A 115343-nucleotide genomic window follows, 5' to 3' on the forward strand; every position below is an offset into this window, starting at 1 on the left:
GGGTTATTAGTAAATTTTTAACAGTTTTTAAATAAAACACAATTATGGCAAGCAAAAAGTACTTATTACTGGCAGGCGCTGTGGGGTTACTAACAGCATCTACCGGTTTTGCACAGGTTCAACCAACCGGCTATGATGCACTGGATTCTTCCAAAGTGTCAGGCAAGCGGTTGGTACAACAAAATAACTTCCTGAACCATCAATCAAACTTCCCTGGTAAACCAAGGGATATGTGGGAACTGGGTCTTCACGGCGGTTTACACCTGATCAGCGGAACTGTTCCTCCTCAGCCTGGTTTCGGTGGCGGTATCTCCCTGAGAAAAGCACTGGGTCATACCTTCTCCTTGAGAGCTGAGTACATCGGTTCTATCGACAAAGGCCAGGATTACAAACTGCGTCCTTCAATCGCAGCCGCTGGTAACCCTTGGGCAGCAACTGCAGCTAGAAACGGCGGTATGATCGTTCCTAACTACCGTTCTCAGAACCACCAGCTGTCTTTGGACATGATCGCTTCCCTGAGCAACATCCTGTTCTACAAAGCAGAACCTAAAGTTAACTGGTACGTTCTGGCTGGTTACTCTATCGTAATGGCTGATGTTGACGTTGACGCTCTGGACGCTAACGGTAACGGTTATGACTACTCCGGCATCAACTTCGGTGCTAAACGTAGCGACATCAGAAAACAACTGAACAACCTGAGAGATAAGAAATACGAGCAAAATGCTCCTTCTCAGGGTAACAGAATCTCTATCGGTCGTAAAGACGACAACCAGCTGCTGCGTCACGCACTGGACCTCGGTACCGGTATTGCTTTCAAAGTTTCCAAACGCTTCAACATTGGTGTAGAAGAGAAAATCACCATGCCTTTTGACGCTTACCTGGATGGTTATCCTGGTCCCGGCGGTTCTACAAAAGACTTCTACTCTTACACCAGCCTGCGTCTGAACTTCAACCTGGGTAACGCTTCTAAACGCGTACAGCCTCTCTGGTGGATCAACCCGCTGGAATACGCTTACAGCGAGCTGAGCAACCCTCGTCACATGAAACTGCCTACTCCTGTTCTGCCTGATGCTGACGGTGATGGCGTTACTGATCAGTTCGACCGCGAACCTAACACTCCTGCAGGTGCACCAGTTGATTCTCACGGTGTAGCTAAAGATACAGACGGTGACGGCGTTCCTGATTACAAAGACAAACAACTGATCACTCCTACTTACTGCCAGCCAGTTGACGCTGACGGTGTTGGTAAATGCCCGGATCCTGAGTGCTGCAAAGGTAAAGTTGCTGAAACTTCCTGCGCTTCCCTGGTTCTGCCTAGCGTTTCCTTCAAAGGCGCTTCTACTAAAGTAGGTCGTGACCAGGAAGCTATCCTCGCTTCTGTTGCTTCTACCCTGAAAGCTAACCCTTCCTGCAACGTGCTGGTTACTGGCCACGCTGGTGCAAAAGGTAAAAAAGGTGGTGTTGACCTGAGCAGCCGTCGTGTTGACTCTGTGATCGACTACCTGGCTGACAAACAAGGCATCGACCGCGGTCGCTTCATCAAACAAAACACTCCTGGTGAATCCGGTACTGTTGACTTAGCTCCTGCTAACTAATCAGTTCCATCTCACTAAGATGAATAACTAAAAAGAGCCTCTCCCAGTATATCGGGAGAGGCTTTTTTAATGCCAACCAACCCCAATCAACCTCTTCCACTGTCACCTTTTTATTGCTGGTCTCAATATTTACTCCTAATTTTGGGGGCTTTTTTAAAAAAATTTTTTTGTGGGCATAAACATTAACAGGGTTACCCTGGCAGGTTTAGTAGTAGCGCTGGGTATCATCTACGGCGACATCGGAACTTCTCCGCTCTATGTTTTTAAAGCCATTGTTGGCGGTAATCCCATCAGCGACTTGCTCGTTATCGGCGGTATCTCCTGTATCATCTGGACGCTGACCTTACAAACCACCGTTAAATACGTTATTCTTACCCTCCGGGCAGATAATAAAGGCGAAGGAGGCATCTTCTCTCTGTATGCCCTTGTCAGACGACATGCCAAATGGACGGTAATTTTTGGCATGATCGGCGGCGCTGCCCTCCTGGCAGATGGCATCATCACCCCGCCTATCACCGTTACCTCTGCTATTGAAGGTCTTCGCACCCTCGAAGTATTTAAAGACCTGAGCCAGCTGACGATCGTAAAAATCGTGTTGACCATCATCACCGGTCTGTTCATCATGCAGCAGTTCGGCACCGTGTCTATCGGGCGTATGTTCGGCCCTATCATGGTATTATGGTTCTCTATGCTGGGCATCCTCGGTATCTCCCATATCACAGACGATTTGGGCATTCTCCGGGCCTTCAGTCCCCATTATGCCATCGAATTGCTGACCACCTACCCGAAAGGGTTCCTGATCCTGGGCGCCGTATTTCTCTGTACCACCGGGGCCGAAGCCCTCTATTCCGACCTGGGGCACTGTGGCCGGGGAAATATCCGGGTATCCTGGATTTTCGTGAAATCCTGCCTGATACTGAACTATCTCGGTCAGGGCGCATGGCTCCTGAGCCAGAAAGGACAAATCCTGCCTAAAGACCAGAACCCGTTCTTTATGATCATGCCGGAATGGTTTATCATCTTCGGTGTACTGATCGCTACCCTGGCCTCCATTATTGCCAGCCAGGCACTCATATCCGGTTCTTTTACCCTTATTGCGGAAGCCATGCGGCTCAACCTATGGCCTAAAATGCGGGTAAACTATCCCACTGAGATGCGCGGACAGCTCTATATCCCCGGTATCAATACCATGCTTTTTGTTGGCTGCGCGGCCATCGTCATACTCTTCCAGGAATCTTCCCATATGGAAGCGGCCTACGGCCTGTCTATCACTATCTGTATGCTGATGACCTCCTGCCTGTTCGCATTCTACCTCTATACCCGAAGGGTCTGGACGGGCTGGATACTACTATATCTTATTGTATACCTCTCTATCGAATTCTCGTTCCTGTTCGCCAACCTGGTGAAATTCATGCATGGCGGTTATGTGACCGTAGTCGTGGCAGGAGCCCTCTTCCTCGTCATGATCGTATGGTTCAAGTCCCGCAAGATCAAAAACCGCTACGTGGAATTTGTACGGCTGGAAGATTACCTGCCCATCATCCAGGAACTCAGCAACGACACGTCTATTCCCAAATATGCCACTCACCTGGTGTATATGAGCAGCGCCGACAATCCCAAGGAGATAGAACATAAAATCATCTATTCCATCCTCAATAAAAAGCCGAAAAGAGCCGATATATACTGGTTTGTACACGTTGACGTGGTGGATGAACCCTATCTCAGTGAGTACTCCGTGCAGACCATCATTCCTAACGAAGTGATCCGGGTGGAATTCAGACTGGGCTTTAAGGTGGAACAAAGAATCAACCTGATGTTCAGAATGGTGGTGGAAGATATGGTAAGAAACAAGGAAGTGAACATCACCAGCCGTTATGAATCTCTCAGCAAAAACAATGTGGTAGGAGACTTTCAGTTTATTGTCATGGAAAAATTCCTTTCCCACGATAATGACCTGCCATTATATGAAAGAATGGTCATGAAGATGTATTTCTTCCTGAAAAAAATCAGTCTCTCGGAAGAGAGAGGCTTCGGACTGGACTCCAGTTATGTGACCATCGAGAAATACCCGCTGGTAGTGGCTCCGGTCACCAACCTGCAATTAAGGCGCATTATTCACCACTAGTTGGTCGGAAGATTTTGATAAACGGAAACCGGGATTTACTCAAAAATCCCGGTTTTTTTTATGATCTTGGGTATCATGGATTTTAAGAGAGAATTGGGCTGTAGTATGATAACCCATCTCCAAATATCAAAATCTCTAAAATTTAGTATGGTGAACAAATTTTTTGGCATGCTGGTATTGCTGGCATTGCAACAAAACGTATGGGCCCAAAGTGGCCCGGCCGGCGACTATCAGGAGAAACCTGATCCCAGACCGGTCAACAAAGCTTCCTGGGAAGTTGTAAAAGGTAACCAGCTCCACGTTGCCTTCGGTTCCGCAGATATCCGTTATGAAAAAAGAAATGCACCCGCGGAACAAAGCCTGGCTTCCTCCTGGAACGCCAAAGCCTGGAAAGGCGAACGGATACATACCCAGTTTCTGATCTGGACCACGCGACCGCTGAATGGTGTAAGCATTGCCACCAGCGCGCTGCAGGGCGGCAAAGGGGCCACTATCCCCGCTTCCGCGATCACCACGGGTTTTGTGAGATATGTCATGACGGACGAGCTGAATAAAGACGGCAGCGGTTGTGGTTATCGTAAGCCGGAAAACTTTGATTCTTCCCTGGTGGCTGATGGTATTGACATCCAGCGTTCCAGAGACATCGCCGCCTATCAAACGCAGCCCGTGTGGCTGAGCATACAGGTGCCCGCCGGTACCGTTGCAGGCGTGTATAAAGGCACTGTAAAAATCAATGCCGGCGGCACTGTCAGCAGTTTGCCCTACGAAGTGGAAGTGCTGAATCATACACTGCCGGCGCCGAAGGACTGGAAATTCCATCTGGACCTCTGGCAGAGCCCCGACGCTATCGCCCGTATGTATGGCGTAACACCCTGGAGTGATGCGCATTTTAAAGCCATGACACCCTATATGCAGATGCTGGCCAACGCCGGTCAGAAATGTATCACTGCCACGCTTATTTATGACCCGTGGAACAGCCAGACGGAAGACGTATATGGCAGCATGATAAAATGGACCAAAAAGAAAAACGGTACGTGGACTTATGACTATACCATCTTCGACAAATGGGTGGAATATATGATGGGACTGGGCATTAAAAAGGAAATCAACTGCTACAGCATGATTCCCTGGAACCTGAAGTTCTACTATTATGACGAAGCCAAAGGAAAAGACACGCTGCTGATCGCGAAACCCGGTTCACCGGAATATGCCGCACACTGGCAGCCCATGTTAAATGACTTTGTTAAACACCTGAAAGCCAAAGGCTGGTTCAATATTACCACTATCGCCATGGACGAGCGTCCTATGGCAGACATGCAACAGGCGCTGACACTCATCCGCAAGGCCGATAAAGACTTTAAATTATCACTGGCAGGTAGCTATCATGCACCGCTGGACAAAGATATTTATGACTTCTGCGTGGCCTCCAAAGAGCCGTTTCCGGATGAAGTATTACAGGCAAGGCTGAAGAAAGGCTGGCCTACCACTTTCTATACCTGCTGCACCGAAGGGTTTCCTAACACATTTACTTTTTCGCCTCCGGCGGAAGCCGCCTTTATGGGCTGGCATGCTGCCTACAAGGGATACACTGGTTATCTGCGCTGGGCTTATAACTGCTGGGTAAAAGCACCGTTGCAGGATAGCCGTTTCCGCGCCTGGGCAGCAGGAGACACTTACTTCGTATATCCGGGGCCGCGGTCATCTATACGGTTTGAGCGGCTGGTAGAAGGGGTGCAGGACTATGAGAAAATCCGTATTCTGCGGGAAGAATTCACCAAAGCCAATAATCGCGAGGGGTTGAGCAAACTGGAAAAGATGTTGTCGCCCTTTGATATTAACGCTCCGAAAACCACGCCGGCAGGCGATTTGCTGAAGACGGCCAAAGAAACACTGAATGCTTTATAAAAGAAAAATCCTCCGGGGAACCGGAGGATTTTTTTTAACACAACTAAAAAACAATCAAATGTCCGAATGGAATATCTCTATGTTCATCAATCGGGCTTCTTCCCATCTAAAAATGTATTGATAGTATTTATCTCAGTGTGATTGTTCTGGCCAGGATCGCTCACGGTATAGTTGGAATAAAAGTGTTCGGCGGAGCCGGCACCATTTTCCAGGGCTACGTTGCGACGCAGGTAAGCCGGAACATTTTCAATTTCCGCGTTGTTGTCCATGTTTTTCACGTTGAAGCTGATGCTGCGCAGTTTAGCCACTCTTTCAGCCTGTTTACGTTTTTGTTCTTCCAGTTCTTCGTAGGAAGTGTGTTGCATGGGCACTTCCGGAGGCAGCGGATTGCCTGGTTCTTCTTCCCTGTACACCATTTTCATTTCCGGGGGCGTAGGCGTGCTGCCTGGCTCCACGTAGATGTTAGCGGGACGGTTCAGGTAACCGCCTGCCGCGCTGCCGGGCTGTGGCTGTATTATATTCACATTAGGCTGCTGAACAGGTTGTTGCACATGTTGCGGCTGCATGGGTTGTTGTACATGCTGCTGTTGTGGCGGCATGTGCTGTTGCTGCGGTGGCATGTGTTGTTGTACCGGCTGTTGTACCGGCTGTTGTACTGGTTGTTGCTGTACCGGCAGTTGTTGTTCCGGTGCGGGCTGCGGCTGCTGGGCAGGGACCTGTTGTACGTTCAGTACATAGTTCTGCCGAGCAGGTGCGATGGGCGCCTGTTGCTGCGGAGGGGTGTACCCGGTGGCAGGTTCAGGATGGGACACTACAGGTTCCATCAGGCGTGGGGCCATCAGGTCCTGCGGTTCCTGGAACAGGAGACCTTGCGACTGCTGGATGTTCATTTTTTTCTCGTCCCCGTCTTTTCCCAGTTGCATCACGATTTTAGGTTCGGTACGTTCGGGAGTGGAAGGGGTCATTTTCATCTGCTGGATCGGTTTCTGTTCAAAACCGGTAGCGATGATGGTAACGCCCAGTTTGCGGTCCAGCGTCTGGTCGTAGCCCACACCGAGGATCACGTCGCAATCCTCGCCGGCCTGGCTTTGTACGTAAGCCTGGATGATATCCATTTCATCGAGGGTGTGTTCAAATTCACCTTCAGAAGAAGAGATATTGATGAGTATCCATTTGGCGCCACGGATATCGTTGTCGTTCAGCAACGGAGAAGTCAGTGCATCTTCGATAGCGCGTTGAGCACGGTTTTCACCTTCTGCGATGGAAGCACCCAGGATGGCCACGCCACCGTTACGCATAACGGTGCATACGTCGGCAAAGTCCACGTTGATCTGACCGGTGGAGTTGATCACGTCGGTGATACATTTGGCAGCAGTGGCCAGTACGTTGTCCGCTTTTTCGAACGCGGCCTTGAACTTCAGGTCGCCGAATTTCTGTCTTAATTTATCGTTGGAGATGATCAGCAGGGTATCTACATACTCCTTCAGGCGTTGAACGCCTTCATCGGCCTGCAGCATTCTCTTTTTTCCTTCATAAGAAAACGGGGTGGTAACAATACCAACGGTCAGAATACCCAGTTCCTTACATATCCGCGCGATGATGGGTGCGCCACCGGTACCGGTGCCACCGCCCATACCGGCAGTAATGAAGGCCATTTTGGTATTCACCTCCAGTATTTTTTTGATTTCTTCAAAGGATTCTTCTGTAGCCTGCTTACCAATTTCGGGATTGGCGCCGGCACCAAGGCCCTGTGTGAGGTGCGGTCCCAACTGTATTTTGTTGGGCACAGGACTGTTGGCAATAGCCTGAGCATCGGTATTGCAGATAATAAAATTCACCCCTTCAATGCGCTGGCTATACATATGATTCACCGCATTACTTCCACCGCCACCAATGCCGATGACCTTGATGATAGAAGATTTTTCCTTAGGAAGATCAAAATGTATCATGACTCTATACTTTTATGGGTTAGTACGGATAATTAATAATGAACATGTTCGGTGTTATAAGCGTGTATTCTTTGCCGTTAATATGGTTCATTTGTCCTATCATTATTAATTATCGTTCTTTGTTCTTATATAATAAACGTTTGCAGTTCACAACAATTGCGCCATTTCACATTTACAGTTTTGCATCTTCTTCTTCTGTAAACATGTCAATGATCTTCGTTTTCATTTTATCCAGGAAATTCTTCAGCGAAGCGTTCCTTTCTTTGGCTTTTCTGTCCTGTATTTCCTGTGTGGTGGGGGCTTCTTCCTCCCATTCTTCCTGTTGGGCTACCGACTGGGCGGCTTGTTCTTTCGCGAGGTAACTGGTATTAATTTTTATATAATTTTCTTCCAGTGATTTACGGTCATTTTCAAAATCATTGTAGCCTTTGAGGATCAAGCCTACGCAGGTGGCGTACATGGGTTTGGTCAGTTCTTCGTCGAACAGGCCGCTGGCCAGATGTTCGTTGGGGAAACCGATGCGTGCGCTGGCGCCGGTAGTATATTCCGTCAGCTGGATCAGGTGTTTCAGCTGGGAACCGCCACCGGTGAGGATAATACCACCATTCAGCATTTTATTGTCCATCCCGATTTGTTTGAGGTGATATACTACGAAATCGAGTATTTCACTCATACGGGCCTGGATAATATGTGCCAGGTTTTTAACGGATATTTCTTTGGGGCTTTGTCCGCGTAAACCAGGAATGGTAATATAAGCGTTGCTTTTAGCTTCATCGGCCAGTGCATAACCGAATTGTACTTTCATCTGTTCGGCCTGTGTTTTCAACACACCCAGACCATTTTTGATATCGTTGGTAATGTTTTCGCCACCATAGGGAATAACGGCAGTATGTTTCAGGATGCCTTCGTAGAACACCGCCAGGTCGGTGGTGCCACCACCAATGTCTACGATAGCCACGCCTGCTTCAAAGTCCATATCGCACATTACGGCTGCGGCAGATGCCAGCGGCTGCAGCACGAGATCGCGGATTTTAAGGCCGGATTTTTCCACGCTGCGGTTAATGTTGCGGATGGCGTTTTTGTCGCCGGTGATGATATGGAAGTTAGCGCCCACCTTCACACCGGACATACCGATAGGATAGGTGATGTTCTGCAGACTGTCCACAATATATTGCTGTGGGATCACATCAATGATCTGATCACTCGCGGGAATGACTGTTTTATACTGATCGTTGATCAGCTGGTCAATATCTTTCTGGGATATTTCCGCCTCAACATCATTGCGGACAATATCACCACGGGTTTGCAAACTTTTGATATGATGACCGGCGATACCGACATATACTTCATTGATTTCCAGATGGGGGCTGGATGCATAACAGTTTTCCAGGGCTTGCCTGATGGCTTTGATGGTCTGGTCAATGTTCAGCACCATACCGTGCTGCACACCAAACGATGTAGCTTTACCGAATCCCAGGATTTCCAGTTTCCCGTATTCATTCTTCCGTCCTGCTATGGCAGCAATCTTCGTAGTTCCGATATCGAGACCTACAATGATGGGAGCTTCCTGATTCATGGCGTTGTTTGTTTTTTTGATGTGTTAACAGATTTATTCCCTGGCTTATACACTGCTTTAGGTTGTTGCTTGGGCGCCGCTTTCTCTGGTTTTGCTTTCTTCTCTGGCGCTTTTGCCGTTGTTTTGTTGTGGGCAGCTGCGGGTTTAGCCGCTGGTTTTGCTGCCGGTTTGCTGACCGGTTTGGCAGTCACCGGTGCATGTTCCGGTGGTTTGGCTGCGGTTGTTTTTTCTGCGCTGTCTTCGCTTTCAGCGATGGGCGCTTCGTCAGGCACAAACTGTTTGACCGTGTCTTTGGGTATCACCGGTTGTAACGGTGCTACACCATCCTTACGCGTACATACGACTTCATTCTCAAAAGCGATGTTGATCCGCGAATAATTATTCCAACCTACCTTATTCAGTCCTTCCTTGTAAAAAGCCAGCAGTTTGGTGAATTTTTTTTCGATGTCGGCACCGTCGCCGAAAACGATCACCTGATCGCCCAGTTTGGGTATGAACTCAAACTTTCTGTCAGGCGTCACGATCAGCTGTTCTACCTGTGCCATCCAGAAAGGGTCTTTGCCGATAAAACGGCCCATGTCCACTATCTGGGCTGCCAGCAGGCTGTCTGTCCGTTGCAGTTTGTCCGCGTCTGTAGGGAAACCGGTAAATACCGGCACCCTGGCGGCGTAGCGGGATGATACCGGTATACGCTCTGCTGCTTCGTCGAGATAAAAGCTGTTGCCAGAAAAGGTGAACACCCTTGCTACCGGTTCCCGCTGCGTTACTTTGATATGCAGTTCCTGTTTGCTGTTGAAATAGATCTCTGCATTTTTAACCCATGGGTCCTGGTCCACTACTGCTTCCAGCGTCCGGATGTTGATGTCCCGGATCGGTTTGCCTACCGGGTTCAGTGCCTTGTCTTTTGTTAACAATGACCGGATATCTTTGGCTTCAATGAAAAAGTTATCGTCCTTCCCTTCAAACTTTACCAGAATACCTTTGCAGATACCGGATTCCTTGTCGTTATTAGCCGCCACCAGGAGGATAATAAAGCCGGTCACCGCCAGCACCCAAAGGAGCAGCGCGCCCAGTCTTTTTAATATCGTCGTGGTTTTAGCCAAAGTTTTTCTTTTAGTGAAGCAGTTGACTGATCGGTCCTTTTAACTGGTCAATGTCGCCTGCTCCGGCTGTTATTAATAACGGGACGGGTGTTTTTTTCAGCCAGTCCAGTACTTCTTCTTTTTGCATGATCTGCACCGGTACGGTGATCTTTTTAGCCAGTATCTCGCTGGTAACGCCTTCGATGGGCAGTTCCCTTGCAGGATAAATAGGCAGGAGGACCACTTCATCCGCCAGTGACAGGCTTTCTGCGAAACCATCCGCCAGGTCACGGGTACGGGTGAACAGGTGCGGCTGGAAGATCACGGTGCAACGTCTGCCGGGGAACAATGCTTTCGCACTGGTGATCAGCGCGCGCAGCTCTTCCGGGTGATGGGCGTAATCATCGATATACACCTGATGATCGTTCTTGATCACATATTCAAAGCGTCTTTTGATGCCTTTAAAGCTTTCCACTGCTGCCCTGATCTTGTCGGCGCCGATGCCCAGCAAATGCGCTACCGTAATGGCTGCAACAGCGTTTTCAACATTGTGCATGCCCCCGATGTGCAACCGGATGTTGTCGATCATCCAGTCCTGCTGCATCACATCAAACTCATATCCACCGTTGATCATCCGTATGTTGGCAGCGTATGCGTTGGCTGCGTTGTTCTGTAAACTGTACAGCAGTTTGTTGTCTGCTTTCAGTTCATTTCCGCGATGCAGGCCGAACTTAGCAATCAGCGTGCCATTGGGCTTTATATTGTGCGTATAAGTGATAAATGCTTCCTCCATGGCTTCCGGTGTGCCGTAAATGTCCAGGTGGTCTGCATCCATGGCAGTCAGTATCGCGATATCCGGACTTAATTTCAGAAAGGAGCGGTCATACTCGTCTGCTTCAATCACAGCTACTGCCTTTTCGCTGCTCCAGAAATTTTTGTCGTAGTTGACGCTGATGCCGCCCAGGAAAGCATTACAACCATATCCGCTGTCTGTGAGCAGGTGTGCGATCATGGTGGAGACGGTGGTCTTGCCATGGGTGCCTGCAACGGTGATGGCGAACAGTGACCGGGTGATTTCCTGTAACACATCGCTGCGTTTCACTACTTCAAAGCCATGGTCCCGGTACCACTTCAGTTCTTCATGGGTGACGGGGATAGCCGGCGTATATACGACCAGGTTAGTCTGTTGGTCCAGTGCGTTGATATCGTCGGTGTAATGGATCTGCATACCCTCTGCCTCCAGCTGCTTAGTGAGCGCTGTTGGGGTACGGTCATAACCGCTTACTGCCACTCCTTTCTCATTGAAGAAGCGGGCGATGGCGCTCATGCCGATACCGCCGATGCCGATGAAATAAACCCGTTGTATGTTGTTCAAATCCATATGAATCCTAAATCCCTAAATATCAAAATCAAAAAATGTTTATCACTTCTCTGGCGATTACCATATCTGCGTTGGAATTGCCCAGTTCGCCGATATTTTTCTCCAGTTGTTCCATTAGCGCCCTGTTTTGCAGAAGGCTGAACAGTACATTGGACAGCTGTGCATCTACCTCGTCGTTTTTAATCATCAGCCCCGCCTTTTTATTCACCAGGTTCATAGCGTTGGAAGTCTGATGGTCTTCCGCTGCAAAAGGGTACGGCACAAAGATGACCGGTTTTTTCACGACACAAAGCTCAGCGATGGTCAGTGCGCCTGCGCGTGACAGTACCACATCTGCTGCTTTGTAGGCAAAGTCCATCACGTTGATGAACTCATGCACTTTAATATGGCTGCTGTAGGGTGCTGCCGCAGCTTTGGCGGTTTCATAGAACGGCTTGCCGGTTTGCCAGATCAGTTGCAGGTCTTTCTGCACCAGCGCAGGCAGCAACGGCTGCAACGCTTCGTTGATTGATTTGGCGCCCAGGCTGCCGCCTACGGCGAAGATGGTTTGTTTCTGACTGCTCAGTCCAAAGTGTTGCAGGGCATCTTCTCTGGTGACGGCGGATTGGGTGATATTGTTTCTGACAGGATTGCCGGTGAAAACGATCTTGTCTGCCGGAAAAAATTTGTCCATGCCATCATAGGCCACGCAGATCTTCCTTGCTTGTTTCCCCAGTATCTTGTTGGTTTTGCCTGCAAAAGAATTCTGTTCCTGTATGAGCGTCGGAATACCAGTTTTTTGTGCCCTTCTCAGCATGGGGAAGCTGGCATAGCCGCCAACGCCTACTACTGCGTCCGGTTTAAATTCCGCCAGGATGTTTTTGGCCTGCCGGAGGCTTTTCCAGATTTTGAAAGGCAGTAGTATGTTTTTAAAAAGATTGCTGCGGTTAAAGCCTGCTATTTCCAGTCCTTTGATGGGATAACCTGCCTGCGGTACTTTTTCCATTTCCATTTTACCGATGGCGCCCACAAAAAGGATGTCGATATCCGGCTGGATTTTCTTCAACGCATTGGCAATCGCTATCGCCGGGAAGATATGTCCTCCCGTGCCTCCACCTGCTATGATAACTTTGCGTTGCATGTTCTTCAGTTACGATTGATAGTCTGTTTATATAAATACGTTTTAGGCTACTGCAGCGTTTTCTGCGTTGGCAGCCATCACGCGTTCAAGTCTCTCTTTTTCTGCCTGTTTGCCTTCCATTTCCTCCACATTGCGGGCCACGCTCAGGATAATGCCGATGGCCATACTGGTGAAGAGCACAGATGATCCTCCCATGCTGACCAGCGGTAGCGGCAGCCCTGTTACGGGAAACAGCTGTACGTTTACCGCCATGTTGGTCAGCGCCTGTATGACCAGTGTTACGCTCAGCCCCAGTGCCAGGAAGGCGCCGAAGGCATACGGACATTTTTTGTAAATCCGGATGCAGCGTAACAGCAACAGCATATAAGCCGCCAATATCAGGAAGGCGCCTACCATTCCGTATTCTTCGATGATGGTAGCGTAGATATAGTCGGAGTAGGCGTGCGGCAAAAAGTTACGTTGTGTACTGTTGCCGGGGCCTTTCCCGAGTACGCCGCCGCCGGCGATGGCGATGTTGGCCTGTTGTACCTGATAGGGCACTTCGGTGTGGTCGTCATTCATGAAGCTGTCCAACCGCTTTTCCCAGGTTTTGGTACGCATCTCCATTCCGGAGATTTTAGCAATGGCAAACATCAGTACGATAGCCAGTGCGCCTGCGGCCACCATTCCGGCGAGGAACCTCACCGGTACCCTGCCAATGAAACAGAGCAGCATACAGCTGGCCATTAACAGCAAAGCCGTGCTCATATTGGCCGGCATGATGAGTACGCAGATAACGCCTACTGGTATGATGATGGGCAGAAACCCTTTCTTGAAATCGTTGATCACATGCTGCCTTCTGGACAACTGCCGGCTGACATACATGAAGATGGCCAGTTTGGCGACGTCCGATGTCTGGAAGGTCAGGTTGATGATCGGTAGCCGTATCCACCTGCTGGCGTCGTTGATATGTGAACCGAATGCCAGTGTGTAAATCAGCAGTGGTATCGATATCAGGAAGCCTACCTGTGCCACCCGTGAGTAAATGGTGTAGTTCACCCGGTGCGCAAAGTAGATGATCGCCAGTCCCATTCCCAGCACAATGAGCTGCTTCAGGAGGTAATACTCCGTATGGCCGCCCCGTTCGCGGTAAGCAAGCGAGCCGGTTGCGCTATATACGGCCAGCAGGCTCACCAGCGATAGAAAAATTACTATCGTCCAGATGACCTTATCGCCTTTTGTTCTATAGAGCAATCCGTTCATATTGTTAATAATTTCGTTTTGTCGTTTCCGTTATTCAACCCTTTTTACCATCCCAGGGGCTGAAGCCCTGGGCTACGATTCAACCCTGGTGCTTACAGTGCTTTCACCGCTTCCTTGAATTTGCGGCCTCTGTCTTCGTAGTTTTTAAACAGGTCGAAGCTGGCGCAGGCAGGGGAAAGCATGACCACATCGCCTTTGGTGGCTTGTGCAAAAGCTTCGCGTACCGCGTCCATCATGCCGGAGGTGCTGATCATAACGGGCGTATCTTTTGATAACGCATCAATGATCGGTGTGTTGTCCACGCCCATGCAAATAATGGCTTTTACTTTTTCTTTCACCAGGTCGCGGATAGCGGAGTAATCGTTGCCTTTGTCCACACCGCCCATGATCAGTACAATGGGTTTTTCGATGCTTTCAAGGGCAAACCATACGGAATTCACATTGGTAGCTTTGCTATCATTGATAAAATCCACGCCTTTTACCGTTGTCACATATTCCATCCGGTGTTCCAGGCTTTTGAAGGAAGCCAGGCTTTCGCGGATTTTTTCCTTTCTAATATCCATGGTTCTGCCTGCAATTGCTGCTGCCATCGAATTATACAGATTGTGTTTCCCTTTTAGCGCCAGGTCATACATGGACATGATGACCGGCTCTCCGTCAACCAGTATTTGCAACTGCTCGTTGGCGATAGAACCGCCTTCTTTCAGTGGTTTCATGATGGTAAAAGGTATTAATGTTGAATAAATGGGTTGCTGCGCCAAATGCTGCATGATCTCCGGATCGTCCATACAATAGATGAAATAGTCTTCTTTTGTCTGGTTCATCGCGATCCTGAACTTGGAGGCTACATAGTTTTCCATTTTGTAGTCGTACCGGTCCAGGTGATCAGGCGTAATGTTGAGCAGGATAGCAACGTTGGGTTTGAATTCCACGATGTCATCCAGCTGAAAGCTGCTGATTTCAATCACATAATACTCCGCTGGTGCGGTTGCCACCTGCCTGGCATAGCTTACGCCAATGTTGCCGACCATGGCCACGTCGAGTCCTGCCGTTTTGAAAATATGGTAGGTGAGGGCGGTGGTGGTGCTTTTGCCGTTGCTGCCAGTGATGGCAATAATCTTTTTACCTTTTGAAAAACGGTAGGCCAGTTCAATTTCGGAGATGACAGGTACGCCTTTTTCGCGTACTTTTTTCATCAGTTCTGTTTTTTCAGGGATGCCCGGACTTTTGACGATTTCGTCTGCGCCGAGTATCACGTCCCAGGAGTGATGACCTTCTTCGAAAGGAATATGGTTTACCGCCAGTTCCTGTTTATAGTTGTCCTTAATAGTGCCGCCTTCAGACACAAAAACCTCATACCCTTGCTGTTTTCCCAGCAAAGCCGCTCCGATCCCGCTTTCTCCTGCTCCTAATATGATGAGTTTATGCGCCATTTTCGTATATACTTCTTTGTTAGTTTTTTGTTTTTTTTGATTATCTCATTTTCAGTGTCGCGATTGTAAATACCACGCACATGATGGTGATGATCCAGAAGCGTACGGATATTTTACTTTCGTGATAACCGAGTTTCTGGTAGTGGTGATGGAGGGGCGACATTTTCAGTATGCGCCGGCCTTCACCGTATTTTTTCTTGGTGTATTTGAAGTAAGACACCTGCAGCATCACTGACAGGAGCTCTACGAGGAATACGCCGCAGAAGATGGGGATCAGCAGCTCTTTACGCACAATAAACGCCAGTGCCGCGATGATACCTCCCAGTGCCAGACTACCGGTATCGCCCATGAAAACCTGTGCCGGGTAAGCGTTGTACCAGAGGAAGCCCACACAGGCACCTACGAACGCCGCAATGAAGATGGACAGTTCACCCAGGTTGGGGATGTACATAATATTGAGGTACTCCGCAAACTGAATGTTACCCGATACATAAGCAAAAATGCCGAGACATATTCCTATGATACCCGACACCCCTGTGGCTAGCCCGTCTAATCCGTCCGTTATGTTTGCGCCGTTGGATACGGCGGTGATGATAAAGATGACGATCAGGATGTAGACGATGAAGGTGTATTTTTCTGCGCCGGGAATCCATGAAATCAGCTTGGCGTAGTTGAATTCATGGTTCTTGACGAACGGGATGGTGGTGATGGGTGTTTTCACGTCCACAAACCGTTGTCCGTCGCGGGTCACCCTTTCGGGGTGGTTAGTGAGGCGTCTTTCATAGGGCGCCAGTTTTTCTGCGCCCATCAGCTCGCGGGATACCACCACGTCATTATTGAAATACAGGGTAGTGCCCACGATGAGGCCCAGTCCTATTTGTCCGAGTATTTTAAAACGGCCTGCCAGCCCTTCCTTGTTCTTTTTGAATACTTTGATATAGTCGTCCACAAAACCGATGAGGCCTAACCATACAGTACAGAGCAGTACCAGCCAGATGTACACGTTGGCTACCTGAGCAAACAATAAGGTGGGGATGATGATGGCCGCGAGGATGATGAGGCCGCCCATAGTAGGGGTGCCCTTCTTGGTGTTTTCACCCTGAAGGCCCAGCTCACGGATTGTTTCACCGATTTGTTTACGCTGTAGCAACCTGATGATACGTTTACCCAACAACAGGGAGATGACCAGCGACAGCAACAGGGCCATCGTCACACGGAAGGTGATAAACTGGAACATACCACCACCGATGATGCTGATCTTAAATTCTGTTTTCAGGTAATTTAAAAAATAATATAACATATGTTTTAGTCGGAGCCTTCCCGTCCGCCTCATTCGGATGGGGGGCTTTTAAGTCATTGAGTTATTAAGTTAGTTTCGTTCCGTTATAATTATTTGTCGAGCAGCCTCATTACTTCTTCCAGCACTTCTTTATCGTCGAAGGGATGTTTCACCCCTTTGATTTCCTGGTATTTTTCGTGTCCTTTTCCGGCCACGAGGATGATATCTTCTTTTCCGGCGAGGGTTACTGCTGTTTTAATAGCTTCCCTGCGATCGGTAATGGAGATCACCCGTTTTTTCAGGTGTACAGGCACTCCAGCTTCCATTTCGCGGATAATCGCTTCCGGATCTTCGGAGCGGGGATTATCGGAAGTGAAGATCACCCGGTCGCTGCTGTCTGTTGCCACTGCAGCCATGACAGGCCTTTTAGCTGTATCGCGGTCGCCGCCGCAGCCTACCACGGTGATCACCTGTTCGTGTCCTTTGCGCAGGTTTTTGATGGTGGCCAGTACGTTTTTCAGGGCATCAGGTGTATGGGCGTAGTCCACAATAGCGATGATCTGGTCGTGCGCGGACACGATATATTCAAAGCGTCCTTCCGCGCCCTGTATATTGCTGAGGGCGCGTAGCACGGTGGCTTTGTCCTGTCCCAGCAATACAGCCGCACCATATACTGCCAGCAGGTTGTAGGCATTAAACTCACCGATCAGGCGGAAGTGTACTTCCGTATCGCCTACCTGCATGATCAGGCCGGTGAGATTGTTTTCCAGGATTTTTCCTTTGAAATCGGCCAGGGTCCGCAGGCTGTAAGTGGCCTTGCGGGCTTTGGTGTTTTGCAGCATCACCATGCCTCTTTTGTCATCGAGATTGGTGAGGGCGAAAGCCGTAGCCGGCAGGTTATCAAAGAATGATTTTTTGACCCGGATGTATTCATCGAATGTTTTGTGATAATCCAGGTGGTCATGGGTGATATTACTGAAGATGCCTCCGGCGAATTTCAGTCCTGCCACTCTTTGTTGATGGATAGCGTGGGAGCTGACTTCCATGAAGGCATACAGGCATCCTTCCTCCACCATCCGGGCCAGCAGCGCGTTGAGGCTGATGGGGTCAGGGGTGGTGTGGGTAGATGGTATCACGGTGTCGCCTATCTGGTTTTGCACGGTGGACAGTAGTCCGCAGTGGTAGCCCAGCTGGGAGAACAGACGGAACAGGATGGTGGCGATGGTTGTTTTTCCATTGGTACCGGTAACGCCTACCAGCTGCAGTTTGTGGGAAGGGTTGTCATAGAAGTTGCCCGCTATGATACCGCTTGCCAGTGCGCTGTTCTCCACCTGTACATAGGTGACGGTGTCCAGCAGTACTTCCGGCATTGTTTCGCAGATGATGGCCGCTGCTCCCTGTGCGATGGCTTTATCGATATATTGATGGCCATCAGTATGTACTCCTTTCACGGCAATGAAGGCGTCGCCGGGTCCTACAGACCTGGAATCAATGGCAGGGGCGTTCACGGAGATGTCGGTGTTACCGTGTACGGCCCTGGTGCCTGCATTGTATAATATGTCGCGCAGCGTCTTCATCTAGCTCAGTTCTATTACGATCGTTTGTTCGTTTCCTATTTTGGTGCCGCCGGGGAGTGATTGTGTTTTCACTTTGCCGGCGCCTTTTACAACAACGCGTAGTCCTGCGTTTTCGAGCAGGTACAGCGCATCTTTGAGCCCCATTCCCGTAACGTTGGGCACGGCGCCTTTCGCCTGGGTGAGCTGTTGGAAGTTGACTTTCCGGTTGCTCACGCTGGGGCTTACCCAGCTGTTGTTGGCGATGGTGCCGTTGACGGGCATTTGCAGGGTTTTAAGTATCTGTTTCCATTCGCCGCCTTTACCGTTTTTCAGGGCCAGGAGGGTGTCCAGTTGTACGTTTGCCTGCATTGGTTTCTGTTTTTCCACGGCGATGGCATACAGTTTATCAGCCACTTCGCGGAACACAGGTCCTGCCACGTTAGCGCCATAAAAGCGCAGGGCATGCGGTTTATTTCTGATCACCACCACACAGGTGTACTGTGGGTCATTAGCGGGAAAATACCCGGCAAATGAGGACTGGTAGATCTTGTCGGCATAACCGCGGTTGCCGTTGGCCACCAGGGCGGTACCGGTTTTAGCTGCGAAGTTGTAATAGGGGTTGGCCAGTTTTCTGGCGGTTCCGTCTATTGCCACTCCTTCGAGCATGGACTGTACCTGCTTCAGGGTACTGTTGGTGCAGATGCTGTCCAGCAGTACGGTAGGCTCAAACTGTTTAACTACCTGGCCATATTCCTGTATGGAATTGACGAGGTAGGGTTTCATCATTTTACCGTTGTTGGCCACTGCATTGTACAGCATACATGTCTGCAGCGGGCTTATCAGCACTTCATACCCGAAGGCCATCCAGGGCAGTGAAGTGTTGCTCCATGTTTTGGAGCTGGTGGTTTTAATCACCGGATGGCCTTCCCCCACCAGGTCGATGCCCGTGCTCTGGTCCAGCCTGAGTTTTTTCAGGTTTGCCACGAACTTGTTGGGCTGTCTGCCATAATGTTGGACGGCCAGTTTAGCCATTGCCACATTGGAGCTGAGCTCAAATGCGTGTTTGATGGTCACGTTCTGCGGGCCGGGATGCGGTTCGGAGTCGAATACCGTTCTGCGTCCTACCTGCCAGCGTCCGCCGTCCATGTTGACCATCGTGTTCATGGTGGCGTATTTATCTTCCAGCACAGAGATGACGGTGGCCAGTTTAAAGGTGGAACCTGGCTCGCCTACCTGCAGTGCATAGTTCATATCTTCCCAGTAGCTGCCATCCGGTTGTCTGCCCAGATTGGCGATAGCCTTGATTTTTCCTGTTTTTACCTCCATCAGGATACAGGTGCCGTGGACGGCTTCATTTTGCACCATCATGTTCATGAGGGCTGTTTCCACGATATCCTGCATGTTTACGTCGAGGGTGGTCACCACATCGCGGCCGTTTTCCGGTTCGATGTCATATCCTTCCACGGGGACGTAGGTGCCACCGGCGATGCGGCGCATGAGCCTTTTACCGGTCACCCCTTTCAGGTATTCGTTATAGGTCCTTTCCAGGCCTACGCTTTGCGAGTTTTCGCGGGGCAGGCCGATGGTCCTGTTGGCCAGCAGTTTAAAGGGGTTGATGCGTTTGCTTTTGCTTTCCGCGATCATGCCGCCTTTGTTTTTGCCGAGCCGGAACATTGGGAAGGCACGCATTTGCTGGTACTGGTTAAAGGGTACGTTTCTTTTCAGGAGAAAATAGCGGTCCTTTGTTTTGTAACCTTCCTGCAGCATTTGTGCGTAGCCTGCTTTGCTGCGGTCGCCGAACATCTGGGAGAGGCAGAGGGAGAGGGAGTCGAGATTTTCCCGGAACACTTTCCCTTTTTTGTCCCGCAGGCCGTCGGCTGCGAAGTCTATCCGTATATCAAAATACGGAATGGAGGTAGACAGCATTCTGCCTTCCTCCGAATAGATGGTGCCTCTTTCCGCGTCGAGGGCAACGTAGCCGGTATGCAGACTATCGGCCATATTGCGCCAGTAGCTGCCTTTCACGTTCTGGATGTAAAAGACCTTGGCCAGGATGGCGACACCGAAGAGCGCCATGCCGATCAGGCAGAGATACACACGCCACAATATGTCTTTTTTTACGTCCACGTTCCGGCTGTTTAGCTTTAAGCTTTTAGCGGATAACTTCCAGGGTTTTAGTTGCCGGGAAAGCGACTAAGGCTAAAAGCTAAAGGCTAAGCGCTATAAAAAATACCTGACGCTGGCTGCGATTTATATGAGATGCTTGTCATTTTTTACCAGCATCCCCGTCCTGTAAAAATTTCAGGCGGGCAGCATCAGGTACCAGTATTGATTGTTATTGTTCATTTTCCTTTTTCAACACTATTTTCTGTGGAGGAGAACTGAGTTGCTTGAGGCCCAGTTGCTCTACAGATTTGCTGACTTCACTCATTTTGCTGCGAAACATGAGCTCACTCTTCACGTTGATGTATTCCCACTTGAGCTCTTTTATTTCTTTGCCAAGCTGATTAATGCGGCGTATTTTTTTTTCAGCGAGGTGGCTGTTAGCGATATAGATCAGTGCCAGGACAGCGAGAAAACCGATATAGGGCAGGTTTTGCACCAACGCTCTGTAGTTGATACGCAACCGCCATTCCCTTTTCGGTCCTTTCACCGGCGTACTTTCGGTACCGGTAGGTTCTTCCTGGTTTGTTTCTATAACTTCTTCCTGCAACACGCGTTATGCCTTTTTAATAAATTGACAATATAAAATTGAAAGCAAATCACAACAGATGTGTATAGGATATAGGATAGGAGCTGGATGATACGGTGTAAGCGGTATCATGCTATTTTTTCGGCCACCCGCAGTTTTGCGCTTCTCGATCTGCCATTGAGCTTTAATTCTGCATCGCTGGCGGTCACCGGTTTTTTTGTGATTAATCTGAACAATTTAGGGGGTGTTTCCTTTCCAAACGGATCTTCCGGTGCTTCCTCGAAACTGCCTGTCTTCATAAAGTTCTTTACCAGCCTGTCTTCCAGGGAGTGGAAGGTGATGATGGCCACTCTTCCTCCCGGTTTTAACACATTGGCGCACTGCGTCAGTAAGTCTTTTAAGGCGCCCAGTTCATCGTTGACAGCTATTCTTAATGCCTGAAACACCTGTGCGAGGTATTTCTGCGGGTTGCCTTTTACGATGGGCTGGATCACGGATTTAAATTCCGCGATGGTGCGCATGGGGTGTGTTTTTCTTTGCCGTACAATGGTTTGCGCCAGGGTTTTGGCGTTGGTCACTTCTCCGTATTCCTGGAACAGGAGTTGCAACCGGGCTTCGCCCCAGGTGGCCAGAATCTGGGCCGCAGTGAGGGTGGTCCGGGTGTCCATCCGCATGTCCAGATCGCCGTTAAAGCGGATGCTGAACCCTCTTTCGGCGGTATCGAACTGGTGTGAAGACACGCCCAGGTCTGCCAGTACGCCGTCTACCTGTTCCGCTTTATGTAGTTTCAGAAATCGTTGCAGGTGTCTGAAATTTTGTTGTACAAATGTTACACGGTCATCGATGATTCTGTTACGGTATGCATCCTCGTCCTGATCAAATACGATCAGTCGTCCTTTTTCGCCCAGTTTCTCCAGTATGGCCCGGGAATGTCCTCCGCCTCCAAACGTTGCGTCCACATAGGTCCCTTCCGGGTTAATGTGCAACAGCTCCGTTGTCTCCTGCAGCAGAACGGGTAGGTGATATTGTTGTTCGCCCATATTGCTCCAGTTTAAATTGATATGTTGTTGTCTCCTCCTCCCATTACCTGTTGAGCCAGATCACTGAAGGCCCCTGGTGAGAAATTTTCAAAGAACTCCTGGTATTTACCTTTATCCCAGATCTCGATTTTATTGGATGCTGCTGCCAGCACAATGTCTTTTTCCATGTTTGCGTACGACAGCAGGTTTTTCGGTACCAGCAGTCTTCCCGCGCTGTCCAGTTCCAGAATGGTGGCCCCATTGAGGAAGTAGCGCCTAAATTCCCGCACTTTCGGGTCAAAATCGTTCAGCTTGCTGATACGTTCGAAAATGGGCTGCCACTCGTTCATGGGATACAATGACAGACATTTTTCAAAGCCTCTGTTGATGACAAACTGTCCCCCGGCGGCTTCTGACAACTGCTTTTTGAATCCGGCAGGTAACAGAAAACGTCCTTTTGCGTCCAGCGTAGCCTCATATTCGCCTAGAAAACCTGTCATACCATGGGGCAAAGTACTTGAAAAACCATTTTCTAACACAAAATAACACTTTTTCCCACTTTTTAACGAAAAAATACTTTATAAATTTTTTCCACAGGAGGACAATCCCCATTGTAAAGGGTTTGGAGTGCCTTTATGCACCTTTTCCGCGCAGTTGGCATCAATTATTGTGGATAATGTGTGAATATATGTTAATGATGTGTGCGTAACCTGTGAAAAACGCGTCAGGACTGCTGTTGCACCAGGTAAAATGACTGCACTGTTTTTTCAGCTTCGGCCCTGAGCCTGTTTTTACAAATAGGATTAAATTATAATTCGAGGGTTGGGGCCGGGAATATTTTTTGACAATATCCAATGATTTTTTATTTTCAGCAGGTAAGCGGCAAAAGGAATCATTTCTTCGGTAAAATGGCCTGATCCGGCGATTTAACGGCCTCTTTTGCAAAATTTTAACAGCAATGAAAATCTCTTCGCCTTACATTTACATTTAATTCTTAATTTTGCCACTCTTTTATGCGGAAATTTTTATTGTATAGCAGTCTCCTTGCGCTGATCGTGGTCGCTTCTTCCTGTAATAACGAACTGAGAAGGATCGAAAAAAGCAACAACTTCGAGAAGAAGCTGGCGTATGCTGACAAATTGTACTCGAAGAAAAAATACAATACAGCGCAGACACTGTATCAGGACCTCCTGCAGGTGTATAAAGGCACCGAAAAGTTTGAAGGCCTGTATTATAACTACGCATACTGTTCCTACTACGTGAAGGACTATGTTCAGGCAGCTTTCCATTTCAAAAACTACCTCGACGTATTCCCCAACAGCCCCAGAGCGGTGGAAATTGACTACATGCAGGCATACTGCTATTACAAGCAGTCGCCCAAAGTATCGCTGGACCAGACCAACACCATGAAGGCCATCGCCCAGATGCAAACCTTCATCAACAACTACCCGCAGGCGGAAAAAGTGCCGGAAGCCAACCTGGTGATCGAACTTTGCCGCAGAAAGCTGGAACTCAAAGAGTTCAACAGCGCCGAACTGTACTATAACCTGGGCTTTTACAAAGCGGCCGGTATCGCCTTCAAAAACCTGATGCGCAACTACCCCGACTCCGACAAAAGCGACAGCTACAAGATAATGGCCATCCGCGCCTATTACAACTATGCCAAAAACAGCATAGAGGAAAGACAAAAAGAACGCTACGAGACAGTTGTCAGCGAATACATGGACTTCGCAGACCACTATCCCAACAGCAAATTGAAGGCGGATGCCGAAAAATTTTATACCTTAGCGCAAAACAACATTAAATCACTGGAAAATGAGCAAAATAAAGAGAAGTCTAACCAGTAGTCTTAATCCCTGGGTAGAAACCAAAAATACTACCGATATTAAGAACCGGACCGGTAATTTATATGAGTCTATTGCCGTGATAGCCAAACGCGCCAATCAGATCAATATTTCCGTGAAAGAGGAGCTCCATTCCAAGCTGGAAGAGTTTGCCAGTCATACTGACAACCTCGAAGAAGTACACGAAAACAAGGAGCAGATCGAGATTTCCCGCTTTTATGAAAGGCTGGCAAATCCTGCTATCCAGGCTACGCAGGAATTCCTGGACAATAAAATTTATTTCCGCAAGAACGACGACGACCTGTTCAGCTAATCCGCCACACATTATTTTGTGAGGTGCGTGATTGCGAAAAATAAAAATATTAATTTCATGGCGGCAGATTCAAATCTGCCGCTTTTTTTATATCTATGGACGATATCAAAATACTACAAGGAAAGAAAATCCTCCTGGGCGTGTCCGGCAGCATCGCTGCCTATAAAGCCGCCACCCTCATCCGGCTGCTCGTGAAGGAAGGCGCCCTCGTAAAGGTGGTCATGACACCGGCGGCGGCTGACTTCATCACGCCGCTTACCCTCGCCACCCTCTCCAAAAACGAAGTACCACTCCATATCAGCGACCATAACAGCTGGAACAACCACGTCATGCTGGGCCGCTGGGCCGACGTGATGCTGATAGCTCCCGCTTCTGCCAATACCATCGCCAAAATGGCCAACGGCCTGTGCGACAACCTCCTGATGGCCACCTACCTCTCAGCCACCTGCCCGGTACTGTATGCACCGGCCATGGATGAAGACATGTGGAAACATCCGGCCACCCGCGCCAATGTGGCCCGCCTCCGCGAATACGGCCATACCCAGATACCGGTGGCTGCCGGTGAACTGGCCAGCGGCCTTGTCGGTGAAGGAAGGATGGCGGAACCGGAAAATATCGTCGCCCTGCTGCGCCGCCACTTCAGCCAGGCCGCCGGCGCCCGCAAACCGCTCGACGGCAAAATAGCTGTCGTAACGGCCGGCCCTACTATCGAACATATTGACCCGGTAAGATATATCAGCAACCACTCCAGCGGTAAAATGGGCATCGCCATCGCGGAAGCCCTCGCCGACGCCGGCGCCCAGGTGAAACTGGTGCTGGGCCCCACTAACCAGACTACCCACCACAACGGTATCCAAATCATCCCGGTACAGTCGGCAGAAGATATGTTCCGCAGCGTGATAGCGGTATATCCCCTGTCTGATATCGTAGTGGCCGCGGCAGCCGTGGCAGACTACCGCCCGGCACAGGTGGCGGATAAAAAAATCAAGAAAGGAGAGGACAAATTCAGCATCGCCCTGGAAAAAACACACGATATCCTCCGGACACTGGGCAACAATAAAGGCCCGCAGCAACTACTGGTAGGCTTCTCCCTGGAAACAAACAACGAAAGGGAGTACGCGCTGAAAAAACTGCGCGACAAAAACCTGGATATGATCGTGATGAACTCCCTCGCCGATCCGGGCGCTGGATTCAACTACGATACCAATAAAGTGACCCTGTTCGACAACAGGGGAAAAGAACGTGACATCCCCCTCAAATCCAAACAGGAAGTAGCCAGGGATATTGTTTCCGCTATAATAGAACTGCAACATGCGTAACCGCTTCCCCTTCGCCCTGCTGCTGGCAGGTATGCTTGTTTTCACGGTCAACTGCCTGCAGGCGCAGGAGATCAGGGCCAATGTGACCGTAGTGGCCAACCAGGCCCAGGGTGTTGACCGGAAAGTGTTTACCACGCTGCAAACAGCCCTCAGGGAATTTCTGAACAACCGCCACTGGACAGATGATGCCTTTACACCGGCAGAGAGAATTGAATGTAACTTCCTGTTGAACGTAACAGGCGTCACAGGAGAAAACATGTACAAGGCTTCACTCACCATACAGGCTACCCGCCCGGTGTTTAACAGCAGCTACGTGACCAGCCTGCTGAATACCCAGGACAACAACGTGGCCTTTCGTTATGTGGAATTCCAGCAGCTGGAATTCAGCGATAACCGCGTAGTGGGCAACGATCCCATGGCTTCCAATCTCACGGCCATCATGGCGTACTATGTGAACATTATCCTCGGGCTGGACTATGATTCGTTCTCCCCCCGCGGTGGCGATGCCTATTTCAAGAAAGCGCTGAACATTGTGAACAATGCGCCGGACGGGAAAGACATCTCCGGATGGAAGGCTTTTGAGGGTACCCGTAACCGTTACTGGTTGCAGGACAACCTCCTGAACGCCAAATTCCTCAACTTCCATGATGTGATGTACCAGTACCACCGCAACGGGCTGGACGTGATGTATGAAGATGTGAACAGAGGCCGTGCGGCCATTATGAACTGCCTCAACCTGTTGTATGCCATTCATCAGGACATTCCCAACTCCATGTTGATGCAGACATTCTACTCCGCCAAAGCCGATGAACTGCAGAAGATATTTTCCAAGGCCATGCCACAGGAGAAAATGAGGGCCGCTGAATTGCTGGCCCAGATGGACGTGCCCAATGCACAGAAATATCAGCAGATGAAATAACAGCCGGTGGCTATCTCCGGACACAACAATTTTTTAGAAAAGAATGAATAATCGTTTTAAAGCGCTCGTAGCAGGATTTGTATTATTGATGGCAGCTTGTGGTGATCCGGGCAATGTTCCCAAGGAGTATATCCAGAAGGATAAGATGAGCAGGATCCTGGTGGACATGACCCTGGCAGACGCCTATAGCAACGAAGTGAGCGCCCTGACTACGCCCCTGCCTGATTCTGTCAGACAGGAGAAAATAAAAGTTTACTACAAACAGATACTGGACCTGCATAAGGTGTCCGTTAAAGATTTCATGGCCAGCTATAACTGGTATGAAAGTCACCCGGACCGCATGAAAGACGTGTTTGAAAAAGTGCAGGCCGATATCGCCGCCAGGAAAAATAAACTGGGCAACCCTGCAGAAGAAAACGCACCTGTCAGGTTCCGTCTGAAAAGCTTTTTCCCCAATGCAGAAAAAGCTTTCCTGTTACCCGCTTCCGATACGGTACGCCCCTTTATCAAGCGACAGCCATAAGATCAATATAAAACACCAAAACATGAACAAAGTAGTAGCTAATGCAGACGAAGCCATACAGGACATCCGGGATGGCGCGGTGATAATGCTGGGGGGATTTGGTTTGTGTGGTATTCCGGAAAACTGTATCGCAGCGCTGGTCAGAAAGGGCGTAAAAGAACTGACCTGTATTTCCAACAATGCCGGCGTCGATGATTTCGGATTGGGCCTGTTGTTGAAAACCCGCCAGATCCGCAAGATGATGTCTTCCTATGTGGGCGAAAACGCAGAATTTGAAAGACAACTGCTGGCCGGCGAGCTGGAAGTGGACCTGATCCCGCAAGGTACCCTCGCCACCCGTATTCAAATGGCCGGTATGGGCATTCCCGCCTTTTTCACCCCCGCCGGTTATGGCACCGAAGTGGCCACCGGTAAAGAAACCCGCGAATTCAACGGCAAAAACTATCTCATGGAGATGGCGCTGCATGCCGATTTTGCCATCGTGAAAGCCTGGAAAGGAGATACCATGGGAAACCTTGTATTCCGTAAAACCACCCGCAATTTCAGCACTTCTATGGCCAAAGCCGGTAATATTACCATCGCTGAGGTGGAGCAACTGGTGCAGCCGGGCGAACTGGACCCCGACCAGATCCATGTGCCGGGTATCTACGTGCACCGCATCTTTGCAGGCACCGAATATGAAAAACGGATAGAGCGCAGGACCGTGCAGATGTAACGGTAACGACTATACGTTATTATTCCACTTCCCAAAATCAGTATGTTATGCCTCTCGATAAATTTGGTATCGCCAAAAGAATAGCAAAGGAGTTAAAAGATGGTATGTATGTTAATCTGGGTATCGGCATTCCTACGCTGGTAGCCAATTACATCCCTGCCGGCATTTCCATTATGCTGCAGTCTGAAAACGGTATGCTCGGCATGGGCCCGTATCCGTCTGCCGATGATATAGACCCGGACCTGATCAACGCCGGCAAGGAAACAGTGACACTATTGCCAGGCGGCAGCTTCTTCGATTCCGCGGAAAGCTTCGGCATGATCCGCGCCGGAAAAGTGGACCTTACCGTATTGGGCGCTATGGAAGTAGCGGACAACGGCGATATCGCCAACTGGAAAATTCCCGGTAAAATGGTGAAAGGCATGGGCGGCGCCATGGACCTGGTAGCTTCCGCCAAAAATATTATCGTCGCCATGATGCATACCAATCCCAAAGGAGAAAGCAAATTGTTGTCTGCCTGTACGCTGCCACTGACCGGTGTTAACTGTGTTAAAAAAATAGTGACAGATCTCGCTGTGCTGGAAGTGACCCCCGACGGGTTCCGCCTGCTGGAACGTGCGCCCGACGTGAGTGTAGAGGAGATTAAAGCCAAAACCGCCGGCCGGTTGATCGTGGAAGGAGATATTCCTGTGGTAGCCATTTAAATAATTGAATATAAAACAGCCCCGCCAGATGATTTTCCGGCGGGGCTGTTTTATATTCATATGTCTAATTAAAAGGCTATGTTACTGCATGGCTATATGCATATTTTTTTGCCTCCGCCCTGTGTAATTTTAACGTTTCCTTTTTGTTTGGCGGCCGCTATGGTTGCGGCGAATGCCCGAAAAGAGGCTGCTGAAATGACAAAATAATTGGGTAACTTACAACTTGCTAAACACAGTACGAGGTGCAAGTTGGTTTTCTTTGTTATAATGGTAAGTTTTACTCTTCCGGTGACCCGATTTTTACGGCAGACAACCGTTCTTTCCGTTATGGAGACGGCTGCTTTGAAACCATGCGGGTACATCAGGGGCAAGTGGTATTGAGCGATTTACATTTTGAACGCCTGTTCGCCAGCCTGAACCTGCTGCACTTCGATATTCCCGCTCATTTCACAAAAGCATTTTTCCTCCGGCAGATAACTGACCTGTGCCATAAAAATAACCTGCTGCACCTGGCGCGGGTGAGGTTAACAGTATTCCGCGCTGATGGCGGGTTATATGAGCCGGTCAATAATATTCCCTCTTATCTGGTCCAGGCGTGGGAACTAAGTAGCACCGTATTGGAACTGAATGAAAACGGGCTCGTACTCGATATCTTTTCCGATGCCAGGAAGACCAGCGACAAGTATTCTTTCATTAAATCCAATAACTGTCTCCCCTATGTGATGGGGGCTATGTACAGCAAACAACACGGTTTTAATGAAGTGTTGTTGCTAAATCAATACGGCCGGGTGGCTGACAGCACCATGGCGAATGTTTTTGTGGTACGTCATAAAACCATCTACACGCCGCCGTTGTCCGAAGGTTGTGTTTGTGGCGTGATGCGCAAACACTTGCTGAAATCAGAACTGCCTTTTAAGACAGAGGAGAAACCACTCACCATCGAGGACCTCGAAAATGCGGATGAAATATTCCTGACGAATGCGATACAAGGCGTGCGCTGGGTAGGCCTTTTCCGCGACAGCAGCTATGGCAACGCCACTGCTGCTATTTTACACGAAGTATTGTTTGATGGCAAAGTCTAGTATGAAGAAACCTGCTGTAAATCTTTGCTGGCTTCGCCGCGACCTGCGGCTGAACGACCAGGCCGCTTTATATCATGCTTTAAAAGATGATCGCCCGGTAGTGCCGGTATTTGTGTTTGATACGCAGATACTGGACGACCTGGAAGAAAAAGCAGACCACCGCGTGAATTTTATTCACCAGACCCTGGAAACGCTGCAGGAACAACTGACTGCCGCAGGCGCCACGCTGGATGTTTTTTACGGAACACCGGAAGCGGCATTTACCCACTGGACCACACGGTATGATGTTCAGAAAGTGTTTACCAATAACGACTATGAACCGTATGCCCGTCAGCGTGACACCGCTGTTGCCGGGCTGCTGAAGGAGAAAAACATTTCTTTTCACAGTTATAAAGACCAGGTCATCTTTGAAAGGAATGAAGTGTTGAAGGATAACGGTGACCCATATACGATATTCACACCTTACAGTAAAAGATGGCTGGCCACACTGACGCCATTTTATTACAAACCGTATCCGGTGGAGAAGTACACCGGTAACTGGCACCGGCAGGCGCCGCTGAAAATACCTTCGCTGAAAACGATGGGATTTAAGGCAGTCGAAACGGAGTTCCCGTCAGCAGATATCCCGGAAAAAATTATCGCCCATTATGATAAAACCCGTGATATTCCTGCTGTACAAGGTACTTCGCGTTTAGGGCTGCATTTACGCTTTGGTACGATCAGTATCCGGGAGCTGGTAAAAAAAGCCCTGGATGATAACGAAACGTATTTGAAGGAACTGATCTGGCGCGAATTTTTTCAGATGATACTGTGGCACTTTCCGGAAGTGCAGCATGCCTCGTTTAAAAAAGAATATGACCGTATTCCGTGGCGGAACAATGAAAAGGAATTTGAGCGCTGGTGCCGGGGGCAGACCGGCTATCCCATTGTGGACGCAGGGATGCGTGAACTGAATGCCACCGGTTTTATGCACAACCGGGTAAGGATGATCACCGCCAGTTTTCTGACCAAACATCTGTTGATCGACTGGCGTTGGGGAGAAGCTTATTTTGCCACGAAGCTGCTGGATTATGACCTGGCTTCCAACAATGGCAACTGGCAGTGGGCGGCAGGCTGCGGCTGTGATGCAGCGCCTTATTTCAGGGTGTTCAACCCCACTTTGCAGACACAGAAGTTTGATAAAGACCTGCGTTATGTCCGGCAATGGGTGCCGGAGCTGGACGAGCTCTCTTACCCGCTGCCTGTGGTGGAGCATGACGTTGCCAGGAAACGCGCGCTGGAGGTGTATGGAAAGGCATTAAAACGATAGTCGTTTATCGACAAAAAAAGCGAAGGTCATGGAGGTGATCTTCGCTTTTTTTATGTTGATATTTTGCTGAGGCCTATGCCTGCCGGCGTGCCACAACGTCTTCGGCGGCTGTCATCAGCGCGTCTACTGCCGCGTGGCCTTCTTCGCCAAGATCGAGGCTGAAGTCGTTGACATACAGATCAATATGCTGGCGCATCACCTGCTCGTCCATTTCCTGTGCATGGGACTTGATGTAGTCAGACAGCTGGGGATATTCACTGTAGGCATGTTGCAGGCTTTGGTGAATGAGTGCGTCTACCTGTGCCCGTGTTTCAGCGGGGATGTCTTTGCGGATGAAGATACCTCCCAGCGGGATGGGATTGCCGGTGGTAGATTCCCAGTATTCGCCCATGTCCATGAGTTTTACGAGACCTTTGAGCTGGTAGGTAAAGCGGTTTTCGTGTATGATCACGCCTGCGTCCACCTCTCCGTTAAGCACGGCATTTTCGATTTCAGAAAACAGCATCACCTTTTTGTTGGTCGCTTCCGGGAAAGCGATGGAAAAGAGGAGATTGGCCGTGGTGTTTTCGCCGGGGATGGCTATTGCCAGGTTTTTGATTTCTTCGCGGGGAATATCTTTTTTAGCGATGAGCAATGGTCCGCAGCCGCGGCCGAGGGCGCTGCCGCTGTTGAGCAGGTCATATTTGTCCCTTACTTTCAGGTATACGGCAAAACTCAGCTTGGTGACGGGCAGTTTTCCTTCGAGGGCCCAGCGGTTGAGCGTCTCCACATCTTCCAGCTGCGTATCAAATGTCAGTCCTTGCGTATCGATCTTGTTGTTGACCATGGCATCGAAGATAAAAGTATCGTTCGGGCAGGGTGAGAAACCTAATGATAAGTGCATATACTTAGAAAATTTTATTTGTTAAGATAAGCCGGCCAGCGACTTGACAATTGAAATCAGTTCATCATTCAGTTGTTTGACGGCCAGGGGGATATTCCATTTGCTTTTATCGCGTATTTCCACATAGTTGGAGATACTGCGGACCTGCAGGAAGGGAATATTTTCCGAGAGGCAGGCGTAGTGAAATGCTGCGCCTTCCATGCTTTCCACATCGGGCATGTATTTGCTTTCCAGCCGGGTAATGGTGGGCGTGCTGCCGCTGACCATATTCACGCTGACGCCGGTGGCCGTGGGCAAGTTGGGCCGGTAGGGCAGGCTGGTGAAGGTATTCACGAGCGCGTTGCCGGTAAAAGGAGGCTGGGAGGCCTGCCAGAGGTGTATATCAAATAAATCCTTGAACTGGTCATTATCTTCCGCGCCGAGGTCGGCAAGGTATTCCCGGTCCACCATCACCACGGTGCCGAGGGCCCATTCACGGCGGAAAGAGCCGGCGATACCGGCCTGCAAGGCCATGTCCGGGCGGTTGGTGGCGAGGTAACGGCCAAGGCTGTATGCGTAATGCATCATGCCAATACCGGCGATCAGTACCTGAATGTCACAGTTGGCCAGGCGGTATTGGTGGGCGGATACTTTTTGGCTTTCATGGTCCAGGAATTGCAAAAAAGGCTGGACTTCCAGTGTGGTCGCAGCGGTAACCAATAATTTCATGCGGTAAAAGTACGGCAAAAATGATCGCTGGCAGTGTAAAACAATTGACAGGAATAAGGATAAACTTGGGACTACTCATAGAATAGTGGTATTTTTGCGAAAATTTTTTGCAATAATGATTTATTTAACGCGAGTAGAGAACTTTAATGCAGCGCATAAGTTGTCTAACCCGGCATGGAGCAAAGAAAAGAACGAGGAAGTATTCGGAAAATGTGCCAATGACAACTGGCATGGTCATAACTACGAATTGCATGTAACCATAAAAGGTAATCCTGATCCGGAAACCGGCTTTGTATTCAATGCCAAGACTTTAGGTGTGATTATCCGGGATGCTGTTATTGAAAAGGTAGACCATCGGAACCTCAATCTGGATGTGGATTTTATGGCAGGTAAGTTTACCTCTGCCGAAAATCTTGCCATTGCCATCTGGGACCAGTTGACCCCGCATTTACCTGCGGAAGTGCAGCTGCACTGCATCAAGCTGTACGAAACTCCCCGTATATACGTAGAATATTACGGCGGCAAATAATATTACCCACGCCTCATAATGTGACTTTGTGCAGTATTAGCAGGTGCGGGACAGCATTTGGAATTTGAATAAAATCATATAAGAATGGCGTATAATAAGGTTGAAAGTTACGACGAAAAGATCACGTCCGGTCTTGTAAAGAACTATAAAGAATGCCTGGAACTGCTCGGCGAAGATGCCGAACGGGAAGGGCTCCTGAAAACCCCTGAAAGGATGGCCAAGGCCATGCAGTTCCTGACACAGGGGTATCAGCTGGACGCAAGGGAAATTCTGAACGGCGCTAAATTCACGGAAGCCTATAGTGAAATGGTGATCGTAAAAGATATAGAACTGTATTCCATGTGTGAACACCATATGCTGCCTTTCTTCGGCAAGGCACACGTGGCTTACATTCCCAATGGTTATATCACCGGACTGAGCAAACTGGCCCGCGTGGTGGACGTATATGCCCGCCGGCTCCAGGTGCAGGAAAGGATGACACACCAGATCCTGGACGCTATCCAGGAAACACTGCAGCCGCAGGGCGTGGCAGTGGTCATCGAAGCGCAGCACCTCTGCATGATGATGCGTGGCGTGTCTAAACAGAATTCTGTTACCACTACTTCCGCTTTCAGCGGTCAGTTCCAGGATGGTACCACCAGAAGTGAGTTCATGAAATTAATTGGCAGATAATCCCTACGGACACATGAAAAAATGGTTTAACCAGCTACTGGTTAAACCATTTTTTGTTTTAATGCTTTTTTGATGCAGTTTTGCAGCATCCGTAATAATTCTTTATTAAATTCTAATTGATTGTATATTTGAATTATTTTTTATTTGATATAAACACTACAATATAAGCAACCATGAAGCATGCATATGTATTTCCCGGGCAGGCATCACAATTTCCGGGTATGGGCAAAAACCTGTACGAGACCAATGCTAACGCAAAGGAACTATTTGAGAAAGCCAATGAAATCCTGGGATTCCGCATCTCCGATGTAATGTTTACCGGCACTGAAGAAGACCTGAAACAGACCAAAGTAACGCAGCCTGCGGTATTCCTGCATGCTGTCATCGCTTTCCTGACAACAGAACATTCACAGCCGGAAATGGTGGCTGGTCACTCCCTGGGAGAATTTTCAGCACTAGTCGCCAACGGGGTGCTGTCTTTTGAAGAAGCCCTGCGCCTGGTAGCCATCAGAGCAAATGCCATGCAGAAAGCATGTGAACAGCAACCATCCACCATGGCCGTTATCCTCGGTATGGAAGATGCCAAAGTAGAAGAAATTTGTGCCAAAGTAGCCGCTGAAACCAATGAAGTGGTAGTACCGGCCAATTATAACAGTCCGGGCCAACTGGTGATCTCCGGTACGCTGAAAGCAGTGGAGACTGCCTGTGCTGAATTGAAAGCTGCCGGCGCTAAAAGAGCCATGATACTGCCGGTAGGCGGTGCTTTCCACTCTCCGCTGATGGAATCTGCCCGCGAAGAGCTGAAAGCTGCTATCGAAAAAGCAGTGTTCAACACGCCCAGCTGCCCTGTTTATCAGAACGTAGTAGCTGCAGCGGTAACGGAACCTGCCCAGATCAAACAAAACCTGATTGACCAGCTCACCGGCCCGGTAAAATGGAGCCAGTCCGTACTGGCCATGGTAGCCGATGGCGCCACTGAATTTACTGAAGTAGGCCCTGGTAAAGTGTTACAGGGACTGGTGCAGAAAATCGCCAAGGAAGTAGCGGTAAATGGCATTAGCTAGGAGATTTACAAATTTTCTGAATTTTGATATTTAGATATTTAAAATGCAGCGGAGATCACATATAATTGTGATCTCCGCTGCATTTTTATATTCTCAGATCCGTAAATCAAAACATTCCTAAATTTCTATCGCCATTTCGTACTGAGACAGAAAATGCTGGAGTCCTGCCTTTTCGAGGAAAGCGCTGATCTCCGGATTTTTTTCGTCTATGTTGATAATGCTCATGGGGCCATTCAATGCGGCGGCCACGTGTTGCAGCAGGGTGCTGCCAATGCCGCGCCGACGAAAACCCGGATGTACGGCGATGTTACGAATACGCCTGCTCTCTTTGTGTACACTGATGAAGCCGGCAACCTGTCCGTCTATGATCGCTTCAAAGGTGGCGGTGGCGGGATACTCCCGTTGTATGCCGGGCACACTGTTGCTCCAGGCCGGCGTCATGTCCATAAAGGTGCTTAATACGGCCCATTCCGGCTGCTCCGTTTCCCGGATGGTAACACCTGGCGTTGTGGTATGAACGGTTACGGTTCCTTTGTGGCAGTGGAACATGCGCAGCTTGTGAAAGCCGCTGTTCGTATAGGCTTTAATGGCAGGAAGATTGGAACTGATGACTTCCAGTATTATTTTCCGGATGCCTGCCTCTTTATAACGCGGAATAAATTGCTGATACATTTTTTGTATCAGGTGCTGGCCACGATACGCGGGTGTTACACCGGTGCCGCCATTGTACAGTATTGTGGGACGGGTATCGTGGTCTGTTCCGTGCAGAATAAATGCCCCGAGGTCATTTCCGTGGAAGGCGCCGATAGACCATTCCCGGCGAAGGTTTTCAGCTTTCATCTTTTGTTCAAGAATAGATGGGGTGAGGTGCATCGGTACGATATAATCGCTGAATGCTTCGTTGAACGTATGGCTGAGGGTTTCGGTGGATTCTCCCCGGAGGTCTCTGAAATCGTGAAGAAAAATCATGATAAAAAAGTATGTCATCAATATTAACGATGATTGATGACATACCGGATGAGAATATTATAAACGGGAAGTTTATGATAACTCGATGCTTACATTGATCCACTCCGGATCAAACTTAGCAGCGTATTTTTTATAGAAGTTGATGGCTGGCTCGTTCCAGTCCAGTACCTGCCAGAGAACGCCGCTGTATTGTCTTTCTTTGGCTTCTTCAATGATGCGGTCCAGCAGCAGTTTGCCAATACCCTTGCCGCGCCATTGTTCCGTCACCACCAGGTCTTCCATGTACAAACGGCAACCTTTCCAGGTTGAATACCGGATGTAAAACAGGGCAAAACCTACGATCAATTCTCTACCGTCTGCATCGGCGGCAGTGGCTACAAAGGCCTTCCATACCGGGTTGGCGCCAAAGCCTGCCTCTTCGAAGTGAGCAAGGCTTACGGTTACTTCCTGTGGCGCTTTTTCAAATTCCGCCAGCTCGCGGATAAGTTCCATCAACCGGGGACAATCTTCTTTTCGTGCAATCCTTAACGTTATATCTGCCATGTGGTGTTTATTTACGCAAGTGAGTCGGCTATTTGTTTCAGCGCTTCGGGCCACCAGTCTATCCGGCCCCATTTTTTACCAAAACGTACAATGACGGCCTGTTTCCGGGGAGAGATATAAATCAGCTGGCCTTTTACGCCCAGCGCAAAATAATCAAAATTATGGGGATCTGTTTGGTATCCCCACCAGAGGTATTTGTAGTAGCCGTGAGGGCTGCCGGCCCATTTGCAAAGCGGAGGCGTCATGCGTGACAGGTAGGTTGTTGTGTCAGCAGTATGCACAGGCCTGCTGGTAGATTCCTGCATCCAGTCTGCCGGAATAATGGAGCGGCCGTTGAGCTGACCGTTTTGCAGGCATAACTGTCCAAACCTGGCAAAGTCGATGGCCAGTGCATTGAAGCCGCTTTCCATTTTGGCGAAGCCGGAGCGGCGGCTGTCCATGCTCCAGGAGGCGCTGGCTTCTGCGCCCATAGGCTGCCAGATTTTTTCGCTGAAATAGGCAGGTACCGGCTGACCGGTTGTTTTCTCCAGGACCATGCCCAGTAGCAGGAGGTTGTAGTTATTGTAGTGGTACACTGTGCCAGGTCCTTCTTTCAGCCTTGCTTTCAGGACCTGGTCGCGCAGCCGGAGGCCGTAATATACGCGGGCATCGTCTGTCCACGGAAACACGCCTTCCCGGTAGTCCAGCCCGGAGCACATCTGCAGGAGGTGGGAGAGGGTGATCTGGCGAAGCCCCTGCTGGTCAAAAGCCGGCAGGTAGCGGGCCACAGGGTCATCTACTGAATGAATGGCCCCTTCGTTGATAGCGATGCCGACAAGGGCGGACGTCATGGATTTGGCCACAGAAAAGGAGGTGTTGACGGATGTCCGCTGATAGCCGTTGAAATATGCTTCATAACGGACCTGGCCATGCTGCAGCACGATGCAGGCGGTAGTGCCGGTTTGGGCCAGCAGATCGGGCAGCCGGGCCTGTTTCGGCTGGCCTCTGAACTTCCAGGAGATGGTGGGCAGCGGCATTTTTTCCGGGGCCGCTTCCAGCGGGAAAATGGTACTGCCGTTGGCAATAGGGGCATTGGCAAAACGTTTGTAGTCGTCGATCTTCGGGATGTTCCAGCACACACAGCGACAGAGGTAAGTGAGCGTATCCATCATATTTCAGGTTAGGGATGGCAAAGATCGCAAGTAAATTGACAAACAATATTGTAATTTGTTGAAGAATCATTAGGATTTGAAAAAATAACCTTTTGTCCATGAAAGAAATCCTGGTGCGGCTTGCATCATATAACCACCGGGCCAATCAGCAGCTGGTGGCGGTCATGTTGAAACTGAATGCAGAACAGGTCATGCAGGACCTTGGAGGTAGTTTCTCTTCCCTGTTTAATACGGTCTGTCATGTGTGGTGCCGGGAGAGTATCTGGTACCAGCGGTTACAGCTGACGGAGCAGCCGGTAGACCCCACGGCGGCTTTTAGCGGCACTTTTGCGGAGGCTTGCCAGGCCTGGCTGCGGCAGTCGCTCCAGTTGCAGGAGTGGGTACAAAGGGCCACTGAGGCGAGATTGGGCCATACCATTGCGTTTACGCCCCGTAAAGGTGAACAGGTAAAGTTGCCCGTACAGGATGCAGTGATCGATACCTGCAACCACAGCACTTTTCATCGCGGGCAGCTGGTACATATGTTGCGCCAGCTGGGCGTTAACCGTATTCCTGCTACAGACTACCACCGTTTTAAGCCTAAAAAGTAGGCGATTTATATTATTTTTACCTCATATACGCAGGAAAAAATTCCGTTTTATGAATGCTGCTTCTTTTTATGCTCAAGCCCCGAAACACCTGGTGGCAGTAGATTGTATCATCTTTGGTTTTGACGAAGGCAAACTGAAGTTACTGGTGATGAAGCGAAAAGTGGCTCCCATGGAGGGCGAATGGTCGCTTGTAGGTGGTTTTGTGCAGGCGGAAGAAAGTACCGACGACGCTGCGGCACGGGTGCTCAAACATACTACCGGCCTGGAAAATATCTATATGGACCAGCTGCACTGTTATGGTGATGTAACGCGTGATACCGGCGCCCGGGTTATATCTGTGGCGTATTATGCGCTTATCCGCATCAGGGACCATGACCGGCCGCTGGCGCAGGAACATGGCGCCCACTGGCTGGAACTGCATGAAATCCCGGCGTTGATATTTGACCATAACCGCATGATCAACGACGCGCTGGTACAGCTGCGTAACAACGCCCATTTCCACCCTATCGGATTTGAACTGCTGCCGGAGAAGTTTACCTTGTCACAACTGAGAAGCCTGTACGAAGAGATATACCAAAAGACACTTGATAAGCGTAACTTCCGGAAGAAAATATTGTCATTGGACGTGATGGAGAAGCTGGAGGAAAAAGATAAAACCTCTTCCAAAAAAGGCGCACACCTCTATCGTTTCGACCCCGCACGGTATGAAGCACTGATGCGTAAAGGACTGGTGTTTGAGATATAGTCAGTGCCGGATGAAAATGAACAAAATGAACAGCCATGGGTGGCACCCTGTTCGCTGTATTATTTTTACTTTTCCGGTTGAATTATGATGATCCTCAGACGATATATGCTGTTGCATATGTGCTGGTTGTTGTTTGTTTTCCCGAGATTGCTGCATGCGCAGCATAAAGAGATCGGCAGGATCAAATCACAACTGCCGCATATAAGTGACAGCGTAACTTATGTAGATGCTCTCAACAGACTGGCGGCGGTGTACCAGGCCTGCCAGCTGGACAGCTGTGGGCGTTATGCGTCTATGGCGAGGGATATGGCCGTCCGCATCGGTTACCCCTCCGGCAAAGCCCGGGCGCTGCGTAACCTGGGTAATTACTACACCCTTCGTCCCCACCGTTACCTCTCTTACCTGTTTTATAACGATGCCCTGGAAGAAAGCCGCAACGCCGGCGATTCGGTCAACGTATCACAGGTGCTGATGAACATCGGCATCTATCACTATTTTACCGGGAAATATGCATCTGCCAATGATTACGTGGCCCAGTCACTGAAGCTTACCCGTCAACTGAAAGAAGACTCGCTGCATGCCCTCGGGCTGGGCAACTATTATGCTATCAATTATACCGACAGCAGTGCCCGCGCTGCTGCTGCCCGGGCGTTACAGGAAGCCATCACCCTGGCCGAGCGGTACCACGATATCCGTGAACTGCTTTATATCCGGCTGCTGCTGGCCAATGAAGACTATGTGGCGGAACGGTTTGATGCCGCCAAACAACGGGTACGGCAGGTGCTCGACACAGCTATAAGAGACGGGTTCGAATATTATGCCATGCGTGCCTCTATGGAACTGTCAGAGTACAAGAGCCGGCTCGGCGAGCCGGACTCGCTGGTCTATCTCCAGGATGCCGTAACACATGCTGTTGCCGGCGGATATGTAGGTCTGCTGTTGCCGCAGGTGACACAACTGTACCAGTATTTCCAGCAACGGAAAGATACCCTGCAGGCGGCCCGCTATAGCCGTATAGCCCTCAATATCATGCAGCAGCAACAGGATGATATGCAACAGGGGGAAATGGACTATATCGCCTATTCGCTGCAGGACCAGACACTGGACTCCCTGAAGATGCAGTCAGACCTGCAAAAGACGGCACTGCAGAAAACAAGGCTGGCACAGCGCTACTGGCAGTACCTGTTTATCTTCGTGGTGGCCATTATCATACTGCTGATGGTGCTCACCTGGTTCCTGATACGATCGTACCGATCCTCCCGCCTGCGTTCTGTAAGGCTTGCCCGCGTGAAAACTGAGATCGCCGCCGCCAATGAAGTGCTGAAAAAGAACGATGACTTCAAAAACAAACTTATCTCCCTGATAGCACACGATTTCAGAACACCATTATACAACATTATCGATATCACCGGTTTTGTGAATGAAGATATCCTTACCCCTGAAGACGCTACCAGCATGGTGATGGAAGTGGAACAAACCGCCACCGCCACGCTGACTGTTTTTGAGGAAATACTGAGTTGGATGCGGACACAACTGACGGGTTTTGTGTACCGGCCGCATTCCTATGTGCTGACCGACATGTTGGAGGTGTCTGCCCGTAATGTGCAACACCTGCTGCGTGAAAAAAATATCCGCCTGGAACTGGTTGTCCCGTCAGGGCTGACGGTGCAGGGCGACTTTGAAATGCTACAGTTTGTACATCGTAATTTTCTGCATAATGCCATTAAATTTTCACCGGAGAAAGGCGTTATAACGATCATGGCCCTACGTAAAAACGGCTATGTGGAAGTTTTTTTCCGTGACCAGGGACCGGGCATTGATCCGGTAGTGTTGCCGGGGCTTTTCACTTACAACAGTGAGAGCTATGCCCATAAGCGGTCTGGCAAAGGGGCCGGACTGGCGCTGATCATATGCCGGGACTTTATTGATAAAATGAATGGAGATGTAGGAGCTGTTAATAATGACCAGGGCGGAAGCACTTTCTTTTACCTTGTGCCGGAAATTGATGTTTAAAAGGATACAGCAAGCATGATAAAAGCGTTTATACGTCAACGTTATATATCCATAGTCATGACAGTTGCCTGGCTGCTGTTACTGCCGGTGCTGCAAAGCAGGGGGCAGGCAGCCGTATTGCCACGTTTGCAGCGTGATCTGGCGCAGCAGCGCGACAGCGCCGGCTACGTGTCCGTATTGGGCAAAATCGGCGCATTATACGCCAGCATCAACCTGGACAGTTCATTTTATTACGCACGCCAGGTGTTGGAGATAGCCAGCCGTCAGAAAAACCTCAAAGGCCTGGCTGACGGCAATAATATGCTGGGATGGTATTACACGGCCAAAACAGATTATAACGTAGGCATACAGTATGCCTATAAAGCATTGTTACTCAACGAGCAGCTGGGTGATTCCGCGCAGATGGTGCGCTCGTTGAACATTATCTATGGCTGTTATAAAAATTCCGGTCACCCGGCAGAAGCCAACAATTATTTCTACCGTGCTTTTCATATAGCCAACCGGCTGCCGCCGGATAAAGACTCCATAACAGCCACCATGCTGGTCAACTATGCCTGGCGTTTTTTTAATGACAGTACCAGAACGGATTCCGTTCGCCTGGTATTGCAGCGGGCCGCAGCTATCCTGAAGAAATATCCCGACAGCAGGGCCGGTTTTTATGTGGCTGCTTTTGAAGCCGATCTCCTGGTGCGGGCCGGCAAAGGGAAAGCGGCAGAAGAGCGGATATACACCCTCGCCGATCTGGCGCAGCAGAAAGGAATGCCCTATGTGGCTATGGACATGTACGGACGGCTATACGATTATCAGCGCCTTGGCTATTTTGCAGACTCCACCCGTTACCAGGAGCAGGCATACGAAGTAGCACGGCAATCGGCCAGCATGGAACTGAACCTGTACTGGCTGGGAAGGCTGTATGATTATCACCGCAGTCATCAACAGCGGGACAAGGTAGTGTACTATAGCAATGAAATCATGCGGCTGGCAGCGATGGACCGCTATCATAACAATCACCACGAAGCGGCTTACATTGATTTTTTCCTGAAAGAAAAAGCCTTGCAGGCTTTATCGCTTGCTACCAGGATACAGCAACAAGAGCTGGAAAAAGAGCTGGCAGAGAAAAAGAACCGCACGCTTATCGTCAAAGGACTGCTGATGATCATCATCCTGCTGATATCCCTGTTCGGCAGCCGGTACCTGCATTACCGCCGCTGGAAACAACAGGAAAGCGCACTGGAGCTCAGCTATGTGCAGCTGGCCAAAAACAATGCGGCCCTTACAGAGAACGATGTTTTCAAAAACAGGTTGATCAGCATGCTGGCAACAGACTTCAGGACGCCATTGCACCATATCATTGCTGTGGCAGACCAGTTAAAGACCGGCACGCTCACACAGCCTGAGGTAGTAAGCCTGTTGAAACAGATTGGCAACGCCTCCCGCAAAACGCTGGACGCGTTTAATAATATCCTGAAGTGGCTGAGGTTGCAGCTGTCGGGATTTGTATACCAGCCCGTCACCACGGAGCTGCTGCCGGTAATCGTGGAAGCGCTGGAGCCGTTGCAGGAAGAAATCCGGGATAAACAGCTGACCATCGTGAACCGTGTTGGCCCCAGGATTACCGTTATTGCGGATAAGGAGATACTGCAACTGGTAAACGTGCAGTTGTTGCAGGTGGCAGTCAGCACGGCGAGGCCGGGCACCTTGCTGCTGATCTCTACCTACGGCGAAAAGGGAAAAGTGACAGTGCGGTTTATGGTTGATGGCGGGGCCGCTACTGGTAAACTGCTGGAAGAACTGAAAGACAAGGAACACAATATTTTTGCGTTAGGTATTATTATCAGCCGGGACTTTATGCACAAGATGAAGGGAGGCCTGGTGGTGGAAGAGGAAGACAACGGGTTTCTCATGATGGAGTATACGATTTGATCTTGTAGTTATCCATTCAACGTATATGCGTCAGTGTTGTATTACCGCTTTAGCATGCCTGCTATGCTGGCAGCTGACAGCGCAGGTGCCGCAAATGCCGGAACTGCGCCGTGAGTTGTTGCAGCAGCGTGACAGTGCCGGTTATCTGGCGGTGCTGGGGAAGATCAGTGCGTTGTATTCCGTGATAGACGTGGACAGCAGTTTTCAGTACGCACTTAAAGTCCGCGATATGGCGGCCCGGCTGCACAATGCCAAAGGCTTGGCCGATGCCAACGATCTGATAAGCTGGTGTTATGCCCTGAAAACAGATTTCGGCGCGGCAGGTATCTACGCCTACAAAGCCTTGAAAATACATGAACAGCTGGGCGATTCCGCGCGGATTGCCAAAACACTCAGTAATATCTATGTGTATTACCGCAACATGGGGCGGCGCGAGGACGCCAATAATTATTTCTATCAGGCATTTAAAATGGCCAGCCGCCTGCCTCCCGGCAACGACTCTGTATATGGTATCCTGTTAGTTAACTATGTTATGCGTTTTTACAGGGACAGTACCCACGCGGACTCTGTTCATTGGGCATTAAAGCGTGCGCGGCGGGTTATTCAAAAGTATCCGCGTTCCAAAATCACTTTTTATGTAGAGGCTTATTCGCTGAACGACCTGGTGGAGAAGGGGCAGGGCCGCCAGGCGGAAGAAATGATTTATCAGCTGGCAGACAAGGCCCTGCGCAGTGGTATGCCTTATGTAGCGATGGACATGTACGGGCGGCTGGATGATTTTCCCCGTATGGGTTATCATCCCGATACGGTCCGGTATCAGGAGAAAGCGTACCAGTTAGGAGTGCAAACAGGTAGTATAGAACTGAACCTTTACTGGCTGGCACGGCTATACGATTATTACACACAGAAAAAAGATGCCGGGCGCGTAGTGCAGTATGGCCGGGAAATTATGCGGCTGGCGGCAGAAAAACGTTATCAGCCCAATGCCCATTCATTTGACTATATCAACATTTTCCTGAAAGAAAAAGCGGTGACAGATTTACGGCGGCAGAACCGGCAGAGGGAACAGCTACTGGCGGCGGAGCTGACAGAATCGGCCAATAACCAATTGATCGTAGTGGGAATACTGATCGTGGTGGTATTGTTCCTGGCCTTTTACCTGGGACGGTACTGGCATTATCTGCGATTAAAGCAGCAGGACGAGGCCCTGCTGCGGGGATATCGCGAAATGGCGGCCGCCAATCAGGCATTAACAGAGACAGATGCGTTTAAAAATAAGCTGATCAGCATACTGGCACGGGATTTCAGGGGGCCGTTGGTGCATTTGACCGAAGTGGCGGCGCGGTTTAAATCGGGCAACCTGTCGAAGGCGGAAATGGCTTCTTTTTTAAAGCATATCAGTGTCACTTCGGGTAAAGTGCTGGAAGTTTTTGACAAAATTTTAAAATGGCTGCGGCTGCAATTGTCTGGTTATCGTTATGAGCCTGTACGTTGTTTACTGCTGCCGCTGATGCAGAGCGCACTGGAGCCGCTGGAGGCGGAGCTGGCGCGGAAGCGGCTCATCGTCAAAAATTATATTCCCGCAAGTGCTTCCGCATTGACAGACGAAGAGATGTTGAAACTGGTGAACATACAACTGCTGCAGATAGCTGTGGCCGTGGCATTGGCCGGCAGTATGCTGGAAATATCCGTTGACCGGACAATGGCGCAAACAGAAGTGTATATCAGGGTGAAGACAGGAGAGGATGCCCGGTTTGTGCTGGAGGGACTGGAAAACTGGCAGGACAACGGCCTGGCGTTGGGGCTGGTGATCAGCCGTGACCTAATGAAGATGATGAACGGCTATATTATAGCAGAAGGCCAGGAACATTCGTACCTGGCCTTCGGGTATATTTTACCGTGAAAAATTACTTACCGAATTTTTCACCGTCGTAAGCCCATTTAATATAGCTGGCGCCCCAGGTGAAACCACCGCCGAATGCGGCCATAATGATGTTATCACCTTTTTTTAGTTGTTTTTCGTAGTCCCACAGGCACAAAGGAATAGTGCCGGCAGTGGTGTTGCCATAGCGGTGGATGTTCATCATGACCTTTTCTTCCGGCAGATTGATATACTGCGCGGTGGCCGCAATGATGCGTTTGTTGGCCTGGTGCGGAACGAGCCATGCGATATTTTCCGCATTCAGGTTGTTACGCTGCAGGATACCGTTGGCTGCTTCGGCCATGTTGGAAACAGCATATTTGAACACCATTTTACCTTCCTGGTATACGAAGTGTTCGCGGTTCTGTACTGTTTCGATGGTGGCTGGTTTTACGGAGCCGCCGGCTTTCATATGCAGGTATTCGCGGCCATGGCCATCGCTTTTCAGGATGCTGTCCATCAGGCCGTATCCTTCGGTGTTAGGCTCCAGCAGTACGCCGCCGCCGCCATCACCGAAAATGATGCAGGTAGTTCTGTCTGTATAGTCAATGATAGCGCTCATTTTGTCGGCGCCGATCACCATTACTTTCTGATAACGGCCACTTTCAATGAACCGGGCGCCGGTGTCCAGTGCGTACAGGAAACCGGAGCAGGCAGCACTGATGTCGAAACCGAATGCGTTTTTAGCGCCGATTTTATCTGTTACAACATTGGCTGTGGCGGGGAAGGTCATGTCAGGGGTTACAGTAGCTACGATCAGCAGGTCGATGTCTTCAGGGGTAATACCTCTTTTCTTGCAGATTTCCAGGGCGATAGGTACACATATGTCGGAAGTGCCTTTCCCTTCTCCTTTGAGAATTCTTCTCTCAGAAATGCCTGTTCTGGTCAAAATCCACTCATCCGTTGTGTCTACCAGTTTTTCCAGTTCCTGATTAGTCAGCACGTAGTCAGGAACATATCCACCCACCGCTGTGATAGCGGCCGTAATTTTATTCATATAAACTAAATATGTGTTTAAATCGAGGCGTAAAAATACGATATAAACGAATATTTCCTAAAAAAGTCGCATATGAACCCGTTAAAGGCTTGTCAATCCGTTAAAAGTTAGCATCTTTGTCGTTTATTGACACAGGGGGTAATTATTCCTCTTTTTTCGTAAGTTTAAGTAAATTATCGAACCTTTACCTTCTATGATCGCTTATTTGGATGGAAAATTGACTTATAAGTCACCAGCTCTTGTTCATATGGATGTGCACGGAATAGGATATGAAGTTCAGATCAGTCTGAACACCTATTCAAGGATACAGGGCCTGGACAGCTGTAAATTGTTAACCTTCCTGCAGATCAAAGAGGATGCGCACACGCTGTTTGGTTTTTTCGAGGAAGCAGAAAAAAACCTGTTCCTCTTATTGATCAGCGTATCGGGAGTAGGCGCCAGTACGGCGAGAATGATGTTGTCTTCTCTTCAACCGGAAGACATCCAGCGGGCCATCATGATGGAAAATGAAAAAATGCTGGAAGGGGTAAAAGGCATAGGGGCCAAAACAGCCAAAAGAATTATTCTGGAACTGAAAGACAAAGTAAAAAAACAAAAGGATACCGTCGGATTACAATTATCTGCTACCGTAAACAATACAATGCATGAAGACGCGTTAAATGCTCTGGTAACTCTTGGCATAGCCCGGAACATGGCGGATACGGCAATCCAGAGAGTTATGAAGAACGAACCACTATTGCAAAACTTGGAAGAGCTGATCAAAAAGGCCCTGAAAAGTTTATAATTTATATCAAGACCTCTATAAAAACCTATTTTTCTTGGCAAGAAAGACTTATTATGGCGCTTTTGCAGTAATAGGAATTGTATCTTTTATCATTGTTGACACCGCCGCAAGGGAACGATCCGGGAATTTTCATTTTTTGAGCAGAACGAGTTGGAAGTCGGATACCACAATTACTGGTAATACCAAAATCGATACTACCGGGAAGAAAGATACCTTGAAATATCCCCTGAAGGACAGGCGCGGCCCCAGTATAGCTGATCCGGCGTCCAGGAATGCTATAGACCTGAACGACCCGGCCAACATCAACAAAACAGTAGAATACGATCCCGTTACCAAGCAATACACCGTTACGGAGAAAATCGGTAATCAGAATTACCGTAACCCCACTTATATGAACTTCGACGAGTTCTATAAGCTCCAGTCAGCGCAAAGTGAAAGAAATTACTGGCAGAAAAGAGCCAGCGCCCTGGGTAACCTGAACCAACGGGGCAACGGCCCGCAGCTGTATAACGGCAGCAATCTCTTTGACCGCATCTTTGGCGGCAGTAAAGTGGATATCCGTCCCCAGGGTAGCCTGGACCTCACTTTCGGCTACCAGGGCCAGAACATCAAAAACCCGGTACTGGTGGAACAAGCCCGGAAAAACGGAGGGTTCAACTTCGACATGGGCATCAACATGAACGTGACCGGCCGCATCGGGGATAAACTGAAACTGATCACCAATTATAACACCCAGTCTACCTTCGATTTTGAAAACCAGGTGAAACTGGAATATACCGGCTATAACGATGAAATTATCAAGAAAATAGAAGCCGGTAACGTAAGTTTTCCCCTGCGTAGCTCCCTGATATCCGGTATACAGTCGCTCTTCGGGGTGAAAACCCAACTGCAGTTCGGCCGCCTCACCGTCACCAGCGTACTGTCCAACCAGAAATCGCAGAAGCAGAACCTCATGCTAAAAGGCGGCACCATGGTGCAGGACTATAACATCCGGGCCGACGAATACGAGGACAACAGGCACTTCCTGCTGGCACAGTTCTACCGCGACACCTTCAACTATGCAATGTCTAACCTACCCATTATCCGCTCCCTGTCCAATATCACCAGGATCGAGGTGTGGGTGACGAATAAAACAGGGGCCACCACTCAAACCCGCGACATCGTGGGCCTGATGGACCTCGGGGAATATAAACCCTATAATCCGGGGATCAGGGTAAACACCAGCTCGCATCTGCCAGACAGGGCCACCAACAACCTGTATGAAAGCCTGATCAGCGACCCCTCCAGCCGTAACACCAGCATCGTCGTAAGCCGTTTGCTGGCTTTGGGGCTTAAACCGGTATCGGAATTTGAAAAGACATTCGCCCGTAAACTGGATTCCACAGAGTATACGGTCAACAAACAACTGGGCTTCATCTCCCTTAACCAACAGCTGCAGCCAGACGAAGTACTGGCAGTGGCTTATCAATATACTTACAACGGCCGTACCTACCAGGTGGGTGAATTCTCACAGGACGTACCGCCAGACCAGAACAACAGCGCCAACTCCCCGGTACTGTTCCTGAAACTGCTCAAAGCCACATCTGCCCGTCCGGCACTGCCTATCTGGAAGCTGATGATGAAAAACGTCTACGCTACCGGCGCCTTCCAGGTAAACAAGGAAGACTTTAAAATGGACGTGTTCTATAAAGACCCCGGCGCAGATGGCAGGCCCCCGAGCGATAAACGCTACCTCCCCGACGCCAAAGGCGATTATGCCGGCGCTCCCATCATCACGGTGCTAAACCTGGACCGCCTCAATAACCAGCTGGACCCTCAGCCGGACGGTGTGTTTGATTACGTGGAAGGATATACGATCAACTCCCTGACCGGCAAGATCATGTTCCCCATGCTGGAACCTTTTGCTGACGGCCTCAAGAAAGCATTCGGCGGTGACGGTACACTCGAAAAACAATACCTGTACCGCGTACTGTACGACTCCATTAAGGTAGTGGCGCAACAGTTCCCGCAACTGAACCGCTACGTGATCCGTGGTTCCTATAAATCAGCCAATTCATCGGAAATCAACCTGGGCGGCGGTATCACCATCCCCCCAGGCTCCGTGACGGTTACCGCCGGAGGCCAGCTGCTGCGGGAAAACGTGGATTACATCATCGACTATAACCTCGGCAGGCTCAAAATCATCAACGGCGGGGTGCTCAATTCCGGCGTACCGATCAACGTGCAGTTTGAAAACAACGCGCTGTTCGGACAACAGGTGCGGAACTACTTCGGTACCCGCCTCGATTACCTCGTTAATGACAAACTCAGTATCGGCGGTACGATCGTCCGCATGACGGAAAGACCCTACTACCAGAAAGTGAACTACGGGGAAGACCCTATCAAAAACACGATGGTAGGCCTCGATGTGAACTATGCCTCTGAATGGAAAGGCCTGACCCGCTTCCTCGATAAACTGCCCAACTACAGCACCACGGCACCTTCCAGCGTCCTGTTCACCGGTGAGGTGGCCCGCCTCTTCCCCGGTCACAGTAAACTGATCAACCAGGCCGGCAGCAAACAGGGTACCGCTTATATCGATGACTTTGAAGGCGTGAAAAGCGGATATGACCTGAAATTCCCGGCTACCAGCTGGGCGCTGGCCTCCACGCCGAAAGGCGCCACCAACGCGGCGGGCAGCATATTATTCCCCGAAGCGGAAGTAAGCAACGTGTTGGAATACGGTAAAAACAGGGCTAAACTGGCCTGGTATATCCTGGAACCTACCCTTCAGTTACCGAAATCACCCAACCTGCCGGCAGGCATCACCGTGGATGACCAGTCAGATCCCCGCGTGAGGCTCGTTTACCAGAAAGAAGTGTTCCGTAACCGGTCTACAGACTTCGGCCAAAGCCAGCTCAGTACCCTTGACCTGGCCTACTATCCGACAGAAAGAGGCCCGTACAACTTCACCAGCAGCCCCACGGCTATGGACCGCGACGGTAAACTGGCCCGCCCGAAAACAAGATGGGGCGGTATCATGCGCGCCATCGACAACAGCGACTTTGAAACAGCCAATATCGAATATATCGAGTTCTGGATCCAGGACCCCTTCATTAAAACACCCGGTAGCAACGGAGGTTCCCTCTACTTCAACCTGGGTAACGTTTCTGAAGACATCCTCAAAGACTCGAAGAAATTCTTTGAAAACGGTATGCCCGACCCCCGGCAGGACCCGAATAAAATCGATTCCTCCAATTGGGGCCGTCAGCCTAAGTTCCAGCAACAGATCACACAGGCTTTCGATAACGACCCCAACATCCGCTCCTACCAGGACGTGGGGTATGACGGTCTGAAATCTTCTGACGAAGCAGCTTTCTTCAGAAAGTATATGGACACGATGGCGATGAACTTCGGTGGCTCTCCGGTATTTCAACAGGCACAGAGGGACCCGGCCAACGACGACTATAAGCATTACCGCAACGCCGATTACGACGCTGCCCGCGCCGGTATCCTGGAGCGCTATAAAAATTACAGCAATCCGGAAGGTAACTCACCGGTGTCTGACCCGAAATCCACTTTCTCTACTGCAGCCACCAATATCCCTGAATCAGAAGACCTGAACAGGGACAACACCATGAACGAAACGGAAGAATACTTCCAGTACCGCGTAGACCTCAAACCGGGTATGACCGTAGGTACCAACTATATCGTGGATAAAATTGATGCGCCGGTAGATCTGCCCAACGGTCAGAAAACCACCGAAACATGGTACCAGTTCAAAGTACCACTGAACCAGTTCAATTCAAAAGTGGGCAACATTCCCGACTTCAAGTCCATCCGCTTCATGCGTATGTTCCTCACTGATTTTGCTGATCCGGTGGTAGTGCGTTTCGCCAAACTGGAACTGGTACGCAGCCAGTGGCGCCGTTATATGTACGAACTGAAACCCGGTGATCCTATACCGCTGGACCAGACCACCACTTTTAACTCTTCTGCCGTTAATATTGAAGAAAACTCTTCCCGCAGCCCTATTCCTTACGTGCTGCCGCCGGGAGTGGTCAGACAGAATACTATCAGCACCAATAACACTACACTGCAGCTGAATGAACAGTCTTTGTCTGTTCAGGTAGGCAACCTGCAGGACGGTGAAACCCGCGCGTTGTATAAAACGCTCAACATGGACCTGCGCCAGTACAAGAAAATGGAAATGTATGTCCACGCAGAAGCCGTAGGTTCCGCCACCGCGTTGAAAGACGGACAGATGCAGGCCGTGATCCGTATCGGCAGCGACTTTGTGAGCAACTACTACGAATACCGCATTCCGCTGAAAGTAACTGCCTGGAATTCCAAATCACCTATTGAAATATGGCCCGACGGCAATAATATGCAGCTCATTATGGAGCGCCTCAGCCAGCTGAAACAGAAAAGGAACATGTGCGATTCCTGCTCTCCGCTGTTGCCTTACCCAATGACGCCGGTGGCCGACGAATTCGGCAACTTCATGTCTGTGGTAGGTAACCCCAGCCTCGGAGACGCCCGCACCATGATGATCGGTGTGACGAACCCGAAAGACGACGGCATGCCGCATTCCGCGGAAGTATGGTTTGATGAACTGCGCCTATCTGATTTCGATGAAAAAGGCGGTTATGCCGCCCTGGGCAGACTGGACCTGCAACTGGCCGACCTTGGCACCCTCTCGCTGTCCGGAAACATGCACACGGCCGGTTTCGGTAATATCGACCAGCGAGTGAATGAACGTTTCCGTGACAACTTCCTGCAGTACGACGCTGCGGCCAACCTCGATCTGGGTAAACTGCTGCCGAAGAAAACAGGCATGTCCATCCCGGTATATGCCGGTTATTCACAGTCAGTCAGCAATCCGGAATATGATCCTTATGACCTTGATATTAAACTGAAAGACAAGCTCGCGCTGGCGAGGTCCAGATGGGAGCGTGACTCCATCCGCAAAAATGCGCAGGACTTTACCTCTATCACGAGCCTGAACTTTACCAACGTCCGGAAGCTCAATATGCGGCAGGGCAAGCGTCACCTGTGGGATATCGAGAACTTTGACGTCAGTTACTCGTTCTCGCAGATCAACCGTCATAATCCGCTTATCCAGAGTGATCTGCTGACCAAGCACCGCGGCGGTATCGGGTACAACTTCGCTGGTCAGCCGAAATATATCGAGCCGTTCAAAAAACTGATCAAAACAAAAACACACTGGCTGGACCTCATACGCGATTTCAACGTCAACTATGTACCGTCCATTATCAGTTTCCGCGCAGACATTATCCGTCAGTTCGGCGCTTCCCGTATCCGTAACGTAGGGGGCGACGTGAAATACCAGTTGCCCGAAACATATGACAAGTACTTCACTTTTGACCGTTACTATACCCTGAAGTGGGACCTGACCCGCAGCCTTAATATAGAGTTCAACGCGGTGAGCAATAACCGTGTAGATGAACCGGCAGGCAGGATCAATACCGGAGCCAAACAGGATACCATCTGGCGTAACTTCTTTAAAGGTGGCCGGTCCGTGAACTACATGCATAATGCCAACTTCACGTATACGTTGCCTACTGCCAAGTTCCCGGCCCTGAGCTGGACCAACGTGGCCATCGGTTACAGTACAGAGTACCGCTGGACAGGCGCGTCCCGACTGGCGCTTTACCTGGGCAACGCCATTGAGAACAGTATGCAGAAAACGATGACTGCTGAGTTTAAGTTTGTGGAACTGTACAACAAATCCAAATTCCTCAGACAGATCAACACCCGCAAGCCTGTTTCCAATAACAATAACAATCAACAGAACAAAAACAACAATCAACAGAAAGATCAGCAAAATAATAACCAGTCATCTTCCGATGAGATCAACCCATGGGTGAAAGGTGTACTGAAAGCGCTGATGGCACTGAAGAGAGTTGGGTTCAACTATAACGAAAACGCCGGTACGCGTCTGCCTGGTTACCTGGACAGCACCAAAGTGCTGGGCATGAACTGGCAGTCCATGGCGCCGGGTATTGGTTTTGTGCTGGGTAAGCAACCGGACAAAAAATGGCTGGATGATTTTGCGAAGAAAGGCCTCATCACCCGTGACCCTTCGTTGAACATACAGTTCCAGCAGCAGTACACCCAACGTTGGGATTTACAGGCGCAACTGGAGCCGTTCAACGATCTGCGTATCGATCTGAGCATGACCAAGTCGTTCACCAAAACACATACAGAGCTGTATAAAAACCTGGTGGACTCTAACGGTGTTGATATGGGCTTCCAGCATCTGAGCCCTTATGATGCCGGTGGTTTTGAAATCTCCTACATCGCTATTCAAACGATGTTTGGTAAGATCAATACGGCCAATGGCGTATCAGAAACGTTCCGCAATTTTGAAGCCTACCGGAATATTATTTCCAAACGTCTTGGTGCTGCAAACCCATACAATAAGGACCCGGGTGTGCCGTCAGGTGATCCTAAAGATCCTACTTACGCGTACGGCTATACGAGATATGCACAGGACGTGCTGATCCCTGCGTTCCTTGCGGCTTACACCGGCAAGTCGCCAGACAAGATCGGTCTGTTGGAAGGACCGGGTAATACCGTGAAGTCCAATCCGTTCAGGAACTATGTGCCAAGGCCCAACTGGCGTATCACGTATAATGGTTTGACCAAGCTGGAACCTTTCCGCAGCTTCCTGACCAACTTTACGCTTACACACGGATATATCGGTTCGTTGTCGATGAACTCCTATAATACCTCCATGTATTATGAAGATCCAAGACTGGCGGGTTACCCGGCGTTCAGAGATACGATATCCGGCAACTACTATCCGTACTTCCTGGTGCCCAACCTGACGCTGACAGAGCAGTTCTCTCCTTTGCTGGGCGTGGACCTCACCTTTACCAACAGCCTCAATGCGCGGGTGGAATTCAGGAAAAGCCGTTCACTCAGCCTCAGCCTCATCGATTACCAGTTGACCGAATTACGTTCCAGCGAAATAGTGATCGGTGCCGGTTACCGTGTAAGAGGGTTACAATTGCCTTTTGCCGTAGGTAAAAATGGCGGCAAGCGTCTGCAGAATGATCTTAACTTCCGGCTGGACCTGAGCTTCCGGGATGATAAAACGGCCAATAACCGTCTGGATGCCGACCTGGTAATTCCTACCAGTGGTCAGAAGGTGGTAGGCATTGCGCCGTCTATCGATTATGTGGTGAATAACCGACTGAACCTGCGTTTCTTCTACGACCGCAGGCAGACGATCCCGGTTATTTCGACTGCTTATCCGATTACGAATACCAGAGGAGGTATTACCTTCCGCTTTGTGTTGTCGCAATAGTTAATTAACAGATACGGCTATAATAGTGTGTCCCCGGGGTTTTGCCCCGGGGATTTTTTTTGCCCTTCGGGCGATGTTGAACAAAAAGGCTGACGATGCTTAACAGCCACTCTGATAAAAATCATGCTCTCTTTAACATTTCTTTTATAAGTTTGTGTCGTGAAATATTTCCTCATCATATGCATTTCTTTGGGCCTCTTGCTGCAGACTTTCAGCAAAAGCCTCATAGTGCTGCAGTTCAGGGCGCAACAGTCCTTTATTGCACAGGTGCTTTGCGAAAACCGCAATAAGCCCGAAATGCATTGTAATGGTAAATGTTACCTGAAAAAGAAACTGGATCGCGATGCCAGCCAGGACAAAAACAGCAACATTAACAAGGAACGTTACGAAGTAATGTTTGTCAATGCCCTGCCTGAGCGGCTCACAGCGCCGTCTGCAGCACCTGTGGCGCACGTCATCTTCTACGCCGATCCATTCCTCGAAACTCCCGTCCATACAATTTTCCACCCGCCGCAGTCCCTGAGTTGACCACTCGTTTTAGCATGCTTTTTTAGTTAGATGACCTGACGATCAAATGATCGTACCGGTCCGTCTGCGTGCATGTCCATCCTTTCCGGGCTAAAGTTCCGGACCAGATATCAACAGGCTTTTCGACCGGCCTGATGAAGCCTGGTATTTCCTGACAAACCAAAGATGTGCGCCTGCGAAGGCATACATCCAACTGACGAACTGATGAAACAAATTTATTTACTGCTCATCGCCTGTTTGGCGATGCGGGCAAGTTATGCCCAGGAGCTGGCCGGGCGCGTGGCGGATGCAAGGACAAGGGAAGCCCTGCCCGGTGTAAGCGTGAACCTGATGGCAGCCGGAAAAGGCTGTACGAGTAATGCACAGGGACAGTACACGTTGCCTGCTACAGCAGGCCCTGACTCCCTGAAAATATCCTATGTGGGTTATATCACCCGGAAAATAGCCGCGTCAGCGGCAGCCCAAATGCCGGTCATCTACCTGGAAGCGAGTTCTACCAACCTGAATGAAGTCATCATTTCTTCTTCCAGGGAAAAACAACGGCAAACAGAAGCACCGGTGGCCATCAGCACCATTTCCCCGCAAACACTACAGGAAACCAAAGCCACTACCCTGGATAAAGTGCTCAATAAAGTCAGCGGTGTATACATGGTGGACCTGGGAAATGAACAACATACCATGGCTATCCGTCAGCCTATCGGTTATAAAAGCCTTTTTCTGTATCTCGAAGACGGTATCCCCATCCGCACCGTGGGAGACTTCAACCATAATGCCCTGATAGAAGTCAATATGGCGGCGCTGCGTAATATTGAGGTGATCCGCGGCCCGGCTTCCTCTCTGTATGGCAGCGAAGCCGTAGGCGGTGCAGTGAATTTTATCACGGCAGCGCCTACACTGGTGCCTACTGCGAAAGTGCAGCTGGAAGCCAGTAACTGGGGATATAAACGCACTGATTTCAGTGTGTCCGATACCAAAGGCAAAGCCGGCTTTTATGTAGGCGGTTATTATGCAGACCAGCGGAACGGCTATATGGACCACAGCGACTTTCATAAGCTCGCTGTCACCGCCCGTACAGACGTGCAGCTGAATGAAAATAACAAATGGACGACCACGGCCACACTGGTTAATTATAAAACAGACCAGACGGGCGGCCTCGACAGCACCCATTTCTACGCCAAAGACTATACGAACTTTCAGACGTTCAGCTATCGTGAGGTAAAAGCATTGCGTATCCGCAGTACACTGGAGCATGCCTGGAATACCAGCAATCATACCAGCATGACCGCCTTCTTCCGCCACAGTACCATTGGACAAAACCCTTTTTATGCGATAAAAGATATCCGTAATACCCTGAAGGCGAGAGGAGAAATCAACAGCGATGCATTTTACAGCTATGGGATAATAGCACAGCATAAAAAAGATTTTAACTGGCGGCAAGCATCGCTGATAGCCGGTGTGAGTGCGGATTACAGCCCCGCTACCTATCATGCCGATTACATCGATATCACGAAAAACGCCGCCGGTTATTATACTGGTTATCAGACTACAGACTCCCTGTTGACCAACTACCGGGTGGGGCTGCTGAATACGGCCGTATACACTCAGTTTGCGTTTGCCCCTGTGGAGAACATGCGGGTGGTGGCAGCATTGCGGTACGACAGAATGGATTATAACTTTGATAATTACCTGCCGCCATCTGCCTTTACCGGCGCTCCCAGTGAAAGAAACAATTTTAATGCACTGACGCCCAAGCTGGGGCTGACATATAACCTGCAACACAATCGTGGCCTGTATGCCAACTATAGCAGAGGTTTTGCGCCGCCTAATATTTCCGAGCTGTACAGAGGGGTGAAAGTGCCGGTGCTGAAATCCGCTACCTATGATAACTACGAAGCTGGTGGGTGGTTTGCTTTCGCTCAACAGAAAGGTTATGTGGATGTAAGCATCTACCAGATGAAAGGCACGAATGAAATTGTGAGTGTGCGTGATGCGGACGGTTCTTACACCAACCAGAACGCTGGCGCCACCACACACCGCGGCATAGAATGGAATGCCCGTTATACGCCAGTTAAATCAGTGTTCTTACGTACCAGCGGTACCTATGCGCGTCATATCTTCGACGCCTATACGGAGAATGGAAAAACATACGATCATAATGATATGAATGGTGCGCCTAAATGGATCACCAATACTGAGATCACCTGGAAACCTGTTTTCCTGAAAGGTTTCCGTATTGGCGGCGAATGGCAGCATATCAGCGGGTACTATATGGATGCCGCCAATACGGCCTGGTATAGGGGGTATGATTTGTTTAATATCCGTACCGGCTACCAATGGAAAGGATTTGAATGCTGGTTGAACTGTATGAATGCAGGCGACCAGTTATACGCAACAACAGCAGAAAAATCTGCGTATGGCAAGAGTTATCGTGTAGGTCCCCGGCAGACATTCAATTTTGGCGTGGCTTATACATTTGTTGGCAGGAAATAAAAAAATGTACATGAAAAGAAGAATATTATATATCGCTATTGCTTTGCTGGGAATGGCTTCATGCCGGCCTAAAGACGCGGTGCCGGCAGGTGCGGTGGTGTTGTCGCAGGCGGGTAAGGACGCGTCTTGTCCATATATCACCAAAGACGCCCGGGGGCGTACCGTGATCAGCTGGGTGGAAAAAGACAGCACTGCTGACACCGGCATGATGTATTATGCCGTATCTAACGATAACGGGCATACGTTTTTAGCGCCGGTAAAAATAACTTCCACTGCCGGCGTATACCCTCATGCGGAAAATCTGCCTAAGCTGTTGTTTCAGCCCGATGGCGGTGTCATTGCCTTGTTTGGCGTAGAGCAGCATGATCCGCGGAACAAGTACGCCGGAAAGGTGATGTACGCGGTATCGGCTGACAGTGGCCGTACCTGGGGAGCGCCGGTGCCGCTGGTGACGGATACGGCCGGGTATGATCAGCGTTATTTTGATATGGCTTTGTTGCCCAACGGCGAAGCCGCGGCTATCTGGCTGGACAACCGTAAGGACACCAAAGCAGAGGGTTCCACGCTGTACTGGGCTGTGACGAATGGCAGAAGCGGTTTCCAGGCTGCAAAGCCAATTGCCAATACAGTGTGCCAGTGTTGCCGTACCCGTTTGTATGTGGCCGGCAATGGCGATATCCATGTGGCTTATCGTGATATCATCAACGATTCCATCCGCGACATGGTACACCAGGTGTCTGTGGATGGCGGCAGGTCTTTCAGTGAGCCGGTGCGTATCAGCGCAGATAACTGGGTGGTGAACGGATGCCCGCATACCGGGCCGGCCCTTACAGCCAATAAAAACGGGCTGCATTTTGCCTGGTTTACCATGGGCGGCGGCCAGGGTGTTTTTTATGCTTCTTCAAAAGATAACGGTAAAACCTATACGCAGAAAGAATCGCTGAGCAAGGCTCCGATGGCCAAGCATCCGCAGATCGTGACCATGCCGGACGACCGGGTGGTGATTGTATGGGACGAACCGGTGAAATGGCAGGGTGATTTCCGTAGCCGCATTGGGATAGCGATAAAATCGCCCGAAGGGCAAACGCTTACCAGCAGGGCATTAACGGCAGACAGCGTATACGCCAATTATCCGGTGGCTGGAGCGGTTGACAGCAAAATCATATTAATTGCGTATACCCGTAAGGGTGAGATTGTGTATGAGCGGGTGACCATCTGAATATCAAAATCTCTAAAAGAAAGAGGGCCAGACATTCGTCCGGCCCTCTTTCTTTTGATAATTTCTTACTCAGTCAGCTATAGCTCCAGCTATAACCCTCACTCCAGTCTTTGCGGGATGCCCAGCGGCCATAAGAGCCTCTGCGGGACTTTCCGAAATAAAGGCGCCAATGTGCTTTCCATCTTGGATAATACAGGCGCAGTACGTACATAGTTAAGAACGTAAGCATAGGGATATGGTTTTCAGTAAGAGGATAGTCTTATCGTCTCGAATTTAGTCTGATGATGGCATTGGTATAAATTTTTTACACATAGGGCATGTAAAAAATATATTAATGATTTCAAATATAGAAAAACGCACTTAACTATGTACTCACATAAACGTGTTAATTTTTATCTATATAATAAGCGTTGGCCTGTTGTAGTGGTGTTAACACCAGGTCATTGATACACACATGCGGCGGCAGCGACGTACAGTAATACACTACATCGGCCACATCTTTGGCGCTCAACGGGATAAAGCCTTTATACACGTCTTTCGCTTTGTCTTCATCGCCTTTAAAACGTACCAGGGAGAACTCTGTTTCAGCCGCACCGGGATGGATGGCGGTCACCTTGATCCGGTAAGGCAGCAGGTCTATCCGCATGCCCTGTGTGATGGCGTCTACAGCGGCTTTGGAGGCACAATACACATTGCCTTTGGCATATACGTGTTTGGCGGCGGTAGAACCGATATTGATAATATGGCCGTGAGTACGGGCACGCATCCACGGAATCACCACACGCGATACGTACAGCAGGCCTTTTACATTGGTGTCCATCATATTGTTCCAGTCATCCAGGTCTCCTTCATCAATGGTGCTGAGGCCCGCGGCCAGTCCGGCATTGTTGACCAGTATGTCTACCGCTTTCCATTCTTCTGGAATACCATGCAGTGTTTCCTGTACGGCCTTTTCATCGCGTACATCGAAATTCAGCGCCAGCACATTGGCGCCGTACTCCTGTGATAACTGTGTCTGTAAAGCCTCCAGCCTCTCTTTGCGCCGGCCGGTGATGATCACATCATATCCTTTTGAAGCAAATGTTTCTGCGCATGCCTGGCCAAAACCAGCGGTAGCACCTGTGATAAGAACGATTCCCATAATATCTGATTGATGGCGCTCACCAATAGGTGAATGCCTGTTGAAACAATACTGTAAAATTAGCGTGATATTGCCTAAAAACGATACTTTTTCCGATAGTCAACGGATGAGCGTGACAGTTCCCTTTTTTAGGATCTCCCGGCCGTTAAAATCAGTGCCCTGCAATATCCAGAGATAGGTGTCCACCGGAGCGGGCATTCCCCTGTAAGTGCCGTCCCAGCCGCTTCGGAAGTCGGTGGAGGAATAGATTTCCTGTCCCCAGCGGTTAAATATCCGGAAGAATTTATAATTGACGATGCCCACGGGGATAAAGCGGAAGCGGTCATTAACACCATCGCCATTAGGCGTAAAAGCGTTAGGGATGTACATCTCCGGACCGGTATAATATTTTACGCTGACGGTATCGTACCCGGTACAGCCCTGCTGATTGGATACCCGCAGCACATAAGTTATATCCTTGTTATAGTTCAGCAACGGGTGCGCTATGCCGGGATCGCTCAGGCCATCGGAAGGCTGCCAGGAATAAAGATCGCCGCCGCTGCCCTGCATGACCATGGTCTGTCCTTTGGCCAGAATGGTATCATTACCGGCAAAGGGAAATACTTCGTATATGCGTATGCTTTGGGTGACCGTTTTATCGCATTGTTTATCGGTATGTAGTGTGAGGGAAACGGTGTACAGGTTGCCTTTATCGAACCGGTGCGCGATGTCGCGGGTATTGCCGGTGACCAGTACACTGTCAGCTATGCCAAATTCCCAGGTGCGGCTGATAATATTGCCCCAACGGTAAGAAGATGTGTCGCTGAAGTTGATGGGGTCTCCCTTGCAAACCCCGCTGCTGATAAAGCCAGCCCGTAACCCGGGATAGTTGTGTACTTCTCCGGTAATACTGTCGCTGCAGGAGAGGTGAGGATTGACCACCAGTTTTACTTTATATACACCGGTGTCGGGATATTGATGAAAGAAAATAGTTTTGCTGTCTGTGGTGGTGTCTGTACCATCTCCGAAGGCCCAGTAATAGGAAGACGTGTAACCCGCCACGCTGTAATTGGGGAATGCCACCTGTAGCTCGGGTGATTCAGCACAGTTGTTGAGCACCGACGGAAAACCGGCTACAATCCTGGTAGTGCAGTCAAATACCGTGAGCAGGATATCTTTGCTATGGGTGCCCAGTAATCTTTTGGTCACCCTGTCAAACTCGTTCACACATACCGTGACCACAAATTTGCCCGGCCTGTCGGGCGTACAGGTGATCATGCCCTGGTTATCGATGGTAATGGCCGGGCTGCCGCCCATCGGGTTGGCACCTGAATACGGTGGGATGTACCGTACCGTGGCATTGTAGGGCGGAGGGGTGGTGGAATTGGTTTCATTGTTCACTGTACCATCTGTCAATGCACTGCAGAGATGATAGGTCAGGCTATCGCCATCTTCATCAAAGGCGGCATAGTTTATTTTGAACGGCATCTTATTGCAAATCACGATAGCGGAGTCCTTGTTGAAATAGGCGCTGTTGTTGTTAGGCCTGGATTCCGTACCTGGAATGATGGTATAATAAGTAGAGCCTTCATGTTCGGAATCGTATATATTGGTTAGTTTCTCTCCCCGGCAGCAGCGTTGTGACGCCACGTAATACCCTCCGGGGATGGGCGCCAGGTCTATAGTGGCAGTATAAAAGGCTACCTCCAGGTGTTGCGCCTGTGGTGCAAGGCAGGGGTTTTTAAGTGTATCGATGAGAGGTACTACTTTACTGATATAAAGGTATACCGAAGAGATTACGCGGGTGCCATTGGCAGTGTACACGTTGGCCGCTACCGGGTTTTCAAACCTGTCAATACAACCCTGCCGGTCGCCGCAGGTAAAGTCTGCGTCACGGTATAGTTTAAGGGTGATGAGATAATGGTAGCGGGAATTATCTCCACTCATACCTATCGTCTTGTAATAAATTTCGCCACCAATGATGTGGTAGGCGGCTGTGTGGAGATGAAACAAACAGCAGCCAAGTACCAGTAACAGGGTGCTCTTCATATTTCGGGGTACTGCTATCTGAATTTAACAAAAAAAAAGCAGACCCGGTTCAGTCGGATAAGGTATTATTTCCCGGTACTACAGAGGGTTTGAGGTGAGTTGATTATATGCAATTAAATATCGGAATACCTAATGAGCTACCTGTCAGCAGATTTATCTGATAAGTGTGACAGTGCCTTTCCGGAGCACAGTTTTTTGGTTGATGTCCCTGCCTTGTACCACCCATACATAAGTGCCTACAGGCGCAGGCTGACCATTAACCCTGCCATCCCATCCTTTCATATAGGTGGTATTGTCGTACATCAGTTTTCCCCAGCGGTCAAACACGCGGAAGAAATCCATTTGCACCATGCCTACCGGTATCGGCCGGAATACGTCGTTCAGCCCGTCGCCATTCGGTGAAAAGGCATTAGGGATATAGATTTCCGGGCCTGCAATAAAACGGATGAAGATATCGTCGGTACCGGTACATCCTTCCTGGCTGTAGGCTGTAACGGTATAGGTAACGTCACGGTTGATCAACGTCACCGGATTAGGGAGATTAGGATTGTTTAAACCGGTGACCGGTGTCCACGTATACCGCACGCCTCCGGTAGCCTGTAACTGGAACGGTACATTGAGCATGACGATCGTGTCGTTACCTGCAAACGCATGTACCTGGGGCACTACCTTCACCAGCACACTGGCGGTCACTTTTTTAGGGCACCCCAGTGTATCCGTCACCGTTACCGTAAAGCGGGTAGTGTCAACGGGATAGGCAAAAGTATTGGGCAGGGCAGGGTCTTTCACATAGAAGGACGGGCTCCATCTGTAAGAAGAGCCGCCTTCGGCCCGCAGGAGAACGGGCATACCGAAACAGATGGTGGTATCCGGGTAGGCGACGGCTTTCGGCGGATCCACGACTTTCAGGCTAACGGTATCGGCGGTAAAACATTTCCCAAGGCTGGCCAGCACCCTGTAGGTCTGCTGCGGAGGCGCCGGCGTCACAAATGCATCTATCAGATTGCTGACCACCTGGTTGCCACCCAGGTTGGTCCACTGATACGCATAGGCGCCGTCTGTTTTTACGGAGAGATGGACTTCATCACCGGTACAAACGGTGCTGTCGCCGGGCACTGTCTGTATCAGCAGCGAGTCTTTTACGTCTACCGCTACTCTTTTTTCGTTGGTGCATCCCTGTTGGTCGGTGAACTTAACGGTGTAAGCCGTGTCTACCTTGGGAAATACGATGGCATTGGGCGTATTGGGATTCAGTATTTTATAGTTGTCCGGTGTCCATTGGTAGGTGCCGGGCATATCGGAAGCGGCCCACAGATGCAGGCTGTCCCTGTAGCAGAGCAGCGTATCAGCAGTGGCGCTGAACGGCGGCCGGTCGTATACGGTAAACGGATGGACGATATTTTTTTCGCAGCCTACGGTAGAACGTACAAACAGTTGCACATTATAGGTGCCTGGTTGTTTGTACTGGAACCGGGGAGCGGGCGTGTTGGTGGTATCATCGGCATTGCCGGTGCCGAAATCCCATTTGTAGTAGGATACCAGGCCGCGGTCTACCCGCGTTACATCCGGCGTGAATGCAGAGGGTTTTTCGGTGCATAGGCCGGCAACGCTAAAGTCCGGATCAAATTTTGGATAGGCGTATACGGTAGCCAACGCGCTGTCGCCACAGTTACTGTCTTTGTCCACCCACAGTTTTACGTGATAGGTGCCTTCCTGGGCATAGGTATGTGGAAGAGGGTCAGGGGAAGTGACTGTCAGCAGCGGTGTGCCGTCACCAAAATCCCAGGTGTAGGGTTTGCCTAAGGTGCTGTTATTGATGAAGGTGATGGTAAGGCTGCTGCAGTCGGCGTATTTTTCCGGCATGGCGGCAGTCACCAGTTTTACACAGGTAGTCACCGTGATATGAAAGTCCTTGCGGAGGGTGCCTATTTTTTTCCCGTTGCGGTATTCATTGACGCAGACGGTCACCACGTATTTCCCGGCGGCGGGCGCGGTACCGGAGATCATACCGGTTTTGCGGTCGATGGTGACTTTAGCGCCCAGGGGGGACTGACCGCTGAAAGGGGAAACGTATTGCACAAAATCATAGGGAGGATTCTCTGCCATAGGAGGGATACCGTTTTGCGGCGTCAACGCACCGCCTTTATAAGCATCACAGAATTCATATTCCAGCTGGTCGCCGTCGATGTCCGATGCGGAAAAATCGTATTCGAACTTTTTGTCGGCGCATACCAGGATGGCTTCTTCTTTATTGAAAGCGGGGCTGGAGTTTTTTACGGTGTTGGTCACAGGATCTACTGCGCCGCTGGCGGTGCCGGGGATTTCTGCGAAATAGGTGGCGCCGGTACCGCGGTCGGTAGATCCCTGAATAGGTTCGGCCACTATATTCATCATAAAAGGATCACGGCAGCAGCTCTGGAAGGCAATCGTGTATCCTTTTTCGTTACTGGGCAACGTGATGGTGGTTTCATAGGTACCTACCTGGAAACAGATTTTAGGCGGGTTGACGATGCAGGGATCTATCTGGGTGGCTGATTTAACTTCGAAGGCGGTGCGGTCAATCGGGTATTGGGCCACATAGCCGTTGTCTTTTTTATCGAAAGACGCCAGGATAACGCTCCTGGGCATTTCCGCAATGCGTTCGCCGGTTTCACAGATGCGGTATAGCTTCAGTGTCACCTGGTAGGTGTTCATGCCGCTTTCGGACCGAAGTAGTTTATAGAAAATCTGGCCGCCGATAATATGGCTGGCATACACAGGAAGGGTGCATACAAAACATATCAGGAGAAGAGTTATTTTCTTCAAAACAGGGCGATTTTGGTTGTGGTGATAAAAGTCTTGTCAAAGTTGACAGAACTCCACGAACTGCTGCAAGACCAGGTTGGCGGTTTCATATATTTCCCACATGCCCATATGTCCCACTTCATCAAAAATATGAATGCTGCTTACCCTGGGGAGGGTTATCTGCGGCAATATGATGTCTGTCGGTACGGCTGCATCATCTTTCCCGATGATGAACAGCACAGGTGTCGTTGTGTTTTTGAGTATGCTGGTGCGGTCCGGGCGCTGCATCATAGCTTCATAGTAGGCTATCATGGCTTCACTGGAGCACTGCATGCCCATTTGTACATAGGCGTCTGTACGGCCAGGCTGCGCGGTTTTGAACTTTGGGCTGAACATATTGGGCAGTGTTTGTCTGGCAAATGTTTCAGCGCCATATTGTTGTATCATCCGGATGGATTTTCCCCGGGCTTCTTTTTTCTCTTCGGTGTCTGCGGTGGCGGTAGAGTGGAACAGCCCCAGTCCCTGTACCAGCTGCGGGTATTTCTCCAGGAACGCGAGGGCTACATAGCCGCCCATGGAGTGACCGATGATCGTTGCTTTATCCACATTTTCGGCTAACAGGATGGCATACACGTAATCTGCCATGGATTCCATGGTCAGTGGTGTTGTCAAAGGTACATTTCCCGCACCCGGAAGATCGGGGATGATAACGCGGAAGCGGTCTTTAAGATAGGCCTGCTGGATGTCCCAGATATGGGCGTTTTCTGCAAAACCGTGAATGAGCACTATCACCGGGCCGCTGCCCTGGTCCTCGTATTGGCTGTTTCCGTTATCCGTTGTTTTCCGCATGTCTTAAGCCGGGAATAAATCGTGAAATAAAAGCATGTAGCAGCAACAAGATACAAAATATTACCGCTCCTTTGGACAGAAGATCGCCATTTCTGACATAGAACGTTTGTTCCCGCCTGGGAGTTACATCCGCCTTAAAAACGGCTTCTTCCCAGTAGGGTTGCGGTTGGTACACGTTGCCTGCGGGATCTATCACCGCGGAGATGCCGGTGTTGGCGCTTCTCACTACCCATTTGCGGGTTTCGATGGCACGTATGCGGGCATACTGCAGATGTTGCCGGTGACCTTCGGTACGGCCCCACCAGCCGTCATTGGTGATCACCATCAGCAGGTCGGCGCCGGATTTGGTATGGTCGGCCACGTAATCACTGAAAACAGACTCATAACAAATAGTAGGGAATATATTGATGCTGTCTGCCGGGTTGGTCAGCAGGGTAACGCCGGGCGTGCGGCCATAGCCTCCGGTGATGCCGCCAAAATCCAGCGCCAGTGTTTGCATGAAAGAGAGGTACCGTACATAGGGTATTAACTCTACGCCAGGCACCAGTTCATATTTATGGTAAACCTGGATGTTTTGCGAGGTGTCAATTTGCAGGGCGGTGTTGAATGGTTCCCATGCGGTACCGTCTTCCATGCGGCGGGCGGTGGCAGGTACCTCCTCTGGTTCGCGGTACTGTTTCATGGTCACAGCACCGGTGATCACTTTGGCTTTGGGGTATCGCTGCAGCATGCGGCGGATGGCCTGTATCTCAGGCTGGTAGTTCAACTGGTGTTCCCAGGCGCCCTGGGGGAACAGGGCCGTTTCCGGCCATACGATATAACGGGTATTACTGTCTGCTTTGGATTCCGAAAGACGGATGAACTTTTCCAGTTGCTGCATCACAGAGCTGGCCGTAAACTTTTCATCGTAGGGATCAATGTTGGGCTGCACCACTACCACACCGATTTTTTGTGCCGGGTTGTCCGGAGTGGGATGAATGAATGTGGAACAGAGCAGGGGCAGCAGGATGATCACTGCCGGTTTCCATATTTCCTGGCGGAGCAGCTGGTCCCAGCTGAGGTCGTATATCCGTGCCCGTTTCCATACCTGGTAGATGGTGATATTGGCCAGCAGCACCCAGAGGGTGCCGCCGCTGGCGCCGGTAAACTGGTACCATTGTATCCATCCCGGCCGCAGGGCGAAGGCGTTGCCCAGTACCAGCCAGGGCCAACTTAGTTCCCATGTCTGATGTATCAGTTCAAACGTGAGCCAATATACGATCAGGGCAAAATAAGACATCGTTTCCGGCAGGCGCCGGCGGCTGTTTTTGTAGGCCAGCCAGGGAATGCTCATCAGCAGGGCATTAAAGCTGTTGGCAAATACGCCGCTGGCCGGTACGGTGGTGTTGCCCACCCACCAGGTGGTGGCCACGTTCCATATCAGCAAAGAGAAAAATATCCATCCGAAATATTTTCCCCTGTGATGTACTTTTTCAGTCAGGTATAATAATGGTGTGAAACCAATGAAGACCAGCGGGGTCAGAGGCATGGTAGGCCAGGCCAGCCATAACAACAGGCCGCTGAAAATACTGCAGAGAAAAGCGGATAATTTCATGATCGGATATAAATCAAAACAGGGGCGAAGATAAGGAAAGCACCCGCGCTATTTTAAGTAGATTTTAATGATTTAATTCAATATTAAAACGGACATTTATTATAAGTACAAGATAAAAAAAGTGAAAAGTTCTTGATAAGTAGAGAATATAGATTATAAAAAATCATATATATCTGCTCTTGAAAAGTTTAACAATTTTTTCATAATTTAGGCCATTCGATGATACATATCGGACTGATCGCATAAAAAGTATGTCACTGTCCACAACGCGTTTATAAAGTCAACTGGAGAGCCGTAGAAAGGAACGATGAAATGCAGGGCTGCAGGACGCAGCCATCAACCGAAGCAGTGGAACTTGTTAGAGTTAATGAAGGAAAGACGCAGGCTGGGCGTCATTATTTTCCAGCCAGGTTACGTTACCTTACTCGTGAAGCGACGATATAGGCCCGGTCCTCCCGGACCAGGTTTCCAATATTGTGCTTAAAAGGTTTTTGCATCATCTAAATCAAAAAAAACAACATCTAATCTAAAACAGCGACCAATTATCTGAACACTTAAGCCAAGTGCTTACCTAAAAACACCATTTTCCCGGATCATCACTGTCACATAACTGGCACTACGTCCCGGATCAGGATTTTATTGTCTACTAAAACCTTTTAGTGTGTATAACTATAATGGCTATACGAACTAAGAGCTGGCTATGCCATTGTTATCTGGTATCAGAAATCATCTTTCAAAATCTAAATTGCTCATGAAGAAAGGGTTATTCCTTTGGTTGTTCGTGACCATCTGTATGCTGCAGGCATATGCGCAAACACGGACCATTACCGGTAAAGTAACCGACGCAAAGGACGGTTCTCCCTTGCCTGGTGTAAACGTACTCATTAAAGGCACCTCCAAAGGCACCATTTCCGGACCGGACGGAAATTTCAAACTGGAAGCACCTGCGGGAGCTTCCCTCATTTTCTCATTTGTGGGATATGCCAATCAAACAGTGGCAGCGGATGCCAGCGGCAGCCCGCTCGTAGTTAGACTGACTGGCAGCAACCAGTCACTCAATGAATTAGTGGTAACGGCATTGGGCATCAAACGCGACAAACGTACGCTCACGTACGCTACCCAGGAAGTGAAAGGAGCCTCCATCGTGGAAGCTAAACAAAACAACCTGGTGAATGCATTGTCTGGTAAAGTGGCCGGTGTACAAATCACCAACTCCAGCGGTATGCCCGGTAGCTCCGCCAGGATCGTGATCCGCGGTAACAGCTCCCTCACCGGTGAAAACCAGGCCCTCGTGGTAATCGACGGTATCCCTATGGATAACGGCGAAGCTGGTAACCCTGACGGCGCCCTCAGCGGTGGCGGTACCTCCAACCGTGCTGCTGACATCGATCCCAACATCATCGAAAGCATCAACGTGCTGAAAGGTTCCGCAGCGACTGCCCTCTATGGCTCCGCAGCGGCTAAAGGCGCGATCATCATCACCACCAAAAACGGCATGGGCGCCGGCGCCGGCAAACCTACGGTATCCGTAAGCTCCAGCTACTCCTTCGAGAATCCTATCCTGCCTAAGTTCCAGGATAAATACGCGCAGGGGTCCGGTGGTAAATATGTAAACGGTAACGCCGGTCAACTGGGCTCTGCTTCCTGGGGACCACTCATCGATACCCTGAAAGTAGGCGGTGTGCCTGTTCAGAAAAGAGATAACATCAAAGACTTCTTCCGTACAGGTCATACTACCGATAACAACGTGTCTGTAAGCGGTTACTCCGATAAGTCCAACTACCTGGTGTCCTACTCTTTCGTGAAAACAGATGGTACCATGCCTAACACCGATTATTCAAGGCATGCGCTGTTTGCTAAATATGGTATCGAGCTGGCTAAAAACCTGCGCCTCACCACACAGTTCAACTACATTCACTCTGACAACGACCGTCTGCTGGAAGGTAACGGCCTCGCAAATCCACTGTGGACCGTTTATGCAGCGCCTATCTCCTGGAACCCGTTCCCGACCACTAAAGCCGACGGTTCCCAACAGGTTTACCGCGCTGCCCGTAACAACCCTTACTGGCTCGTAGACAACACCGGTCTGACAGATAAAGTGAACCGTATCATCCCGGTGATCAACCTGTCTTACTCTCCGCTTTCCTGGTTGACCATCACCGAAAGATTCGGCGCCGATATGTATGTGAACAATACCGACTACCATGAAAATATGGGTATTATCGGCTCCAAATCTGTTGATGGCAGACTATACAAACGCGATATCCAATACCAGCAGTTCAACCATGACCTGATTGTGCAGGCGCATAAAAACTTTGGTACTGACTGGACCACTGACGTGATCCTGGGTAACAATATCCTCTCCAACTACAATAACAACAACTATGTGGAAGGCGTGGGCCTGTCTGTTCCCGGTCTGTACACAGTGGCCAACACCAGCAATGTGACTTCCAGCTATTACCTGTATAAATCCAGGAAAGTGGGTTTCTATGCACAGGCAAACGTAGAATGGAGAAAAATGCTGACACTGGCTGTGACCGGCCGTTACGACGGTACTTCCGTATTGTCTAAAGACAAACAGTTCTACCCTTACGGTTCTGTGAGCGGCGGCTTTATCTTCACCGAAGCACTGGGCATGTCTAACAACAAAATCCTGAACTTTGGTAAAGTGAGAGTGTCTTACTCTGCCGTAGGTAACGATAACGTAGGTCCTTACAGCTTAACCACTCCTTACATCAAAGCGTCTGTGGGTAACATCAATTTCCCCTTCCAGGGTCAGAACGGTTATCTGCAAAGCACCACCTATGCTTACCCGCTTAAAAACGAAAGCGTAAAAGAATTTGAAGTTGGTCTCGAAACCAAATTCTTCCAAAACAGGGCCGGCCTGGAAGTAAGTTACTTCGATAGGAAAAGTGCCGACCTGCTGACCACCAACACACCGATTTCCGGTGCTACCGGTTATCCTGCTGCCAGCATGAACTCCGGCGACATGCGCAACAAAGGTGTGGAAGTAGTATTGAACATTACACCGATCAAAACCAAAAACCTGACATGGGACATCGGTGTGAACTATACCAAAATTGACAACAAAGTTACCAGGCTGGCGCCAGGTCTCAACAGCATCTTCCTGGCAGGTTTCACCACACCGGGTATCTATGCCTTTGCTGACCAGGCTTATGGCGTGATTATGGGCACCCACTTCAAACGTAACGACGCCGGCCAGATGCTGCTGAGCGATGATGGTTATCCGCAAGTGGCTGATGATATTGCTCCTATCGGCCACGTAACACCGAAATGGCTGGGCGGTCTTACCAGTACCCTCACCTGGAAAGCGTTTACTTTCTCCTTTGTGCTCGATCACAAACATGGTGGCGACATCCTCAACCTGGACAACCACTACCTGCTGTTCTACGGTACGCCTAAGGTTACCGAAAACCGCGGTACCAACGTGGTATTCCCTGGTCTGATAGAAAGCACCCAGAAACAGAATACACTGTCTGTTCCGTTAACACAGGCTTACTACGCCAACATCTATTCCGCTGCTGATGAAAGCTCTATCGAGGACGGTTCTTTCCTGAAATTAAGACAGGTATCACTGGGTTACAATTTCGGTCATATGCTGAAAGGAACACCTTTTAAATCACTGGCAGTGAATGTTACCGGTACCAACTTTATCCTGCATAAAAACTATACCGGTTCCGATCCTGAAGTGAGCCTTAACGGTAGCGGCAATGGTCAGGGCTTCGCCAACTTCATGGTGCCTTCCAACCATACCGTGATCATCGGTTTAAAAGCAACCTTTTAGTAGTATTTAAAAGCATAACAATCATGAGAAGATTACATATAGCCACCATATTTTTAAGCACCGTGCTGTTGGGTAGCGGCTGTAAAAAGTTCCTGGACGTCAACAAGGACCCTAATAACCCGATGGAAGTATCAGAGAAACTGATCCTTCCGCCAGTGGAAGTGACAGTGTCCACACAGGTAGTAGGCGGCTTCAATGGCGTAAACGGCGCTTATTGGATGCAGCAATTGTCCCAGAACCAGCCATCACCTGGTCAGGAAACCTACCGTATTTTCCCGGTAGATGTGGACAACACCTGGACTTTCTACATTTATCCCAACATTCTCAACAACCTCCGGTTGATGATGGACCAGGCCAGAGCTGCCGGTCATAACGAATACATGGCGATCGGTAAAACGCTGTTTGCCTTCAACCTGGCTATTGCTACTGACGTGTGGGGCAACGTGCCTTACACCGAAGCGATGAAGCTGCCGGCTATTTCCCGTCCGAAATACGACAGCCAGGAATCTATCTACCAGGCATTACAGTCTACACTTGACAGTGCCATCTATTTTGCCAGTCAGCCGAAAAGCGCTGTGGCTCCCGGTTCAGACGACTACATCTACCAGGGTAATATGGCCAAATGGAAAAAACTGGCTTACATGCTGAAAGCCCGTTTTTATCTGCGCCTGACCAAAGCGCCCGGCCATACGGCCGCTGCACAGGCAGATCTCGCCCTGGCGGCGCTGGCCAATGCTTTTGCTGATAACAGCGATAACGCTACGGTGTCTTACACCGGCGCTGCGCAGGCAGAAAGCCCCTGGTTTAAAAACACAGAACCAGGCGCCGGCGGCGTAGTGATGAACAAAACCTTCGTCGATTTCCTGAAAAGCAATAATGACCCGCGTCTGCCAATCATCGCTACCACCGATGCGGATGGCGGTTATACCGGCCGTACGCCGGGTGCCACTACTGTTCCCGATCCGACCGTATTGTCCCAGGTGAACAGCTTCTATGCATCCGCTGATGCGCCTTTGTACCTCGCTACTTACACAGAAGCAATGTTCATCAAGGCAGAAGCTACTTTCCTTAAATCCGGCGCCGCTGCTGCCACACCGGTTTACCAGGCCGCTATCAAAGCGCACATGGACATGCTGAAAGTAGGCGCAGCTGATGCACAGGCTTATATCAACAGCCGCCCCGCACTCACAGATGCCAATGCTTTACAGCAGATCATCTATGAAAAATACGTGGCAGGCTTCCTCTCTATCGAAACCTACAATGACTGGAGACGTACCGGTTATCCGCAGCTGTCACTGCCGGAAAATCCATTCGTGAACTACATCCCGAGAAGATGGCCTTATCCTTCCAATGAAATCCTGGCTAACCCGCAGCCGGACCAGAAGGTGACCACCGCTGACCGTGTATGGTGGGACGCGAAATAATTACGAATTAGGAATTACGAATTACGAATTAAAAAGCGAAGACCTGAGCAATATTATATGCTCAGGTCTTCGCTTTTTAAATTAGTATAAACTTCGCGTAATAATTCGTAATTCGTAATTCGTAATTCGTAATTGATTATCGGCTATAGTTCGGTGCTTCTTTGGTGATCACCACATCGTGCGGGTGGTTTTCTTTCACGGTAGCAGCAGTGATTTTCACAAACTGTGCAGCTTGCAGGGCTTTCACGTCTTTAGAACCGGTGAGTCCCATACCTGCGCGCAGACCGCCAACAAATTGCTGGATAACTTCAGACAGGTAGCCTTTGTAAGGTACACGGCCTACGATGCCTTCCGGGACCAGTTTCTTGATATCGTCTTCATCCTGGAAGTAACGGTCTTTACTGCCTTCCTGCATGGCTTCGATAGAGCCCATGCCACGGTAGGATTTGAATTTACGGCCTTCGTAGATGATGGTTTCTCCGGGGCTTTCTTCCACACCGGCGAAGATAGAACCCGCCATGATACAGGAAGCACCGGCAGCGATAGCTTTTACCATGTCACCGGTATAACGGATACCGCCATCAGCGATTACCGGGATGCCCAGTTTCTTCAATGCTTCAGAAGCTTCCAGGATAGCCGACAGCTGAGGGAAACCAGCGCCGGTTACGATGCGGGTGGTACAGATAGAACCTGGCCCTACACCTACTTTCACTGCGTCAGCGCCCGCCTGTGCCAGTGCCAGCGCACCTTCTGCGGTAGCAACGTTACCAGCGATCACCTGCAGTTTAGGGAATGCTTTCTTTAATTTTTTGAGCGTATTGATCACGGCGATAGAGTGACCATGGGAGCTGTCCAGGCAAACGACGTCAACACCTACATTGATGAGGGCCTGGGCGCGGTCCAGTACATCGGGGGTAATGCCCAGTGCAGCACCTACCAGCAAACGGCCAAATTCATCTTTTACGGCATTGGGATAGCTGGTGAGCTGCAGAATGTCGCGATAAGTGATCAGGCCAACCAGTTTACCTTGTTTGTTAACAACCGGCAGCTTTTCAATTTTATATTGCTGAAGGATTTTTTCCGCCTTTTTCAGATCGGTGCCTTCTGGTGCTGTGATGAGTTTTTCACTGGTCATAACTTCAGCTACCAGGCGCTTTTTGTTTCTCTCGAAACGCAGGTCCCTGTTAGTCAGAATACCAACCAGTTTGTTATTGTCATCGATAATGGGAATACCACCAATGCCGTTTTCTTTCATGAGCTTCAGCGCCTGGCCAATAGTGGCATCGGCCTTCAGGGTAACGGGGTCCATAATCAGACCGCTTTCGCTGCGTTTTACCCTTCTTACCATCTCCGCTTGTCTTTCGATGCTCATGTTTTTATGGAGAATACCTATACCCCCTTCTCTCGCCAGCGCGATAGCCAGATTGGCTTCTGTCACAGTGTCCATAGCCGCTGATACCATCGGAATGTTCAGACGTATGTTCTTGGTGAGTTGCGTAGAGATGTTTACTTCTTTAGGCAGAACTTCGCTGTAGGCCGGCACGAGGAGCACGTCGTCAAAGGTAAGGCCGTCAGCTACAAATTTGGGTTTAGATTTTCCCGCAGGCATGATGCAATTATTAATCAGTTAAAAAATAATTGCACGCAAATGTAGCTCTATTTTGCCAATAAATAAAATATTCACCACCAGCAGCACCCTGATCGCATGTTAATATTACGTTATTAACCCTGACCGCGGACTTATATAATCAGCTCGTAACGCTGTCCGGGCAAGCTTTTGAGCACTGTTTGCATTTCAAGCCTGAACAACGCTTCCGCCACCTGGCTACCGGTAAGGCCGGTCAACAGATACAATTCTTCTACGTGCCGTGGCGACTTCTCCCGGAATAACAACAGCAGTTTTTGTTCATTGTCTGACAATTGTAAAAACAATTCCCTTTGGACCGCCGCTGGCTTTGACTTTTCTTCCCATCCCATCATTTGTAATACATCCGCCGCTCCGGTGATCAACATGGCTTTATTATTTTTTATCAGATGATTACAGCCCGCTGCCAGTGGATCATCTGCCCGTCCGGGGATACAAAACACGTCCCGGTGGTAGCCGCTGGCCAGATCTGCCGTGATCAGCGAACCTCCCTGTAGCCCGCTTTCTATCACCACGGTGGCGTCACAGATACCAGCCACAATACGGTTGCGCTTGGGGAAGTTCTGCCTGTCAGGCAGGTGCCCGCTCATAAAATCGGTCAGCAACCCGCCCTGTGCCATCATGGCCACTGCCGTGCCTTTATGGGCAGCCGGATAGATACGGTCCAGCCCATGCGCCAACACGCCAATAGTAGGCGTACCGGCCTGTAAAGCGGTTTCGTGGGCCAGTACATCAATACCATAGGCCAGCCCGCTGACAACGGTCACCTGCGCGGCAGCCAGCTCTTCCGTCAATTGCCGGCAAATACGCCTGCCATAGGCCGATGGCCTCCTGGTGCCCACCACACTCACCATACGCTTGGCATTCAGCGAAGCAGCGCCTTTAAAATATAACAGCACGGGACTGTCATAACAGTGATGCAGCCGCTGTGGATAGTCCGGGTCTGTACAGAACAATGCCCGGATACCATACCGCTCCATAAAAAGTATCTCTTTCTCAGCTTCGCTGAAATCGCGGAAACTGCGGATGGCATTGGCCCTGATACTGCCCACTGTTTCGATGCGTTCCAGCTCCCGCCGCCGCGCACGGAAAATATCACCGGCACTGCCAAATGTCTCCAGCAGCTTACGAATAATCACATCGCCAATTAAAGGAATACGGGTTAAAGCTATCTGGTATAGCAACTCCTGGGGCATAACAAACAATTTCCTTTTAAATTACGATTTTCCCGTCAGCACACATGTTGCCGGAACCATTTATTTTTGCAGTCAACAACAGTAATTTTTATGATGAAAAGGTTATGGACAGGTACACTGCTGCTGGGAATGCTGGCCTGTAAAACAACAACGCCGGTAGCTGTACAAACACCCGCTGCCCCGGCTACGCAACTCACACCTTACGGCCCCGCATGGGCTGCCTTGTGGCAACAGCAGTCGGGCGAATACAAGGCCCTGTGCCTGCAAGCCTATCAGCTGGCTGCTTTGCGGCTCGATCAGTACCTGGCGCAACCCCATCATCTGCCACTGGCGGTCGTAACAGATATCGATGAAACAGTGCTCGATAACAGTCCCTATTCGGTACACCAGGCGCTTAACGGCAAAAGCTATGATGAGAAAAGCTGGATGGAATGGACTGCTAAAGCCATGGCTGATACAGTGCCCGGCGCTCCCAACTTCTTTAAATACGCAGCTGCCAAAGGCGTGAAAGTATTCTATATCACCAACAGACTGGAGGCTGAAAGGGCCGCTACGCTGAAAAACCTGCAACGCTACGGCTTCCCTGACGCAGATGATCAACACCTGCTGCTGAAAACCGCTGGCTCCGGTAAGGAACCCCGCCGCCAGCAAGTGTTGCAGCAGTATGAGATTGTGCTGCTATTCGGGGATAACCTCAGCGACTTCGCCGCCGCTTTCGATAAAAAACCTGCTGCGGAAAGAAATAGTACAGCCCTGCAATCCGCTGCCAGCTTCGGTAGCCGGTATATCGTGCTGCCCAATCCGATGTACGGCGACTGGGAGGGGGCATTGTATAACTATCAATATAAACTCACGCCCCAACAGAAAGACAGCGTGATGAAAGCACAACTGCGGAACTATTAAAATATTTACGGATTTTTTGATTTCGTGTGTTGATAAAAGCGAAGACCGAAGTAGGTTGATACACAACTTGCTTCGGTCTTCGCTTTTATCCTTGTCATTTATTCACGAATCAAAAAATCCCTAAATCTATTCTACGCTCACGATACGGAACACTGTTCTCCTGTTGGTGGCGCGTCCTTCCTCCGTGTCGTTGGTGGCAATCGGCTGTGTTTCCCCATAACCTTTGAACGTGAGGCGGTTCACCGTGATACCCTTGTCTGTCAAGTATTTCACCACTGCCTTGGCCCGATTGGCGGATAGCACCATGTTGTCTTTATCGGAGCCTATATTGTCGGTATGACCGGCAATCTCAATTTTAATCGCCGGATTGTCCTGCATCAGTTTCACCAGTTTGTCCAGCTCTGTCACGGATGCTGGTTCAAGACTGAACTGGTTGCTCTGGAAGAAAATGTTATGCAGGACAATGCTGGCGTTAACGGCCAGTGGCTGCAACGGAATATTTTTCTCAAAAGGTGTTCCGGGGTGATGATCTTTCAGGGAGAAGTTATCGGAATAGAACAAATATCCTTTCTTGTTCACATGGAAAGCATAGTCCTTTCCTACCGGCAGTGGCGCCAGGAAATCGCCGTTATCGTTTGTTTTAACGGCGGCGATAGCGTAACCGCCTTGCAGGTCTATCACGTCAATATTGGCGGTCAGTCTTTTGTGGGTAGTAGTATCATACACATAGCCTTTTACGTAAAGGGTTTGCAGTGGCCGTGCTTCAGGATAAAGTTCAAAGCGGTAGATGTCCAGGGCGCCGCGGGTGTCGGAACGGTCGGAGGCAAAATAAGCGGTTTTGCCATTGGCTTCTACTACGAGCGAGGCATCTTCATCGATGGTATTGATAGGATAACCCAGGTTGGTGGCGGGTCCCCAGCTGCCGTCAGGCTGACGGCGGGAGTAAAAAATGTCGAGGCCACCGTAGCCGGGATGCCCGTTGGACGCGAAATACAGCGTTTGCCCATCTGCGTGGATGAAAGGCGTGGTTTCTCTGCCAGGGGTGTTGATATTGGGGCCAAGCCGCTCCGGCACGCTCCAGCGGCCGTTTTCCTGTCGGCGGCTCACGAAGATGTCGGCGCCTGCATCGGTTGTTTCGCGGGCGAAATAAAGCGTTTGTTTATCGGCAGACAGGCAGGGCTGAGATTCCCAGTCCCGCGTATTGATCGGTGCGCCGATGTTCTGTGGCGCTGTCCAGCCCTCGGGCGTTTTCTCGGAATAGTAGATGTCGCAGCTGCCTTTGCCTTCGGGAAATTCGCAACCGGTAAACACAAGCAATGTACCGTCCTGCGAGATGTTCTGGGCGCCTTCATTGAACGAGGTGTTTACGGGTTCGCCCATATTCTGCGCGGGCTGCCAGCCGCTGCTGTCGCGGCGGGAGATGAAAAAGTCTTCATTGCGGCCATTTACACGGCGGGTATAAATCAATGTTTGTGCATCGATGGTGAGCGACGGAAAATATTCAGGGTCTTTACTGTTGATATTATCTCCCAGGTTTTCCGGATGAAAAGGCACCTGTTGATGCTGGCTGACGGCAAACTCATAATTGTCCCTGAGCCTTTCGGCATTTTTATTCAGTGTTTTGCTGGTGACAAGATATTGACGGATGACATTCAGGGCGCTCTGAAAATCGCCGGTGCCGGCCAGTGAGCGGGAATAAGCTACCATCACCGGTTTGAGTCCGCTGCTGTCCAGTTGTTTCAGTTTGGTGAAACTTTCTTTGGCCGCGGAATAATTTTTCAGATCGATGTAACAAAGGCCCATCTGGCCATAGGCGTCGGTGAAGCCCGGCGCTACTTTGATGGCGTTTTGCAGCAGATCGATCGCATCTTTGCTTCTGTACATGCGGACGGCGTCTACTGCCTCGTCAAAGAAGGCTTTTGCTTTTTTAGGGGCTGTTTCGTAAGTAACTGTCTGGGCTTGTATTTGCAGGCAACAGCACCATAAACAGGCGGATAATAACAGCGTACGTTTCATAAATGTTTCTGGGTTGTGTAACGAAGATAGAGGATAAAACGAAGAAGCCACTGCTTTCATTGCAGTGGCTTCTTCGTTTTATCTTCTCCCCGGTCCTGTTTAGGGTACATTGATGTATTTATGTACCTGTAAAGACAGGCCCCATTCGGGATGGTCTTTGATGTAGTCAATGATCAGCGGCGTCATTTCTGCGCTGCGGTCCCATTCCGGCGCGAGGTACAGCTTACATTGTTTGCTGACCAGCGCGGCATATTTTTCTGCCCAGGCAAAGTCGGATTTGTTGAAGATGACGACTTTCAGTTCGCTGGCCACTTTACATACTTCCGGCAGCGGCGCCTTGAATTTTTTAGGCGACAGGGTAATCCAGTCCCAGCTGCCGCTGAGCGGAGAGGAGCCGGATGTTTCCATATGGGTGCGGAACCCTTTTTTATGCAGGGCTTTGGTGAGCGCGTCCAGATTATGCATCAGTGGTTCGCCGCCGGTGATAACGGCAAGGCGGCCCGGATGGGCAGCAGCCTCTTCCACGATATCCGTGATCTCGCGTTGCGGGTGTTTTAAGGCATCCCAGCTCTCTTTTACGTCGCACCAATGGCAACCTACGTCACAACCGCCCAGCCTGATGAAATAGGCTGCCTTGCCCTGATAGTAGCCTTCTCCCTGAAGGGTGTAGAAGCTTTCCATCACGGGCAGGGTGCTGGTTTTGATATTTGTTGTTATTACTGACATGATTTACGGCACAAAGTTCGGTTATTACCGCAACTTTTAGTTCATACTTCCTTTCAGGCCGATGTTGGCGTGATAGGTATTTTTCAGCAGGGCTGCGATGGTCATCGGACCTACGCCGCCAGGCACTGGCGTAATGAAGCTGCATTTAGGCGCTACTTCATCAAACTTAACGTCTCCTTTGAGGCGGAAACCGCTCTTTTTGGAAGCGTCAGCCACCCGGTTGATTCCTACGTCCACTACTACGGCGCCTTCCTTTACCATATCGGCGGTCACAAAGTCCGGTTTACCAATGGCAGCGATGATGATATCGGCCTGGCGGCATATTTCTGCCAGGTTTTGTGTGCGGGAGTGGGTGAGGGTAACGGTGCAGTTGCCGGGGTTGGTGTTGCGGCTCAGCAGGATGCTTACCGGCGTGCCCACGATATGGCTGCGGCCTATTACTACCGCGTGTTTGCCGGCAGTAGGAATGTTATAATGTTCCAGCATCAGCATGATGCCATAAGGAGTAGCAGGGATAAAGGCTGGTAAACCGCTCACCATTTTACCCACGTTCATGGGGTGGAAGCCGTCTACGTCTTTGCTGGGATCGATAGTGTTGATCACCAGTTCTTCGTTGATGTGTTTAGGTAAAGGCAGTTGCACCAGGATACCGTCCACATCTGCATTTTCATTGAGCAAAATGATCTGGTCCAGCAGGTGTTTTTCAGAAATCTGTTCGTCGAAACGGAGCAGGGTGGAGTTGTAGCCACATTCTGCACAGGATTTTACCTTGGAAGCCACATAAGTTTCGCTGGCGGGATTGTTGCCTACCAGTATGGCCGCGAGATGAGGTACTTTTTTACCAGCAGCCTTTAATTCAGCCACCTGAGCGGCTAATTGGGCTTTAATAGCCTCAGAAACGAGTTTACCGTCTAAAATTTGCATGTGCAAAGCTACGAATCAATTACGAATTACAAATTACGAATTACGAATTAAGGGCTGCTTCCCGGAAGGTTAGTTAATAACCGTTCCATAAAATAGCCCTTAGTTCGTAATTCGTAATTTGTAATTCGTAATTGATTGCGCGGCATTCGGCAAAACAAGCGACCAGGGGGCAGCGCTTGTTTTGCCCGGGCATTGCGCCCGTCAGAATGCGCGATAGTGGAAATTATAAGGCAAAACTTGCATATAAATCTCCCTGCCGCCCGTGGGCAGCAGGGAAAGATTTTTGATCACATCGGAAAGCATTAGATTTTTGGTGCGGCAGCGAGGATTTCAGCGTCTGCAGCGGCAGCATATTTCTCAAAATTGCGGATGAACTGGGCGGCCAGGTCTTTCGCCTTTTCGTCATAGGCTGCTTTGTCATTCCAGGTATTGCGTGGGTCCAGGATTTCAGCCGGAACACCGGGGCAGCTGTCAGGCATCGCCACGCCGAATACAGGATGAGGATGGAAGGTGGCGTTGTCCAGCTCGCCTTTCAGGGCGGCAGAGATCATCGCACGGGTGTAAGACAGTTTGATACGGCTGCCAATGCCATAAGCACCGCCGGTCCAGCCGGTATTGATCAGCCATACGTTCACCTGGTGACGGCGCATTTTCTCACCGAGCATCTGGGCGTACTGTGCCGGGTGCAGCGGAATGAAAGGCGCGCCAAAGCAGGCGCTGAAGGTTGATTTAGGTTCGGTGACACCTGCTTCTGTGCCGGCCACTTTGGCGGTATAGCCGGAAATAAACTGGTACATGGCCTGGCCGGGCGTCAGCCGGGAAACAGGCGGTAATACGCCGTAAGCGTCGCAGGTCAGGAAGAATATGTTTTTAGGAATACCTCCAATGGAAGGTTCCAGTGCATTGTCAATATAAGACAGTGGGTAAGACACCCGTGTGTTTTCCGTAATGGTACAATCAGTGTAGTTAACAGTGTTGGTGCCGGGGAAGAATTGGATGTTCTCCAGCAGGGCACCGGGGCGAACTGCCCGGAATATCTGCGGCTCTTTTTCTTCAGAGAGGTCGATGCACTTGGCATAACAACCGCCTTCAAAGTTAAACACGCCGGTGGATGTCCAGCCGTGTTCATCGTCGCCGATCAGTTTACGGGAAGGATCTGCACTGAGGGTGGTTTTACCGGTGCCGCTCAAACCGAAGAAGATGGCGGTATCGCCTTCATCTCCCTGATTGGCGGAGCAGTGCATGCTCAGTACCTGCTTGTCATGTGGCAGCACATAGTTAAGGATGGTGAAAATGCCTTTTTTGATTTCGCCGGTATAAGCGCTGCCACCGATAATGATGGTTTTACGGGAGAAGCTTACCATGCTGAAGTTACCCTGCCGCGTGCCGTCAACGGCAGGATCTGCCAGAAAGCCCGGGGCCTGGATAACGGTCCAGTCGGTATGCATGTAGTCCAGTTCTTCTTCCGTGGGGCGCAGGAACATATTATAGGCAAACAGGCTTGACCAGGGCAGTTCGGTCACTACCTTGATGTTAACCCGGTAATCCTGGTCTGCGCAGGCATAGCAGTCACGTACCCATATGTCTTTGCCGGTAAAATAGGCAGTGATTTTTTTGTACAGGCGGTCAAATACGTCTGCAGAAACGGGAATGTTAAAGTCGTTCCAGTTAACAGTGTCAGCTGTGAGGTCGTCTTTTACAATAAACTTGTCTTTGGGTGATCTGCCGGTAAATTGGCCGGTATTGACGGCCAGCGCTCCTGTGTCGGCCAGTACGCCTTGTTTTCTGGCTAATGTCTGTTCAACCAGTTTCTCTGGAGACAGCTGGTAATATACATTCGACACATTCTCTATGCCCAGTTCCCGTAAGTCAGCAACAGGGTTCCTTACGCTACTCATTTGCATAAAAAGCAAGATTGTTTTGGTGTAATGGCAAAACTAGGCATTTTTTGATATCGTCAAATTTTATCGGTGTTACACCACTAAAATTTAGATAAACTGAGTGGTACCCAGGGTTATTGTTGATAGATTTTTAATTTGGCTGCGTTTCCTTGCAGTATTTCAAACGACGGCTGTGTGAATATAACATTAAGTATTCGCAAGGGAGTATCAGTATTTATCCGGCTCTTCCCGCTTTTTAACCAGTTTTCCTGAATTTAAATTTATCACACAGCGGATTCATGAAATCACAAAATTTTGGACTAGGTTTGGAGCCTCATTTGAAATACAGACGATATGAAGAATCTGCCCTTGGACTCGCAGCTGTTTGTTAAAAACCGTGCGCGTTTTGTGGCCAAAATGCAGCCACAGTCAATAGCTATTATCAACTCCAATGATGAATTGCCGACCAACGGCGATGCGTTGCATAAGTTTAAACAAAACTCCGATCTGTACTGGCTTACCGGCATCGATCAGGAAGATACCATGGTGGTATTATATCCGGACAATCCCGATCCGAAATACCGGGAAGTACTGGTACTGGTACGTCCTAACGAGTTGAAAGAAAAATGGGACGGCCACCGCCTGCGCAAGGACGAAGCCTTTGCCATCTCCGGCATCGGCACTGTAGTGTGGCTCGACAGCCTCGACGCGCTGCTGCAGCAATGGATCAATGATGCTTCCAACATCTACCTGAACTCCAATGAAAATAACCGCAAAGCCAACCTGGTGCCGGTAAGGGATTACCGCTACGCACAGGAAATGAAGCTCCGCTACCCGCTGCACAACTATCTCCGGGCGGCCGTTATCTTCAAGGAACTGCGCGCGGTGAAAACAGCAGAAGAAGTGAAAGTGATACAGGAAGCGGTAGACATTACGGAAAAAGCATTCCGCCGCATCCTGAAATTTATTAAACCGGGAGTATGGGAACACGAAATCCATGCTGAAATTGTACATGAATTTCTGCGCAACCGCTCCGCCGGTGAGGCTTATGGCTCTATCATCGCTTCAGGCGACCGTGCCCGTACCCTGCACTATGTGTCCAACAACCAGGAGTGTAAAGATGGTGAACTGATCCTGATGGACTTCGGCGCGGAATACGGCGGCTATAATGCTGACCTTACCCGTACTATACCCGTAAACGGTAAATTCACCGACCGCCAGCGCCAGGTGTACAATGCCTGCCTGCATCTGCATAACTATGCGAAAAGCATTCTCCGCCCCGGCATTACCATCGCTAAATACCACGAAATGGTAGGAGAGGAAGCCGGTAAAGAATTCGTAAAACTGGGACTGATCACGGAAGCGGACATCAAAAACCAGGACCCTGAATCCCCGGCTTACCGCAAATACCTTTATCATGGCATTTCCCATCATCTGGGCGTAGACGTGCATGACCTGGGCCCTTCTTTACACCAGCCTATTCCGGAAGGCGCGGTGATGACCGTTGAACCAGGCATCTACATAGAAGAAGAGAAAATGGGCGTTCGCATTGAAAATAACATATGGCTTACTGCCAGCGGCAATGTGGACCTTTTCAAAAATATTCCTGTCACTGCTGAGGAGATCGAATCACTGATGAAATAACCCAGTCAAGAATTACAAATTACGAAATACGAATTACGAATTACGAATGAAGGGCTTCCTTATGGAAAGGTAGTAACTGACCGCTCCGTAAAGAAATCCCCCATTCGTAATTCGTATTTCGTAATTTGTAACTGTTTTAAAGCCATTTGAATGCGACAACTTCCTAACATTATTACCCTATGTAACCTTTTTTGTGGTGCGCTGGCCATTATCTGTGTGCTGCATGCGCCGGAGTTCCGGGTGGAATTTAACGGCAATGATTATACGGTGACCAACCCGGAGCCGGTATACTGGGCTTCTGCGTTGGTGGTATTGGCTGCAATTTTCGATTTTTTCGACGGGCTGGTGGCCCGTTTGCTGAAGGTGCAACTGCCCATGGGCAAAGAGCTGGACTCTCTTGCAGATGTGGTGACTTTTGGGGTGGTGCCAGGTATGATGTTGTACCGGCTGCTGCGGAGTGCCTATTACCAGATGCCAGATGCGTTTGAAGTATCTATGGTGAATCTGGCGCCGGCCTTGCTGGTACCGTGTTTTGCGGCCTACCGCCTGGCTAAGTTTAATCTCGATACCCGCCAGTCTGACAACTTTATAGGCGTGCCTACGCCGGCTGTAGGACTGCTGGTGGCTTCTTTCCCGATGATCGTGTTGTACAATCCCTATAATCTGGCCCACTGGTTACAGAACATCTGGGTATTGTATGGCATCATTGCAGTGCTATGCTACCTGATGGTGTCAGAAATTCCCATGCTGAGCCTGAAAATAAAGGAGAAATCGCTGAAGGCCAACTGGACAAGACTCTTGCTGGCAGTGCTGGTGATTGTCAGCATTCCCTTCCTCAACTACGCAACAGCTCCGTTTGTATTCATCTGTTACGTACTGCTCTCGCTGGCCGTACCTCCGAAAGTAACACCCATATAGGATCACAAATTACAAATTACGAATTACGAAAGGCTTGCTGGCAGGGCGGTTATTAAGTATCCTTTCTATATAGAGCCCCTCCGTTCGTAATTCGTAATTCGTAATTCGTAATTTTTTTTAGTAGGTTTGCGCCAAATTTTAGCACAATGACTTTTACTGCACATATCAATGTGATGCCACTGAAAGAATTATTGGACCCGCAAGGTAAAGCGGTGATGAGTGGTCTCAAAAACCTTGGCATGGGCCAGGTACAAGATGTACGGATTGGCAAACATATTACCCTGCAAATTGAAGCCGCCAGCAAGGAAGAAGCACATCAGATCGCTGAAAGTGCCTGCCAGAAGCTGTTGGCCAATCAGGTAATGGAATACTTCGAAGTACAGATACAATAAAAATAATTACGAGTGACGAATTACGAATTACGAATTGCCCGGGTTTATTGGGAAATCTATAATTCGTAATTCGTAATTCCGTAATTCGTAACTCACATGAAATTATACCTCATTCCATCTCCTATCGGCAATCTCGCCGATATTACCTACCGGGCTGTTAAAGTACTGGAAGAGGCGGAATTGGTGCTGGCCGAGGATACCCGTACCTCCGGCGTGCTCCTCAAACATTACCAGATCAACAAACCGGTAACTCCCTACCATCAACATAACGAACACAAAATAGTGCAGCACCTGCTGCAACAGCTGCAATCCGGCAAAACCATGGCCCTGCTCACTGATGCAGGCACGCCTGGCGTTTCTGATCCCGGGTTCCTGCTGGTCCGCGAATGTATCCGTGCCGGCGTGCCCGTGGAATGCCTGCCCGGCGCCACCGCATTTGTGCCCGCACTGGTCAATAGCGGCATCCCCATGAACCGCTTTACTTTTGAAGGCTTCCTGCCGCTCAAAAAAGGCCGCCATACACTGTTTTCCCAATTGGCCACTGAAGAACGCACCTTCGTTTTTTATGAATCGCCCATGCGGCTGGTAAAAACACTGGCCGATCTGATACAGTACCTCGGTCCCGACCGCCCCTGCTGCGTTAGCCGCGAACTCACCAAAATGTTCGAGGAAAATAAACGCGGTACCCTTCAGGAAGTGCATGACTACTTCCTCGAAAAAGGCGTAAAAGGCGAGATCGTAGTCGTTGTACAAGGCGCCGGCTGACCCATCTACCGATATCCCGTAACATCTTCCCCCAATAACCGCCCATACAGGCGGAAGACCTGCTGATGTATATTTTGACCAATTTTACGGGATAGCTATCCCGAATTGTTTATTTTAGCCCGGAATAAAAATATACTGAATGAAGCACGGGGTATTAGGAAGCTGCCTGGCCCTTACTATGATGACAGGCAGCTGGTTACAACTAAATGCACAGTCAGACCGCTGGCAACAAAGGGTAAAGTATACAATGGACGTGGCCATGGACGCCCCCGCCAACAAACTGACCGGTACACAACATCTGGAGTATTTCAATAACTCCCCTGACACGCTGAAGAAAGTCTTCTATCACCTGTACTGGAACGCCTTTCAGCCAGGCAGTATGATGGACGTGCGCAGTCGCGACCTGGGAAAAATCGTGCTCGGTAAAGATAAAAACGGCAATCCCCGCCGGGACTGGGACGCCCGGGTGCAGGACCGCATCTCCAAACTGAAACCGGATGAGATAGGCTACCAGAAAATCATCTCCCTGAAAAGAGATGGCAAAGCACAAGCATTCAAAGTAGTGGAAACGATCCTGGAAGTGCCGCTGGACAAACCTATCCTGCCACACTCAAAAGCCGTGTTCGACATGGAATTTGAAGCACAGGTGCCGGTGCAGATCCGCAGAAGCGGCCGCAATAATTCAGAAGGGGTGGACTTCTCCATGGCCCAGTGGTATCCTAAAATGTGCGAATACGACTACGAAGGATGGCATCCCACTCCCTATATCGCCCGTGAATTCTACGGCGTATGGGGCGATTATGATGTGAAAATAGCCATCGATAAAAAATATGTGCTGGCTGGTACCGGTTACCTGCAAAACCCTAACCAGATCGGCTATGGTTACGAAACACCAGGCGCCAAAGTAAACCGCCCTGCCGGAAATACACTGACCTGGCATTTTGTGGCGCCTAACGTGCATGACTTCGTATGGGCCGCAGATCCGGACTACAAACACATTACGCAAAAAGTAGACGGCTTTACGGCGCACTTCTTCTATATCGAAAATGAAAGCACCCGCGAATCATGGCCGGAGCTGGCTAAATTGATCCCCGGCGCCTATAAGTACATCAAAGCGCATTACGGGGCCTATCCTTATCAGCAGTACTCCTTCATCCAGGGCGGCGACGGCGGTATGGAATACCCGATGGCCACCCTGATCATGGGCAACCGGAACATCTCCGCGCTCTATAATCTGGCATTGCATGAATGGATGCATACCTGGTACCAGGGCATGCTGGCCACCAATGAAAGCCTCTATCCATGGATGGACGAAGGTTTTACCACCTTCGGAGAAGATGCTACCTACTATAGCACCGTTGATTCCCTGAAAGGAAAAAATCCGCATGAAGGCTCCTACAATGGCTATTTCGCCCTTGTAAACAGCCCTTATGAAGAACCGGCTTCCACACATGCAGATCACTTTAACAGCAACTACGGCTACAGCCTTACCGCCTATTCAAAGGGCGCCGTATTCCTGGAGCAGTTGGGCTACGTGATCGGTAAAGACAACCGTGATGCAGGCCTGTTACGCTATTACAACGAATGGCGCTTCAAACATCCGAATGTCAACGACTTTATCCGCGTAATGGAAAAGCAGAGCGGTATTCAGCTGGACTGGTACAAACAATACTTTATCAATTCCAACAAACATATTGATTACGGTATTGACAGCGTATATAGCAAAGGCAGCAAAACGGTTGTACGCCTGCGTCGTATCGGTTTGTTCCCTATGCCGGTAGACTTTATGGTGACCGATAAAAAAGGCAATCAGGTGATGCACTATATCCCGATGTCGCTCATGTTTGGCGAGAAGCCAAATGAACAATCTGCGGTAAAACGTATAGTCGATCCCGTTTGGTACTGGACCAACGCTACCTATGAGGTGGAACTGGACCTGCCACTGTCTGAAATAAAAGAGCTGGAAATAGATCCCAGCCAGCGTTTGGCAGATGTCGACAGAAGTAATAATAAAGCAGTGTCCTAAAATAGCGATACAGTGTAAAAGCGAAAGACCGAAGCTATGCTTCGGTCTTTCGCTTTTACACTGGTTGAATATGTAGCCGTTTAAATGTTTCAGCAGCTTTTGTTTCCCCATCGGCTATCATGCTTCTGATAGCACGGTTGATAAATTCCAGTCCGCCCATGCCGGCAGCCGGCGGCGTATCAGGCCTTATCACATGCAGGTTTACTATCTTCTTTCCTTTGAAAGGGGCGGCTTCCGGCAGGTCAAAACACTGGTGGACAGTTTCCGGCGGTACGCCGGCAGCTTGTAACTGGCGCTGTATAGCTTCGAGGTAACGGAGCGAGTGATTGTACACCATAGGTACAGCGATATCTTTTTCAGACATATTGATCGTGGCCCAGTCCATAGTACGTTCCAGTACATCGACCAGGTTTTTAAACTGGATATGATAGGCTTCCTGTTCCACCGGCGTGTGCAGTACCAGGTAGATATCTGTTGCGCCCCTGTCTATGGCGAGTTTTACCGGAGCGTACAAAGGGCCGCCGCCATCAATGAGTTGTTGCAACGGCTGGTCTGGTTCCGTAATGTCTACCGGCGGCATAAATGCCGGTTGCGTGAAAGAAGCTACCATTGCGTCACGCAGCGTATATACGTCACCGAGTTTTTTTACCGTATAACCGTTACTGTTGGACTCGCGGTTGGAGTAATAGATATTGCCGCCGGTTTGAAGGCTTCTGGTAGCAATGAACAGTTCACGTGGCGAAGCCATCAGTTGCTGGTAGCGGTCTTCCGTAACGATAGCATTGATTTTATGCAGTAACGGAATAATGTTATACAGCGAAAGGTGGTTGTTGGCCAGCCGCTGGATAGCATGGTTGGTAGACAGGAAATCGGGTGTGACATTGGCGGTAAAGATCTTTTCTGCCAGTTCATTGTCACCGATGGCTGCCAGCAGCGCGATCAGCGAGCCGGTGCTGGTGCCGCAAATGATATCGAATTGAATGTCCGGATGATGTTGCTGGATATACCTGACCACTCCTATGGCGAAGGCGCAACGGGCACCGCCTCCTCCTAATACTAATGCTGTTTTCGTCATGATAGATTTTTCAAAAATAATGTACGGTTTGTACTGCTAAACTGGCATGGGGTTATGCGTATGACAAATTGTGGTCATATCTCAAATTACAAAATCCGGGCAAAAAAAAATCAGGACGGCATCGCAGTCCTGATCAGGCGTAAAAATAAGCTGGGCATATAACGATTAAAAGATGAGTTGTTGCAATTGGTTTTCCCAGTTATGGCGTTGTAATTCATGGAATTTCAACTGTTCCAGATGGTGTTCTGTATGATAGGCCGTGAAGTACAGCATTTCCCGCAGGGTGATTTTCCCCAGCAGGGGATGAGGCAGGCGATACTTATCTAGCTCGTTTTCGGACCATCTGCCCAGATTCTCGAGCAGTCTGTTCTTTTGTTTAAGGAAGGCCTCTATGAGTATGGGCCGCTGGGCGCCATAAACAATGCCGGGCAGGTAAGTGATGGTGGATTTGCCGCCCCGGGCCAGCAGCTGACGATAGTCTTCCACCAGTTGATGGTAGGAGCGTGACGGCTGGCGGCTGGTGCCGAAGTAATGCAGCAGTATTTTTGGATAGCCCATGGCAGTAGCTACCGGCCTGGACGATTTAATGAGATGTTGGAGCTGTTGTCCTGCAGACCATTTGCCATAGGGCGTAGCGGTAAAACGGTGATCCGGCAATGTCTGCACAAAATCAACGAAATTATCGAAGCTGCTATTTATCTGAGAATGGATCTCATGCTGGTTCAGGTACATAGGAAATGATTTAAAGGGTGCATAAAACACAAAACCGGAAGCTTCCAAACTGATACCCGGGCCACTTTGCATTCTTCCTGAAGTTACGCCGGTTTTGCGACCTGTCCAATAAAATGACAGATATAAAATATATTAATATTTACTTTTCGGGTGCTAAACCCGATAAATGGATCATTTCTTCCTGCAAAAAACTCACTTATTCCAGTATTTCACACAAAAAACCCTGCTGTTGTACAAAATCAATGATGATATTCTCAGCTACCCGGAGGTCACCAATTCTGAGTACCCTGTCGCAATCATCGAGGTCCACGTGGCAGCTGGCCACCTCAAAGCGGGAGGTGATTGCCTGTATCATGGCCTGTTTTTCCTGCGTGTTCCCGATATTGGTTTTGAAGATGCCTATCATAGCGGAATGGATTTAGTTGGGTTATACTTGTTTGTCCTCTTTTTCGCCGCGGTCCTTCTGCTGGTCAAATTCGTCCTCATGCCAGTTAAATCCACGGGGATCGCAGTACTGGCGGAAGCGTTGTTTTATTTTTTCCCGTTGTTCGGGAGTCATGTTGGCCAGTTTTTCTTTCCATTCTTTGCGTTGGCGCCATCCGCCGCCCCATTTGCCGCCGCCGGGTTTGTGGCCATGCCAGCCAAACAGCAGTTTACCGAGTACGAGCAGGCCGAGGGCTTGCCAGTAGGAGATAACGGGGCCGTGGAAAAGTTCCGGAATCAGGTTGTTCCATAAAACCTGCGTCAGCAGGATGACAAGGGCAAAAAAGGCGATGCCTAAGAAAACCAATCCTATTTTTTTGATGGGTCGCATATCTTGAATAATTTGATGTTAGTTATTAAATAGTTCCTGATAAAGTTCTGCCAGCCGTTCCCGCAGATACAGTACTGCATAGCGTTTCCTGGACAACAGCGTGTTGACGCCGATGCCTGTTTCTTCGCTCATTTCCTTAAATGATTTGCCTTCCAGTTCGTGTTGCAGGAAGACCTGTTTTTGTTCGGCAGGTAATTCATCGATAGCCTGTGTAATCGCTTCCGATATGATCTTCCGCGTTAACGGGGTGTCGGCTTGTAAGTTTTCATCAGCAAGGATTTCCGGCAGAAAAAGGACTTCCTCTCCTTCTATTTCGCGCGTAAAGTCGGTGAAAGGTGTTTCTTTTTTCTTGCGGAACCAGTCGGTGATCCGGTTGCGCGTCACCGCAAAGAGCCAGCCCGTAATGGAGTCTATCTGACTGCCGAGGCGCAGGTATTCGGTGAACTGGTACAGTACGTCCTGCAATATGTCCTCCGCATCCGACGCGTTGTTGACACGCTGCCGGATGAAGTGCAGTAAACGCTTGCGTTCCTGCTTTACCGTAGCCTGTATGCGGTCGTTTTGCTCTTGGGCCATTATGCTGTTTGTGAGGAGCAACTGTTTCATCGTAATAAGGAAGACGAAACAGTAAAAACGATATTTTATTTTTCTTAAAAAAAAATATCAGGGGCAACAAAACGAGCGTCCATGGCGGTTATTCCTCAGCTTTTAACCATCACAATGTATTTCTCCTTAAAACTTTCTTCCGGAAAAATATCATAAATGTCTATTAACCGCGGTTTTACGCCGCTTTCAGAGATTTCCTGCGCCAGGTCGCCGCCTTTCAGGCATATCAGTCCTTTTTCGAACTGTTTGCCGGGCACGGCCGATTTCTTCAGCAGGGGCTTGCTCCACCGCCACAGGTCGGCCAGCGGGGCTACTGCCCTGGACACTACGATATCGAATTTACGGTTTTTAATCTCTTCTACGCGGCTATGTGCGCTGGTAACGTTTTTCAGGCCGAGGGCTTCTGCAACGCCCTGTACCACCTTGATTTTTTTGCCGATGGAGTCTACCAGGTGGAACTGTACTTCCGGGAAGAAGATGGCCAGCGGAATGCCGGGGAAACCGCCGCCGGTGCCCAGGTCCAGTATCTGGGTGCCCGGCTGGAAATCTGCGATGGCCGCTATGCTCAGGGAATGCAACACATGCCGCTCATACAAAGAATCAATATCCTTGCGGGAAATCACATTGATTTTCCCGTTCCATTCCTCATACAATCCTTTCAGGGCTTCCAACTGTTGTGACTGGGCAGGCGTAAAATCGCTGAAATACTTTAAAATAATCTCCATGGCGCAAAAGTAAAGAATTGGCCCTTATAAAACGACGAATGGCGGAGTATCTCCGCCATTCTGTTATCATTCAGGTAGATGACCTACCATTTGTTTTTGGAGCGGAACATCAGCGCTGGCGTAAAGATGATATAATATAATACCATGAAGATGTCCATTAGCCAGCTGAACTTGAAAAGATCGCTTTCATCGAGCCTGCGCATGGCGGCGTAGGTGATAATGGACTGCACCAGTACCTTGGTCGCGAAGATGCCCAGCACGTACCACAAAATTGGCGGCGGGAAAAACAGCGCGAAAATAAGGGCCGGGTAAAAGAGGAAATGTGTCAGGGAAAACAGGCCCAGCACAAACTTATGCCCAAAGCGGTAGTGTTTGCCGGTGGACATATGCCTTGTTTTTTGCCTGAACCAGCTTTTCCAGCTCAGTTTAGGCTCTGAATAGGTAAATGCCTGCTTATCGATGACTACTCCCACATTTTTGCGGTTGGCGGCGGAATTGACAAACAGATCGTCATCGCCGCTGGCCAGGTGCTGATGGCTGGTAAATCCTTTATGGCGGAAGAACAGCTCCCTCTTGTAAGCCAGGTTGCGGCCCACGCCCATGTAGGGCATGCCGCTCATGGCAAAGGACAGGTGCTGCAGGGCACTGAAAAAGGTTTCGTAACGGATCACTTTATTCAGGAAGCCTGGTTTTTTATGGTAAGCGCCGTAACCCAGCACTATTTCCTTGTCATCGTCAAACCCCTGGCTCATTAACGTCAACCAGTATGTGCTGCCCGGCTTGCAGTCGGCGTCTGTAAGCAGTACATTATCGTACTGGGCGCCTTTCAGGCCTATGGACAGCGGATATTTTTTCCCGGGGATGAATTTGGCGGCTTGTTTGATTTCAATATGACGGTAGTGTGGATAACCCGGCTCTATGGAGCGGAGATAGTATTTGGTATCATCTTCAGAGTTATCGTTGACCACAATCACCTCATATTCCGGTTTATGATGCACATGATAACGCTGCTGTAATACGCCCGGCAGATTTTTCTGCAGGTTAAGTTCTTCATCCTTGGCGCAGATGATCACTGAAAAAGGGCCGCCAGGCGCTTGGTCCAGGTCAAACTTACGACGATAAAAAGCTACCCGGGAAAAGACAAACAGATAATATATCGTTTGAATTCCTGCTACGGCAGCGAAAAAGTATAAGGCAATTTCACCCAGATTGTCAAGCATAATGCTGGCAAAAATATAATATTTTTATTATCTGTAAAATAATAAAAAATCCTGCTTCGAAGGATAAAATCATCAAATGAGAAAATAGCCAAATAATCCGATCTTTGCACGCTGAAATTAAGAGCTGTGAATTTTGAACTGATAACTACAGATAAAGGCAGTAATGCCAGGGCAGGTAAGATCACCACGGCCCATGGTACCATAGAAACGCCGATTTTTATGCCGGTAGGCACAGTGGGCAGCGTGAAAGCCGTTACCCAGGACCAGGTACGTGACGATGTACAGGCACAGATCATCCTGGGCAATACTTACCATCTGTACCTGCGCCCGGGGCTGGAAGTGTTGTCACTGGCCGGCGGCCTGCATAAATTCAACGGCTGGGACCGCCCTATACTGACCGACAGTGGTGGGTATCAGGTATTTTCCCTGGCCGCCAACCGCAAAATCAAGGAAGAAGGGGTAGTGTTTCAATCCCATATCGATGGCTCCAAACACCTGTTCACCCCCGAAAACGTGATGGATATCCAACGGACCATCGGCGCCGATATTATCATGGCATTCGATGAATGCCCGCCGTACCCTTCAGAATACCGTTATGCACGTAAATCCATGGAGCTGACGCACCGCTGGCTGGACCGCTGCATTCAGCGACTGAAAGACACACAGCCCGCCTACGGCCATGAACAGACACTGTTCCCCATCGTACAGGGCAGTACCTATAAAGACCTCCGTAAGGCATCTGCGGAGTATATCGCCTCCCGTGGCGCCGCAGGCAATGCCATCGGTGGTTTGAGCGTAGGCGAACCGGAAAATGAAATGTATGAAATGTGCGGCCTGGTGACCGAAATCCTGCCGCAGGACAAGCCCCGTTACCTCATGGGCGTGGGCACGCCCTGGAACATCCTGGAAAATATCGCCCTCGGCGTGGATATGTTCGACTGCGTAATGCCCACCCGTAACGGCCGTAACGGCATGCTCTTTACCTGGAACGGCGTGATGAACATCCGTAATAAAAAATGGGCCACCGATTTTAATCCGATCGACGCCAACAGCGAATGTTTTGCCACCCGCGACTATTCCCGTGCCTACCTGCGCCACCTGTTTGTGGCCGGTGAAATTTTAGGCATGACATTGGCGAGTATCCACAACCTCGCTTTTTATCTGGAGCTGGTCAAGGAAGCCCGCCGCCAGATACTGGCCGGTACTTTCGCTACGTGGAAAACAGGAATGGTACAGCAACTGAAAACGCGACTGTAAAAGTTCAGACAATAAAATAAACTAATATCTTTGGGCTCATGACTAAAATAGACTGGTACATTTTACGCAAGCTCATTGGAACTTTTATTTATTCCCTGATGATATTGCTGGTCATTTCCGTAGTGATCGATATCACAGAGAAGATAGATGATTTCATTAAGTATCATATATCCCTGCACGATGTGATCGTGGACTATTACTTTGGTTTTATCCCGCATATCGCAGCCTTGCTGTTTCCCCTGTTCATATTCATCTCGGTTATTTTCTTTACCTCCAAAATGGCCTACCGGTCGGAGATCATTGCCATCCTGAGCGCCGGGGTGAGTTTCCGTCGCTTCCTGCGCCCCTACTGGGTAGGTGCGTTCCTGTTTGGCGGCATCCTCTGGCTGGCCAACTACTGGGTGGTACCTAACGCCAACCGTATCCGTACCACTTTTGAAAATACCCGGATACATACACCAGACAATGAGCAGTCGCAATACGACCGTACCAGCCGTATCGACAGCTTTACCTACGTGACTTTCGGTACCTACGATCCCAACTATAAAAGCGGCAGCAACTTTACCATGGAAAAAGTGGATAAACAACTGATGACCGTGAAGCTGCGTGCCGACCGTATCACCTGGGATTCCACCAAAAAGGCATGGAGACTGGACTACGTGTCTGTACGAAATATGGATGGCTTAAAGGAGAAATGGTACAGTCGCCAGGATTCCATCTTAAAGATCGCCCTGAACCCAAAAGACCTGCTGGAGGTGAAGAACCTGCAGGAAGCCATGACCACGCCCGATCTGCGTAAATATATCAAACGGGAAGCCATCCGCGGCTCCGAAGGACTGAACACCTATTGGGTGGAATACTACCGGAGAACGGCCGCAGCTGCTGCGGTGGTGATCCTCACCCTTATCGGAGGCATTATTGCCGCCAAAAAGGTAAGGGGCGGCAGTGGCCTGCACCTGGCCGTGGGTATTGTGATCAGCGCCAGCTATATCATCCTGATGCAGTTTACCACTGTGTTCAGTACCAAAGCCGACCTGAACCCGCTGGTGGCCGTATGGATACCTAATGTGCTTTTCGGAGGGCTGGCGTTTTACCTGTACCGCCGTGCGCCTAAATGACCCAGGGCTGAAGCCCTGGGCTACGATGTGTGTCAGGGTGTTTATTTTTCATAGCTTATAAGTATTGGCTATACATACTTTATTTTCAAAAATGGGCTCCTTTAAGGGGCCTTTTTAATTTGATGGCGCTCCGGTCGGGGTGGGAGGGCTTAAATCTCCCTTATTTTTACCCGGACGCAAAAAAAATCTGCTTTGTTTTCTCCCCTGCGTTATATCCGCTTCCAATTCCGTTTCGATAAACAAAAATTGTCCATGTTGATGAACAAAAATGAAATTTTGAAGCCTATGCTTTCAATATTTTCAATTGGTTCTGAAAAAATTTACATTTCTTTAACGTCGATATCATGCGGTTTATTTTTTATTTATAAATTGATGATTTTCAAATATGTTATATTACGGGGAGGTGGCTTGTTACACTGGTTCTTTCGATGTGAATTGCTTATTAAATTGACATTAAATACTGCTAAATGGTGGTAACTTCGTTAACAAATCATTACTTTTGACAATTGATCGATTTTGTTTCATTTTATAAACAATAGCAGTAAAATGGGGTACATAAAAGAAAAGTTCAAGGTTAAAGCAGATGATCTTAACGTTGAAGTAAAGGACCTGGTAAAGAACCACGGCACAAAAAAAATTGAAGACGTAACAGTGGCGCAGGTTTATCAGGGGATGCGCGGTATTACCGGCATTGTAACGGAAACTTCCCTGCTGGATGCAAATGAAGGTATCCGTTTTCGCGGATATTCCATTCCGGAGTTGAGAGAACATTTACCCAAAGCGCCAGGTGGTGCTGAACCACTGCCGGAAGGGCTGTTTTACCTGATGTTGATTGGTGAGTTGCCGAGCGAAGCAGATGTACAGTATTTATCCAGCATGTGGGGCCGCCGTTCTCATGTACCTAATCACGTATTTGATGCTATTGAGGCATTGCCTATCACTACTCACCCGATGACGATGTTTACTGTAGGTATTATGGCGCTGCAAACCGAATCCGCGTTTGCAAAAGCTTATGCTGAAGGTATCAATAAAAAAGACTACTGGAGCTACATGTATGAAGACACGATGAACCTCATCGCCCGTCTTCCCCGTATCGCTGCTTACATCTACCGCCGTAAATACAAAGGCGGCCAGCATATCCAGCCTAACGGCATGCTGGACTGGGCAGGTAACTTCGCACATATGCTGGGTTACTCCGATGAAGGCTTCAAAGAACTGATGCGCCTCTACATGGTGATCCACGCTGACCACGAAGGTGGTAACGTGAGCGCACACACGACGCACCTGGTAGGTTCCGCCCTCAGCGATGCCTACCTGTCTTTCGCGGCTGGTATGAACGGCCTGGCTGGTCCGCTGCACGGCCTTGCCAACCAGGAAGTGATCAAATGGATTCTCTCCATGCGCGAAGAACTGGGTGGTGGCATGCCTACCAAAGAACAGATAGAAGCGTATGTACGCAAAACCCTGTCTGAAGGTAAAGTAGTGCCAGGCTACGGTCACGCTGTACTCCGTAAAACAGATCCCCGCTTCACCGCGCAGATGGAATTTGCTAAAAAACACCTGCCTAACGATGAACTGGTGAAAATTGTGTGGACCGTATACGAAACCGTACCGCCAATTTTACAGGACCTGGGCAAAGTGAAAAACCCATGGCCTAACGTGGACGCGCACTCCGGCGCATTACTGGTACATTACGGCATGGTGGAATATGAATTTTACACCGTACTGTTTGGCGTATCCCGCGCACTGGGCGTACTGGCTTCCCTCTGCTGGGACAGAGGTCTGGGACTCTCCCTCGAAAGACCTAAATCCGTTACTACTGAATGGATGAAACAGTTCGTTGAAGGAAAGGTAACAGCTGACGCTGAATAATTCAGGATACTGACCGAAAATAGAAGATTAGCGAAGATGAAAGCTGTGGCAGCTTTTATCTTCGCTAATCTTTTTAAATTATCTTCGTGGCTCATTAAAACCGGTTTATTATCTCAACATTCACACCCATATTATCCAATCCGATAGAATATCTCAAAGGCGTAGGTCCGCAAAAAGGAGAGCTGCTGCGCAAAGAGATCGGCATACATACTTTTGGCGATCTTTTGCAGTATTTTCCTTTCCGGTACGTGGACCGTACCAAGATAGACAAGATCGCTTCCCTGAGCGGTTATGAGGATTTTGTGCAGATACGCGGCCGTATCCTGCGCATGGAAGTAATAGGTGAGAACAGAGGAAAACGACTGGTGGCCACCTTCAAGGACGAAACCGGCGTCATTGAACTGGTATGGTTCCAGGGATGGCAATGGATGCAAAAATCACTGCGGGAAAATGTGGCCTACCTGGTATATGGCCGTATCTCCGTATTCAACGGCGTTCCACAGCTGGCGCATCCGGAAATGGACCTGCTGACGGAAGAGATCGCGTCAGGAAAACAATACCTCGAACCGGTATATTCCACCACCGAAAAACTGAAAGCCCGCGGACTAACGGCAAAGGCTATCGGAAAACTGACAAAGACGCTGCTCGAACAGATGTCGCCTGCAGAAGTCAGGGAAAATATTCCGGTGGAAGTGTTACAACAGTACCGGCTGATGCCTCGTTCCAGGGCGTATTTCAAGATACACCTGCCCGGTAATGAAGACGAGGCACACCAGGCCCAGCGCCGCCTGAAATTTGAAGAACTGTTCATCGCACAGATCAGAATATGCCGCCTTAAAATCAAACGGCAAAAGTTGTCGCATGGTTACGTGTTTGGCGCCGTCGGTGAATCTTTCAATGAATTTTACAACAACCATCTGCCGTTTGACCTTACCGGCGCACAGAAACGCGTACTGAAGGAAATCCGCATGGACACCGTGCATGGCCGGCAGATGAACCGCCTGTTGCAGGGAGACGTGGGCAGCGGCAAAACCATGGTGGCATTGCTGACCATGCTGCTGGCGAAAGACAACGGTTTTCAGGCCTGCCTCATGGCGCCTACGGAAATTTTAGCACAGCAACACTATAAAGGGCTGGCAGACCTGCTGCAGCATATGCCCGTGAAAATCGCACTGCTGACAGGCAGCATCAAAGGCAAAGCCCGCAAACAAATACTGGCTGGCGTAGCCGATGGCAGCATCCACTTCCTGGTAGGCACCCATGCCCTGCTGGAAAAAGAAGTGGTGTTCCAGAACCTGGGCATGGCCATCGTAGACGAACAGCACCGTTTTGGCGTGGCCCAACGGGCACGGCTATGGGAAAAAAACACCGTCCCGCCACATATCCTTGTCATGACGGCAACGCCTATACCGCGCACGCTGGCAATGACCATCTACGGCGACCTCGACGTGTCCGTGATCGATGAGATGCCTCCCGGCAGAAAACCCATCACCACCGTTCACCGCACAGAATTTCAGCGCCCGCAGGTAATGAACTTCATCAAAGATGAACTTAAAAAAGGCCGCCAGGCCTATATCGTATATCCACTCATCGAAGACAGCGAAAAACTGGACTACGAAAACCTCATGAAAGGTTATGAGGAAGTAAAAGCATTTTTCCCTGAACCGCAGTTTTATATCAGTATGGTGCATGGCCGCCAGCCGGCAGAAATGCGGGAAACCAACATGCAGCGCTTCGTTTCCGGCGACACACATATCATGGTGGCCACTACGGTGATCGAAGTAGGCGTTAACGTGCCCAATGCATCTGTCATGGTCATTGAAAGCACCGAACGGTTCGGCCTCTCCCAGCTGCACCAGCTCCGGGGCCGCGTAGGACGCGGCGCAGAACAGTCCTTCTGCATTCTGATGACAGGCAGCAAACTGGGTAAAGTCTCCAAAGAACGTATCAACGTGATGGTACAGACCAACAATGGTTTTATCATCTCGGAAAAAGATATGGAACTGCGTGGCCCAGGTGATATAGAAGGCACCCGCCAAAGTGGGATACTGGATTTCAAACTGGCAGACATTGTGCAGGACAGGGCCGTGCTGGAAGCCGCCCGCGCCAGCGCCGAAAAAATATTATCAGAAGATCCTGATCTCGTCCTCCCTGAAAATCAAGGCTTAAAAGAATATTTAGCGCTTCAGCGCGGGAAATCTCAATGGAGTAAAATTTCCTGACGCTTTTAACGTTTATTAATTTATACCGTCTGAATATATGATATAATCCCTAAAACGTATCGTCAGGACAGCGGTATTATAGCTAGTGCCCGTAACAATTTAATGGGCTTCTGCGTTTATAGATGTATATTGGTTTTTTTGGCATTAAAATAAATCTTATCCCGTTGAAATTTACCCTCCCGAGCGGCCTTATTGGAATGATGATCCTCCTGTTGTTTACCGGTTTTATTGCCCGGGGGCAACAGTCAACCAATTTCACCCCATTGAACTTTATCGAAAATAAAGGCCAGTGGGACCCTCAGGTCTTGTATAAATCAGACGTGGGCACCGCCGATATCTGGCTGAGAAAAACAGGCTTCACTTTCATGCTGTATAACAAGGATGATATGCATGACCTGTATGAATATATGCACGGTCATGGTGAAGCTGCTGATTCCGGTGCCGTGGTGGTACCCAAAAATAGTGCTGCCGGTAAATCAGCCGCAGATGCCAGAAGCGGGGAACCATCGCCCGGAAGGCCCCGTCGCCTGCCGGATGTAAGAGGTCATGCTTACCAGGTTAATTTTATCGGCGCCAACGAAAACCCGGAAATCATCCCGGAAAAAGCACAGGAATCACTGAGCAATTATTTCATCGGTAACGACCGCTCCAAATGGGCTTCCAATGTAAAGTCCTATCAGGGGCTGTTGTATAAATCACTGTACCCTGGTATCGACGCACATGTGTATTCCGATGCCTCCCAACTGAAATACGATATCATCGTGGCAGCAGGCGCCAATCCTGATAAAGTTCAATTATCATATGAAGGCGCCAGCGGCATGGAAATAAAAAAAGGACAACTGCTGGTACATACTACGGTAGGCGATGTCATTGAACAGTTGCCATATGCTTACCAGTATGTGAATAACCAACGCGTGCCCGTAAAAGTGTCCTACCGCCTGAACGGTAATAAGGTAGGATTTAAGATTTCCGGTGAATATGATCCTGCTTACCCGCTGGTGATAGACCCGGTATATGTGTTCTCCACTGTTTCCGGTTCCCGGGCAGATAACTGGGGGTTTACCGCTACCTATGACGATGCCGGTAACTTCTATGGCGGCGGTATCGTGTTTGGCGCCGGTTATCCTACCACCAACGGTGCTTATAAGACAGCGTTCAATGGCGGAACTTTTGATATCGGCATCTCCAAATTCAACCCCAATGGTACGAGGTTGATTTATGCCACCTACATTGGCGGTGACGGACAGGAACAGCCACACAGCTTGTTTGTGGACAAACAGGGCAATTTGGTGATTTCCGGCAGGACCACTTCCGCCAACTACCCTTATGATAAAGTGGAAGGCAACAATCGTGGTGGCTGGGACATCGTGGTCACCAAGCTCAATGCCACGGGGAGCGCGCTGATCGGGTCATTGATTGTTGCCGGCAGCGCCGATGATGGCGTTAATATGCGTGAAAACCGCGCCGGTGGTGACTGGGTGCTGCTGCGTAACTACGGCGACGACGCCCGCAGTGAAGTCGTAATTGACGATGCGGGTTATATCTATGTGGCAGGCTGTACCCGTTCCAACGATTTCCCGGTGACAGCAGGTGTTTTCCAGGGCACCTTCGGCGGATCACAGGATGGAGTGGTGATGAAGATCAACCCATTGTGCCAGTCATTGGTATGGTGCAGTTATCTCGGCGGCTCGGCAGAAGATGCTGCGTATGTGATCGCGCTCAATAAGCTCAATACATTATACGTGGCTGGTGGTACCGCCAGCAGTAATTTTACCGTCACTCCCGGAGCGATTTATCCTAATTACCGCGGCGGTGTGTGTGATGGCTTTATTACCCATATCACCAACGACGGAACAAAAATATTACAGAGCACTTACCTCGGCTCCGATGATCCGTCGGCCGACCAGGTATACGGTATTCAGCTTGATAAGAACGGGTTTGTATACGCGATGGGCACTACTGAAGGCACATGGCCGATCAAACTGCTGAACCCCGGCGACTACAATGATAACTCGCTGCAGTATATTGTGAAATTACAGTCCGACTTGAGTGCGTTTGTTTATTCCACTACTTTCGGCAAACGGCGGCAGCTGGCCTCTACACCGTCTATTTCTCCTACCGCTTTCCTGGTGGACCGCTGCGAAAACGTGTATGTGTCTGGCTGGGGCGGAGGTATCAATAACTCATTGCATTACCCCAACTCCGGTACTTTCGGGCTGCCGGCGAAAAATGCTATTCAGAGCTCTACAGACGGCATGGACTTCTACTTCTTTGTGTTGCAGCGTGATGCCGCCGCTCAGCTGTTTGGCAGCTGGTTTGGCGGTAATGGCCTGTATGAACACGTAGATGGCGGCACCAGCCGCTTTGACCGTAACGGGGTGATCTACCAGGGTATTTGTGCCTGGTGTAACGTAAGCCAGAACGGCAGCAAGCCCCGTTATCCCACTACGCCGGGCGCTTATTCCAGCACGCCGCCGCCGGCCTGTAACTATGGCGCCCTGAAAATCGCCTTTAACCTCGACGGCGTAAAAGCAGGTATTAAGACACTGAACCGCAGATCGAATTTCTGTGTGCCCAGTGACATCACCTTTGTAGACACCACCCGCCTGCCGGCAGAAAGATGGGAATGGCATTTCCCGGATGGAAGCGTGGTAAACGGAAAAGATACGATCAAGCATACCTTTAACCAGGCTGGCACTTTCACCATCATGCTGGTGAAAGTTGACCGTGCCAGCTGTAACGGCGCAGATACGGCCTACATCGATGTGAAGCTGGGCAACAACGAAGCCAAGTTTGATTTTGATGCACAAAGAAAGCTGCCCTGTACCGACCTGGCCTACGAGTTTACCAGCAACGCCACACCTGTCGGCGCATTCGGCGACAGTTCCTTCATCTTTGATCTGGGCGATGGTTCCAAACCCGAGTATGTAGGGCCGTCCAAGTTCCCTTATACGCATAAGTTCGCCGCACCGGGTGTCTATAACGTGAGCCTCACGCTGGTGGACAGTAACTTCTGTAATGCGCCTGAAACCATTACGAAGCCGCTACGTGTGGCCGTTAACGTTACTGCGCAGTTCAGTATGCCGGACACGGTTTGTGTGGGCACGGAAATACAACTGGATAATACCACCCTGGGCGGCGACAGCTTCCTTTGGACATTTGAAGATAATGGCGAACAGTCCACAGAGCCTTACCCGATACACAAATTCAATGTGCCGGGATTGTGGAAAGTGAAGCTGCTGGCGCTGGATGAAAATACCTGTAACAAAAAAGACAGTGTCACAAAGCAGGTACTGGTGGCTGCACCACCGGTCGCTGATTTCGATTTTAATCCTACCAAGGCTACCGAGAATACACCTGTAACTTTCACCAACCTGACGCAGGGACAAGAACCGCTGCATTTCCTGTGGAACTTCGGCGACGGTGATACGACTTCTGCCCGTAACCCGCAGCACCAGTACCTTAAAACCGGTACTTACAACGTGTGCCTTACCGCTGCTAATCAGGAAGGATGTACCCACACTGTCTGCAAACAGGTGAGCGCTATTGTGGTGCCGTTGTTTGATGTGCCTTCAGCATTTTCTCCCAACAACGACGGAATGAACGATGTATTCTATGTGAAGTCTTTTGGTGCGACCAAGTTTAACCTCAAGATATTTAATCGCTGGGGACAATTGATTTTTGAAAGTACTGACCCCAGAATAGGCTGGGATGGCTCGTTTAAGGGAGCTGTGCAACCAATGGACGCATATGCTTACGTGGTAAGCCTCGAGTTTACTGACGGTACGAAGGCCAATAAGACAGGAAATGTAACCTTGTTAAGATGATGAGTCATGAAGAAGCTGATTGTTAACATCACCGCAGGGTGGGTGATCGTAATGTTGCTCACGGTGAGCGTGTCCGCACAGGACCTGCACTTTTCGCAATATTACAATTCGCCGTTAACCACCAACCCTGCCAATACCGGTTTTATCCCCGACGGAAATTTCCGGGTGGGGGCCAATTATCGCGACCAGTGGACCAGTATTCCGGTGCCTTACCGGACCATGTCGGTATATGGTGATTTCCAGCTGTTGAGCGACCGGCTCATCTACGGATGGCTGGGCGTAGGCGGTGTTATTCTTCGTGATGTGGCGGGTAGTGGAAATCTGACTTCCACCAAAGGCTACGCCTCTGTTGCCTATCATCAACTGCTGGGTGAAAGCAGCCTGTTGTCAATGGGCTTCCAGGCCGGATCTGCCGGCAAGCGGGTGGATATTACCAAACTGACTTTCGGGGACCAGTGGAACGGAAAATTCTTTGACTCCCAGATGCCCACCGCAGAGCCGTTTACACAGTCCGCCGTGAATTATTTTGATCTGAACGTAGGAATGAATTATGCTTATTTCCCGACAGAAAACCTGTACATCAATACAGGTTTCGCGGTACAGCATGTCAATACGCCCCGGGAAACCTTTTATAACGGTGATAATAAAGTGCCCCGTCGTTATACCGGTTTTCTGAATGCGAGCATCAAAACCAGTGATCTGCTGATCATCAACCCCAGTGCTTATTACTCCCGTCAGGCCAGCACCAGCGAGTTTGTGATCGGGCTGAACGCGGCGTACAATCTTTCCGGTGATGGCACCAAGCAGGTGTCCGGTGGTATTTACTATCGCGCCAAAGATGCTGCTATGTTCATGGTGGGGTATCAGTTGAGTAATATTAAACTCCAGTTCAGTTACGATGTCACTACTTCCAACCTGGCCGTGTCTAACAGCAGGAGGGGTGCGTATGAGATCGGCTTGGTTTACAGTGGATTATATTCTAACCGTAGTTTTTCCAATGCGAAAAAGTCTACCATTTGTCCTTCTTTCTAAAGAGAATCAGTAAATGGTTATTTTTGCCCGGATACATGCTTTTACCCCTAACATTAGTTAAACATAACAAACCAGGTATGAAACGTTTATTGATAGGTATCTGTCTTCTTATCTCCGCCCAGCTGGCGCATGCACAGTATTATAAAACAGACACCAGTGCGCCGCGCGGTTTCGACCGTTCCCGGCTGATACTGGGAGGTTCACTGGGCATGGTTTTCGGCGATTATACCAATGTGGAGGTGTCCCCGCTCGTGGGCTACCGTTTCAATGACTACATCGCCGCCGGTATCAACGTAAACGCGCAGTACGGACAGTTCAAAAGCTATAATGGTTATGGCGAAGTAGCCCAGCGTGATAAATATACCATCTTCGGCGGCGGTATCTGGGGACGTGTATATCCTATCCCGATGCTGTTTGTACACATTCAGCCGGAGTATAACTTCGTTTCCCAGAAATCAACGGTGTATTATACCAATCCGAAAAGTGATTTCAGTACCAACTACAGTGTGCCCAGCCTGTTGGTGGGCGCAGGTTATACCCAAAGCGTAGGTGGCCGGGTAGGTATCGGTATCTCTATTATGTATGATGTGATCCAGGATAACCGCTCCCCTTACCGTAATAACCTGATCTACCGTGTAGGCGCCGGTTTGGGCTTCTGATTTCTCCGGAAAATATTGATATGACCCGTTTGGCGTAAGCCGGACGGGTTTTTTTTTATTCCTCCTCATGTTACCTCCTTGTTAAATTTGTTTATAAATGCTAAACTTATTTTTACAACTTTTATACCTTTGTTCCATCAATTTTTAAAGAGATGGAGATTAAATTAGCTGTTTTTGATATTGCGGGCACCACGCTGCACGACGAGGCCAATGTGGCCAAAGTGCTGCAACAGGCCATTCAACTGGCAGGCGTACAGGTATCCCTGGAAGAAGTGAACGAAGTGATGGGGTACGCCAAACCATTTGCGATCCGTTATTTGCTGCAACAAAAGAACGATGTGCGGCATGCAGACGATCAGTTTATTGACCAGCTGCACACGCATTTTGTGGAGAACATGAAAGCGCACTACGCTACAGATACTTCCGTAAGGGAGAAGCAGGGCGTGTCCGAGGTCTTCGCGGCATTGCGGCAAAAAGGAGTCAAAGTGGCGCTGGACACTGGTTTTGACCGCGATATCACTAACGTGATCCTGCAACGCACCGGCTGGCAGGAGCAGGGGCTGATCGACGCGGTAGCCACCAGCGATGAAGTGCCTCATGGCCGTCCTTATCCTTATATGATCTACCGTATCATGGAAACACTGGGCGTGCGCAGTATAGAAGAAGTGATGAAAGTAGGAGACACTATTTCCGATCTGGAAGAAGGTACCAATGCCGGCTGTCGTTATGTGGTAGGTGTGACTACCGGCGCCTATAGCAGGGAAGAACTGGCGAAAGGCCCGCATACCCACCTGGTAGCTTCTCTTGATGAACTGTTATCTATATTATAAACTCTTGCTCAATAGCGATCATGCAACAACAACAAGCGGATGTAGCCGTAGTAGGCGCCGGCATCGTAGGACTGGCCATGGCGTACAAACTGGCGTCCAAAGGGAAAAAAGTAGTTTTATTTGAAAGAAACAGCAGGGCGATCAGTGCTTCCATCCGCAATTTCGGACTGGTATGGCCTATCGGCCAGCGTGCCGGTAAGATGTACCAGCGTGCCATGCATAGCCGCAGCGTGTGGAAAGAGCTGGCCGCAGCCACAGGGCTGCAATGCCAGGAAACAGGCTCACTGCACCTCGTGTACGAAAAAGATGAACTGGCCGTACTGGAAGAATTTGCAGCAGCAGCGCCTGCCAATGGATTTGACTGCCAGCTGGTAGCACCGGAGAATATTGGTCAATATACCCGGGCCATCAAAACAGCAGGCTTGCAGGGCGCCCTCTGGAGCCCGACGGAAATGACGGTCAACCCCCGACAAGCCAGTGCCTCCATCGCACGCCACCTCGAAGAGAAAATGAATGTGGCCGTCCGGTTTAATACAGCCGTTAACGGTATCAGCATGCCCTATGTCGAAACCAAAGACGAAAAATGGAAAGTAGAACAGGTATATGTTTGCAGCGGAGCGGATTTTGAAACACTGTATCCTGCAGCGTATGCTGCGGCCCCGCTTACCAAATGCAAACTGCAGATGATGCGTACCGTTCCGCAGCCGGGCGACTGGCAGCTGGGCCCGGCGCTGTGTGCCGGCCTCACCCTGGCCCATTATGCTTCGTTCAACGATTGCGCCGCACTGGCACCGCTGAAGCAACGGTTTGCAGCAGAAATGCCGGAGTACGTGAAATGGGGCGTCCACCTGCTGATTTCGCAGAACGGCGCCGGCGAACTGACCATCGGTGATTCACACGAATATGGTCCGGACTTCGAACCATTTGATAAGGCATTTATCAATGACCTCATCCTGAAATATATGCACACTTTTCTGGAGGCGCCCACCTACACTATCCAGGAACAATGGCATGGCATCTACCCTAAACTGACCAACGGCGGCACCGAACTGATAATGAGCCCTGAAAAGGACGTCACTATCGTAAACGCCCTCAGTGGAGCTGGTATGACGCTGTCATTTGGTCTGGCAGAAGAGCTCACCTCCTTATAGTGCAGTGAACAATACAAAAAGGGAAACCATTTCGTATAGGCGAAATGGTTTCCCTTTTTTGTGCCCGGGGCCGAATGTTAAAATATCAAACAACAAAAGCATAAAAGGATTAGGATTTTGTATGAATTATTAATAAATTAAATGCAGATCAAACGTTATGAAAACAATTGCCCACGATGGCCTCATATTGTGCTGGAACATATTCACCAAATTGTATCACCCAACTTTAGCAACGTTTCTGCAGCCAGGTTTTAACAACATGGCTGCATGTTCATAACGTGTTAAATGTAAAGCGGGTTTCTTTTAAGTTACCTGCTTTTATTACTTTATATGCCAAAAAGCCAATAATTCTATAAATTACAGGGTATCCCTGCCCGTAAGCGGAGGACAGCATTTCTTTACAACAAAAACAGCAATGGCATGAATGGTAGTTTAAAAAACCTCAAAGAAAGAGACTGGACAGAAACAAGAGCGCATTCCAGCTGGCAGATATTCAAGATCATGGCGGAATTCGTGGAAGGCTTTGAATCACTTGCCAAAATAGGCCCCTGTATATCTATATTCGGATCTGCCCGTACCAAACCGGGTAACCGCTATTATGAACTGGCCCAGGAAATCTCCCGCAGACTGGCGGAGGAAGGATTTGGTATCATTACCGGTGGTGGCCCGGGTGTAATGGAAGCCGCCAATAAAGGCGCACAGACTGCACATGGTAAATCCGTAGGCGCCAATATCACCCTGCCCCATGAGCAGAACCCCAATAACTTTATTGACCCCGATAAAAGACTCAACTTCGACTATTTCTTTGTCCGCAAGGTAATGTTCACCAAATATTCCCAGGGATTTGTGATGATGCCCGGCGGATTTGGTACCATGGATGAATTTTTTGAAGTGGCCACCCTTATCCAGACCAAGAAGATGGAAGAAACTCCGATGGTACTTGTAGGCCGTGAATACTGGAGCGGCCTGCTGGAATGGATACGTACCGTAATGATGGAAAAGGAAAGCAATATTAACCCGCAGGACCTGGGCCTGTTGAAGCTTTTCGATACCGCAGACGAAGTAGTGGAGTATTTCCGCGTATTTTATACCACCAATAAACTCAGACCTAACTTTTAATACGGCCGCGCCCGTCAGGCGCGGATATACCTGCCCGTTAGCCGGAAGAATAAATTCCGGCCGGGCAACGTTATGTTGATGGGTGTCGCCGCAACCGCTTTTTTCATAGCTTTGCAGAAATTTTATATATGGAGCTCCTACCGGCAGTTGAGGCATATGCTGAGAAATACACCAGCCCGGAAAATCCGCTGTTGTACAAGTTGAACCGTGAAACGCACCTGAAAGTGGAATTGCCGCATATGTTGAGTGGCCATGTACAGGGTAAATTCCTGGAGATGATCAGCCGTATGTTGCGCCCCCGCCGGATACTGGAACTGGGAACATATACAGGGTATTCCGCCATCTGCCTGGCCGCAGGCCTGCCTGATGACGGCATATTACACACCATCGATATCAACGAAGAACTGGAAACCCTTTGCCATCAATATTTTGAGGCATCCGGGTATGCTGATAAAATAAAAATGCATATCGGAAAAGCAGCCGAAGTGATGACATCACTGGACGAGGTGTTTGATTTAGTGTTTATTGATGCTGATAAAGCCGGTTATGTGCATTATTATGACCTGGTTTGGGAAAAACTGCGCCCCGGCGGATTTATTCTGGCTGATAATGTATTGTACCACGGACAGGTATTACAGCCGGAAAATGAGCAGGGAAGCCAGGCCAAAGCCATGGTCAGATTTTGTGAAAAAGTGCTGGCAGATGACCGCGCAGAACAGGTGTTGCTCACCATCCGCGATGGTATCCTCCTGATCAGGAAAAAGTAAACCAGCATCAACACCCACGCCCATTAAATTCGATTATACATGCAAGTAAGAAAATTTTTGTTGGTAGTCAGTTTTCTTATTGGCTGCATGCCTCTGCTGAAGGCACAGAAAATGACCACCCAGCAATACATCGCTACTTACAAGAGTATTGCCATGGAGGAAATGCGCCGTACCGGCGTGCCCGCAGCCATCAAACTGGCACAGGGCATTGTGGAAACCCAGTCCGGCAACGGGACGCTCTGTCTGCAATCCAACAACCACTTTGGTATCAAATGCAAAAACACCTGGACCGGCAAAACCATCCGCTATGATGACGACGCCGCCCAGGAATGTTTCCGCGTATACGACAACGCCCGGGACTCTTACCGCGACCACTCAGATTTCCTGCGCAACAATCCCCGGTACGCTTTCCTGTTCCAGTTTGACGGGGACGATTATAAATCCTGGGCCTTCGGACTAAAACAGGCCGGATACGCCACCAATAAAACCTATCCGCAGCAGCTGATCAAGGTGATCGAAGATTACAACCTGCAGCAATACACGCTGATAGCGATGGGCAAAGCCGCTCCTGAACAGGATTATAACGAAGAAAAACCACCTGTGTACGCGGGTAACAACAGCCGTCCGGACAACCGCCCGGCTCCTTCCTCCAGGCCTCAACAGGGTAGCGGCAAACCTGTGGCCGGCAACTATCCCAAAGGCGTGTTTGAAATCAACGGCCGCCGCGTGGTATACGTAAAAGCCGGCACCTCCCTGATACAACTGGCCAGCAAACACGATATCCGCCTGAGCAAACTGGTCCGCTTCAACGACCTGGATAATGACAATCCTCCCCGGAAAGACATGTTTATCTTCCTGCAGAAAAAAGGTAAAAAAGGTAATAAGGAATTCCATAACGTCAGCAATGGTGAAACCATGCACGATATTGCACAGGCAGAAGGTATCCGCCTGAGATGGTTGCGCCGCCGCAATAAAATGCATGAAGGGGAAGAACCCGCCGCCGGCCAGCGCATGGCCCTCGATGGTTTCGCCTCCCGCACGCCCGCACTCGCGAAAAACACCCGCATCATCAGAGAAGAAGACCAGGAACCGCCGGAAGATTTTTCTCCCCGCAAAGAAATTGAAAAAGTAAAGGAAGAAGTGGCTAAAAATACTGGTGCTGGTACTGCTGCTCCGGAACCACAGCCTGCACGCCCGCAAGAGGGCGGCGTTCCCGCTGGTATGGTGGACGATCTGAAGAAAGTAGGGGAAGTAGGCAATAACAACGGCACTGCCAAAAACACCACACCGCCGCCGGCTGCACAACCGCCGGTCTACAGGCCCGCTCCCGCTCCTCCGGTGCCGGCTACACCACCTCCGGTATACAAACCAGCCCCGGTATCAACTGCTGCCGGCGCCAGGTACCACGAAGTACAGCCTAAAGAAACACTGTACGGTATCTCTAAAATGTACAACAAGTCCGTAACACAGTTACAGGAATGGAATAATTTGCAGGGCTTCGATATTAAAATTGGACAGCGCCTGTTAGTGAATAAATAAGCAAGTAATCCTTTTCGGCTTATTATTGTTAAATATGGAAATGAAGTAGTATTATGTCGGTTATTCAGGTGCATGACAAAAAATTCCAGCCCTATATTGGTGCAACAGAGCTGCAGCAGCGTATTAAGGAAATAGCTGCAGACATCAGCAGGGACCTTAAAGATGAACGCCCGCTGTTTATCGCTATTCTCAACGGTTCTTTTATGTTTGCCGGTGACGTGTTCAAATATCTCAACATTCCCGCTGAGATATCCTTTATCAAACTGGCGTCTTACAAAGGGACCAAATCTACCGGTAATGTGGTGCAGGCCATCGGTCTGGACGAAGACCTCTTCGGCCGTACAGTGGTGATCCTCGAAGATATTGTGGATACCGGCAAAACACTGAGCCAGTTCCTGCCACAGCTGGAACATCAGCAACCTAAAAAACTGCTGGTGGCTTCCCTGCTCACCAAGCCGGAAGCCATGGTACATCCTATTAAAATCGACTATCTGGGCTTCTCCGTGCCTAATAAATTCCTGCTGGGCTATGGCCTCGATTATGATGGCCTGGGCCGCAATCTGCCGGAAATCTATCAGCTGGTGGAAGGCGAAGAATAGCATATAAATCAAACAAACAATGTTATAAAGAACGTGGAAAGCGAAGATCAGCGTGGTCTTCGCTTTTTTTACACCCTTTGGGATGCTTGGTTCCTTTACCGGAAATGATTACCTTAACATATGCGAAAATTCCTATTACTCCTGTTGTTATGGGCTGGCGGCGTACATGCACAAACAATCTGGGTATCGGGAGCAGTAGAGGACAGCATTACCCATCGTCCCGTAGCCGGAGCAACTGTCAGTATTGTTGATGATACCACCAGGGTACTTACCAACGCTTTCGGGCTTTTCAGAATAACGATTCCTTCAGCTGTCTCTCAACTGCTGTTTACCCGGGAAGGTTATCGCCCGTTGCAGATGAAGGTGAACGCCACCGACCGTCTGCTGATAACACTGGCGCCTATACGTAAAGCCCCTGATGCCATTGCCCTGGCAAAAGCCAGCGCCCGCACAAGGCAGAACAGCAACCCCAACTACGGCAATGTAGGCATGGGCATACATGCTTTTTACAATGAAACATACGGCACCACTTATGAAAACAAGTTCACCCGCGTACAGACGCAGCCGGTATCGGTATTTGCGGTAGACGTGGACAGGGCTGCCTACAGCAATATCCGGCGTTTCCTGCGGCTGAAAGAACCGGTGCCTGTAGATGCCGTCCGGATAGAAGAAATGGTGAACTACTTCCATTACAACTACCCGCTACCGTCCGAAGGTAAGACCCTGGCTGTCTACAGCCACTACACCACCTGCCCCTGGGAGCCGGCGCACCGGCTGTTGCAGATAGCGCTGAGAGCGAAAGCGCTGCAGACAGACAGCCTGCCGCCCAGTAACCTTGTTTTCCTGATCGATGTTTCCGGTTCGATGGGCGTGCCTAACAAACTGCCCCTGTTGCAGGCCGCCTTCCGTATCCTGGTCAACAACCTGCGTCCGGTAGACAAGGTGGCGATTGTTGCCTATGCCGGCACTCCCGGTGTTAAACTGCCTGCTACGGCCGGCGATCAGAAAGAGAAAATCCTTAATGCCATCGATAATCTCAGCGCCGGCGGGGCCACTGCCGGAGAAGCGGCTATCAAAATGGCGTATCAGATAGCGGCGGAACAGTTTATCCCCGATGGGAACAACCGCGTTATCCTGGCCACTGACGGCGATTTTAACGTTGGGCTTACCAGCGATGCGGAAATGGAGGAGCTGATTATGCAGAAAAAAGAAAGCGGCGTGTTGCTGACCTGCCTCGGTTTTGGTATGAAAAACTACAAGGACTCGAAGCTGCAATCCCTTTCCAGCAAGGGAAACGGCAATTTCGCCTATATAGACGACCTGGAAGAAGCCAGCAAGGTCTTTGCGCGGGAATTCGGCAGTACGCTTTTTACAGTGGCCAGGGATGTACAAACGGAAGTGACCTTTAATCCGGGTACAGTAAAATCGTATAGGCTTATCGGTTATGAGAACAAGGTATATGAAGCCAGTACGGACACTTTATCGAAACACAACGGCGGTATTATCGGGAGTGGGCATTGCGCGGTGGCGATGTATGAAATTGTGCCGCGGGACAGTGTTATGACGGCTGACAGCCTGTTGGCCAATGTTAGCATTACTTATCGTCATCCGTTGGACACGGTGCTGTGTACCCTGCAAACCGGTGTGAAAGCCAACGCAACAACTTTTGAGGCGGCCCCGGACGATTGCCGGTTTGCCGCTGCGGTAGCTTTATTGGGCATGATACTCCGCAATTCCGCCTATCGTGGCTGCGGTGATACCGAAATGGTCTCAGAGATCGCCCGCAGGGCCCTGGGAAAAGACAAGGAAGGCTACCGGCAGGAATTCCTGAAGATGGTAAAGATGGTCCGTAAGATGAAACGTTAAGGCTTATTTGATAAGGCGGTAACACTTACGCACCAGCTTCTGCTGGAAGTCGAAAGGGAGTGTTTGGTTGGTGATGTCTTTGATACTGCTGGCATTGATTTTATCTTCTTCCAATACAAAACGCCGGTAGTTATTACTAAAATACACTACCCCATCTTTTTTGGTGGCAAGCAATACTTTATTGAGCAGCTCTGCATGGTCCCGTTGGATGTCCAGGAATTCCTTCATCCGTTTGCTGTTGGAGAAGGTGGGCGGGTCAATGATCACCAGGTCGAAGGTATTGAGTTTAAGGGTATCGAGATATTGCAGCACGTCGGCGTGTACAAAGGGATGTTTCGCCGGGTCGAAGCCATTGAGCCGCATATTGTCTTCGGCCCAGGCCAGGTAGGTCTTGGAGAGGTCTACAGACGTCACTTCCGTGGCACCGCCGGCGGCAGCGTACACAGAGAAGGAGCCGGTATAACAGAAAAGGTTCAGCACTTTTTTATCCTTCGCTTCGTTGCGTACCATGTTGCGGGTGGTGCGGTGGTCGAGGAACAGGCCTGTATCGAGGTAGTCGGAGAGATTGATCTTAAATTTCAGGCCGCTTTCATTCGCCGTCATTTCGTGGCTTTCCGTGCTGAGCTTTTCGTATTGGCTTTGGCGGTTTTCCTTCCGTTGCCGTTGTTTCACCCAGATATGGGAGGGTGGTACGTTCAGCACTTTGCTGATCAGTTCCAGGCAGGTGTCGAGCCACGCCTCGTGGTCGGCTTCTTCCATGCCGTGGCGGCGCTGGTATTCGGCGATATACACGTGGTCTTCATACATTTCAATGCTGAAGGGAAATTCGGGGATATCGTCGTCATACACCCGGTAGCAGGTGATGTTTTGTCGCTTGGCCAGTTTGGAAATATGCCGGAATACTTTGGTGAGCCGGTTCTCGAACATCTGCAGTTTGGAATCCATCTTATTCTGATATTTGTTATTTGGCTATTTAATCATTTAAAAGCGAAGACCATAGCGAACAGAAATCCGCTATGGTCTTCGCTTTTAATAACTAAATAAAAAAATATTCAAATAATAAAATCAACTAAATATGTCTCTGACCTTTTCAAAGAAGCCTTTTTCCGATTTTTCGGGATTGGGTTTGAAGTTGTCAGAAGTCTGGAGTTTGTCGAGCATGGCCCGTTCGTCCGCGCTGACATGTTGCGGTGTCCATACGTTTACATGTATGAGCTGGTCGCCTTTTTCGTAGGAGTTGACAGAGGGGAATCCTTTGCCTTTGAGGCGGAAGATTTTACCGCTTTGTGTTCCTGCGGGTATTTTGATTTTTGCTTTACCGTCGATGGTGGGCACTTCCACCTGTGTGCCGTAAACGGCATCGGGGAAGGATATGTGCAGATCGTAGGCTACGTTGAGGCCATCGCGCTGCAGTTCCGGATGTGGCTCTTCTTCAATGAGAATGAGCAGGTCGCCGGGGGCGCCGCCTCTTTCGCCGGCATTGCCTTTGCCGCTCATGCTCAGCTGCATGCCTTCCTGTACGCCTGCCGGGATGTCGATGCTTACCATTTCTTCTCCATACATGCGGCCTTCACCTTTACAGTGGCCACATTTGCTGGTGATGATCTGGCCTTCACCATGACAGGTGGGGCAAGTGGTAACGGTCTGCATCTGGCCGAGGAAGGTTTGGGTCACCTTTCTCACCTGGCCGGAGCCGCCGCAGGTGTTACAGGTCTGGAACGCGTTTTTATCTTTAGCGCCCAGGCCGCCGCAGTGCTGGCAGGGAACGTATTTTTTTACTTTGATTTTTTTATTGGCGCCTTTGGCGATTTCTTCGTAGGTCAGGCGGATTTTCACGCGCAGGTTGGAACCGCGGGTACCACGACCACGACGGCCGCCGCCGCCAGCACGGCCGCCTCCGAAGAAGCTGCCGAAAATATCGTCATTACCGAAAATGTCACCGAAATTGGAGAAGATGTCTTCCATGTTCATGCCACCACCTCCAAAACCGCCACTACGGCCGCCGTTCATGCCAGCATGCCCGAAACGGTCATATTGTGCCCGTTTGTCAGCATCGCTTAATACCTCATAGGCTTCGGCTGCTTCTTTGAACTTTTCTTCCGCTTCCTTATTGTTGGGATTGCGGTCAGGGTGAAACTGCATGGCCACCTTGCGGTAAGCTTTCTTGATTTCATCCTGGGAGGCGGATTTGGAAACACCCAGTATTTCGTAATAATCTCTCTTGGTAGACATTATAAAATCACTTATAACCGGTGCCAGGCACCGGTTTTTTTCAGTAAAAAATATTGTTTTACATCTGCACAGGCGATCGCTGCGATATATGCCACATCGTCACGCCCATTATTTACCCACTATCACCTTGGCATGACGGATAAGCTTGTCATTCAGGTAATAACCTTCCTGTAATACGTCTACCACTTTACCCTGAAGATCTGGCGTAGGGGCCGGAATCTCGGTAATGGCGTCATGAAGGTCAGTATCAAAGGTGGCGTGCAGGCTTTCCATAGGTTTCAGTCCTTTGGCCTGCAGGGTGGTCTTCAACTTGTTGAATACCAGGTTTACCCCGTCTTTGAGCGCAGTGATATCGTTGGCAGTGCTCAGCTGTTTGGCAGCCCGCTCTGAATCATCCAGTACGTCCAGCAAAGATATGATAACTTCTTTACCCGCTGTTTGCAGCAGCTCCAGTCTTTCTTTGGCGGTGCGTTTACGGAAGTTGTCAAACTCAGCCTGCAGACGAAGGTATTTATCCCGCATTTCATTCAGTTGCTGATCTTTTTTGATCAACTCCTCTTCAGGTTCAACCTCTAATGCATTAGTCATATGAGATGTTTCACTGATATTTTCTTCAGCATTGAAATCAGGCATGCCTTTTTCGTTTTCTCCAGCATTGTTTGCCTGTCCGTTTGTCTGCATGTCTTGGTCTTTTTCTGTCATAATTGTAATGATTATCTGCAATTGTGCTTAGTCAATTATTTTGCCAACCCCGGTTTGGCCGCCAAAAAGACAGATCTTCTCTGTACCTTTGCGGTTCGAAATAAAGTCAATGACCAAGGTTTTTTTAAAGAAACAGATACAAAACAGGGTATTACTGGGCCATCCCTGGATTTTCGGCAATGAAGTGTCCGAAATCAAAGGGGAAGTAGTGCCGGGTGATATCGTGGATGTTCACACCCATCAGGGCTCTTTCCTCGGCAGAGGGTATATCAACCCACAGTCCCAGATCCTGGTACGCCTGCTGACGCGAGATAAAAGCGAGGAAATCAACCCCGAATTTTTCTACCGCCGTCTTCTCAAATGCTGGCAATACCGGCAGAAACTGGGTTATGTGGAAAACTGCCGCCTCGTTTTCGGGGAAGCTGACGATCTGCCTGCCCTGGTAATCGATAAGTTCAACGACTACTTTGTACTGCAAACACTGGCGCTGGGCATGGAAAGATGGAAGCCTGCCATCGTGGAAGCGCTCAACCGCATCTTTTCACCGAAAGGCATCTATGAGCGGAATGACGTGCCGGTAAGGGAACTGGAAGGAATGGAGCAACAGAAAGGCTTCCTCAGCGCACCTTTTGATACCAATGTCATCATCAACGAAAACGGGCTGAAATTCCATGTGGACATCGTAAACGGCCAGAAAACCGGCTATTTCCTGGACCAGCAGGACAACCGCCGCGAAATACGCCAGATCGTGAAAGACGCCAACGTGCTGGAAGCGTTTTGTTATACCGGCACTTTCTCCTGCCACGCAGGGTATTATGGTGCTAAAAGCGTACTGGGACTGGATATTTCAGAACATGCCGTGGAAACTGCCCGCCGCAATGCGGAGCTCAACAACCTGCAGGACGTGTGCAAGTTCCAGGCGGTAAATGCTTTTGATCAACTGAAACAATATACCCGGGAAGAACGCAAATTTGATGTCGTGATCCTTGATCC

Annotated in this window: 89 protein-coding genes (1 of these 89 cut by a window edge); 48 read left to right on the top strand and 41 right to left on the bottom strand. The window is 49.7% G+C overall.

The window, feature by feature from the left end; genetic code table 11:
- The first annotated feature begins 44 nt into the window (after nucleotides 1-44).
- The 3 genes from ACTJJS_RS19395 (at nucleotide 45) to ACTJJS_RS19405 (ending at nucleotide 5625) form a co-directional block, all read left to right on the top strand.
- Nucleotides 45-1595, top strand: a complete 1551-nt coding sequence (locus ACTJJS_RS19395; RefSeq protein WP_440664911.1) for an OmpA family protein — start codon at nucleotides 45-47, stop codon at nucleotides 1593-1595.
- A gap of 169 nt (nucleotides 1596-1764) precedes the next feature.
- Nucleotides 1765-3720: a KUP/HAK/KT family potassium transporter gene (locus tag ACTJJS_RS19400; protein WP_168870041.1), complete on the top strand. Its 1956-nt coding sequence runs from the start codon at nucleotides 1765-1767 to the stop codon at nucleotides 3718-3720.
- A 147-nt stretch (nucleotides 3721-3867) separates the two neighbouring features.
- Nucleotides 3868-5625 (top strand): glycoside hydrolase domain-containing protein, encoded by a 1758-nt coding sequence (locus ACTJJS_RS19405; RefSeq protein ID WP_440664912.1) that lies wholly within the window; start codon nucleotides 3868-3870, stop codon nucleotides 5623-5625.
- 86 nt (nucleotides 5626-5711) lie between these two features.
- On the opposite strand, the gene ftsZ is transcribed toward ACTJJS_RS19405, so the two are convergent.
- From ftsZ to mraZ, 13 genes are all read right to left on the bottom strand, one after another.
- Nucleotides 5712-7574: a cell division protein FtsZ gene (gene ftsZ / locus ACTJJS_RS19410; RefSeq protein WP_440664913.1), complete on the bottom strand. Its 1863-nt coding sequence runs from the start codon at nucleotides 7572-7574 to the stop codon at nucleotides 5712-5714.
- 172 nt (nucleotides 7575-7746) lie between these two features.
- A complete protein-coding gene (gene ftsA / locus ACTJJS_RS19415; protein ID WP_440664914.1) occupies nucleotides 7747-9150 on the bottom strand; it encodes a cell division protein FtsA in 1404 nt (467 codons plus the stop codon).
- Nucleotides 9147-10253 carry a hypothetical protein gene (locus ACTJJS_RS19420; protein ID WP_440664915.1) on the bottom strand — a complete coding sequence of 369 codons (1107 nt, stop codon included), beginning with the start codon at nucleotides 10251-10253 and terminating at the stop codon, nucleotides 9147-9149. The genes ftsA and ACTJJS_RS19420 overlap by 4 nt, the downstream gene beginning before the upstream one ends.
- Nucleotides 10254-10263: 10 nt before the next feature.
- Nucleotides 10264-11613, bottom strand: coding sequence for a UDP-N-acetylmuramate--L-alanine ligase (gene murC / locus ACTJJS_RS19425; RefSeq protein WP_440664916.1), 1350 nt, complete (start codon nucleotides 11611-11613; stop codon nucleotides 10264-10266).
- A gap of 28 nt (nucleotides 11614-11641) precedes the next feature.
- The gene (gene murG, locus ACTJJS_RS19430; RefSeq protein WP_440664917.1) at nucleotides 11642-12733 is read right to left on the bottom strand and encodes an undecaprenyldiphospho-muramoylpentapeptide beta-N-acetylglucosaminyltransferase; all 1092 of its coding nucleotides are present in this window, start codon (nucleotides 12731-12733) and stop codon (nucleotides 11642-11644) included.
- 42 nt (nucleotides 12734-12775) lie between these two features.
- Nucleotides 12776-13975, bottom strand: a complete 1200-nt coding sequence (locus ACTJJS_RS19435) for an FtsW/RodA/SpoVE family cell cycle protein (RefSeq protein ID WP_168870035.1) — start codon at nucleotides 13973-13975, stop codon at nucleotides 12776-12778.
- A gap of 92 nt (nucleotides 13976-14067) precedes the next feature.
- Nucleotides 14068-15408 carry a UDP-N-acetylmuramoyl-L-alanine--D-glutamate ligase gene (murD, locus tag ACTJJS_RS19440; protein ID WP_168870034.1) on the bottom strand — a complete coding sequence of 447 codons (1341 nt, stop codon included), beginning with the start codon at nucleotides 15406-15408 and terminating at the stop codon, nucleotides 14068-14070.
- Nucleotides 15409-15448: 40 nt separating this feature from the next.
- Nucleotides 15449-16708 (bottom strand): phospho-N-acetylmuramoyl-pentapeptide-transferase, encoded by a 1260-nt coding sequence (gene mraY, locus ACTJJS_RS19445; protein ID WP_168870033.1) that lies wholly within the window; start codon nucleotides 16706-16708, stop codon nucleotides 15449-15451.
- Nucleotides 16709-16797: 89 nt separating this feature from the next.
- Nucleotides 16798-18264: a UDP-N-acetylmuramoyl-L-alanyl-D-glutamate--2,6-diaminopimelate ligase gene (locus tag ACTJJS_RS19450; protein WP_440664918.1), complete on the bottom strand. Its 1467-nt coding sequence runs from the start codon at nucleotides 18262-18264 to the stop codon at nucleotides 16798-16800.
- Entirely contained in the window at nucleotides 18265-20370 is a 2106-nt protein-coding gene (locus ACTJJS_RS19455; RefSeq protein ID WP_168870031.1) for a penicillin-binding protein, read from the bottom strand.
- A gap of 208 nt (nucleotides 20371-20578) precedes the next feature.
- Complete coding sequence (locus ACTJJS_RS19460) at nucleotides 20579-20959, bottom strand: FtsL-like putative cell division protein (protein ID WP_440664919.1); 381 nt, start codon at nucleotides 20957-20959, stop codon at nucleotides 20579-20581.
- A 104-nt stretch (nucleotides 20960-21063) separates the two neighbouring features.
- Nucleotides 21064-21975: a 16S rRNA (cytosine(1402)-N(4))-methyltransferase RsmH gene (rsmH, locus tag ACTJJS_RS19465; protein ID WP_440664920.1), complete on the bottom strand. Its 912-nt coding sequence runs from the start codon at nucleotides 21973-21975 to the stop codon at nucleotides 21064-21066.
- An 11-nt stretch (nucleotides 21976-21986) separates the two neighbouring features.
- Nucleotides 21987-22454, bottom strand: coding sequence for a division/cell wall cluster transcriptional repressor MraZ (gene mraZ, locus ACTJJS_RS19470; protein ID WP_168870029.1), 468 nt, complete (start codon nucleotides 22452-22454; stop codon nucleotides 21987-21989).
- A 513-nt stretch (nucleotides 22455-22967) separates the two neighbouring features.
- Between mraZ and ACTJJS_RS19475 the strand changes: the two genes are divergently transcribed.
- The 9 genes from ACTJJS_RS19475 to ACTJJS_RS19515 all read left to right on the top strand — a co-directional run bounded on the left by ACTJJS_RS19475 (nucleotide 22968) and on the right by ACTJJS_RS19515 (nucleotide 30682).
- A complete protein-coding gene (locus tag ACTJJS_RS19475) occupies nucleotides 22968-23801 on the top strand; it encodes an outer membrane protein assembly factor BamD (RefSeq protein ID WP_168870028.1) in 834 nt (277 codons plus the stop codon).
- Complete coding sequence (locus tag ACTJJS_RS19480) at nucleotides 23770-24111, top strand: DNA-directed RNA polymerase subunit omega (protein WP_078668842.1); 342 nt, start codon at nucleotides 23770-23772, stop codon at nucleotides 24109-24111. Before ACTJJS_RS19475 ends, ACTJJS_RS19480 begins: the two co-directional genes overlap by 32 nt.
- A 95-nt stretch (nucleotides 24112-24206) precedes the next feature.
- Complete coding sequence (gene coaBC, locus ACTJJS_RS19485; protein WP_440664921.1) at nucleotides 24207-25430, top strand: bifunctional phosphopantothenoylcysteine decarboxylase/phosphopantothenate--cysteine ligase CoaBC; 1224 nt, start codon at nucleotides 24207-24209, stop codon at nucleotides 25428-25430.
- Complete coding sequence (locus tag ACTJJS_RS19490) at nucleotides 25423-26349, top strand: DUF4835 family protein (RefSeq protein WP_440664922.1); 927 nt, start codon at nucleotides 25423-25425, stop codon at nucleotides 26347-26349. The genes coaBC and ACTJJS_RS19490 overlap by 8 nt, the downstream gene beginning before the upstream one ends.
- Nucleotides 26350-26392: 43 nt before the next feature.
- Entirely contained in the window at nucleotides 26393-26872 is a 480-nt protein-coding gene (locus ACTJJS_RS19495; RefSeq protein ID WP_343745436.1) for a DUF4296 domain-containing protein, read from the top strand.
- Nucleotides 26873-26894: 22 nt separating this feature from the next.
- Complete coding sequence (locus tag ACTJJS_RS19500; RefSeq protein WP_440664923.1) at nucleotides 26895-27587, top strand: CoA transferase subunit A; 693 nt, start codon at nucleotides 26895-26897, stop codon at nucleotides 27585-27587.
- A gap of 47 nt (nucleotides 27588-27634) precedes the next feature.
- Nucleotides 27635-28291 carry a 3-oxoacid CoA-transferase subunit B gene (locus ACTJJS_RS19505; protein WP_440664924.1) on the top strand — a complete coding sequence of 219 codons (657 nt, stop codon included), beginning with the start codon at nucleotides 27635-27637 and terminating at the stop codon, nucleotides 28289-28291.
- Between the two features lie 242 nt (nucleotides 28292-28533).
- On the top strand, nucleotides 28534-29373 hold the full coding sequence (locus ACTJJS_RS19510; protein ID WP_168870023.1) for an aminotransferase class IV: 840 nt from the start codon (nucleotides 28534-28536) through the stop codon (nucleotides 29371-29373).
- 1 nt (nucleotide 29374) lies between these two features.
- On the top strand, nucleotides 29375-30682 hold the full coding sequence (locus ACTJJS_RS19515) for a cryptochrome/photolyase family protein (protein WP_440664925.1): 1308 nt from the start codon (nucleotides 29375-29377) through the stop codon (nucleotides 30680-30682).
- A gap of 73 nt (nucleotides 30683-30755) precedes the next feature.
- Here the strand turns inward: ACTJJS_RS19515 and ACTJJS_RS19520 are convergent, their stop codons facing one another.
- Together ACTJJS_RS19520 and mqnB are read right to left on the bottom strand one after the other, a co-directional pair.
- The gene (locus ACTJJS_RS19520; RefSeq protein WP_343745435.1) at nucleotides 30756-31565 is read right to left on the bottom strand and encodes a 1,4-dihydroxy-6-naphthoate synthase; all 810 of its coding nucleotides are present in this window, start codon (nucleotides 31563-31565) and stop codon (nucleotides 30756-30758) included.
- A 21-nt stretch (nucleotides 31566-31586) separates the two neighbouring features.
- Nucleotides 31587-32273, bottom strand: coding sequence for a futalosine hydrolase (gene mqnB / locus ACTJJS_RS19525; RefSeq protein WP_440664926.1), 687 nt, complete (start codon nucleotides 32271-32273; stop codon nucleotides 31587-31589).
- Nucleotides 32274-32388: 115 nt separating this feature from the next.
- Between mqnB and ACTJJS_RS19530 the strand changes: the two genes are divergently transcribed.
- The 3 genes from ACTJJS_RS19530 (at nucleotide 32389) to fabD (ending at nucleotide 34538) form a co-directional block, all read left to right on the top strand.
- Nucleotides 32389-32802: a 6-pyruvoyl trahydropterin synthase family protein gene (locus ACTJJS_RS19530; RefSeq protein ID WP_168870019.1), complete on the top strand. Its 414-nt coding sequence runs from the start codon at nucleotides 32389-32391 to the stop codon at nucleotides 32800-32802.
- Between the two features lie 84 nt (nucleotides 32803-32886).
- The gene (gene folE / locus ACTJJS_RS19535) at nucleotides 32887-33474 is read left to right on the top strand and encodes a GTP cyclohydrolase I FolE (protein ID WP_168870018.1); all 588 of its coding nucleotides are present in this window, start codon (nucleotides 32887-32889) and stop codon (nucleotides 33472-33474) included.
- 173 nt (nucleotides 33475-33647) lie between these two features.
- Entirely contained in the window at nucleotides 33648-34538 is an 891-nt protein-coding gene (gene fabD, locus ACTJJS_RS19540; RefSeq protein WP_168870017.1) for an ACP S-malonyltransferase, read from the top strand.
- Nucleotides 34539-34655: 117 nt separating this feature from the next.
- Here fabD and ACTJJS_RS19545 read toward each other — a convergent pair whose 3' ends face one another.
- From ACTJJS_RS19545 to ACTJJS_RS19555, 3 genes are all read right to left on the bottom strand, one after another.
- The gene (locus tag ACTJJS_RS19545; protein ID WP_440664927.1) at nucleotides 34656-35507 is read right to left on the bottom strand and encodes a GNAT family N-acetyltransferase; all 852 of its coding nucleotides are present in this window, start codon (nucleotides 35505-35507) and stop codon (nucleotides 34656-34658) included.
- A gap of 72 nt (nucleotides 35508-35579) precedes the next feature.
- Complete coding sequence (locus ACTJJS_RS19550; RefSeq protein WP_440664928.1) at nucleotides 35580-36050, bottom strand: N-acetyltransferase family protein; 471 nt, start codon at nucleotides 36048-36050, stop codon at nucleotides 35580-35582.
- 11 nt (nucleotides 36051-36061) lie between these two features.
- On the bottom strand, nucleotides 36062-37201 hold the full coding sequence (locus tag ACTJJS_RS19555; RefSeq protein WP_440664929.1) for a serine hydrolase domain-containing protein: 1140 nt from the start codon (nucleotides 37199-37201) through the stop codon (nucleotides 36062-36064).
- A 98-nt stretch (nucleotides 37202-37299) separates the two neighbouring features.
- On the opposite strand from ACTJJS_RS19555, the gene ACTJJS_RS19560 reads away from it, so the two are divergent.
- The 5 genes from ACTJJS_RS19560 to ACTJJS_RS19580 all read left to right on the top strand — a co-directional run bounded on the left by ACTJJS_RS19560 (nucleotide 37300) and on the right by ACTJJS_RS19580 (nucleotide 44375).
- Nucleotides 37300-37791 carry a DinB family protein gene (locus ACTJJS_RS19560; protein ID WP_440664930.1) on the top strand — a complete coding sequence of 164 codons (492 nt, stop codon included), beginning with the start codon at nucleotides 37300-37302 and terminating at the stop codon, nucleotides 37789-37791.
- Nucleotides 37792-37840: 49 nt separating this feature from the next.
- Complete coding sequence (locus ACTJJS_RS19565; RefSeq protein WP_168870012.1) at nucleotides 37841-38536, top strand: NUDIX hydrolase; 696 nt, start codon at nucleotides 37841-37843, stop codon at nucleotides 38534-38536.
- A gap of 84 nt (nucleotides 38537-38620) precedes the next feature.
- Nucleotides 38621-40549 carry an ATP-binding protein gene (locus ACTJJS_RS19570; RefSeq protein ID WP_440664931.1) on the top strand — a complete coding sequence of 643 codons (1929 nt, stop codon included), beginning with the start codon at nucleotides 38621-38623 and terminating at the stop codon, nucleotides 40547-40549.
- 57 nt (nucleotides 40550-40606) lie between these two features.
- Nucleotides 40607-42472, top strand: a complete 1866-nt coding sequence (locus ACTJJS_RS19575) for a sensor histidine kinase (protein ID WP_440664932.1) — start codon at nucleotides 40607-40609, stop codon at nucleotides 42470-42472.
- A gap of 25 nt (nucleotides 42473-42497) precedes the next feature.
- Nucleotides 42498-44375: a sensor histidine kinase gene (locus ACTJJS_RS19580; protein WP_440664933.1), complete on the top strand. Its 1878-nt coding sequence runs from the start codon at nucleotides 42498-42500 to the stop codon at nucleotides 44373-44375.
- A gap of 4 nt (nucleotides 44376-44379) precedes the next feature.
- Here ACTJJS_RS19580 and ACTJJS_RS19585 read toward each other — a convergent pair whose 3' ends face one another.
- Nucleotides 44380-45390: a beta-ketoacyl-ACP synthase III gene (locus ACTJJS_RS19585; protein ID WP_168870008.1), complete on the bottom strand. Its 1011-nt coding sequence runs from the start codon at nucleotides 45388-45390 to the stop codon at nucleotides 44380-44382.
- 193 nt (nucleotides 45391-45583) lie between these two features.
- Between ACTJJS_RS19585 and ruvA the strand changes: the two genes are divergently transcribed.
- The 5 genes from ruvA to ACTJJS_RS19610 all read left to right on the top strand — a co-directional run bounded on the left by ruvA (nucleotide 45584) and on the right by ACTJJS_RS19610 (nucleotide 57726).
- Nucleotides 45584-46174 (top strand): Holliday junction branch migration protein RuvA, encoded by a 591-nt coding sequence (gene ruvA / locus ACTJJS_RS19590; RefSeq protein WP_168870007.1) that lies wholly within the window; start codon nucleotides 45584-45586, stop codon nucleotides 46172-46174.
- 136 nt (nucleotides 46175-46310) lie between these two features.
- Nucleotides 46311-53489: a cell surface protein SprA gene (gene sprA, locus ACTJJS_RS19595; protein WP_440664934.1), complete on the top strand. Its 7179-nt coding sequence runs from the start codon at nucleotides 46311-46313 to the stop codon at nucleotides 53487-53489.
- Nucleotides 53490-53648: 159 nt separating this feature from the next.
- A complete protein-coding gene (locus ACTJJS_RS19600) occupies nucleotides 53649-54017 on the top strand; it encodes a hypothetical protein (protein ID WP_440664935.1) in 369 nt (122 codons plus the stop codon).
- Between the two features lie 204 nt (nucleotides 54018-54221).
- Nucleotides 54222-56507, top strand: coding sequence for a TonB-dependent receptor (locus tag ACTJJS_RS19605; protein WP_440664936.1), 2286 nt, complete (start codon nucleotides 54222-54224; stop codon nucleotides 56505-56507).
- A 10-nt stretch (nucleotides 56508-56517) separates the two neighbouring features.
- The gene (locus ACTJJS_RS19610) at nucleotides 56518-57726 is read left to right on the top strand and encodes a sialidase family protein (protein ID WP_440664937.1); all 1209 of its coding nucleotides are present in this window, start codon (nucleotides 56518-56520) and stop codon (nucleotides 57724-57726) included.
- A gap of 73 nt (nucleotides 57727-57799) precedes the next feature.
- Here the strand turns inward: ACTJJS_RS19610 and ACTJJS_RS19615 are convergent, their stop codons facing one another.
- The 6 genes from ACTJJS_RS19615 to lnt all read right to left on the bottom strand — a co-directional run bounded on the left by ACTJJS_RS19615 (nucleotide 57800) and on the right by lnt (nucleotide 66122).
- Nucleotides 57800-57955 (bottom strand): hypothetical protein, encoded by a 156-nt coding sequence (locus tag ACTJJS_RS19615; RefSeq protein ID WP_440664938.1) that lies wholly within the window; start codon nucleotides 57953-57955, stop codon nucleotides 57800-57802.
- A 156-nt stretch (nucleotides 57956-58111) separates the two neighbouring features.
- The gene (locus ACTJJS_RS19620; protein WP_440664939.1) at nucleotides 58112-58867 is read right to left on the bottom strand and encodes an SDR family NAD(P)-dependent oxidoreductase; all 756 of its coding nucleotides are present in this window, start codon (nucleotides 58865-58867) and stop codon (nucleotides 58112-58114) included.
- A gap of 99 nt (nucleotides 58868-58966) precedes the next feature.
- Nucleotides 58967-60895, bottom strand: coding sequence for a PKD domain-containing protein (locus ACTJJS_RS19625; protein ID WP_440664940.1), 1929 nt, complete (start codon nucleotides 60893-60895; stop codon nucleotides 58967-58969).
- 153 nt (nucleotides 60896-61048) lie between these two features.
- Nucleotides 61049-63700, bottom strand: coding sequence for a PKD domain-containing protein (locus tag ACTJJS_RS19630; protein WP_440664941.1), 2652 nt, complete (start codon nucleotides 63698-63700; stop codon nucleotides 61049-61051).
- Between the two features lie 36 nt (nucleotides 63701-63736).
- Entirely contained in the window at nucleotides 63737-64528 is a 792-nt protein-coding gene (locus ACTJJS_RS19635) for an alpha/beta fold hydrolase (RefSeq protein ID WP_440664942.1), read from the bottom strand.
- A complete protein-coding gene (gene lnt / locus ACTJJS_RS19640; RefSeq protein WP_440664943.1) occupies nucleotides 64509-66122 on the bottom strand; it encodes an apolipoprotein N-acyltransferase in 1614 nt (537 codons plus the stop codon). Before lnt ends, ACTJJS_RS19635 begins: the two co-directional genes overlap by 20 nt.
- A gap of 751 nt (nucleotides 66123-66873) precedes the next feature.
- On the opposite strand from lnt, the gene ACTJJS_RS19645 reads away from it, so the two are divergent.
- On the top strand, nucleotides 66874-69927 hold the full coding sequence (locus ACTJJS_RS19645) for a SusC/RagA family TonB-linked outer membrane protein (RefSeq protein WP_440664944.1): 3054 nt from the start codon (nucleotides 66874-66876) through the stop codon (nucleotides 69925-69927).
- A 23-nt stretch (nucleotides 69928-69950) separates the two neighbouring features.
- On the top strand, nucleotides 69951-71351 hold the full coding sequence (locus tag ACTJJS_RS19650; RefSeq protein ID WP_440664945.1) for a SusD/RagB family nutrient-binding outer membrane lipoprotein: 1401 nt from the start codon (nucleotides 69951-69953) through the stop codon (nucleotides 71349-71351).
- A gap of 136 nt (nucleotides 71352-71487) precedes the next feature.
- On the opposite strand, the gene guaB is transcribed toward ACTJJS_RS19650, so the two are convergent.
- Together guaB and dprA are read right to left on the bottom strand one after the other, a co-directional pair.
- Entirely contained in the window at nucleotides 71488-72960 is a 1473-nt protein-coding gene (gene guaB, locus ACTJJS_RS19655; RefSeq protein ID WP_168869994.1) for an IMP dehydrogenase, read from the bottom strand.
- A gap of 131 nt (nucleotides 72961-73091) precedes the next feature.
- Nucleotides 73092-74192 carry a DNA-processing protein DprA gene (gene dprA, locus ACTJJS_RS19660; protein WP_440664946.1) on the bottom strand — a complete coding sequence of 367 codons (1101 nt, stop codon included), beginning with the start codon at nucleotides 74190-74192 and terminating at the stop codon, nucleotides 73092-73094.
- Between the two features lie 90 nt (nucleotides 74193-74282).
- Here dprA and ACTJJS_RS19665 point away from each other — a divergent pair, with 90 nt between their 5' ends.
- Nucleotides 74283-75095, top strand: a complete 813-nt coding sequence (locus ACTJJS_RS19665) for a 5'-nucleotidase, lipoprotein e(P4) family (RefSeq protein ID WP_440664947.1) — start codon at nucleotides 74283-74285, stop codon at nucleotides 75093-75095.
- A 126-nt stretch (nucleotides 75096-75221) separates the two neighbouring features.
- On the opposite strand, the gene ACTJJS_RS19670 is transcribed toward ACTJJS_RS19665, so the two are convergent.
- From ACTJJS_RS19670 to pckA, 4 genes are all read right to left on the bottom strand, one after another.
- On the bottom strand, nucleotides 75222-77111 hold the full coding sequence (locus ACTJJS_RS19670) for an OmpA family protein (RefSeq protein ID WP_440664948.1): 1890 nt from the start codon (nucleotides 77109-77111) through the stop codon (nucleotides 75222-75224).
- 99 nt (nucleotides 77112-77210) lie between these two features.
- Entirely contained in the window at nucleotides 77211-77837 is a 627-nt protein-coding gene (locus ACTJJS_RS19675) for a 7-carboxy-7-deazaguanine synthase QueE (protein WP_440664949.1), read from the bottom strand.
- Nucleotides 77838-77873: 36 nt separating this feature from the next.
- Nucleotides 77874-78761 (bottom strand): bifunctional methylenetetrahydrofolate dehydrogenase/methenyltetrahydrofolate cyclohydrolase FolD, encoded by an 888-nt coding sequence (gene folD, locus ACTJJS_RS19680; protein WP_168869989.1) that lies wholly within the window; start codon nucleotides 78759-78761, stop codon nucleotides 77874-77876.
- Between the two features lie 302 nt (nucleotides 78762-79063).
- On the bottom strand, nucleotides 79064-80665 hold the full coding sequence (gene pckA / locus ACTJJS_RS19685; RefSeq protein ID WP_168869988.1) for a phosphoenolpyruvate carboxykinase (ATP): 1602 nt from the start codon (nucleotides 80663-80665) through the stop codon (nucleotides 79064-79066).
- Between the two features lie 330 nt (nucleotides 80666-80995).
- Here pckA and ACTJJS_RS19690 point away from each other — a divergent pair, with 330 nt between their 5' ends.
- The 5 genes from ACTJJS_RS19690 to ACTJJS_RS19710 all read left to right on the top strand — a co-directional run bounded on the left by ACTJJS_RS19690 (nucleotide 80996) and on the right by ACTJJS_RS19710 (nucleotide 86386).
- Nucleotides 80996-82285, top strand: a complete 1290-nt coding sequence (locus tag ACTJJS_RS19690) for an aminopeptidase P N-terminal domain-containing protein (protein WP_440664950.1) — start codon at nucleotides 80996-80998, stop codon at nucleotides 82283-82285.
- A 150-nt stretch (nucleotides 82286-82435) separates the two neighbouring features.
- Nucleotides 82436-83203 carry a CDP-alcohol phosphatidyltransferase family protein gene (locus ACTJJS_RS19695; RefSeq protein ID WP_440664951.1) on the top strand — a complete coding sequence of 256 codons (768 nt, stop codon included), beginning with the start codon at nucleotides 82436-82438 and terminating at the stop codon, nucleotides 83201-83203.
- A 146-nt stretch (nucleotides 83204-83349) separates the two neighbouring features.
- The gene (purS, locus tag ACTJJS_RS19700) at nucleotides 83350-83595 is read left to right on the top strand and encodes a phosphoribosylformylglycinamidine synthase subunit PurS (RefSeq protein WP_078668804.1); all 246 of its coding nucleotides are present in this window, start codon (nucleotides 83350-83352) and stop codon (nucleotides 83593-83595) included.
- Between the two features lie 96 nt (nucleotides 83596-83691).
- The gene (gene rsmI / locus ACTJJS_RS19705) at nucleotides 83692-84360 is read left to right on the top strand and encodes a 16S rRNA (cytidine(1402)-2'-O)-methyltransferase (protein WP_440664952.1); all 669 of its coding nucleotides are present in this window, start codon (nucleotides 83692-83694) and stop codon (nucleotides 84358-84360) included.
- A 139-nt stretch (nucleotides 84361-84499) separates the two neighbouring features.
- Nucleotides 84500-86386: a M1 family metallopeptidase gene (locus ACTJJS_RS19710; protein ID WP_440664953.1), complete on the top strand. Its 1887-nt coding sequence runs from the start codon at nucleotides 84500-84502 to the stop codon at nucleotides 86384-86386.
- Nucleotides 86387-86441: 55 nt separating this feature from the next.
- Here ACTJJS_RS19710 and ACTJJS_RS19715 read toward each other — a convergent pair whose 3' ends face one another.
- The 7 genes from ACTJJS_RS19715 to ACTJJS_RS19745 all read right to left on the bottom strand — a co-directional run bounded on the left by ACTJJS_RS19715 (nucleotide 86442) and on the right by ACTJJS_RS19745 (nucleotide 91558).
- Complete coding sequence (locus ACTJJS_RS19715) at nucleotides 86442-87461, bottom strand: patatin-like phospholipase family protein (RefSeq protein ID WP_440664954.1); 1020 nt, start codon at nucleotides 87459-87461, stop codon at nucleotides 86442-86444.
- 165 nt (nucleotides 87462-87626) lie between these two features.
- Nucleotides 87627-88193 (bottom strand): DinB family protein, encoded by a 567-nt coding sequence (locus ACTJJS_RS19720; protein ID WP_440664955.1) that lies wholly within the window; start codon nucleotides 88191-88193, stop codon nucleotides 87627-87629.
- Between the two features lie 196 nt (nucleotides 88194-88389).
- The gene (locus tag ACTJJS_RS19725) at nucleotides 88390-88599 is read right to left on the bottom strand and encodes a hypothetical protein (protein WP_440664956.1); all 210 of its coding nucleotides are present in this window, start codon (nucleotides 88597-88599) and stop codon (nucleotides 88390-88392) included.
- 21 nt (nucleotides 88600-88620) lie between these two features.
- On the bottom strand, nucleotides 88621-89007 hold the full coding sequence (locus ACTJJS_RS19730) for a hypothetical protein (protein ID WP_168869980.1): 387 nt from the start codon (nucleotides 89005-89007) through the stop codon (nucleotides 88621-88623).
- Nucleotides 89008-89025: 18 nt separating this feature from the next.
- Entirely contained in the window at nucleotides 89026-89583 is a 558-nt protein-coding gene (locus ACTJJS_RS19735) for an RNA polymerase sigma factor (RefSeq protein ID WP_168869979.1), read from the bottom strand.
- A gap of 125 nt (nucleotides 89584-89708) precedes the next feature.
- Nucleotides 89709-90338 carry a 16S rRNA (guanine(527)-N(7))-methyltransferase RsmG gene (gene rsmG, locus ACTJJS_RS19740; protein WP_168869978.1) on the bottom strand — a complete coding sequence of 210 codons (630 nt, stop codon included), beginning with the start codon at nucleotides 90336-90338 and terminating at the stop codon, nucleotides 89709-89711.
- A gap of 83 nt (nucleotides 90339-90421) precedes the next feature.
- A complete protein-coding gene (locus ACTJJS_RS19745) occupies nucleotides 90422-91558 on the bottom strand; it encodes a glycosyltransferase (protein ID WP_440664957.1) in 1137 nt (378 codons plus the stop codon).
- 126 nt (nucleotides 91559-91684) lie between these two features.
- Here ACTJJS_RS19745 and tgt point away from each other — a divergent pair, with 126 nt between their 5' ends.
- The 14 genes from tgt to ACTJJS_RS19815 all read left to right on the top strand — a co-directional run bounded on the left by tgt (nucleotide 91685) and on the right by ACTJJS_RS19815 (nucleotide 111416).
- Entirely contained in the window at nucleotides 91685-92815 is a 1131-nt protein-coding gene (tgt, locus tag ACTJJS_RS19750) for a tRNA guanosine(34) transglycosylase Tgt (RefSeq protein WP_168869976.1), read from the top strand.
- 38 nt (nucleotides 92816-92853) lie between these two features.
- Nucleotides 92854-93933, top strand: a complete 1080-nt coding sequence (locus ACTJJS_RS19755) for an LptF/LptG family permease (RefSeq protein WP_168869975.1) — start codon at nucleotides 92854-92856, stop codon at nucleotides 93931-93933.
- A 546-nt stretch (nucleotides 93934-94479) separates the two neighbouring features.
- Nucleotides 94480-95805 carry a citrate (Si)-synthase, eukaryotic gene (locus tag ACTJJS_RS19760; RefSeq protein ID WP_440664958.1) on the top strand — a complete coding sequence of 442 codons (1326 nt, stop codon included), beginning with the start codon at nucleotides 94480-94482 and terminating at the stop codon, nucleotides 95803-95805.
- 143 nt (nucleotides 95806-95948) lie between these two features.
- Nucleotides 95949-98027: an ATP-dependent DNA helicase RecG gene (gene recG / locus ACTJJS_RS19765; RefSeq protein ID WP_440665017.1), complete on the top strand. Its 2079-nt coding sequence runs from the start codon at nucleotides 95949-95951 to the stop codon at nucleotides 98025-98027.
- A gap of 164 nt (nucleotides 98028-98191) precedes the next feature.
- Complete coding sequence (locus tag ACTJJS_RS19770) at nucleotides 98192-101854, top strand: PKD domain-containing protein (RefSeq protein ID WP_440664959.1); 3663 nt, start codon at nucleotides 98192-98194, stop codon at nucleotides 101852-101854.
- A gap of 6 nt (nucleotides 101855-101860) precedes the next feature.
- The gene (locus ACTJJS_RS19775; protein WP_168869972.1) at nucleotides 101861-102886 is read left to right on the top strand and encodes a PorP/SprF family type IX secretion system membrane protein; all 1026 of its coding nucleotides are present in this window, start codon (nucleotides 101861-101863) and stop codon (nucleotides 102884-102886) included.
- Between the two features lie 77 nt (nucleotides 102887-102963).
- A complete protein-coding gene (locus tag ACTJJS_RS19780) occupies nucleotides 102964-103545 on the top strand; it encodes a porin family protein (protein WP_168869971.1) in 582 nt (193 codons plus the stop codon).
- Between the two features lie 152 nt (nucleotides 103546-103697).
- Nucleotides 103698-104375 carry a phosphonatase-like hydrolase gene (locus tag ACTJJS_RS19785; RefSeq protein ID WP_440664960.1) on the top strand — a complete coding sequence of 226 codons (678 nt, stop codon included), beginning with the start codon at nucleotides 103698-103700 and terminating at the stop codon, nucleotides 104373-104375.
- A gap of 20 nt (nucleotides 104376-104395) precedes the next feature.
- The gene (locus ACTJJS_RS19790) at nucleotides 104396-105526 is read left to right on the top strand and encodes a TIGR03364 family FAD-dependent oxidoreductase (protein WP_440664961.1); all 1131 of its coding nucleotides are present in this window, start codon (nucleotides 104396-104398) and stop codon (nucleotides 105524-105526) included.
- A 420-nt stretch (nucleotides 105527-105946) separates the two neighbouring features.
- The gene (locus ACTJJS_RS19795; protein ID WP_440664962.1) at nucleotides 105947-106645 is read left to right on the top strand and encodes a TIGR00730 family Rossman fold protein; all 699 of its coding nucleotides are present in this window, start codon (nucleotides 105947-105949) and stop codon (nucleotides 106643-106645) included.
- 128 nt (nucleotides 106646-106773) lie between these two features.
- Nucleotides 106774-107412 carry an O-methyltransferase gene (locus ACTJJS_RS19800; protein WP_168869968.1) on the top strand — a complete coding sequence of 213 codons (639 nt, stop codon included), beginning with the start codon at nucleotides 106774-106776 and terminating at the stop codon, nucleotides 107410-107412.
- Nucleotides 107413-107451: 39 nt separating this feature from the next.
- Nucleotides 107452-108951 (top strand): glucosaminidase domain-containing protein, encoded by a 1500-nt coding sequence (locus ACTJJS_RS19805; RefSeq protein ID WP_440664963.1) that lies wholly within the window; start codon nucleotides 107452-107454, stop codon nucleotides 108949-108951.
- 53 nt (nucleotides 108952-109004) lie between these two features.
- Nucleotides 109005-109550: a hypoxanthine phosphoribosyltransferase gene (gene hpt / locus ACTJJS_RS19810; protein ID WP_168869966.1), complete on the top strand. Its 546-nt coding sequence runs from the start codon at nucleotides 109005-109007 to the stop codon at nucleotides 109548-109550.
- Between the two features lie 120 nt (nucleotides 109551-109670).
- On the top strand, nucleotides 109671-111416 hold the full coding sequence (locus tag ACTJJS_RS19815; RefSeq protein ID WP_440664964.1) for a YfbK domain-containing protein: 1746 nt from the start codon (nucleotides 109671-109673) through the stop codon (nucleotides 111414-111416).
- Between the two features lie 3 nt (nucleotides 111417-111419).
- Here ACTJJS_RS19815 and ACTJJS_RS19820 read toward each other — a convergent pair whose 3' ends face one another.
- The 3 genes from ACTJJS_RS19820 to ACTJJS_RS19830 all read right to left on the bottom strand — a co-directional run bounded on the left by ACTJJS_RS19820 (nucleotide 111420) and on the right by ACTJJS_RS19830 (nucleotide 114350).
- Nucleotides 111420-112361: a class I SAM-dependent methyltransferase gene (locus tag ACTJJS_RS19820; RefSeq protein WP_440664965.1), complete on the bottom strand. Its 942-nt coding sequence runs from the start codon at nucleotides 112359-112361 to the stop codon at nucleotides 111420-111422.
- Nucleotides 112362-112481: 120 nt separating this feature from the next.
- The gene (dnaJ, locus tag ACTJJS_RS19825) at nucleotides 112482-113648 is read right to left on the bottom strand and encodes a molecular chaperone DnaJ (RefSeq protein WP_440664966.1); all 1167 of its coding nucleotides are present in this window, start codon (nucleotides 113646-113648) and stop codon (nucleotides 112482-112484) included.
- A gap of 108 nt (nucleotides 113649-113756) precedes the next feature.
- Nucleotides 113757-114350, bottom strand: a complete 594-nt coding sequence (locus ACTJJS_RS19830) for a nucleotide exchange factor GrpE (RefSeq protein WP_247654838.1) — start codon at nucleotides 114348-114350, stop codon at nucleotides 113757-113759.
- A gap of 109 nt (nucleotides 114351-114459) precedes the next feature.
- Here ACTJJS_RS19830 and ACTJJS_RS19835 point away from each other — a divergent pair, with 109 nt between their 5' ends.
- Nucleotides 114460-115343, top strand: the 5' portion of a protein-coding gene (locus ACTJJS_RS19835) for a class I SAM-dependent rRNA methyltransferase (RefSeq protein ID WP_168869963.1). Its footprint extends 289 nt past the window's final position; the window shows 884 of its 1173 coding nt (coding positions 1-884); it begins with the start codon at nucleotides 114460-114462; its stop codon lies off the right edge, out of view.

Source organism: Chitinophaga sp. 22308, from assembly GCF_052045305.1.
GTDB lineage: Bacteria > Bacteroidota > Bacteroidia > Chitinophagales > Chitinophagaceae > Chitinophaga > Chitinophaga varians_A.

Bases quoted from the DNA above. Each gene is read 5' to 3' on its own strand.
- ACTJJS_RS19395 (WP_440664911.1), top strand. From the start codon at position 45: ATGGCAAGCAAAAAGTACTTATTACTGGCAGGCGCTGTGGGGTTACTA.
- ACTJJS_RS19405 (WP_440664912.1), top strand. From the start codon at position 3,868: ATGGTGAACAAATTTTTTGGCATGCTGGTATTGCTGGCATTGCAACAA.
- ftsZ (WP_440664913.1), bottom strand. From the start codon at position 7,574: ATGATACATTTTGATCTTCCTAAGGAAAAATCTTCTATCATCAAGGTC.
- ftsA (WP_440664914.1), bottom strand. From the start codon at position 9,150: ATGAATCAGGAAGCTCCCATCATTGTAGGTCTCGATATCGGAACTACG.
- murC (WP_440664916.1), bottom strand. From the start codon at position 11,613: ATGGATTTGAACAACATACAACGGGTTTATTTCATCGGCATCGGCGGT.
- murG (WP_440664917.1), bottom strand. From the start codon at position 12,733: ATGCAACGCAAAGTTATCATAGCAGGTGGAGGCACGGGAGGACATATC.
- ACTJJS_RS19435 (WP_168870035.1), bottom strand. From the start codon at position 13,975: ATGAACGGATTGCTCTATAGAACAAAAGGCGATAAGGTCATCTGGACG.
- murD (WP_168870034.1), bottom strand. From the start codon at position 15,408: ATGGCGCATAAACTCATCATATTAGGAGCAGGAGAAAGCGGGATCGGA.
- mraY (WP_168870033.1), bottom strand. From the start codon at position 16,708: ATGTTATATTATTTTTTAAATTACCTGAAAACAGAATTTAAGATCAGC.
- ACTJJS_RS19450 (WP_440664918.1), bottom strand. From the start codon at position 18,264: ATGAAGACGCTGCGCGACATATTATACAATGCAGGCACCAGGGCCGTA.
- rsmH (WP_440664920.1), bottom strand. From the start codon at position 21,975: ATGGGCGAACAACAATATCACCTACCCGTTCTGCTGCAGGAGACAACG.
- mraZ (WP_168870029.1), bottom strand. From the start codon at position 22,454: ATGACAGGTTTTCTAGGCGAATATGAGGCTACGCTGGACGCAAAAGGA.
- ACTJJS_RS19475 (WP_168870028.1), top strand. From the start codon at position 22,968: ATGCGGAAATTTTTATTGTATAGCAGTCTCCTTGCGCTGATCGTGGTC.
- ACTJJS_RS19480 (WP_078668842.1), top strand. From the start codon at position 23,770: ATGAGCAAAATAAAGAGAAGTCTAACCAGTAGTCTTAATCCCTGGGTA.
- coaBC (WP_440664921.1), top strand. From the start codon at position 24,207: ATGGACGATATCAAAATACTACAAGGAAAGAAAATCCTCCTGGGCGTG.
- ACTJJS_RS19490 (WP_440664922.1), top strand. From the start codon at position 25,423: ATGCGTAACCGCTTCCCCTTCGCCCTGCTGCTGGCAGGTATGCTTGTT.
- ACTJJS_RS19495 (WP_343745436.1), top strand. From the start codon at position 26,393: ATGAATAATCGTTTTAAAGCGCTCGTAGCAGGATTTGTATTATTGATG.
- ACTJJS_RS19500 (WP_440664923.1), top strand. From the start codon at position 26,895: ATGAACAAAGTAGTAGCTAATGCAGACGAAGCCATACAGGACATCCGG.
- ACTJJS_RS19505 (WP_440664924.1), top strand. From the start codon at position 27,635: ATGCCTCTCGATAAATTTGGTATCGCCAAAAGAATAGCAAAGGAGTTA.
- ACTJJS_RS19515 (WP_440664925.1), top strand. From the start codon at position 29,375: ATGAAGAAACCTGCTGTAAATCTTTGCTGGCTTCGCCGCGACCTGCGG.
- ACTJJS_RS19520 (WP_343745435.1), bottom strand. From the start codon at position 31,565: ATGCACTTATCATTAGGTTTCTCACCCTGCCCGAACGATACTTTTATC.
- mqnB (WP_440664926.1), bottom strand. From the start codon at position 32,273: ATGAAATTATTGGTTACCGCTGCGACCACACTGGAAGTCCAGCCTTTT.
- ACTJJS_RS19530 (WP_168870019.1), top strand. From the start codon at position 32,389: ATGATTTATTTAACGCGAGTAGAGAACTTTAATGCAGCGCATAAGTTG.
- folE (WP_168870018.1), top strand. From the start codon at position 32,887: ATGGCGTATAATAAGGTTGAAAGTTACGACGAAAAGATCACGTCCGGT.
- fabD (WP_168870017.1), top strand. From the start codon at position 33,648: ATGAAGCATGCATATGTATTTCCCGGGCAGGCATCACAATTTCCGGGT.
- ACTJJS_RS19545 (WP_440664927.1), bottom strand. From the start codon at position 35,507: ATGATTTTTCTTCACGATTTCAGAGACCTCCGGGGAGAATCCACCGAA.
- ACTJJS_RS19550 (WP_440664928.1), bottom strand. From the start codon at position 36,050: ATGGCAGATATAACGTTAAGGATTGCACGAAAAGAAGATTGTCCCCGG.
- ACTJJS_RS19555 (WP_440664929.1), bottom strand. From the start codon at position 37,201: ATGATGGATACGCTCACTTACCTCTGTCGCTGTGTGTGCTGGAACATC.
- ACTJJS_RS19560 (WP_440664930.1), top strand. From the start codon at position 37,300: ATGAAAGAAATCCTGGTGCGGCTTGCATCATATAACCACCGGGCCAAT.
- ACTJJS_RS19565 (WP_168870012.1), top strand. From the start codon at position 37,841: ATGAATGCTGCTTCTTTTTATGCTCAAGCCCCGAAACACCTGGTGGCA.
- ACTJJS_RS19570 (WP_440664931.1), top strand. From the start codon at position 38,621: ATGATGATCCTCAGACGATATATGCTGTTGCATATGTGCTGGTTGTTG.
- ACTJJS_RS19575 (WP_440664932.1), top strand. From the start codon at position 40,607: ATGACAGTTGCCTGGCTGCTGTTACTGCCGGTGCTGCAAAGCAGGGGG.
- ACTJJS_RS19580 (WP_440664933.1), top strand. From the start codon at position 42,498: ATGCGTCAGTGTTGTATTACCGCTTTAGCATGCCTGCTATGCTGGCAG.
- ACTJJS_RS19585 (WP_168870008.1), bottom strand. From the start codon at position 45,390: ATGAATAAAATTACGGCCGCTATCACAGCGGTGGGTGGATATGTTCCT.
- ruvA (WP_168870007.1), top strand. From the start codon at position 45,584: ATGATCGCTTATTTGGATGGAAAATTGACTTATAAGTCACCAGCTCTT.
- ACTJJS_RS19605 (WP_440664936.1), top strand. From the start codon at position 54,222: ATGAAACAAATTTATTTACTGCTCATCGCCTGTTTGGCGATGCGGGCA.
- ACTJJS_RS19610 (WP_440664937.1), top strand. From the start codon at position 56,518: ATGAAAAGAAGAATATTATATATCGCTATTGCTTTGCTGGGAATGGCT.
- ACTJJS_RS19615 (WP_440664938.1), bottom strand. From the start codon at position 57,955: ATGCTTACGTTCTTAACTATGTACGTACTGCGCCTGTATTATCCAAGA.
- ACTJJS_RS19620 (WP_440664939.1), bottom strand. From the start codon at position 58,867: ATGGGAATCGTTCTTATCACAGGTGCTACCGCTGGTTTTGGCCAGGCA.
- ACTJJS_RS19625 (WP_440664940.1), bottom strand. From the start codon at position 60,895: ATGAAGAGCACCCTGTTACTGGTACTTGGCTGCTGTTTGTTTCATCTC.
- ACTJJS_RS19635 (WP_440664942.1), bottom strand. From the start codon at position 64,528: ATGCGGAAAACAACGGATAACGGAAACAGCCAATACGAGGACCAGGGC.
- lnt (WP_440664943.1), bottom strand. From the start codon at position 66,122: ATGAAATTATCCGCTTTTCTCTGCAGTATTTTCAGCGGCCTGTTGTTA.
- ACTJJS_RS19645 (WP_440664944.1), top strand. From the start codon at position 66,874: ATGAAGAAAGGGTTATTCCTTTGGTTGTTCGTGACCATCTGTATGCTG.
- ACTJJS_RS19650 (WP_440664945.1), top strand. From the start codon at position 69,951: ATGAGAAGATTACATATAGCCACCATATTTTTAAGCACCGTGCTGTTG.
- guaB (WP_168869994.1), bottom strand. From the start codon at position 72,960: ATGCCTGCGGGAAAATCTAAACCCAAATTTGTAGCTGACGGCCTTACC.
- dprA (WP_440664946.1), bottom strand. From the start codon at position 74,192: ATGCCCCAGGAGTTGCTATACCAGATAGCTTTAACCCGTATTCCTTTA.
- ACTJJS_RS19665 (WP_440664947.1), top strand. From the start codon at position 74,283: ATGATGAAAAGGTTATGGACAGGTACACTGCTGCTGGGAATGCTGGCC.
- ACTJJS_RS19670 (WP_440664948.1), bottom strand. From the start codon at position 77,111: ATGAAACGTACGCTGTTATTATCCGCCTGTTTATGGTGCTGTTGCCTG.
- ACTJJS_RS19675 (WP_440664949.1), bottom strand. From the start codon at position 77,837: ATGTCAGTAATAACAACAAATATCAAAACCAGCACCCTGCCCGTGATG.
- folD (WP_168869989.1), bottom strand. From the start codon at position 78,761: ATGCAAATTTTAGACGGTAAACTCGTTTCTGAGGCTATTAAAGCCCAA.
- pckA (WP_168869988.1), bottom strand. From the start codon at position 80,665: ATGCAAATGAGTAGCGTAAGGAACCCTGTTGCTGACTTACGGGAACTG.
- ACTJJS_RS19690 (WP_440664950.1), top strand. From the start codon at position 80,996: ATGAAGAATCTGCCCTTGGACTCGCAGCTGTTTGTTAAAAACCGTGCG.
- ACTJJS_RS19695 (WP_440664951.1), top strand. From the start codon at position 82,436: ATGCGACAACTTCCTAACATTATTACCCTATGTAACCTTTTTTGTGGT.
- purS (WP_078668804.1), top strand. From the start codon at position 83,350: ATGACTTTTACTGCACATATCAATGTGATGCCACTGAAAGAATTATTG.
- rsmI (WP_440664952.1), top strand. From the start codon at position 83,692: ATGAAATTATACCTCATTCCATCTCCTATCGGCAATCTCGCCGATATT.
- ACTJJS_RS19710 (WP_440664953.1), top strand. From the start codon at position 84,500: ATGAAGCACGGGGTATTAGGAAGCTGCCTGGCCCTTACTATGATGACA.
- ACTJJS_RS19715 (WP_440664954.1), bottom strand. From the start codon at position 87,461: ATGACGAAAACAGCATTAGTATTAGGAGGAGGCGGTGCCCGTTGCGCC.
- ACTJJS_RS19720 (WP_440664955.1), bottom strand. From the start codon at position 88,193: ATGTACCTGAACCAGCATGAGATCCATTCTCAGATAAATAGCAGCTTC.
- ACTJJS_RS19725 (WP_440664956.1), bottom strand. From the start codon at position 88,599: ATGATAGGCATCTTCAAAACCAATATCGGGAACACGCAGGAAAAACAG.
- ACTJJS_RS19730 (WP_168869980.1), bottom strand. From the start codon at position 89,007: ATGCGACCCATCAAAAAAATAGGATTGGTTTTCTTAGGCATCGCCTTT.
- ACTJJS_RS19735 (WP_168869979.1), bottom strand. From the start codon at position 89,583: ATGGCCCAAGAGCAAAACGACCGCATACAGGCTACGGTAAAGCAGGAA.
- rsmG (WP_168869978.1), bottom strand. From the start codon at position 90,338: ATGGAGATTATTTTAAAGTATTTCAGCGATTTTACGCCTGCCCAGTCA.
- ACTJJS_RS19745 (WP_440664957.1), bottom strand. From the start codon at position 91,558: ATGCTTGACAATCTGGGTGAAATTGCCTTATACTTTTTCGCTGCCGTA.
- ACTJJS_RS19755 (WP_168869975.1), top strand. From the start codon at position 92,854: ATGACTAAAATAGACTGGTACATTTTACGCAAGCTCATTGGAACTTTT.
- ACTJJS_RS19760 (WP_440664958.1), top strand. From the start codon at position 94,480: ATGGGGTACATAAAAGAAAAGTTCAAGGTTAAAGCAGATGATCTTAAC.
- ACTJJS_RS19775 (WP_168869972.1), top strand. From the start codon at position 101,861: ATGAAGAAGCTGATTGTTAACATCACCGCAGGGTGGGTGATCGTAATG.
- ACTJJS_RS19780 (WP_168869971.1), top strand. From the start codon at position 102,964: ATGAAACGTTTATTGATAGGTATCTGTCTTCTTATCTCCGCCCAGCTG.
- ACTJJS_RS19785 (WP_440664960.1), top strand. From the start codon at position 103,698: ATGGAGATTAAATTAGCTGTTTTTGATATTGCGGGCACCACGCTGCAC.
- ACTJJS_RS19790 (WP_440664961.1), top strand. From the start codon at position 104,396: ATGCAACAACAACAAGCGGATGTAGCCGTAGTAGGCGCCGGCATCGTA.
- ACTJJS_RS19795 (WP_440664962.1), top strand. From the start codon at position 105,947: ATGAATGGTAGTTTAAAAAACCTCAAAGAAAGAGACTGGACAGAAACA.
- ACTJJS_RS19800 (WP_168869968.1), top strand. From the start codon at position 106,774: ATGGAGCTCCTACCGGCAGTTGAGGCATATGCTGAGAAATACACCAGC.
- ACTJJS_RS19805 (WP_440664963.1), top strand. From the start codon at position 107,452: ATGCAAGTAAGAAAATTTTTGTTGGTAGTCAGTTTTCTTATTGGCTGC.
- hpt (WP_168869966.1), top strand. From the start codon at position 109,005: ATGTCGGTTATTCAGGTGCATGACAAAAAATTCCAGCCCTATATTGGT.
- ACTJJS_RS19815 (WP_440664964.1), top strand. From the start codon at position 109,671: ATGCGAAAATTCCTATTACTCCTGTTGTTATGGGCTGGCGGCGTACAT.
- ACTJJS_RS19820 (WP_440664965.1), bottom strand. From the start codon at position 112,361: ATGGATTCCAAACTGCAGATGTTCGAGAACCGGCTCACCAAAGTATTC.
- dnaJ (WP_440664966.1), bottom strand. From the start codon at position 113,648: ATGTCTACCAAGAGAGATTATTACGAAATACTGGGTGTTTCCAAATCC.
- ACTJJS_RS19830 (WP_247654838.1), bottom strand. From the start codon at position 114,350: ATGACAGAAAAAGACCAAGACATGCAGACAAACGGACAGGCAAACAAT.